Here is a 110,121-nt window from a genome sequence, read left to right as displayed (position 1 = left end):
ATGGCGTGGCCGCCGCTGTCCGCTTGCGGTGGCGCGCACTTGCCGATGATGGCGGTGCTTTACATCTCTCGACGCTGCATCGCGCGGATACTTCGATGACCGTACACAATTTCCGTGCTCTCGGAGTGGCGATCGGACGCACGCGGTCTCCGGCCTGCTCCGCGAAAATGATCGATTTTCACGAAGTATTTCTCCTTATCGGTGCGCGAATCCCAACATTGGCCTGTGTTCCTCACATTTGATGTGTCGTGACATGTCCAGGCGGACAGGGGCGGTTTCCTGCCTCGCGCCAACGTTCGCCACGACGGCGGTGATACACAACAGGACGACGCGCCATGCCTGAACGGCTGAAAAGCGAGCGAAATCAATCCTTTGTCATGACAGGCGTATGTTTTGCTTGAGGCTCGCGTCCGCAAAGGCGCGAGGTGCAGGGGAGGGTTCCCCATGTCGCGGTCGTCAACCGGTCTGTTCTGAACACGAGGAAAGCACCATGACGCAATCGAGAACGCAAGAGTTCAAGCATGCAGCAAGGCATGACGGCGCGCGCGCTACCTATCGCTCGCGGCCGCATGACATCCACAACCTCTACGTCAGCCTCAAGCAATGGCGGATATTCCACGCGGTCATCGACTGCGGCGGCTTCGCGGAAGCGGCCAAGTCGCTGCACCTGAGCCAATCCACCATCAGCTACACCGTGTCCAAACTCCAGGAACAGCTTGGCACGCCACTGCTCCGCATCGAAGGGCGCAAGGCCACCCTCACGCCGGAGGGACGCGCGCTCCTCGAACGTTCCCGCAATGTCCTGAAGGAAGCTGTCGAACTGGAAAATTTCGCCAAGAACCTCGGTCAGGGGTGGGGCGATGAAGTGCGCCTGATTGTCGACCACAACTTTCCCGTGCATCTCCTTACCCAGGCATTGAGCAAGTTCACCGAGATCGGCAAGGGCGCCGCGCATGTGCGCCTGCGCGAGGTGCCGACCCTGCAGGCGGAAGATATCGTGCGCGACCCGAATGTGGACCTCGCCATCAGCGAACGCGTTCCCCTCGGCTACCTTGGCGAGCCCCTGACAGAAGTCGAGTATGTCGCCGTTGCGCATCCCGGGCATCCGCTGATGCGGCTGGAGCGCGAGCCAAGTTCGATGGATCTCGCGCAGCACATCCAGATCGAAATGGGGCCTGGGAACGGGGGCGGCAAGCCGATGGGCGGCGGGCCGAAGCAGATACGTCGCTGGACGATGAACAGTTTCGACACGGTTGTCGCCGCCGTATGCGAAGGACTGGGCTATGCATGGCTGCCGAAGCATCGTGTGCAGAAGTGGCTGGACCAGGGGCAGCTTGCCTGTCTCCCTCTTGGAGACAAGCAAGCGTACAAATCGATGCTCTACCTGATTCACGGCCGGCCCTGGTTCACCACGCCGGCCGCAAGCCGCCTGGCCGAAGTGCTGCGCAGCTATGCAGCGAAAGAGAGTGCACGGCGGGAGGAGGCGGCGCGCGCCGGATGAGCAACGCGTGCGTGAGCAGAGGAGGGCTGCTTCTTACGCCGCATGGCGGGCCGGCTGAGTCATTTTAGACGGCCCCGGCGCGCCGAAGCGCGACGATCACTTGTGAACTTCGAGGTCCGGCTTGGTGCTGTTCATGAACGGCGCATGGGCCGGTGCCACCGTATCGGGCCTGATATTGTATTTTTCGATCAGGCGGTACAGCGTGACGCGCGATACGCCGAGCAGCGACGCGGCACGCGAAATCTGGTTGCGCGACTGCGACAGCGCGCGGCGGATCATCATCCGCTCCGCGGCGGCGCGCGCATCTTCGAGCGACATCAGTTGCGACTGGTCGTTGCTGCGATCGAGGCCGAGGTCTTCCGGCTGGATGAAGCGGCCTTCCGCCATCACCGTGGCACGTTGCACGCGGTTGACCAGCTCGCGCACGTTGCCGGGCCAGGAGTGGCTCAGCATCACATTCATCGCTGCCTTGGAGAAGCCGCGCAGGCTGCGGTTGTGCATGCTGGCGAACTGGTTGAAGTAGTGCTTGGCGATGTCTTCAATGTCCTGGCCGCGGTCGGCCAGCGGCGGCATGCCGATGTTCACCACGTTGATGCGGTAGTACAGGTCTTCGCGGAAGCGTCCCTGGCGTACCGCCTCGGCGAGGTCGATGTGGGTCGCCGCGATGACGCGCACGTCGATCTCGATCGAATCGTTCCCGCCCACGCGCTCGATGGTTTTCTCCTGCAGGAAGCGAAGCAGGTTGACCTGCATGTCGAAGGGCATGTCGCCGATCTCGTCGAGGAAGAGCGTGCCGCCCTGTGCCGCTTCGATGCGGCCGATCTTGCGCTGGCTGGCGCCGGTGAAGGCGCCCTTCTCGTAGCCAAAGAGTTCGGACTGGAACAGCTGTGGCGCGATCGCACCGCAATTGACTGCAACAAAGGGCGCATCGCGCCGTGCGGACTGGCGATGGATCGACAGCGCGGCGAGTTCCTTGCCGGTGCCCGACGGACCGGTGATGAGTACGGAGGCATCGGTACGCGCAACCCTGTGGAGCTGGCTGAACAGCTGCTGCATCTGCGGCGTCCTGCCGACCATGACGAACTCCGCGCTATCCGGTGTTGGGGCCGGGGATGCATCGCGCTTGAGGTCGCGCATGAATGCCATGCCCCATGCATGACGCAGCGTCAGGACGATGTGATCGAGGTCGGCGGGCAGGGTGATGAAGTTGAACAGGTGCTCGCCGATGAATTCGCGCATGCGCGGCATCGAGATCAGTTCCTGCGCGACGAGGCCGACCCAGGAGATGCGGTTGTTGCTGACGAAGGGCTCGCACTTGTCGATATGCGCGAGTTCCGACACCTGGGTGACGATCAGCAGGCCGACCCGGCAGCCGCTCTCGACAGCCTGGTAGGCGGATTCGAGGGTGAAGCATTCGATCAGATTGAGGCCGTGATCCCGGAGTGTTTCGGTGTAGGGGCATTGCTGCCCGTTGCGTCCGGTCAGTCGCAAGACCAGCACGGGCTGGGTCGTCGATGCAGAATTGGAGACGTTAAGCATGTCGCATTACCCTTGTTCGTGTTGTATGGACCGGGGCGCGGCGGCATGTCCTCCGCACGGCTTGGGCAAGTATTGAGATACCCTCCCTCGCACCGGAAACTGCCCCGGCGGCGGCCTTCTGGGGGGGCCGGTCAGAACGTGATCAAGGGCCGAGATTACCGTCTTTTAGTCACACGAACAATGCCATAAATGCGGGAGTTGACAATAACGGAATCGCCGTTTGTGCTCCGTCAAATCTAGGTTTCTTATCTGAAACGACGGAAAATAGGGGCTTTCCACGGCATTTTCTTCGGAAAACCGCATGGATATTGGATGTCCGGATTTGTTACGTAAAAAAATAATTTTCCGTATGGAAAATTTATGGGTGGATATTCACGGAGGTAAAAGCACACGGCAACGCCATAACTGATGGCCGGAATCGGCGTATTTTTTTTCGAACGGCGTGATGGGGTGGGCGGGCAGGAAAGGTGCTGTCGGGACGGTGATGCCGGTCAATTGCGTGAGTGCCGCTGCGAATTCTTCGATATAGATACGCCAGTTGCTCCTGCACTCGATGTCGCCCCCCAGGGCAACGATGGCGGGAAAGACAGGATGCCCGTGCCAGCGCCGGGCAAGATGCCCGATTTTCGGCCATGGATTGGGATAGAGGATGAAGTGCTTCCGCGGACGGACATCGGCGGCGAGCATCAGCCGCCAGTAGTCGACGAGATCGGCGCGCACGCAGATGAAATTTGACGGAAGCTCACCCTCCCATGCCGTGTTGCGCCCGAGCCGGTCTGCCGACTGGTCAACGCCGATGACGAAATGATCGGGGTGCAAGCGTGCCAGATGCCTGGTCGACAGACCGACGCCGCAACCGGCATCGAGGATCAGCGGCGCGCTTCCTGCCGCTCGCCATGCGGCCATGCTCGACGCGAAGGCATCCTGGTTGTACGGCATGACCGGCTTGCGGAACTTGGCCCGTGCGTGCCGTGCCACGAGTACCGGAAGATGCTCGTGGATGCCCGTCTGGGCACTCTTGACCAGGCGCGAATTCGCGTACATGTCAGCCCCACTCGGAGGATCGGTAGATGTCGCACGCGAAATCGACGAAAGCCCGCACCTTGGGCGAAAGGTGGCGGTTATGCGGGTACACCGCGTAGATATCGCGAGGAGTCAGACGGTAATCGGGCAGGACCGGGACGAGGTCGCCGCGAACGAGGTCGCCATGCACGATGAACGATGCCGACGTCACGATCCCGGTGCCTGCGAGTGCCGCCGAGCGCAGGGCAAGGCCGGTGTTGGACTGGAAGCTGCCGCTGACGGTGACGGTCGTGCGTTCGCCTTGCGGCGACGTCAGCGTCCATTCATTCGGTTTGGGAACGAGCGTGTAGATCAGGCAGTTGTGCCTGGCGAGATCTTCAGGGCATGCGGGCATGCCGCAACGCCTGAGGTAGTCCGGCGATGCCACGAGCATGGTCGCGGTTGTGGCGAGCTTGCGCGCTGCGAGGGAAGAGTCGGGCAACTCGCGCGCAAGCCGGACGGCCACGTCGAAGCCTTCTTCGATGAGGTCGACGAAACGATCGTTGCACACGAGGTCGACCTTCAGATCAGGATAGCGTGCCATGAAAGCAGGAAGCCATCGCCCCATGTCGAGCGTACCGAATGCCATCGGCGCATTGATGCGCAATGTCCCTCGCGGCACGGCATGATGGCGGCTTACCGCGAGGTCCGCATCATGCAGCTCGTCGAGGATGCGGCGTGCGCGTTCGTAGTAGGTCTGGCCTGCTTCGGTCAGGGCGAGCCGGCGCGTCGTGCGGTTGAGCAGTTGCGCGCCGAGCAGCGTCTCGAGCTGGCGGACCTGCTTCGACATGACCGTGTGCGACACATTGATTGCGGCGGCGGCCGCCGAAAAACTACCGGCCTCCACGACGCGGCAGAACGCCTTCAATGCACTGAACTGGTCCATCCGACACCTCGCTGGTTGTCCCCGGGACGCAAAGACGATGCCCTGCACGGGCGATACCCGTGTCGAGTGGATTGCGTTGGAAAGGGGGCCGACTGATATTGCCCGCCATCATGCCACAGGGCAGCATTCAGGCACAGTCGCAGCGAAGTTCCGGAAGGTCCACAGAACGCCGTGTATTCTGTGGCGGAGTTTTGTAATTAGTGCAGGGTGACCGGTTGACGCATCAGCGCGTCGTATTTGCCGAGGAAGTCATCGATTTCTTCCACTGTCGGTTCGGTTGCGATCAGGTTTTCCACCTCTTCGCGGAATGATTTGGCGAGGGTGCCGCCAATGAAGATCTCTCGCTTGCCGGATTTGTCCATGATTTCATATCCGCCAAAGCGCAAGGCCTCGCGCCCGTCATCGGCCCCGAACTCTACGACGCTGTACTGCTCGCTGTTGTAGATCAAGTTCATTTTGCGCTCCTTCTGCTACGGGATAAATTGAAGGTAACCCAGTACCTATGATGCAAAAATGGGGCCACCTTCGCCGATTTCAAGCCGTCGCAGGATTCTCGCGGGCCTGCCACGAAAAAGCTGTGTTCCTATAAGAAAGATCGGCACTACGCGTACAAATCTTTAGTCAGGGTGAGTAAATTGTCGTACGGCGGTGCGGAAAGAAATGCACGGAGTTGCTCGATATGGGCGGCTGTTGCCATTCCGATATACAGGCGCTCGGGCTTGCCGCGCAGCAGGCGGTTGAGTGTGACGCGCATGGTGAGGTTCCCGGTGCAGCAAAGGCAGCCGGGAGCGATACGCGCGATTTGGAGGTGGGGAGTGTCGCCATCCAGGCCTGAAATGGCGTCGGGAATGCCTTCAAGAATGATGGCTGCCTTGATATCAGGCGTCATTGCCGAACGGATGGCCGCCTCGCGCAATGCGGGACTGGCACCGGTCACGAGCGTTGTGGGAATCACCCTTTGCGGGACACTTTGCTTGGTTCGACACCCAACTGCTTGAGCTTGCGGTACAGGTGGGTGCGTTCGAGTCCGGTTTTCTCCGCGACACGCGTCATGCTGCCGCCTTCGCGCATCAGGTGATGCTCGAAATAGGCGCGCTCGAAGGCATCCCGTGCCTCGCGCAACGGCAGGTCGAAGGACAGGCCGAACAGATGCGAGTCGGACTGCGCGACTGCCGGTGCAGGCACGCTGGCGTTCGGGATGATTCCTGCCGGTATCGGCGCGTAGCTGCCGACGGGCGGCATGCTGCTTTCTTCCGATGGCACGGGAGCGGGGCGGGCATGGTAGACCGGCGCCGGGCGCAGCACTTCGGTCGTTCGTGTCAGTCCCTGCTGGACCGCCTTGAGCAGTTTTTGCAGCGCGATCGGTTTCTCCAGGAAATTCAGCGCGCCAATGCGTGTTGCCTCTACTGCCGTATCGATCGTCGCATGGCCGGACATCATGATCACCGGCATCGTGAGCAGGCCATCGCGCTGCCATTCCTTGAGCAGCGTCACGCCATCCGTATCCGGCATCCAGATGTCGAGGAGGACAAGATCGGGCGCACCTTGTGCGCGCGCATCGCGTGCCTGCTGCGCATTTTCTGCCATGAGGACGACGTGGCCTTCGTCGCCCAGAATTTCCGAGAGCAGTTCCCGGATACCCATTTCATCATCGACTACCAGAATGTTTGCCATATGCTTACCTTGTGTGCTTCCGCTGTCGCTGATTATTGTTGATGTGCGTCGTACAGGAGCAGGAGAGTTGTCACGATTTGTTTCAGGCCGCCGCTCGATTCTCGTCCGGCGCTAACTTTAACAGCAAAATTGCTACTTTGGCACCGCCGCCGTTCGACCTGTTCTTGATGTCGATACGACCGCCGTGTTCATCCACGATCTTTTTTACCATCGCCAGGCCGAGCCCCGTTCCGCGCGACTTGGAAGTGACGTAAGGTTCAAACGCGCGCGCAAGAATCTTCGGCGAGAAGCCCGGGCCATTGTCGGCGACAGTCAGTCGCACCGCCGTGCGATGCCCGCCGTCCGGGTCGTCGTAATGCACGGCCTCCGTGGTCACGTCGATGTGCGGCTTGACATCCGGCAATGCGCGGTCGGCTACCGCGTCCTGCGCGTTCTGCAGGAGATTATGAATCACTTGCCGCAACTGGGTCGCATCGCCCATGACCTGCGGCAGGTCCGGGCTGAGCGAGGCACGAATGATATCGCGCTCGTCGCCGCCGACATACAGATGCAGGATCTCCTCCACCAGTGCATTGAGGTCGAGCGGCGTCAGGACCGCGGGCGGCGTCTTCGCGTAATCGCGGAAGTCGTCCACCATGCGCTTCATGGCCGAGACCTGGTTCACGATGGTGGCGGTACTCTTGCTCAGCACGGCGGCGTCCTGGCCCTCCAGCTTTGCTTCGAGTTTCATCTGCAGGCGCTCGGCCGAGAGCTGGATCGGCGTCAGCGGATTCTTGATCTCGTGTGCGAGGCGGCGCGCTACTTCGCCCCAGGCGACCGAGCGCTGCGCGGAGATCACGTCGGTGATGTCATCGAACACCACGATGTAGCCCGTCCCTCCTGCCACCGGCAGGTAGGAACCCCGCGCCAGCAGGGTGATGTCGTTGTCCCCATCGGGTTCGGCGGTGCGGCGCGGGACCTCGATCTGCTTCTGCCAGTGGAGGTCGGCCGGTGCGTCGCCCGCCGATTGTGCGCGCTGCTCGGAAAATGCCTTCGTGATTGCATTGGCCATCGGCTCCAGGCCATCGATGGCGGACAAAGGCTTTCCGATATGGGCGTCGAATTCGTTCAGCAGGATGCGCTCCACCGATTCATTGCATGTCACCAGCCTGAACTGGCTGTCCAGTACCATCACGCCGGCCGACATGTTGGCCAGCACCGATTCGAGGTACGCCTTCGCATTGGACAGCGCAGCGCGGTTCCGTTCTGCCGAGGCTCGCGCTTCCGACAGTTGCCGCGTCATCGTATTGAACGATTGCGTCAGCGTTCCCAGTTCATCCGACGTCGCCACGATCGGCCGCGGCGACAGGTTGCCCTCCGCCACTGCCTTGGTGCCTTCCGCCAGGACCAGCAGCGGCTGCGCGAGGTCGCCTGCGATCAGGAAGGCCGCGGCAATCGCGCCGAAGATGGCGAGCAGCAGGGTCAGCGTCAGTGTCACAAGGTAAATCTTGCGCAGACCGGTCCGTGCAAGCGAGCGTTCCTGGTACTCGCTGTAAGCCGCGCGCAGCGCCTCCGCGTTGGCGGCGAGGTGAGCCGGGACGGGCTGCAGCAATTGCAGGAAGCGGGTCTCGCTCTGCAGCGACAGGTCGGAGTTGGACGCCGGGATTTCCACCACCACACGCAGGCGCAGGTCTGCAGCCGCATTAGACGACGCGCGCTGCTCCTGCGCAGCCGGCGCCTGGCTATCCTTTGCCGGGCTGTCGCTGAAATCGAAGCCTCCTTCGATGGCCGAAAACCCGCGCGACATGCGCGCCTGGCGCAGCATCGCCGCAGTGGGGAGGTCCGGCACCAGCGTACCGATACGGCCGCCGACAGTCGCGACAATATGACCGTTGGAAGTGACAATAGTTGCTTCCTGCGTTTGACTTTGATCACGCAGGCGGGAAAGTTGCGTGACCTGTGCCGACTCGGACATTTCCGACAGTTCGATGGCAATGCTGCGTGCCTTGGCGCTCAGGTCGGCAAGCGATGCGTCGAGCGCCGTGCGCCCGAGGGTGAGGCCGGATTCCAGCGCCGATTCCACCCGCACGTCGAACCAGGATTCGATCGAGCGCGATACGAACTGCACCGACACCATGTAAATCACCGTCCCGGGCAGGATGCCCACCACCGCGAACAGCAGCACGAGCCGCGTCATCAGCCGCGAGCCGAATTCGCGGCGTTTTCGTCCGCGGTACAGGCGCGCCAGCAACAGGCCCACCAGCGCCAGCAGGGCGACGGCGATCAGCGCATTCAGGACCAGCAGCTCGGGGTAGTGGCGGTCGAAGAAGGCGGAGTTCTCGGACGCGGAAGCGAGCAGGAACAGCAGGATGCTGACGATCGCGCCGCCGACGACCAGGAAATAACGCAGGAACCGTTGCACCTTATTCCGCCCTGAACGTGAATTGCTTCCAGTCGGAAGAGAAGCGCCAGTCCGAGCTGTTCATCGCATGGACCTGGAACGGCTTGGGAAGGCGGGCCACGTCCAGCCCCATGCGAACCGCGACGGTGTACACCTCGCCCGACTTGAGCGCGCCTTTTTCGGCAACCACCCAGCGGCTGGGCCGGCGCACCAGCGACAGCGCGTCATCGAGCGAGGTGAAGCTTTGCTGCAGCCGGCCGCTGATGGAGGCATGGTACTGGTGCGTCAGCACGTTGTAGGAGATGCGGATGGTCTGGGCGGCGGTCACGGCCTTTTCATCGAACCAGTACCAGCGCGGCCGGGTCAGCTGGACCTCGGTGGTGAAATAGAGCGGTATGCCGCGCGTGACCGCATCTTCCAGTCCGCGCGTCAGTTCGAAGGAAAAACCGAGGGCAAGCTTGTAGCCGTCGTCGGTATATTCCAGTGCCGCCTGCGTGATCTCGACGCCTTCCGCGCGGGCCGGTGCCGGCGCAAGCGCAGCCGCCAGCAGCATCGCTGCCAGCATCCAGCTCGTCAGCAGGTGAAGGACAGGACGAATCACTCGTTCGGGCGCAGGTCGGTCACGGGGATGGATCGTTGTTCAGGAAAACTCTTGCAGACCTGCCGGAGCAGCGTCCGGAGGGCGTTTCCCCCGGCTCGCCTTGCCGACGTGGATCAGATGCCCCAGCATGCAATTCGTTCTGTTCATGCGCCTGTCTCAGTGGGTAAGTCGGCGAAGATACTATCAGACCCCGCCTTTTTGGAATAGCGCATAGAACAAGCCATCGTGATCTTCTTCCCCGTCCGCCGCGGGAAGGAGCTGGCCGGGCGCGGAGAGGCGGATGGCATTGTGACGTTCGGCAAAGGCGGCGGCCTGCAGCTCGGATTCCTTCGGCCAGAGCGAGCAGGTGACCAATGCCAATTTACCATCGGGTTTGAGCATCCGCCACAGGTTGTCGAGGATTCGACTGGAAAGTGTTGCAAGCTGCGCTGCATCTTCCTTGCGGCGCAGCCAGCGGATGTCCGGATGGCGCCGCACGATGCCGGAGGCGGTACAGGGCACGTCGGCGAGAATGCGGTCGAACGGCACGCCGTCCCACCAGTCGCCGCTGCTGGCGTCGCCCGTCTTCAGGCGTGCCTCCAGTTGCAGCCGATCCAGGTTCTCGGTAATGCGGGTGAGGCGGGCCGGGTCGCTGTCGAGCGCGAGCAGGTCGATGTCCGCGCATTCCAGCATATGCCCGGTCTTCCCGCCGGGGGCGGCGCAGGCATCGAGCACGCGCATGCCGTCGCGCAGGTCGAGCAGCGGCGCCGCCAGTTGGGCAGACGCATCCTGCACCGACACCACGCCTTCGGCAAAGCCCGGGATCTGCATGACCGGAACCGGCTTTTCCAGGCGTACTGCGGAAGGTCCGATCACGCTTGCACCGATCTGTGCGTTCGCCAGCGTGCGCATGTACTCTTCGACCGACGACTTGCGCCTGTTGACGCGCAGCGTGAGCGGCGGCGTGCGGTTGCCGGCGGCGAGGATGCTTTCCCATTGCTGCGGATAGGCCGCGCGCGCCGAGTCGATCCACCACTGCGGATAATTCCAGCGGCCGGGACCGTGTTTCAGTACCTGCGGCATGAGCGCCTCGCGCTCGCGCAAGAAACGGCGCAGTACCGCGTTCACCATCCCCTTTGCATGCGCAATGCCCGCGTCCGCCGCGGCGGCGGTCACGGCCTGGTCCACGACGGTAAAGCTTTCGTATGGCGCATCCGGCGTGGCGGCGCTGTCGTCGCACAGCAGGGCCAGCGCGCAGGACAGCAGTGCGCGCAATTCAGCCGGTGAGGGAGGCTTGGATGCCAGCAGTCCGAGCAGCAGGTCAGCACGCCCGAGCTGCCGCATCGTGCGATAGGCAATGTCCTGCATCGCACCGCGTGCCTGCGGCGGCGCTGCAGTCTGCACGAATACCGCAGCGAGCGCTTGCGGCAGGGCCGTTCCCGCCTTGACCCTGGCAACGGCGTGGGCTGCGCCCAGCAGGCTGAAGGCGAGGGAATCTGTTTTCAGTTGGGTGTTCGACATCGGCATGCGCGGCGGCGCCGCGCAATCTCCCGTAATAAGATGAATCAGGTCTTGGTGAAGGCGAGCTTGGCGCCCAGCGCCACGAAGGTAGCGCCGACCACGCGCTCCAGCCACAGTTTCACGCGCGGATTGCGTCCTGCGCGCCGTGCCAGCGTTCCCGCAAGGAAGGCCGTGCCGCTGTTCCAGAACATGCTGATGACCGCGAACGCGACGCCAAGCAGCAGGAAGGCCAGCGTCTTCTGTGGTGCGTCGGTGCGCACGAACTGCGGGATGAATGCGAGGAAGAACAGGATCACCTTCGGGTTGAGCACATTGGTGACCATGGCTTGCAGGAAGATCGTCCGGTGCGGACGCACATCGCGAACCGCATCTGCAGTCGAGGGAGTGCCCGGCTTGACGAGCATCATGCGAATGCCGAGATAGATCAGGTAGGCGCCGCCGGCAAGCTTGATGAAGGTGAAGGCGGTGGCGGAAGCGGCGAGGATGGCGCTCAGTCCGATGGCGGACGCAAGTGCATGCACGCAGCATCCCGCGGAGATGCCAAGGGCCGACATCATGCCGGCGGACCGGCCCTGCGCGATACTGCGCCCCAGGATATAGGCCGTATCAGGGCCGGGCGTGGCGTTGAGCAGCAAGACTGCAACGAGAAAGAGGCCGAAATCGGAAATTCCAAGGATGTCCATACGCAGTGCGCACCGAAGATCCGGTGCGGTCAGGCAAAGACATCATTGTAGCCTCGTTGCAGATCCTATACGCCCCACATCACGTCTTTGCCGTCATTTCGGGCAGCACGCAACATTTCCAGCAGGGGGTAGGCGCGGGTTGCAAAACTGACAAATTCGACGGGTTCATGGTCATTGTCATCGCCTTCATCGCCATGATGCGCCAGCACGTCGCGTTTTACCTCCTCGGACGTCGGGTGCAAGCGGCTTTCGGCGATTTCCGCCTCCAGCTTTGCCACGGCGTTCGGCGCCTCTTCCGACGTGATGACACCGAGTTTGACGTCCTTGTTCAGCAACTCAAGAATGCGCTTGGCGTGTTCCTCATACATCATGACTTCCGCCGCTGCCTTTGATTTGAATGTAACTAGCATGGGGCCTCCGATAGCAGTCTCTACTTCTTAACATAGCATGAGTTTGGGATTTTGCTATAGGCCAAATCAGTGGACGGACGGCGCCGCACGATTGGCGACGAAGGCAGCCAGCGCCAGTGCCTGGCCGGCAATGCATATCGCCAAGGCACCGCGCATGGCGTCGGGGGCCGATGTTCCGAACGAGGAGAACATGTCGATCAGCAAACCCACGCCCCACTGCACAATGAAAGACCCGACGAAAACCATGAGGTTGAAGGCGCTGTTGGCGCGGCCTGCCAATGCAACAGGGAAAGCAAGGCTGACGCCGGTTTGCGTCAAGGTCGTTACCGTCACGCATGCTGCGAGGACAAGCCATAGGGCCCATGACGACGGTGCCGATGTGGAAAGCATAGCCAGTTGCACCACGACGGCACCGGCCAGGCCGGCTGCAATGACGCGCACCGAGGAAAAACCGCGCGAACCGCCATGCGCGACATGGCGCGGCGCCCACCACGACATGCCAAGAAAGGACAGCATCATGCACAGGTTGAAAACGAACAGGATCTGCGCCGTCTGCTGCTTGCTCATTCCCAGCACCGTCATCATCCATGGCCCCGCCCACAAGGTCTGCCATGCGGAAAGACAGCCGTGGTTGACGATGCCCAACAGTCCCATGCGGCGGAAAAAGGGATCGGCAAAGATATGACCATATCCCAGTGCGCCGGTACCCGGTGCGGCGGGTTTCGCTTGTGCCGCCGCATGCTGGCTGGCCTCGACTTTCCTCAGCAGAAAGAAGATCAGAGCCGCAATCACCAGGATCATTCCGCTCATGACCCAGAATACTCCGCGCCAACCGATGAGCGGCAGTGCCGCGCTGACCGGCACGGTCGCCGCAAGCGCGCCCGAGGTGCCGGCGACCAGCATCCAGGCAGCCAGCCGGCTTTGCTGATCCGCAGGAAACCATTGCCGGTATGCCTTGAATGGTGCCATCAGGCAGGCCGAGACGCCTACGCCGATCAGCATGCGGCCGAGCCACAGGCCGGCAAGGGATTCGCTGCTGGCGAAGATGGCCGCGCCGGCCGCGGCGAAGAGCAGCAGGGCCGATTCTGTGCGCCGGGGGCCATACTTGTCCAGCCAGATGCCGAGCGGCAGCTGCAGTGCGGCGAAACTCAGGAAATAAGCCGATGACAACAGGCCGAGGTCGGCATTCTGCAGGCCGATGTCCGCCTGGAGGTCCGGCGCGATGACGGCATTGATGGAGCGGAAGGCGTAGGACAGGAAATAGGCAGCCGCAAAACACAGGAAAATTTGCGCAGCGGCCAGTCCGCGGAGTGCCGCCATGTCAGTTGAGCTTGAAGGACGTGAGGAAGGTGTCGGCCGCCTCGCGCGGCAATGCGCTTTCCTTGCCGACCGCGATCACCTGGTAGATGCGCTTGCCGTTGGCGACGAAGCGGCCGAACAGCACGCGGGATTCCGCGCCGGCGGCCTCGATGTCGATTGTCGCCGGAACAGCGCCGGGAGCGGATACCGTTTCCTTGCGCACGCTGCCGCCGATATTGCGGACCAGCGCTGTCTTCATCGCTGTCAGCGCCCGCAGCGCCCTGGCTTCATCCGGCAATTCCGCGGTTCCGACAGCGAAGGTCACGCCATCGACATCTGCGGCCGTCATCGTCATGGATACTTCAATGCCGTCGAGGTTGACCGTGCGCGTATGCGATGCCGGTTTGGCGGGCAGCAGCACGACGAAGGTCGCCGGCGAACCGCGCACTTCGCGCCAGTCGAACTTGGGGCTGCAGGCGGCGAGCAAGGCGATACAGGCGATGCACGCCGCCTTTGCGAGGAGGGAAACAGGGGAGGTGAACATGGGCGACATGGTAGCAGTTGCACCGTATTCCGTCCCGGCATGACTGTCGTCAGTCGGCTCCCTGCGGCGTCGCTGCCGCCGTGCCAACAGCATGCGCCTTCTGGAACGTGCGCATTCCCAGCACGACGCCCACGCACAGCAGCGCGATACCGGCAAGTACCGTGGCGGTCGGCGCCGCGCCGCGCCAGATGAATGCATACAGCAGCGCCGATAAGGTTTCGAACACGATAAGCTGTCCGGCCAGCGAGGTCGGGAGTTTCTGGCTCGCCTTGTTCCACAACATGGTGCCGAGCCACGACGCGCACAACCCGAGCGTGAGCATCAGGCCGATGAATTCCATCGGGCGCGGACCGAGCGGGAAATCGTAGGCAGCGGGCTGGAGGGCGGCATAGACGCCGTAGCCGGCGAAACCGACGAGCGCCAGCGGCAGCGTCGCCAGTCCCTGCACAGTCGCCCAGGTGGACGAGGCGATGTGCGGATTCTGTTTCATGTGCCGCGCATTCATGATCGGATACCAGGTCCACGCAGCGAGGGCGCCGAGCGTAATGAAGCAACCCAGCGCATAGTCCGAGGTGGAGCGGCTGCCGTCGAGGTGCGCGAGTTCGCTCGCATTCACCAGCATCAGTCCGATGAAGATGATGATGAGCGACGGTGCAAGCCTGCCCCATGCCACCGTTTCCGACGGATGGCCGGGCGACCAGTTCGAGCAGATGGCAATCACGACCGGCAGCGTCCCGATCATCATCGTGGGCAACGGCGCGTCCGCAAGCTGGATGCCGGTGGCCAGCGCGGCGTAATAGAGGATGTTTCCGACCAGCGCAAGCTTGAGCGCCGCGATCCAGTCCGCCCTGGTGAGCGCGGCGATACGGCGGCGGTCGAAGTACGCCGGCACCAGCGCGATCAGCCCGAAGCCGATATAGCGGCCGAACGACAGCACCAGGCCGGGATAATCACCGAGCATGAGGGGCGCGACAAACACCAGTCCCCACAGGAGGCCGGCGCCGAGTGCGCAAAGTAATCCGATGAACATGATGATTCCGAAGAGTGGCTGCGGGTGCCAATGCGCACCCATGGGCACGGATTATCAGCGGCGGTTCGGTTCCGGTCTTGTACCGATTTGCTGTTGGTACTGGGCGGGCGTGACGCCGTATGCGCGCTTGAACCAGCGGTTCAGGTGGCTCTGGTCGGTCAGGCCGGCCGCCGCTGCCGCATCGGACGGCGTGGCACGTTTGGCAAGCAGCGATTTTGCACGGGCGGCCCGGCGCGCCTGCACGTATTGATGCGGCGTGACATGGAAGGCTGCGGAGAAGGTGCGGACGAAATGGAAGACGGACAGGCCGGCTTCGGCGGCCAGCATCTCGATGCCCAGGTTGTCGTCGAGATGCGCTTCGATGCAGTCCAGGACGCGTTGCATCGACGCCATCCGGCGCTTTTCGCTGGCCGAGGCCGGGCGCACCTCGCGCGCATTGCTGCCGTAGCGCGCGACGATGGCGTCGACCAGCGTCGTGAATTCCGATGCAAACGCGACATCGTTCGGCGCATTCCACATGCTGCGGAAGGTCTGCTGGAAGGCGGATGCAAGCGCAGGATCGTAGACGGTCGCATCGGGGAAGAAGGCTTCGCTGCCGGTCATCTCGCAGAGCGTTTCCGGCTCGATGTACAGCATTTGGTAGGTCCAGCCCGCGTCGACTTCGGCTTTTCCGGTGTGCAGCTCGTCGGGGTTAAGCATGACCAGCGTGCCTGCGGGAGCGACATGCTCCGAACCGAGATAGCGGAATCGTTCCGCCCCTGCCTCGATCGCGCCGAGCGAATAGCCGTCATGCACGTGCGGCGCGAAAGCATGGTGAACCAGCCGTGCCGAATAAAGCTCCACGCCCGGCAGGTGCGGGCTGGACTTGAAGGTGACGAATTCGGAAGGGTGATGGAACATGCAGGCCTCGACGCGCCGCGTGCTTTCCGGCATGCGGCTGGACTGCCATCATAAATCTTTATCGGTATTCCTGCGCAGCGTGCTCAATGTTCGCGTAATGCGCGCCGGTACTGGATTGCTTCCGCGACATGCGGCTGTGCAATCGTGGTCGCGCCGGAGAGGTCGGCAATCGTCCGCGCGACCTTGAGGACGCGATGATAGGCGCGCGCCGACCAGTTCAGTCTCGCCATCGCAGTGCGCAGCAGTTGTTCCGCCGCAGGATCCGGCTTGCAGTGCTCGTCGATTTCCGCGCCGGAAAGCGCATGGTTGGCCTTGCCTTGACGATCCAGTTGCCGGTCGAATGCGCGCTCGACGCGTTCGGCGATCGCCGCCGTGGGTTCGCCGTCCGCCTGCTTCAGCATGTCCTCGTGCGGCAGCGCACCGACCTGGATCTGCATGTCGATGCGGTCGAGGAGCGGGCCGGAAATCTTGTCCTGGTAGCGTGCCACCAGATCCGGCGTGCAGCGGCACTTGTTGGCGCTGTGGCCAAGGTAGCCGCAGGGGCACGGGTTCATCGCAGCGACCAGCTGGAAGCGTGCAGGAAAGTCTGCCTGGCGGGCTGCCCGTGAAATGGTAATGTGCCCGGATTCGAGCGGTTCGCGCAGGACTTCAAGAACCTTTCGGTCGAATTCCGGCAATTCGTCGAGGAAAAGCACCCCGCGGTGCGCCAGCGAGATCTCGCCCGGACGCGGCGGGCTGCCCCCGCCGACGAGTGCCACACCGGACGCCGTATGGTGCGGCGCGCGGTAGGGGCGCGATTTCCAGCGACTGGTCGAATAGCCGCTGGTGAGCGACTGCACGGCAGCCGACTCGAGCGCCTCCTCGTCCGTCATCGGCGGCAGGATGCCGGGGAAACGCGCCGCGAGCATCGATTTTCCCGTACCGGGCGGGCCCACCATGAGGACGCTATGGCCCCCTGTTGCCGCCACTTCGAGCGCCCGTTTCGCTTGTGCCTGGCCTTTGACATCGGAAAAATCGGGGTAGGCCGGCCGTACTGGGCTGGCTGCGGGGCGATGGCGTGAAAGCCTTGCATCTTCTGCCATTGCCGCAAAGTGGGCGCAAACCTGCAGCAAGGTGTCGGCGGGGAATATGGTGGCGTCCCGGACCAGGGCCGCTTCTTCCGCATTGGCCCGGGGCAGGATGAACGCGCGCTGCCGGCCGCTGCTGTCGGCTGCTCGGTGCATCGCATAGGTCATTGCCAGCGCGCCGCGGATCGGGCGCAATTCGCCGGAGAGCGACAGCTCGCCGGCAAACTCGTATTTATCGAGATCGTCGGCCGGCATCTGACCCGAAGCGGCAAGAATGCCCAGCGCGATGGGGAGGTCGAAACGCCCGGATTCCTTCGGCAGGTCAGCCGGGGCGAGATTGACGGTGATACGCCTTGCCGGGAATTCGAAGCAGGCATTCTGCAGCGCGGCGCGCACCCGGTCCTTGGATTCCTTTACCTCGGTTTCGGGCAGGCCGACGATGGTGAATGAGGGCAGGCCGTTCGCGAGGTGGACTTCGACCGTTACCTCCGGCGCGTGCATGCCGGCAAGGGCGCGGCTTTTCAGGACGGCCAGGCTCATCGATTACGGTTTTTTCAACTGCGTTTCCAGTGCCGCCACGCGCGCTTCCAGCGCGTCCAGCTTGGCGCGGGTCTTTGCCAGCACCTGGCTCTGGATGTCGAATTCCTCGCGGGTCACGAGATCCAGCCGGGAAAAACCTTGCGTCAGCATGGCCTTGACGTTGCGCTCGATGTCCTTCGCGGGGGAGTTCTCGATGGCCTGGTTGATCTTTGCCTGAAGGTCGTTGAAGAAGTTTGTCTTGTCCATAATCAATCCTAAGATGAAAAGACCGCACTTCGGTGGTGCGCGCAAACGTGGTGCGCATCACTGTGGTGCGAACTTTGTGGTGCATTGCCTTAAAAAGGTGTAAGCAGCGCGTGACCAATGCACGAAATTATAAAAATGATAACGCATCTGCACTGAAAAACGGTGGCATGAGTCCTGCTAAGTAGTTGGAAAAATGCAATTCGCCCATTTTTCCAACGCCATAAAAAGGGAAACGCCATGAAAAAACTCATTCTTGCCACTGCCATCGCCGCCGCCTTCACGGGCAGTCTCGCACAGGCCCAGGACAAGAAGCCGGATCATGAAGTCAGCTTCAACGCATCGGTGGTGAGCGATTACCGCTATCGCGGCATCTCCCAGACCCGCCTGAAGCCTGCCCTGCAGGGCGGCGCTGACTACGTCAATAACCCAACCGGATTCTACGCCGGTACGTGGTTGTCCACCATCAAGTGGATCAAGGATGTCCCGGGCGGCGACGCCAGCATCGAATGGGACATCTATGCCGGCAAGCGCGGTGAAGTCGTCGAAGGCGTTTCCTATGACTTGGGCGTGCTGCGTTACCAGTACCCGTCCAACAACCTGAACCCGAGCGCCAACACCACGGAAATCTACGGCCAGCTCGGCTACGGCCCGGCCTATATCAAGTATTCGCACTCGCTGACCAACCTGTTCGGCTTCGCCGACAGCAAGCGCAGCGGCTACCTCGACATCGGTGCCAACGTCGAAATCGGCGAAGGCCTGATCCTGAACCTGCACGCAGGCCACCAGAAGGTGAAGAACAATTCGCCGTTCAGCTACACCGACTGGAAGGTTGGCGTGACCAAGGACTTCGGCATCGTGACCGGTGCACTGGCACTCATCGGTACCGATACCGACAACTACGTTGGTCCGAACGGCAAGAACCTCGGCAAGAACAGCCTGGTCCTGTCGATCGCCAAGACTTTCTAAGCGAGGAAATCATGAAACTGATCACTGCGATCATCAAACCCTTCAAGCTCGATGAAGTGCGCGAGGCCCTCTCGGCGATCGGTGTCCAGGGCATTACGGTCACGGAAGTAAAGGGCTTCGGGCGCCAGAAAGGCCACACCGAGCTGTATCGCGGCGCCGAATATGTGGTCGACTTCCTGCCCAAGACCAAGATTGAAGCTGCCGTGGACGACGCCATCGTCGACCGCGCCATCGAAGCAATCGAAAGCTCTGCCCGCACCGGCAAGATCGGCGACGGCAAGATCTTCGTGTTCGACTTGCAGCAAGTCGTTCGAATCCGTACCGGCGAAACCGGTAAAGAAGCACTCTAAAGGAGGGGTGAGATGAAAAAACTGTTTGCAAGCATCCTGGCGGCAAGCTCCATGCTGATCGCCATCGGCTTTGCGCAACCGGCGCTGGCCGAGGAGGCCGCACCGGCCAAGACCGAGGCGGTTGTCGTTGCGCAGGCAGCCGCACCTGCCGCTCCCGAGGCGGCTTCCGCACCGGCTGCGCCGGCCGCCGCCGCTGCAGCACCCGCTGCCGCCGCTGCTCCGGCTGAAGCCGCTCCCGCTGCGGCACCGACGGCCAACAAGGGCGACACCGCCTGGATGATGATGGCAACCGTGCTCGTCATCCTGATGACGATCCCCGGCCTGGCACTGTTCTACGGCGGCCTGGTCCGTACCAAGAACATGCTGTCGATCCTGATGCAGGTGTTCATGATCTTCTCGCTGATCATCGTGCTCTGGTGCATCTACGGCTACTCGCTGGCATTCACTGAAGGTGGCTCGTTCATCGGCTCCTTCGATCGTCTGTTCCTGAAGGGCATCACGCCGGAATCGATGGCGGCCACTTTCAGCAAGGGCGTCGTGATCCCCGAGTTCGTGTTCGTCGCCTTCCAGGCAACCTTTGCAGCCATTACCTGCGGCCTGATCGTCGGCGCGTTCGCCGAGCGCATCAAGTTCTCCGCCGTGCTGCTGTTTGTCGTTCTGTGGTTCACCTTCTCCTACCTGCCGATCGCACACATGGTCTGGTTCTGGCCTGGTCCGGATGCCTATACCGACGCAGCCGCTGCTGAAAAGGCGACCGCTGCCGCCGGCTGGCTGTTCGCCAAGGGCGCGCTCGACTTCGCGGGCGGCACCGTGGTGCACATCAATGCCGCTATCGCAGGACTGGTGGGCGCCTATGTCATCGGCAAGCGTATCGGTTACGGTCGCGAATCCATGGCGCCGCACTCGCTGACGCTGACCATGGTGGGCGCATCGCTGCTGTGGGTGGGCTGGTTCGGTTTCAACGCCGGCTCCGCACTGGAAGCAGGCGGCACCGCTGCCCTGGCACTGATCAACACGCTGCTCGCTACCGCAGCCGCAACCCTGTCCTGGAGCTTCGGCGAATGGATGGGTAAAGGCAAGCCGTCCATGCTGGGTGCCGCTTCCGGCGCCGTTGCTGGCCTGGTCGCGATTACGCCGGCTGCCGGTTTCGTCGGCGTGATGGGCGCTCTGGTCATCGGCCTGCTGGCTGGCGTGATCTGCCTGTGGGGTGTGAACGGCCTGAAGCGCCTGCTCGGCGCGGACGATTCGCTCGACGTGTTCGGCGTGCATGGCGTCGGCGGTATCCTCGGCGCGCTGCTGACCGGCGTGTTCGCGGCTCCCTCCCTCGGCGGCACGGGCATCTACGACTACGTTGCCAACAAGGTTGCGGAAGAGTATTCGATCGCCGGCCAGGTCTGGATCCAGGCACAAGGCGTGCTGACCACCCTGATCTGGTCCGCTGTCGTGTCCTTCATTGCCTACAAGCTGGTGGACCTGATCGTTGGACTGCGTGTGCCGGAAGAAGAAGAACGCGAAGGCCTGGACATTTCCAGCCACGGCGAATCCGCATACCACTCCTGATCTCCAAGGGAACCCGTTTCCCCGCCCGCAACCGCGGGCTTCACAAAGCGCCTCGTCATGAGGCGCTTTTTTTTCGTCCTTGCCTTTAAAACCGGAAGATTGCCCAGATCTAGGTGTCCCGGGATGTTTGCCAGGTTGCCTTGTTGCCGTTTTTGAAATATTGGGTGATGGCAGGCGCATCCTCGAACAACAGTCGGCAGGCGGAACAGAGGGATTGCCGTTAGAATCAGCTTATTCAGCTTGCAAGAATGCTTATACCACTAAGGTTTTTATGGTTCCGCACCTCGTTACGGCCTTGAACGGCCCGCTTCTCGACCTGGAAAAGAAAATCCTGGCCGCGACCCCAGCGATCGAACGCTGGTTCCGCCTGGAATGGCAGGAGCACACGCCGCCCTTTTATTGCTCGGTGGACCTCCGCAATGCCGGATTCAAATTGGCGCCGGTCGACACCAACCTTTTTCCCGGCGGCTTCAACAACCTGTCGCCGGAAATGCTGCCGCTGGCCGTCCAGGCAGCGATGGCCGCGATTGAAAAATATTGTCCGGATGCCAAGAACCTGCTCCTGATCCCGGAGCGGCATACCCGCAACACCTTCTACCTGCAGAACGTCGCCCGGCTGATCCAGATCTTCCGCCAGACCGGCCTGAATGTCCGCCTGGGCTCCCTGTCGGAAGACGTCAAGGAACCGACCAACATCGAGCTGCCCGACGGCACGACGCTGACGCTGGAGCCGCTGGAGCGTTCCGCGAACGGACGCCGCCTCGGCCTGAAGAATTTCGATCCCTGCACCATCCTGCTGAACAACGACCTGTCGTCCGGCATCCCGAAGATTCTGGAAGGGCTGCACGAGCAGAACCTGCTGCCGCCGCTGCACGCGGGTTGGGCGGTGCGCCGCAAGACCAATCACTTTGCAGCCTACGACGAGGTGGTGAAGAAATTCTCCAAGCTGGTCGACGTCGACCCGTGGATGCTCAACCCGTATTTCGCCAAGTGCGGTGAGATCAACTTCCAGGAGCGCACCGGCGAAGAATGCCTGGCTTCGAACGTCGACTCGCTGCTGTCGAAGATCCGCAAGAAGTACAAGGAATACGGCATCAAGGAAAAGCCCTTTGTCATCGTCAAGGCAGACGCCGGCACCTATGGCATGGGCATCATGTCGGTCAAGGATGCGAGCGAAGTGAAGGACCTCAACCGCAAGCAGCGCAACAAGATGTCGGTGGTGAAGGAAGGCCTGGAAGTGTCCGACGTGATCATCCAGGAAGGCGTGCACACCTTCGAGCACATCAACGACGCCGTTGCCGAGCCGGTGGTGTACATGATCGACCGCTATGTCGTTGGCGGCTTCTACCGCGTGCATGCGGAACGCGGCATCGACGAGAACCTGAACTCGCCCGGCGCGCATTTCGTGCCGCTCGCCTTCGCGCAGCAGCATGCGCTGCCCGACCTGCAGGCCAAGCCCGGCACCGCGCCGCCGAACCGTTTCTACATGTACGGCGTCGTCGCGCGCATGGCTCTGCTCGCGGCATCCATCGAACTCGAGAAGACCGATCCGAATCCGGAAGTCTACTGACGGGACGCCTGCATGAAATTCGCTTTCCTTGCCGACCCGCTGGACCATTTCAAGATCTACAAGGACACGACGTACGCAATGATGGTCGAGGCTGCGCGCCGCGGCCACGAGATTTTTGCATTCCAGCAGAAGGACATGGCCTTCCAAAACGGCAAGGTGTCCGCCGACATACGACGGATCACGCTGACGGGCGACCAGGATGACTGGTACCGCGCCGAACCGCCGCTGGCGTCGACCCTGGATGCATTCGATGCCATCGTTGTGCGCAAGGACCCTCCTTTCAACATGGAGTACATCTACCTGACTTACCTGCTCGAAGTGGCGGAGAAGCAGGGCGCGCATGTCTTCAATCGGCCGGAGGCGATCCGCAGCCATAACGAAAAGCTGGCGATCGCGCAGTTCCCGCAGTTCACGGCGCCGACGCTGGTGACCAGCGACGCGGCGCGCGTCCGGGCCTTCCACCAGGAACACAAGGACATCATCCTCAAGCCGCTGGACGGCATGGGTGGGGCGGGCATCTTCCGTGTCGGGGAAGACGGCATGAATCTCGGCTCGATCATTGAAACGCTTACCGGAAACGGCGCGCACACCATCATGGTCCAGCGCTTCATCCCGGAAATCGTCCAAGGCGACAAGCGCGTGCTGCTGATCGGCGGGGCGGTAGTGCCGTTTTGCCTGGCGCGCATTCCGCAAGGCGGTGAAGTGCGCGGCAATCTCGCCGCCGGCGGTCTTGGCGTAGCGCAGCCGATATCGGCGCGCGACCGGGAAATCGGCGAAGCCCTTGCGCCAGTTCTTTTGAAGCGCGGCTTATTGCTGGTAGGATTGGACGTGATTGGCGACTGCCTGACGGAAATCAACGTCACCAGTCCCACGTGCTTTCAGGAAATCAAGCAGCAGACAGGATTCGATGTGGCAGGCATGTTCATCGACGCACTGGAGAGACAGTGCCAATAATTCGCTTCGCGCAATCGGTGCGCGGAGAATAACGACGGACAGGTCGTCGGCTCGGGGAGGGCAGGTGTTCAACCGCGCACGCGACTGTTCTTGGCCGGACAGATCATGGTAGGGATTCTTCTTCTGACGCACGCACCGCTGGGGAACGCGTTCATGGACGCCGCCACGCACGTCTTTCGCGCGCGACCGGAGCGCATGGAGGCGATCGACGTGCGCGCCGACCAGGATCCCGCCGAAGTGAACCGGATCGCGCAGGAAGCGATCAAGCGGCTCGACGATGGTTCCGGCGTGCTGGTCATCACGGACGTCATGGGAGGCACGCCGTCCAATTGCACACTCAAGCTGTGCAACCCGGGACATATCGAGGTTATCGCAGGTATCAGCCTTCCGATGCTCCTGCGGGCGCTGACCTATCGCAACGACACGATCGATGTCGTCGTGGAAATGGCCCTTGCCGGAGGGCAGAGCGGCGCGGTGCGGGTGGACAACCGCGTGCGGCTCTCTCCCAACTGAACAACAAGCACAAGAAAATGATTCAACAGGAAATCGAAATCATCAACAAGCTGGGCCTGCACGCGCGAGCCTCCGCAAAACTCACGCAACTGGCTGCCAAGTACAAGAGCGAAGTCTGGCTGACGCGCAATGCGCGCCGGGTCAATGCCAAGTCCATCATGGGTGTCATGATGCTGGCTGCCGGCAAGGGCTCGAAAGTCGTGCTGGAGACGGAAGGCGCGGACGAGAAAGAGTGTTTTGACGCGCTCTTCGAGCTGATACAGAATAAGTTCGGCGAAGGCGAGTAAGCCTTTTCGACCACCATAGGCCCGGCACACAGAATGGCTTCCTTCACGCTCCACGGGATTCCCGTCTCACGCGGTATCGCGATCGGCCGCGCGCACCTGCTCGCGCCGGCTGCGCTCGACGTCAAGCATTACCTGATCTCGCAGGAACAGGTCGAGGCGGAAGTGCTGCGCCTGCAAAAGGCGATCGCCAGCGTCCACAAGGAACTGCAGACGATCTGGAACGAGCTGCCGAAAGACGCGCCCGCCGAGCTGGGCGCGTTCATCGATGTGCATGCGCTGATCCTGTCGGACCCGATGATTGCCGAAGTGCCACTCGACATCATTCGCACGCGCTATTACAACGCGGAATGGGCGCTGGTCACGCAGATCGACGAGCTGTCCGCGCAATTCGACGAAATCGAGGATGCCTACCTGCGCGAGCGCAAGAGCGACATCCAGCAGGTCGGCGAGCGCGTACTGAAGGTGCTGACGGGAAGTGCCACCACTTTGCCGACGCATAGCGATGGCGACGAGAATGCCGGACGCATGATCGTGGTTGCCCATGACATATCGCCGGCCGACATGCTGCAGTTCAAGGATCGGGCATTCGGTGGATTCGTGACCGACCTCGGCGGTCAGAACTCGCATACCGCGATCGTTGCACGCAGCCTCGACATCCCTGCCGCTGTCGGCATGTCCAACGCCTCCGCGCTGATCGAGCAGGATGACCTGATCATCATCGACGGCGATGCGGGCGTGGTGATCGTCGAGCCGCCGCCGAACGTGCTGGAGCAGTACCGCGATCTGCAGCAGCGGCTGATGCGCGAGCGCAAGAAGCTCGGCAAGCTGAAAAAGACCCCGGCCATCACCAAGGACGGCACCGAGATCACGCTGCTTGCCAATATCGAGCTGCCGGACGACTGCCCGGGCGCGCTCGACTCCGGCGCCATGGGCGTCGGCCTGTTCCGTTCCGAATTCCTTTTCATGGGCCGCGCCGGTTTCGTCAACAAGCTGCCTTCCGAGGACGAGCAGTTCGAGTCCTACCGCCAGGCCGTCGTGGCGATGAAGGGGCGGCCGGTCACCATCCGCACGCTCGACATCGGCGCCGACAAGCCGCTCGATTCCGCCGAGCAGACCGCGCTCAACCCCGCACTCGGCCTGCGCGCGATCCGCTTTTGCCTCGCCGAGCCGCAGATGTTCCTGCAGCAGTTGCGCGCGATCCTGCGCGCGTCTGCCTACGGCCCGATCAAGCTGCTGATCCCGATGCTCGCACATGCCTTCGAGATCGACCAGAGCCTGGCGATGATCGAACAGGCCAAGGCGCAATTGCGCGAGCAGAACAAGAAATTCGACCCGCTGATCCCGGTCGGCGCGATGATCGAAATTCCCGCCGCTGCGCTCACGCTGCCGATGTTCGTCAAGCGCATGGATTTCCTGTCGGTCGGCACCAACGACCTGATCCAGTACACGCTGGCCATCGACCGCGCGGACCACGAGGTTGCGCATCTCTACAACCCGCTGCATCCGGCGGTGCTGTACCTGCTGGCAAGCACGATCTCGATCGGTGCGAAGGCGGGTGTTCCGATATCCGTCTGCGGCGAGATGGCGGGCGATACGCGCATGACGCGCCTGCTGCTCGGCATGGGACTGCGCGAATTTTCCATGCATCCGACGCAGATCCTTTCGGTGAAGCAGGAAATTCTCAACACCGACCTGCACGCCATTGCTGCGCAGACGAAGAAGATCCTGCGCACGATGGAGCCGGCGGCCATCCTCAGCGCCGTCGAGCAGCTGCGCGAGCTCTGACAGGACTGTTGCAGGCGCCAACAAAAAAGGGGACTCTCGATCGAGTCCCCTTTTTCATTGCATTGCCTGCAATCAGGATGGTGCCGCTTCCGGCATCGCTGCGGCGCGCCTTGCCTGATGGCGCTTCCACAGCAAGGGACCGATCACCAGTGCCGCAGTCAGCAGGAGGATCGACGCCGAGATCGGCTTGGTGACGAAGATCGTCATGTCGCCCTGGCTGATCGACAGCGCGCGGCGCAACTGCTGTTCCGCCACCGGTCCGAGGATCATGCCGACGATGGTCGGCGCAACCGGGATGTCGTAACGGCGCATCAGGAAGCCGATCAGGCCGATGATGTACAGCAGCAGCAGGTCGAACCACGAATTGCGCAGGCCGTAGGCGCCGAGCGTGGCGAAGATCAGGATGCCGCCGTACAGCAGCGGGCGCGGGATCGACAGCAGCTTGATCCACACGCCGACCAGCGGCAGATTCAGGATCAGCAGCAGCACATTGCCGATGTACATGGAGGCGATCAGGCCCCAGACCAGCAGCGGCTGGGTTTCGAACAGCAGCGGACCCGGTTGCAGGCCGTATTGCTGGAACGCCGCCAGCACGATTGCCGCCGTGGCCGATGTCGGCAGGCCGATCGTCAGCAGCATGGCGAGCGTGCCGGTGCTCGATGCATTGTTCGCCGCTTCCGGACCTGCCACGCCTTCGATGGCACCGTTGCCGAACTCTTCCGGATTCCTGCTGAGCTTCTTTTCGATCGAATACGACAGGAAGGTCGGGATCTCGGAACCGCCCGCCGGCATCGCGCCGATCGGGAATCCGAGGACCGTGCCGCGCAGCCACGGTTTCCAGGAACGCGCCCAGTCGGATTTCGACATCCAGATCGAACCCTTGACCTGCTCCAGCTTGTCCTCGGCCTTGTTCAGGTAAGTGGCAAGGTAAAGCGTTTCGCCGACCGCGAACAGGCCCACGGCCGCGACGACGACGTCGATGCCGTCGAGCAGCTCCGGGATACCCATGGTGAAGCGCGGCTGGCCGGTCTGGCCGTCAATGCCGATCAGGCCGATCCACAGGCCGAAGAACAGGCTCGCCAGTCCGCGTGCCATCGAAGCGCCGAGGAGGGTGGATACGGTAACGAAGGCAAGGATCATCACGGCAAAGTATTCGGCGGGGCCGAACTTGATCGCAACATCCACCACCAGCGGCGCTACGGCGGTCAGCATCACGACGGAGATGGTGCCGGCGACGAAGGAGCCGATGGCCGAGGTGGACAGTGCCGGACCGGCGCGCCCGTTCTTGGCCATCCTGTTGCCCTCGAGCGCCGTCATGATGGTGGCCGATTCGCCCGGTGTATTGAGCAGGATCGATGTGGTCGAGCCGCCATACATCGCGCCGTAATAGATGCCGGCGAACATGATCAGCGCGCCGGTCGGGTCGAAGCTGGCAGTCGCCGGCAGCAACAAGGCGACAGTCAGTGCCGGGCCGACGCCAGGCAGCACACCCACGAGCGTGCCGAGGGTGACGCCAATGAAACCCAGCATCAGATTCTGCATCGTCATCGCGACGCCGAACCCGGCAATCAATGCATTGAAGGTTTCCATGCTCACAGCCCTCCCAGCAGGCCGCTCGGCAGATTCAGTCCGAGACCGCGCGTGAAAATGAAGAAGGCGATCGTGGCGACGATCAGGCCGACAACGATATCGCGGAACAACCTGCGGCTGCCGAAGCCGCGCGCCACGAGCGTAAAGAGGAAGGTCGAGGCGAGCACGAAGCCGGCCCACGCGATGGACGCCATGTGCAGGATTACACCCGTGCTCAGGATCGCAAAGGCAACCCAGTCCGGCGCGTCATGGTTGGTTTCGTCGTCCATCGGGACATTGCGCCAGCCGCCGGAGACTGCTTGCCAGCTGAGGATGCCGCCGAGGATCATCAGGCCGGTGCCAATCAGGTAGGGGAATGCGCGCGGACCCACCTGCGAGTAGCCGCCGCCGGCCGAGATGTCCTGCGTACTGGCGACGACGAAGATGCCCAGCGTCGCCAATGCGATGGACACCATCAGCTCTCCCGGGTTGATCGGAGAACGAGTGGTCATGTTGTTCACCTAGAGTTCGAATGGTTATGTCTTTATTTTTATACCGGCACGGCGTGCAAGGCGAGCTGCCTTTGCGCCGGCCGGGGCAAGACATGGTGCGGTCCGTCCTTGCGTCCGGACGGACCGGTGCGGATGCGCCGTGGACAGGCGCTTACTTCTTGACGAGGCCGAGGCCGTTGATGATTTTCTCGGTCTGCTTCACTTCATTTTCGAGGTATTGCTGGAACGCGTCGCCCGGCAGATAGGCATCCGCCCAGCCGTTCTTGGCGAGCAGGTCCTGCCAGGACTTGCTCTTGACTGCCTTGTCGACCGTCATCATCAGCTCACGCTTCTGCGCATCATTGATGCCGGGCGCGGCAAAAATCGCACGCCAGTTGGACAATTCGACATCCACGCCTTGCTCCTTCAGCGTCGGGACATCGATACCCGGGAGGCGCTTGCCGGAAGTCACAGCCAGCGGGCGGAACTTGCCCGACTGGATCTGGCCGGCAAACTCGTTGTAGCCGGAAAGGCCGACCGTCACGTGGCCGCCGAGAATGGCGGCCTGCGCCTCGCCGCCGCCGGCGAACGGGATGTAGTTGATCTTGCTGACATCCACGCCGGTTGCCTGCGCGATCATCGCCACGATGATGTGGTCGGTGCCGCCGGCCGAGCCGCCGCCCCAGGAAACGGCGCCCGGGTTGGCCTTGAACTGGGCGATCAGGTCCTTGAGCGACTTGATCGGGGAGCTGGCCGGGACGACCAGCACGTCATATTCGCCGGTCAGCCGTGCGATCGGCGTGACTTGCGAGAGGTTGACCGGGGACTTGTTGAGCGCGATGCCGCCGACCATCACGCTGCCGCCGATCAGGACCGCTGTCGGGTCGCCCTTGGCTGAGTTGACGAACTGCGCCAGGCCGATGGTGCCGGCAGCGCCGCCCTTGTTGTCGATCTGGACCTTCTTGACGGTTTCGCTCTGCTGCATTGCCTGGGCGAGGCCGCGGCCGGTCTGGTCCCAGCCGCCGCCCGGGTTGGCCGGCACCAGCATTTTGATGCTGTCGAGGGCGAGTGCCGGTGCGCTGGCGACCAGGCCGAGCGCCGTGATCGAGCTGAGCAGCCAGCGGCTGAGGGAATTGCGTTTGCCGATAGTCATGGTAAATCTCCTTCTTCCTAGTAAGGCAACCCTGATTATTGTGTGAGCGCCAGGGTGCATGCGCTGTCCGGCGTAATGTAAAACACCTTAGCTTGCATTTAGCTTTCGATCATTGTTTTGCGGTTTGCCATGGCGTTGCTGTTTTATCATGTTTGCGCGATTGCCGCTCTAGGCAGATTAGCAGCCGGAAGAAGCTTGTAAAGCAAACAAGGATCCCAACTCAGCCGGTTTGACTGGTGGAAGCGACTTGGTTATTCTTATGCAATGCGCCGATTTGATGATCAGCTTGCGGGCGCGTAATAAATACGGCTAAAGCGTGCTTGCAAGAAAGCCCTGAAAGCCCGATAAGCTGTTCGCTGTCGGGCTTTTTTGTTTTCGGCGCAACGGATTCCACGAAAATCCGGCGCTTGTTATCTGGATCTTTATGCCATCCATCGGAATCGTTTCACCCAAATCGATGCATTTCCCGGAACCGCTGACACTGCGCAGCGGCGCCACGCTTGCCGATTACACCCTGATGTACGAAACCTACGGCACGCTCAATGCGGACCGGTCCAACGCGGTGCTGGTCTGCCACGCGCTCAACGCGTCGCATCACGTCGCCGGTATCTATGAAGGAGTGGACGGCAGCAAGAATGTCGGCTGGTGGGACAACATGGTCGGCCCCGGCAAACCGGTGGACACCGACCGCTTCTTCGTCATCGGCGTGAACAATCCCGGCTCCTGCTTCGGCTCGACCGGTCCGATGCATATCAATCCTGCTACCGGCAAACCCTACGGCGCCAGCTTTCCCGTCGTCACGGTGGAAGACTGGGTCAATGCGCAGGCGCGACTGGCCGACCGGCTGGGCATCGAGAAGTTTGCCGCCGTCATGGGCGGTTCGCTCGGCGGCATGCAGGCGCTGGCGTGGAGCATGATCTTCCCGGAGCGCCTGCGGCATGCGGTCGTGATCGCATCGACGCCCAAGCTCTCCGCGCAGAACATCGCCTTCAACGACGTCGCCCGGCAATCCATCCTGACCGATCCGGATTTCCACGGCGGCGACTATTATGCGCACGGCGTGGTGCCCAAGCGCGGCCTGCGCGTGGCGCGCATGGTCGGCCACATCACTTACCTATCGGATGACAGCATGGCCGAGAAATTCGGACGCTCGCTGCGCAACGGTGATTTCCAGTTCGGCTTTGGCATCGATTTCGAGATCGAATCCTACCTGCGCTACCAGGGCGACAAGTTTTCCGAGTACTTCGACGCCAACACCTACCTGCTGATCACCAAGGCGCTCGACTACTTCGACCCGGCGCGCGAGCACGGCGACGATCTCGCCAAGGCGCTGGCCAATACGAAGGCGCAGTACCTGCTGGTGTCCTTCACCACCGACTGGCGCTTTTCGCCCGAGCGCAGCCGCGAGATCGTGCAGGCACTGGTCAAGAACAAGCGCCGCGTCGACTACGCGGAAATCGATGCGCCGCACGGCCACGATGCATTCCTGCTCGAGGATCCCCGTTACATGAATGTAGTGAAAGCCTATTACGACCGCATCTGGCAGGACATCAACGACGGAGGGCGCGCATGAACTTCCGCGAACTCATCGCCCTGCGACCGGATCTCGCCTTTATCGCCCACTGGGTGGCGACCGAGTCACATGTGCTCGACCTCGGCTGCGGCGACGGCGTGATGCTCGAGTACCTGCAATCCGAAAAACGCTGTATCGGATACGGTGTCGAGATCGACGACAACAAGATCCCGACCTGCGTCAGCCGCGGCGTGTCCGTCATCCAGCAAGACCTGGAGGCCGGACTTGCCATGTTTACCGACAGCGCATTCGATACGGTGCTCTGCCTGTCGGCGCTGCAGATGATGAAGAACGTCGAGGGCATCCTGGCCGATATCGCACGCGTAGGCAGGGAGGCGATCGTCTCTTTCCCCAACTTTGCATACTGGCCACACCGCGTCGCGCTGCTGCGCGGACGCATGCCGGTCTCGAAGTCGCTGCCGTACGAGTGGTACGACACCCCCAACGTGCGTTGCGCCACGATCAAGGATTTCGAGGAACTCGCCAATAAAGTCGGACTCGAAGTGCTTGAATGCATTGCTTTGCATGAAGGTAAGCCTGTCTCATTCCTGCCGAACTGGCGTGGTAGCCTTGCCGTGTTCCGACTACGAAAAAAGACTACCGCATGAAGCTCCTGCCGATTGACGCCGCCCGGCGCATCGATTCTCCGCTCCTGAACAATGTGTTCCCTCCGGAGCCTGCCCGATGAGCGGGAAAGAGGAAAACAGCAAGCCAGGTGCTCGCATCCGCGATGCCTTCCTGCATCCATCGGCGTGGACCATGTTCTTCTTCGGATTCGCCTCCGGCCTGCCTTTCCTGCTCGTTGCCGGCACGCTCGCCTATTGGCTGAAGGAAAACGGCATCACGCTCAAGGACATCACCATGATCGCCAGCGCGGGCTTGGCGTATTCATTCAAGTTCCTGTGGGCGCCGTTCATCGACCGCTTGCGCTTGCCGCTCCTCGGACGGCTCGGGCAACGGCGCAGCTGGCTGCTGCTGGCGCAGGTGGTGGTCATGATCGGGCTGGGCGCGATGGCGTCGGTGACGCCGTCGCAGCTGGGGCTGTTCGTCGGCCTGACCCTCCTGGTTGCCTTTGCCGGTGCCACTCTCGACATTGCGGTGGATGCCTATCGCATCGAGATCGCCCCGGTCGAAGCGCAAGGCGCGCTGGTGGCCACTTATTCGCTCGGATATCGCATCGCCCTGATCGTCACCGGTGCGCTGGCGCTGGTGCTCGCCGATTACACCGTCTGGTCCAATGTGTACCGGGTCATGGCGCTGTGCATGCTCATACCGATCGTCGTCAACCTGATGGCGCGCGAGCCCGAAGTGTTGCGCGTCCACAGCCAAAGCTGGATGGAAGGGTTGCGCGACGGCGTGGTGGAACCGTTTGCCGACTTCTTTCGCCGTTTCGGCGGTCGCGTCGGTCTGCTGATCCTGCTCTTCATCCTGCTCTTCAAGGTCTCCGACCAGGCGCTGGTCGGCGGCATCATGGGACCCTTCTATCTCGACCAGGGATTCACCAAGACCGAGATCGCAGCCGTTTCCAAGGTCTATGGCATCTGGATCGGGATCGCAGGCGCGTTTCTTGGCGGTGTCGCCGTGGCGCGCTGGGGTGTCGAACGTGCGCTGCTGGTCGGCATCGTGCTGGGTGCGGCAAGCAATCTCCTGTACCTGGGATTGATCGGCGCCAACGGCGACGTTCGCATGCTGACCCTGGTGATTTCCGGCGAAAACCTCGCACAAGGCGTGCTTGGCACGACGGCCGTGGCCTACCTGTCCGGGCTCGTCAACCAGCGCTATACCGCGACGCAGTATGCGCTGTTCAGCTCGCTGATCACATTGCCGGGCAAGGTGCTCGGCTTCTATTCCGGTCGCATCGTCGAAGCTGTCGGTTATGGCACCTACTTCTGGATCACCACGCTGGCGATCGTCCCGGCTGTCGCCTTGTACTTCTGGCTGCATCCGCGCGTCCGGCTGGAGGGGAATGCCGAGGCAACCTGACGTTTTCCTTTGCAGAAAGGGCAAACCATGAAACGCTTGATTTCCATGCTGATGACAGTTGTCGTGCTGACGGCGGCAACTTCACCTGCTTTTGCGAAGGACGAGGTCAGCCCGGACGGCGTCAAGGTCGAAAAGATGTCGCCGCTGCGCAAGCTGGTGCCGGAAGGCGAGCTGGAAGCGGCGGCATTGCAGCAGTATGCCGGCCTCAAGCAGCAGGCCAGCCAGAAAGGCGTCCTCGTGCCCGACAGCGACCCGCAGGTGCAGCGCCTGCGGGCGATCGCAAAAAAGCTGATTCCCCACGCCGAACGCTGGAACCCCGGCGCGACCGACTGGAAATGGGAAGTCAGCCTCATCGATGTCAAGCAGATCAATGCCTTTTGCATGCCCGGCGGGAAGATCGGTTTTTTCACCGGAATCCTCGATGGACTGAAGCTCACGGATGACGAAGTGGCCATCGTCATGGGCCATGAAATCGCGCATGCGCTGCGCGAGCATGGCAGGGAAAGGCTGGCCAAGTCGAATTTGACCAATGTCGGCGCCAAGGTGCTTGGATTCGGGCTATCCGCCCTGCTGGGGATCGATCCCAATCTCACGAATACGGCCGCTGGCGTGGGCGCCAACCTGGCGATTCTGAAATTTTCGCGCAGCGATGAAACGGAAGCCGATCTCGTCGGGCTCGACATCGTGGCGCGCGCCGGTTATGACCCGCGCGCAGGTGTCGCGTTATGGCAGAAGATGGGCATGGTGAGCAAGAATGCCCCGATGGAATGGTTGTCCACGCATCCGGCTGGACAGTCCCGCATCGCCGAAATGCGGAAGCACATGTCGTCGGTCATGCCCTTGTATGCGAAGGTGAAAGGACTGCCGCAGTCGAAGCTGCCGCCCTATGCCAGCAATGTAAAGGGAATCGCGCCTATCCCTTGAGGAATGCGCTTGCGCCGTCGTACTCGATGGTCAGCGGCGCATGGTCCGAGAAGCGCTCGTCCTTGTAGACCGAGGCCGCACAGGCCTTCTCGGCGATGCCCGGTGTGGAGATGTGGTAGTCGATACGCCACCCCACGTTGTTCGCCCACGCCTGACCGCGGTTGCTCCACCACGTGTAGGCTTCTCCGGTCGTTTCCGGATGCAGTTTGCGGTACACATCGACCAGGCCGACGTCACCCAGCACTTGCGTCATCCATTCCCGTTCCTCCGGCAGGAAGCCGGAATTCTTCTGGTTGCTCTTCCAGTTCTTGAGGTCGATTTCCTTGTGCGCGATGTTCCAGTCGCCGCACAGCACGACTTCCTGGCCGCAATCGCGCAGCTTCTGCAGGTGAGGCAGGAACACATCCATGAAGCGGAATTTTGCCTGCTGGCGTTCCTCGCTCGACGAGCCTGACGGGCAGTACACCGAGATCACGGACAACTTGCCGAAGTCGCATTGCACATAGCGGCCTTCCGCGTCGAATTCGGTGCAGCCGAAGCCGACCTGGATCGCATCCGGCTCGAATTTCGAATAGATGCCGACACCCGAATAGCCTTTCTTCTCGGCGTAATGGAAATGGCCATGGTAACCGGCGGGGGCCTGGAATTCCGGCGTCATGTCGGCGGCCTGCGCCTTGAGTTCCTGCACGCAGACGAAGTGCGCGTCGTGCTTGGCCATCCAGTCGAAAAAACCCTTTTTGGAGGCGGAGCGGATGCCGTTGAGATTGGCTGAAACGATCTTGAGCATGATATCGGCGGGAAAAAACGAGCGGCTAGCATACCCGATCCGCCGGAAATTTGTGTCCGGCAAATCGGCCCTGCGGCCGGTCCGAGCCATTACAATGCGTGCTTGTCCGGCATGGTCCGGAATTGTCAATATATTCACATCGAGGTCATCTTGAGCAAGCTGAGCCAGGAATTCATCAAGTTCTCCGTCAATGCAGGCGTGCTGCGTTTCGGCGAGTTCATCACCAAGGCGGGCCGCACGTCGCCTTACTTCTTCAACGCAGGCCTGTTCAACAACGGCGCCACGCTCGGCAAGCTGGCTGACTTCTACGCGCAGGCACTGATCGATTCCGGCGTCGAATTCGACATGCTGTTCGGCCCGGCCTACAAGGGGATCACGCTCGCGGCCGCTACGTCGATCGCTCTTGCGCAGAAGGGCCGCGACGTGCCCTTCGCCTACAACCGCAAGGAAGCCAAGGACCATGGCGAAGGCGGCACCATCGTCGGCGCCAAGCTGGAGGGCAGGGTGGTCATCATCGACGACGTGATCTCGGCAGGGACGTCGGTGCGCGAGTCGGTCGAAATGATCCGTGCCGCCGGCGCGACCCCAAGCGCGGTGTTGATTGCGCTGGACCGCATGGAAAAATCGGGCACGGAGGGCGCGCTGTCCGAACACTCCGCGGTGCAGGAAGTGACCAAAGCCTACGGCATGCCAGTAGTGCCTATTGGCAACTTGTCCGATTTGTTGGAATATATCTCGAAGGCTGGCGCCAATCCCGACCTTGCCAAGTACAAGGATGCGGTGGCTGCCTACCGGAGCCGCTACGGCGTGATGTAACTCACTGACGCACCTTGGGAGGGGGCCATGAGTTCACTGAAGACTGCATTGTTCCTTTCCCTTGCGCTGCCGGTGGCCGGCGTCCAGGCACAAATCTACATGTGCAAGGATGCTTCCGGCCGCACCATCACCTCCGATCGTCCCATTCCGGAATGCGCCGACCGCGCGGTGCGCGAGCTCGACAAGAGCGGGCGCACGCGCCGCGACATCCCTGCGCCGATGACGGCGGAAGAAAAACGCCGCCTGCAGCAGGAGGAAGAAAAGCGCAAGGCGGATGAGGCTGCTGCCGACGAGCAGCGCAAAAGCGACCGTCTGCTGCGTGCTCGTTACAAGAGCGAGGCCGATATCGAGGAAGCGCGCAAGCGCGCGCTCGAGCAGGTGGATGACAGGATCAAGCGGGACAAGGCAGCGTTGGCAGCGGCGGAGAAGCAGCAGCAACAGGCCCAGGCAGAAGCCGATGCCTTGAAGAAGAAAAATGCCACGGTGCCTACCGTCCTGCAGCACCGTATCGATGACGCGGCACAGACCGTGGCGACAACCCGAAAGGCAATCCAGGGGAACGAGGCCGATGTGGCCGAGGTCAATGCAAAACATGATGCATTGGTGAGGCGGTTCCGCGAACTGAACGTCGCGGCGAAGTGAGCGCGCCGGGAAGCGCGCTCACTGTCCTGATCAGCCTGCCAGTTTCTTCTTCAGCAGTTCCGTCAATTGCGCCGGATTGGCCTTCCCCTTGGTGGCCTTCATCGCCTGGCCAATGATGGCGTTGAATGCCTTCTCCTTGCCGGAGCGGAATTCCTCGACCGACTTGGCGTTCGCCGCCAACACTTCATCGACGATCTTCTCGAGCGCCCCGCTGTCGGAAATCTGCTTCAGGCCCTTCGCTTCGATGATGTCATCGGCCAGCGTTTCTTTGTCCGACGGTGCTTCCCACATGCCGGCAAATACTTCCTTGGCGATCTTGTTCGAGATCGTGCCGTCGGCGATGCGCTGCAGCAGCACGGCGAGCTGTTCCGCCTTGACCGGCGCATCGGCGATCTCGACGCCTTCGCGGTTCAGGGTGGACGACACGTCGCCCATCAGCCAGTTCGCCGCAGGTTTGGCCTGTTCCTTGCCGGCTTTTGCCACCACGGCTTCAAAGTAGGACGCCATGGCCTTCGATTGCGTCAGCACCGACGCATCATATTCGGGCAAGCCGTAATTCTTCACGAAGCGCTCGCGCATCGCGCCGGGCAGTTCCGGCATGGACGCCTTCACGCGTTCGATCCATTCCTGCGCGATCACCAGCGGCGGCAGGTCGGGGTCGGGGAAGTAGCGATAGTCCTGCGCGTCTTCCTTGCTGCGCATGGAACGGGTTTCCTTGCGGTCCGGGTCGTACAGGCGGGTTTCCTGCACCACCTTGCCGCCGTCCTCGATCAGCTCGATCTGGCGACGCACTTCATAGTTGATGGCTTCTTCCAGGAAGCGGAACGAGTTCAGGTTCTTGATCTCGCAGCGCGTGCCGTATTCCTTTTGGCCAAGCGGACGCACGGAGACGTTGGCGTCGCAGCGGAAGGAGCCTTCCTGCATGTTGCCGTCGCAGATGCCGAGCCAGACCACGAGCGAGTGCAGGGCCTTCGCGTAGGCGACGGCTTCCCCTGCGCTGCGCATGTCCGGTTCCGTCACGATTTCCAGCAGCGGCGTGCCGGCTCGGTTGAGGTCGATGCCGCTCATGCCGTGGTAGTCCTCGTGCAGCGACTTGCCGGCGTCTTCTTCTAGGTGGGCGCGGGTCAGCTGCACGGTCCGCATCTCCGCCTTGCCGTCCTTCTCGAGCACGAAGGAAATCGTGCCGCCCTGAACCACCGGGATTTCATACTGGCTGATCTGGTAACCCTTCGGCAGGTCGGGGTAGAAGTAGTTCTTGCGGGCGAAGATCGATTGCGGCGCGACTTTCGCACCGATGGCGAGGCCGAACTGGATCGCGCGTTCGACAGCACCCTTGTTCATCACCGGCAGCACGCCGGGCAGGGCGAGGTCGACCGGGCAGGCCTGGGTGTTCGGTTCTGCGCCGAATTGTGTAGAGGCGCCGCTGAAAATTTTCGATTGGGTCGAGAGCTGTGCGTGCGTCTCAAGTCCGATGACGACTTCCCATTGCATAGTGTTTTCCTCAGAAATTATTCTTCGTAACGGCACTGTCCGGTCTTAAGGTCCACCGACAGTTCCGAAAAATTGGGGCGCGATCCGCAGAGCGCCGGGCAGCTCGGCTTCACGTTCAACGTGTCGCCTTCGCGTTCGAGCCGGATGGTGCATCGGGGCAGGCGGTCGAAATCGTAGCCGCGGCGGGTGCGCGCATCGTAGGCGTTTTTCAGCGCGATGCGCCACTGCACGACCGGCGCCGCATCGCGGACTTCGGCCAGAAGGCCGTCGCTCTCGTCGATGCTGCAGTCGAAGCCGTGCGTGCTGCGGAACAGCGACGACTCCCAGCGGAAGGCATCGATGTGACTCCCGGTTAGGCGGATCTCGCCGGTGTCCGCAAAGGTCACGCGTTCGCCGTCCACCAGGCGCGCGACGCTGCATGAGAAGCGTGTCTCGAGCTGCTGTTCGACAGCCGATGCCGTTCCTGCAATCAGCAGGAGGGCGGCCAGTGTCGCGCGGGTGGAGCGAGTCATACGCCTTCCGGTGTCCGGCTGTGCCAGTCGGTGACGCGCTGGTACTGGTGCGCCACATTGAGCAGCTTCGCTTCGTTGAAGTAGTTGCCGATGATCTGCAGGCCCACCGGGCGCTTCGCATTCTTTTCGCCTTTGCCGAATCCGCAGGGAATAGACATGCCGGGCAGGCCTGCCAGGCTGGTCGACAGCGTGAAGATGTCGGCAAGATAGTTCGCCACCGGATCGTCGGCCTTGTCGCCGATGTCCCATGCCACCGTCGGTGACACCGGGCCCATGATGACGTCGCACTGCTTGAACGCTTCCTGGAAATCCTGTGCGATCAGGCGGCGGATCTTCTGCGCCTGCAGGTAGTAGGCATCATAGTAGCCGTGCGACAGCACATAGGCGCCGACCAGGATGCGGCGCTTCACTTCCTCGCCGAAGCCTTCCGCGCGCGACTTGCGGTACATGTCGGCGAGGTCCTTGTAGTCCTGGGCGCGATGGCCGTAGCGCACGCCATCGAAGCGCGACAGGTTGGACGAGGCCTCGGCCGGGGCGATGACGTAATAGACCGGAATCGACAGCTCGGTTTTCGGCAGTGAAATGTCGACAAGGGTTGCGCCCAGCTTCTCGTATTCACGCAACGCACCGCGCACTGCCTCTTCGACATCGCTCGCCAGTCCCTTGCCGAAGTACTCGCGCGGCACGCCGATCTTCAGGCCTTGCAGGGGCTTGTCGAGGTCGCGCGCGAAATCTTCCGCGGGACGTTCGAGGCTGGTCGAGTCCTGCGGATCGAAACCGGTCATGGCATTGAGCAGCAGGGCGCAGTCTTCCGCTGTCTGCGCCATCGGGCCGCCCTGGTCCAGCGACGATGCAAAAGCGATCATGCCGAAGCGCGACACGCGGCCGTAGGTCGGCTTGATGCCGGTGACGCCGCACAAGGATGCCGGCTGGCGAATGGAACCGCCGGTGTCGGTTGCAGTCACAGCCGGGGCCAAACGCGCGGCGATGGCGGCTGCAGAGCCGCCGGAGGATCCGCCGGGAATCGCATTCTTGTCCCACGGGTTCTTGACCGGGCCGAAGAAGGAATTCTCGTTCGACGAACCCATGGCAAATTCGTCACAGTTCAATTTTCCGAGGTGAACCATGCCTGCCGCGCGGAACTGTTTCACCACGGTAGCATCGAAGGGGCTGATGTAGTTCGAGAGCATCTTCGAGCCGGCGGTGGAGCGCCAGTCGCGCGTGACGAAAATGTCCTTGTGCGCGATGGGAATGCCGGTGAGGGGCGTCGTGTCGCCTTTGGCAATGCGGGCGTCCGCCTCGGTGGCCTGGGCCAGCGTCAGGGTTTCGTCGACATGGATGAATGCGTTCAGGTCGCTCTGTTCGATGCGCGCGAGGTACAGCTTGGCCAGTTCGGTGGCGGAAACCTGTTTTGCCTGCAGCAGCGCTGAGAGCTCTTTGAGTGTCTTGGTATGCATAAGTGGTAACGGTGGCGCAATCCGGGAAAAAATGCGCTGTTCTTGTTATTCGATGACTTTCGGGACTAGGTACAGGCCGTCCTGCGTGGCCGGGGCGACCTGCTGGTAGTCCTCCCGGCGGTTCGGCTCGGTGACTTCGTCCTCGCGCAGGCGCAGGGCCACATCGTTCTGGTGGGCGGCGATCGGATGGTTGAGCGGCTCGATGCCGGCGGTGTCCACGGCGCGCATCTGCTCCACCAGGGAGAAGATGCCGTTGAGCTTGTCCAGGGTTTTGGCGGCCTGGTCTTCGTTCAGGTCGAGCTGCGCCAGTCGGGCAAGGCGTTTAACGTCGGAGAGGTCGAGTGACATGATGGAAAGGGTTGGGCGGCGCTGGGAAGGCCGCGATTTTCAAAGGGGTAAAAATGTTTTCTAATTCTGGCAAAAACTTGTCAAAACGCGCGAACTGGCACGTATCCGGCACGCATTTTTGAAGTTTCCGTCGACTAACTTCGGCTAAATTATAAGGTAGAATGGCGGGTTAATACCTCGCAGGCGATAGCAGCTTTGACACGTCGCCGGTGCCGAGGTTTTCACCACCAACGTTAAGCGCGCCACTGATGCGCATCGGGACCATACATGTTCGGATTTTTACGCAGTTACTTCTCTAACGACCTGGCAATCGACCTGGGCACGGCAAACACGCTGATCTACGTGCGCAACATGGGTATCGTGCTGGACGAACCGTCGGTGGTGGCGATTCGTCAGCAGGGCGGCCCGAACGGCAAGAAGACCATCCAGGCCGTCGGCAAGGAAGCCAAGCAGATGCTGGGCAAGGTGCCGGGCAACATCGAAGCCATCCGCCCGATGAAGGACGGCGTGATCGCCGACTTCACCGTCACCGAGCAGATGCTCAAGCAGTTCATCCGCATGGTGCACGACTCCAAGCTGTTCAAGCCGTCCCCGCGCATCATCATTTGCGTTCCCTGCGGTTCCACCCAGGTCGAGCGCCGCGCGATCCGCGAATCCGCACTCGGCGCAGGCGCGTCGCAGGTCTACCTGATCGAAGAGCCGATGGCCGCCGCAATCGGCGCCGGCCTGCCCGTGTCCGATGCAACCGGTTCGATGGTCGTCGATATCGGCGGCGGCACGACCGAAGTCGGCATCATCTCGCTGGGCGGCATGGTCTACAAGGGTTCCGTCCGTGTCGGCGGCGACAAGTTCGACGAAGCGATCGTCAACTACATCCGCCGCAACTACGGCATGCTGATCGGCGAGCAGACCGCCGAAGCGATCAAGAAGGAAATCGGTTCCGCCTTCCCGGGTTCCGAAGTCAAGGAAATGGAAGTCAAGGGCCGCAACCTGTCCGAAGGCATCCCCCGTTCGTTCACCATCTCCAGCAACGAAATCCTGGAAGCGCTGACCGACCCGCTCAACAACATCGTCTCCGCAGTGAAGAACGCGCTCGAGCAGACCCCGCCGGAACTGGGCGCAGACATCGCCGAGAAGGGCATGATGCTGACCGGCGGCGGCGCGCTGCTGCGCGACCTGGACCGCCTGCTGATGGAAGAAACCGGCCTGCCGGTGATCGTCGCCGAGGATCCGCTGACCTGCGTGGTGCGTGGCTCCGGCATGGCGCTCGAGCGCATGGACAAGCTCGGTTCCATCTTCTCCTACGAGTAATCGACACGATGTTTTGCCAGGCGCGCCTTGCCCCAAACCCGCAAGGCGCGCCGATGGACAGAAATTCCCGGTCACGTTCCGAGTCTAGACCCTGATGGATTACAGTCCACCGCCACTCTTCAAGCAAGGCGCCTCCGCGCGTGCGAAAGTGGTGTTTTTCTCCCTCATTGCCCTGATCCTGCTGGTGGCCGATTCGCGCCTGCGCTCGCTCGGCGCCATTCGCCAGGTGGTCGGCACCGCGCTCTATCCCTTGCAGGTTGTTGCCTTGCTGCCGCGCGATGCTGCCTACATGGTCGGAGACTACTTTTCGTCGCTGTCTGCGATGCAGAAGGAAAACCACAAGCTCAAGGAACAGCAGATCGCCAACGGCCATACGCTGCAGCAAGTGCAGCAGTTGTCGGCGGAAAACGTCCACCTGCGCAAGCTGCTGTCGGCCAATGAGCGGCTGGCAGTGAAATCGGTGATGACCGAGATCCTCTACGACGCTCGCGATGCGTTTACCCGCAAGATCATCGTCGACCGCGGCACCAGCCACGGTGTCGCTCCGGGGCAGCCGGTGATCGATGATGTCGGCGTCGTCGGCCAGGTCACGCGTGCTTTCCCGTTTACATCCGAGATTACCCTGCTGACGGACAAGGACCAGGCGATCCCTGTCCAGGTCGTGCGCAGCGGGCTGCGCAGCATCGCTTACGGGCAGGGACACTCCGGCTCGCTCGACCTGCGCTTCATGCCGGCCAATGCCGACATCCAGAACGGCGACATGCTCGTCACGTCCGGCATCGACGGCGTGTATCCGGCCGGCCTGTCGGTGGCCAAGGTGACGCAGGTGGACCGCAAGTCGTCCGACGCGTTTGCGCGCATCGTCTGCCAGCCGCTGGCCGGTATCGACCGCAACCGCCAGTTGCTCATCCTGCTGACCGAAATAAATTTCCCGCCGCGCCCGGAGCCGGAAGATCCGAAGAAGGAAAAGGCAGCGAAGCGTGAGGCGGCCAAGGAGGCTGCGAAAGAAGCGGCCAAGCAGTCGGCTGCGGGCACTGCACCGGCAGCGCCCGCAGCCCCTGGTGCAGCTGCGCCCGCACAGCAGGCGCCGGCGGCGGCCGTTCCCAATGCGCCGGGCACCGTGACGCCGGCCGCCGCGACAGGACCGGTCCAGGACAAGCCCGCTGCGCCTGCCGTTCCTCCGGCTGCGCCTGCCAAGCCGGCCCAGCCTGCTGTGGCGGTGCCAGCCGCAGGTGCGCAGAAACCCGTGGCCGACAAACCGGCCGCACCGCAGGCAGCCGCTCCGGCCAAGCCGCCCAAGCCCGCGACGGCAGCCCCGGCCGCGGCACCGCAGGGAGCCACGCAATGAACCGCCCGCAATACATCCTGTTACCGGCGAACCCGCTGTTCATCATTGCCAGCCTGATCGTCGCTTTCCTGCTGAACCTGCTGCCCTGGGGGCAGTGGGTGGGCATTCCGGATTTCGTCGCGCTGGTACTGGTTTTCTGGAGCATCCACCAGCCGCGCAAGGTGGGAATCGGCGTTGCCTTCTTCATGGGCCTGCTGATGGACGTGCACGATGCGACGCTGCTGGGCGAGAACGCCCTGTCGTACACGCTGCTGTCGTATTTCGCGATCATGATCCATCGCCGGGTGCTCTGGTTCAAGGTGCCGACGCAAACCCTGCACGTTCTGCCGCTGCTCTTCATGATGCAGTTTGTCCAGTTGCTGATCCGCCTGATGGTGAGCGGCGATTTCCCGGGCTGGTTCTACTTCCTGGAAAGCATCATCACCGCCGCGCTCTGGCCGGTCGTGACCTGGATACTGCTCGCGCCCCAGCGCCGCGCGGTCGACCGTGACGAGACCCGCCCGATCTGATCGCGGCATCATGGCATTCGACGACTCCCTGCATGGCAGGAATGAACACGACTTGTACCGACCTGAATCCGCATGACCGAGTTTAAGAACACTGAACAGGAACTGCATTTCTTCCGCCTCCGCCTCTCGGTGGTGGCGGTGTTCGTGTTCATCTGCTTCGGCCTGCTGTTCGCGCGCTTCGTGTGGCTGCAGGTGTTCAAGCACAACGATTACATGAGCCAGGCTGAGGACAACCGGATTTCGGTGGTCCCGGTTGTGCCCAACCGCGGCCTGATCCTGGACCGCAATGGCGTTGTCCTCGCGCGCAACTTCTCCGCCTATACGCTGGAAATCACGCCGTCCAAGATCTCGGACACCCTTGATGGCGTCATCGAAGAATTGTCGACCGTCGTCGACATCCAGCCAAAGGATCGCCGCCGCTTCCGCCGTCTGCTGGAAGAGGCCAAGAATTTCGAAAGCGTCCCGATCCGTACCCGCCTCAGCGACGAAGAGGTGGCGCGCTTTACCGCACAGCGTTACCGTTTCCCCGGCGTCGAGATCCAGGCCCGCCTGTTCCGCCAGTATCCGCTCGGCGAGACCGCATCCCATGTCGTCGGCTACATAGGCCGTATCAGCCAGAAGGACGCGAAGCGCATCGAGGAAATGGAAGATGCCGCGAACTACGCCGGCACCGATTACATCGGCAAGGAAGGCCTGGAGAAGAAGTACGAGAACATCCTCCACGGACGAACCGGCTACGAAGAGGTCGAGGTCACCGCGGGCGGCCGCGCGGTGCGTACGCTGTCGCGAACCGCAGCCACGCCTGGCCAGAACCTGGTACTGTCGATCGACATCGAGCTGCAGAAGATCATCGAGGATGCCTTCGGCGACCGCCGTGGCGCACTGGTCGCGATTGAACCTTCCACCGGCGACATCCTGGCCTACGTGTCGAAACCGACCTACGACCCCAACCTGTTTGTCGATGGTATCGACGCGCAGAGCTGGGACGAGCTGAACACCTCCATCGACCGGCCGCTGCTGAATCGTCCGCTGATCGGCACCTATCCGCCGGGCTCGACGTTCAAGCCTTACATGGCCCTCGCCGCGCTGGAGACGGGCAAGCGCACACCCAACCAGGCGATCTCCGACCCCGGATTCTACTGGTTCGGCAGCCACCGTTTCCGCGACGACAAGGTGGGCGGCCACGGCATGGTCGACATGTATAAATCCATCGTGGTGTCCTGCAATACCTATTACTACATGCTGGCAAGCGACCTCGGCATCGATACCATCCACGATTTCATGAAGCCGTTCGGCTTCGGCCAGATTACCGGCATCGACCTGGAAAACGAGCGCGCCGGGGTCCTGCCGTCGACCACCTGGAAACGCAACGCGTACAAGAAACCGGAGCACAAGAAGTGGTACGCCGGCGAGACCGTGTCGGTCGGCATCGGCCAGGGTTACAACGCTTACACACCGCTGCAGCTCGCGCATGCCATGGCGAACCTTGCCAATGACGGCATCGTAATGCGCCCGCACTTGGTGAAGACCATCGAGGATGGCGTCACCAAGGAGCAGACGCTTACCGTGCCGAAGGAAAGCTATCGCATTCCGCTCAAGCAGGAGAACCTCAACTTCGTGAAGAACGCGATGGCAGGCGTGGTGAAAGAGGGTACGTCCTCGCGCGCATTCGCCAGGGCGGAGTACGTTTCCGCCGGCAAGACCGGTACCGCGCAGGCGATCGGCCTGGGGCGCAACGAGAAATACGATGCGAAGAAGATGCCCGAGCGTCATCGCGACCATTCGCTCTACATTTCGTTTGCGCCCGTGGACAAGCCGCGCATCGCGCTGGCCGTGATCGTGGAGAACGGCGGTTTCGGTGCGGCTGCCGCAGCGCCGATCGCGCGCCTCGCGCTGGACTATTACCTGCTCGGCAAGCGGCCGGAATCGAAGGAAAAGGCGGCGCAGCCCATTGAAGTGGAGGGAGACTGATGGCGACGGTTGCATTGGGTGAAAAACGCGCGATCTGGCCCACGCTCAAACCCTACATCATGGTGTTCGACTGGCCGCTGACGATCATCGTCGGCCTGGTCTTCCTTGCCAGCACGATCACGATGGTCTCCGCCGGCATCGACTTCCCGGGCCGGCTGGAAGGACATCTGCGCAACATCCTCCTGTCGGTGCTCATCATGTGGGTCGCCGCCATCGTTTCCCCGCAAACGCTGATGCGGCTGGCCGTGCCGATCTACCTCGTCGGTGTCGCGCTGCTGGTCGGTGTCGAACTCTTCGGCATCATCAAGAAGGGCGCACAACGCTGGATCAATGTCGGTGTGGTCATCCAGCCGTCGGAAATCATGAAGATCGCCACGCCGCTGATGCTCGCATGGTGGTTCCAGAAGCGGGAGAGCGTGATCCGGATTCCAGAGTTCATCGTGGCCGCCATGCTGCTGATGGTGCCGGTTGCCCTCATCATGAAGCAGCCCGACCTCGGCACCGCGCTGCTGGTCATGGCGTCGGGTTTTTACGTGATCTTCCTCGCCGGCCTGCCATGGAAGATCATCATCGGACTGGCGCTCGCCGGGGCGGCCTTCCTGCCGATCGGCTGGTCGATGATGCACGACTACCAGCGGCAGCGCGTGATGACGCTGATCGACCCGACCTCCGATCCGCTCGGCAAGGGATTCCACATCATCCAGTCGATGATCGCCATCGGCTCGGGCGGACCGATGGGCAAGGGCTGGCTGAACGGTACACAGGGCCACCTGCAGTTCATTCCCGAGCGTACGACCGACTTCATCTTCGCGGTCTATTCGGAAGAGTTCGGGTTGATCGGCAATACGTCGCTGCTCATCCTTTACCTGATGCTGATCGGCCGCGGGCTCTTCATCGCCGCCAACGCGCCGACCCTGTTCAGCCGACTGCTCGCCGGCGCGCTGACGCTGATGTTCTTTACCTATGCGTTCGTGAACATGGGCATGGTCAGCGGCATCCTGCCGGTGGTCGGCGTGCCCCTTCCGTTCATGAGTTACGGCGGCACTGCGTTCGTAACGCTCGGCCTCGGCATCGGCATGCTGATGAGTATCCAGCGCCATCGCAAGCTGGTGCAGACCTGACGCGAAAGTGGAGCCGGGAAACTTTTCCCCGGCTCCACTGTCAATAAGGCAACAAATCTATCCTTGCGGCAAGCCTTGTGCCGGTGCAAACTGTTCACCGAGCCGCCGGACGCTTGCCCGGCCCCTGTCTCGACAAGAATCAAGAAGGACAACGAGATGTCACAGCACGTATTTCGCGGCTGCCCCCGCCTTGCCTGTCAATTGATGGCGCTCGTGCCGCTGGCCCTCGCCGGTTGCAGCAGCGTCCCGCTCGGCGAGCCGTCCACTGACCCTTCTCCCGCTCGCCCGGCTGCCCAGGCGAAGGCGCCGTCCAGCCTCCCGGCCTTGCCGCCGGCCGGTTCCGGCCGTGGCGGTTATTACCAGGATGATGGCCCCGGCGACGCACCGCCGGAAGGCCTGATGGACGTCCCGGATGCCGAACCCCGCGTCGAACCCTATGCCAACCGCGGCAACAAGCCTTACACCGTGTTCGGCAAGACCTACACGCCGACGCTGGATGAGCGGCCGTTCAAGCAGCGTGGCGTGGGAAGCTGGTACGGCAGGAAATTCCACGGACAGAAGACCTCATCGGGCGAACCTTACGACATGTACAAGATGACGGCCGCCCATCCGACCCTGCCGATTCCGTCGTATGCGCGGGTGACGAATCTGTCGAACGGCAAGCAGGTTGTCGTGCGGGTGAACGACCGCGGTCCGTTCCATTCCGGACGCATCATCGACCTGTCGTATACGGCTGCCCTCAAGCTCGGCTATCTCGGCAAGGGCAGCAGCGAACTGGAAGTCGAGCGCATCCTGCCCGAGGAAATCGCGCGCATGGGGAAGGGAGAAAAACAGGTGCGTATCGACAGTCCCGCCCCGGTACAGGAGACGGTGGCTGTCGTTGCCATGCCCGTCAACCTCGGCGGACCCGAAGCGCCGCGCATGCTGGAGCAAGCGATGGCCGCCGCGCCCGTTGTCGTTGCTTCTCCGCAGGCGGCATCTGCGCAGGGCTTCTACCTGCAACTTGGTGCCTATTCCCAGGCTGCGAATGCCGAGGCTGCACGCACCCGCCTCATGAGCGGCCAGGCACTCCCCCTGCCTCCGCTGGAAGTAGTGGAATACAACAAGTTCTTCCGCGTCTACAGCGGGCCGTTTGCCACCCGTGCGGAAGCCGATGCCGCGGCCAGGCAACTGCAGGACGGCGGCATGGCCAAGCCGATGATCGTGCAGCGTTAACGCTCGCCTTTCATCTGCAATGCGCGTTCGTACAGCGCATTCTTCTTTTTGCCGGTGATCTGTGCCGCGAGCGAAGCGGCCTGCTTCACCGGGCATTCTTCCAGCAGGATCGCCAGGATACGCTCCGCTTCGGCATCGTTCTCGTCCGATGCGGGAGGCGCACCTTCGACCAGGATGACGAACTCGCCCTTTTGCCGGTTCGCATCGGCATCCAGCCAGGCGCGGGCGTCGCCCAGGCGGCAGCGATGGATTTCTTCGAACAGCTTCGTCAGCTCTCTGGCGAACACCACCTGCCGCTCCGCTTCCAATGTGGCGCAAAGCGCATCCACCATATCGACGATGCGATGCGGCGCTTCGTAGAACACCAGCGTCGCAGCGACATTCTTCAATTCCAGCAAGGCTGCTTCGCGCTGCTTCGACTTGGCCGGAAGAAACCCGGCGAACAGGAAGCGGTCGCCCAGCAGGCCGCTCGCGGAGAGTGCGCTTACGGCTGCCGATGCGCCCGGCAGGGGCATGACCCGCAAGCCGGCCGAACGGACCGCGTCCACGATGCGCGCGCCCGGATCGGACACCGCGGGCGTGCCGGCGTCGGAGACCAGAGCGATGCGCTGCCCCGACTGCAGGCGCGCGATCAGCTTGTCCGCCGCTTCACGCTCGTTGTGTTCATGCGCGGCAAGCAATTCCTTGTGCAACCCGTAACGATGCAGGAGCTGGGCGGTATTCCGTGTATCCTCGCAGGCCACCGCATCGACCATTGCGAGCGCGTTGACCGCACGCAATGTGATATCCCCCGCGTTTCCGATGGGGGTGGCCACCACATATAATGTGGACGGCGGATAAACCTGATGCGCCACGTCCTGCATGATGAGATCGAGGGACGGGGCGCTGGACGTTGAGTGTGGCATGAGGAGATGTGATGTCGGGCCAATGGGCAAAACTGATGGTACTGGGCGTGGTGCTGAGCGGATTGTGCCTGCCTGCGCGGGCAAACACAACCGGCGCCGACAGCGGCGTCGTCACGTCGCCGGTGGACCTGTCGACAACCGAAAAGACGGTGAGCATCGCCTTGCTGCTGCCCCTGCGCTCGGAAATCCTGCGCGTGCCGTCCGAGGTCTTGCGTGCCGGCTTCCAGGCCGCGTATGAGCGCGAGCGCGGCGGCATTACCATCAACATCGTCGAGACCGGCGATTCCGCGCAGGACATCGTCTCCGGTTACAAGGCCGCCAGCGCGCTGAACGACGTTGTCGTGGGGCCGCTGTCGCGTACCGGTGTCACTGCGGTTGTCCAGAGCGACGCAGTGGTCAAGCCGACCATTGCATTGACCCCGCCGGACCCGGCGGAGAACGGCGAGATCAAGTTGCCGCAACAGATGCTGGTCATCGGCCTGTCCATCGAGGAAGAGGCGCGGCAGGTCGCCGAGTGGGCGCTGCATGACATGAAAAAGGGCAAGGCACTGGTGCTGTACACGCAGGCCGCCTGGCAGCGCCGGGCAGCGAAGGCCTTCGAGACGCACTGGCAGCAACGCGGGCGCGAAGTGGAAGCGATCGAAGTCCCGGCCAACGACGGCTTCCTCAACGGGCGGAATCTCCTGCAGTTGAAGAAACAGGTGGAAACCGACAAGCCGGCAATGTTCTTCCTCGCGCTGGATGCCCGTCAGGCGCGGCAGTTCCGCGCCGTCATGGGCAAGGACATCGCCCTGTACGGCACCTCGCAGCTCAACCCGACCGCCCTCACGGATCGCGCGGCCGTCGAACGGATTGCCGAGATGGACGGCACGCGTCTGCTCGACATTCCCTGGCAACTGCAGCCCGACCATCCGGCTGTCATGACCTATCCGCGCCTGGTCGTGGAAGCCGATCAGAAACGCAATGCCGATCATGAACGCCTGTATGCGCTGGGTATCGATGCCTATCGCATCGCACGCGAGATCGCCGAGCGCCAAACCAGTTTCGAGATCGATGGCGTGACCGGCAAGCTCAAGGTGCGCATCGACCGGGGACAGGCGCGTTTCGAACGCGTGACCCAGCAAGCCGTCTACCGCGAGGGCAGCGTCGTCGGTGTAGGCGAAGCGCGCTGATGGGCGTGTTCGATGCCATTGCCGGCAGGCGCACGGCCAAACAGCTGGAAGGCGATGCCGGCGAGGAACAGGCGCTGCGCTTTCTCCAGGAACACGGCCTGAAACTGGTCGAACGCAATTTCCGCTGCAAGGGCGGCGAGATCGATCTCGTCATGCAGGACGGGCGCGGCCTGGTGTTCGTCGAAGTCCGCAAACGCGCGGGCAACGGGTACGGTGGCGCGGCTGCCAGCGTCACCGCGCGCAAGCAGGCCCGGCTGGTGATCGCCGCCCAGACCTTCCTGCAACGCTACAAGATGCCACCGCCGTGCCGTTTCGATGTCATAGCCATCGACGGCGCCGCCATGGAATGGCTGAAAAACGCCATCGAAACCTGATGGCTTTCAAGCAATATTTCCTTACGGCTTTTTATTTCCCCACGGCGTGCCTGTGGCGCGCCTGCACTATAATCCCCACACTATGACAAACCATCGCATCCAGGCGCACTTCCAGGAAAGTGCCGAACTGAAAATCAAGTCCGCCGCGCTGCTTGCCGATCCGATTGCACAGGCCGTGGAACTTATGTTTACCGCTTTGTCTAATGGCAACAAGATCCTTGCCTGCGGGAATGGCGGATCGGCTGCCGACTGCCAGCACTTCGCGGCGGAACTGGTCGGGCGTTTCGAACGCGAACGCCTGCCGCTTCCGGCGCTGGCGCTGACGACCGACACCTCGATCCTCACTGCGGTCGGCAACGACTACAGCTTCCAGGAAGTGTTCTCGAAGCAGGTGCAGGCATTCGGGCAGGCAGGCGACATCCTGCTGGCGCTGTCGACATCGGGCAACTCGTCCAATGTCCTGGCGGCAGTGGATGCCGCGCTCGAACGCGACATGCGCATCGTCGCATTGACCGGCAAGGGCGGCGGTGCGATCGGCAAGCGGCTGACCGATGCCGATGTGCACATTTGCGTTCCGCACGACCGCACCGCAAGGATCCAGGAAGTGCATTTGTTGACCATACATTGTTTGTGCGACGGCATCGACGTCGCGTTATTTGGGGAGGAAGCTGAATGAAACCATGGACGCGCTTGAAACGTCCTCTGATGGTTGCGGTCCTGTGCGGCACCGCAATCACGTCGCTGCAGGGCTGCGTCGAGATGGCGGTCGGTTCCGCCGTCGTCGGCACGCTGGCTGCAACCGATCGCCGTACCTTCGGTGCGCAGACCGAAGACAAGGCCATCCTGTTCAAGGGCGAAACACGCGTGCCGAACGTTGTCGGCAATGCAGGGCATGTGAACGTCACCAGCTTCAACCGCAAGGTGCTGCTTACCGGCGAAGTGCGCGACGAGGCGATGAAGGCCGCGGTCGAACGTGAAGTGGCCAACATCGAAGGCGTGCAATCCATCGTCAACGACCTCGAAATCGCACCGGTCTCCAGCTTCGGTGCGCGTTCCAACGACTCGCTGATCACCGGCAAAGTGAAGGCAGCGTTCGTCGACGCCAAGGACCTGTATGCGAACTCGATCAAGGTCGTCACCGAGCGCGGCACGGTCTACCTGATGGGGCGCATGACGCAACGCGAAGGCCAGCTCGCGGCCGACGTGGCGCGCGGCGTCAACGGCGTGAAGAAGGTCGTCAAGGTCTTCGAATACATTTCCGAGGAAGACCTGCGCCAGATGACGCGCACGTCGGACGACCCGAACAAAAAGTGATTTCCGGGTAATGCCGGATGCTATAGTAGGCCGCAAATCGATTTGTATTTGCGGCCTTTTTTCTTTTCAGGGGGAAGCATGACCGGGTTGATCGTCTTGATTGCCGTTGTCCTCGTGGTCCTGTTCTGGGGCGTGGGTGCGTACAACAGGCTGGTCAGCCTGCAGAACCAGGTCAAGAACGCGTTCTCGCAGATCGATGTGCAGTTGAAGCGCCGCTACGACCTGATCCCGAACCTCGTGGAAACGGCCAAGGGCTACATGAAGCACGAGCGCGAAACACTGGAAGCCGTGATCGCCGCGCGCAACCAGGCCGTCAACGCCAATGCAAAGGCCGCCGCCGATCCCTCCGATACCGGCGCCATGCGCCAGATGGCTTCAGCCGAAGGCATGCTGTCGGCGACGCTCGGCAAGATGTTCGCACTGTCCGAATCCTATCCCGAGCTCAAGGCCAACGAAAACATGATGCAGCTCACCGAAGAGCTGACCAGCACCGAAAACCGCATCGCTTTCGCGCGGCAGGCCTACAACGACGGCGTCATGCAGTACAACACCTCGCGCGAGCAATTCCCCGGCTCCATCATCGCGGGCATGTTCGCGTTCAAGGAGGCGGAGATGTTGCAGTCGACGGAGTCGCCGGAAGAGCGCAAGCCGGTAAAGGTGACGTTCTGATCCGATGCGCGAGCGCATCCGTTCTCATCCTCCCCTTCAAGGGGAGGACCGAGGTGGGGATGGGTTTCGGTTGCGCTCCATGAAAGGACTTCACATCGTTGCCCAACAGGCGCCGGCGCCATGAATTTCTTCCAGCACCAGGAACACGCGCGCCGCCAGTCGCGCACGCTGGTCATCCTTTTCGCGCTGGCCGTGATCGCGATCGTCATTGCGGTAAACCTGGCCACCGCGCTCGTGTGGAGCTGGACGACCACCGGCTATGTCCTTGGCATGCAAGACTATCCGCGCGGCTTCTTCGCCACCAACACAGCAATCACACTGGCGTTGATCGCGAGTGGCACGCTGATCGAGATGTTCAACCTGCGCGACGGCGGCGACGCGGTCGCAAGGATGGCGGGAGGGCGGCCCGTCCTGCCATCGACGACGGACCGGCAGGAGCGCCGCCTGCTCAACGTGGTCGAGGAAATGGCCATTGCCTCCGGCATCGCCTGTCCCCGCGTCTACCTGCTCGACAAGGAGACGTCGATCAACGCCTTCGCCGCCGGATACAACCCGGATGAAGCCGTCGTCGCGGTAACGCAGGGCACCCTCGCACACCTCAGCCGCGACGAGCTGCAAGGCGTGATCGCGCACGAGTTCAGTCATATCCTCAACGGCGACATGCGCCTGAACATCCGGCTGATCGGCTTGCTGTTCGGCATCCAGATGATCGCGGGCTTCGGTCAACACCTGATCGACTTCGGTTCGCATTCCTGGAGCGCGCGCGACCGCAGCGAGAAGGGGCCCTCCCTGCGGCTGGCTCTGTTCCTGACGGGGCTGGCCCTGCTGGTCATCGGCTATATCGGCGTCTTCTTCGGTCGCCTGATCAAGGCGGCCGTGTCGCGGCAACGCGAATTCCTCGCCGATGCGAGCGCGGTGCAGTTCACGCGCAACGCCGACGGCATCGGCGGGGCATTGCGCAAGATCGGCGGCCTGGACAGGACAACCGGCCTTGGCACGCGCATCGAACATCCGAATGCCGAGCAGTTGTCGCATCTCTTTCTTGGCGCGCCCAGGTCGAGCCTCGTCGCCGGATTGCTCGCCACGCATCCGTCCATCGAGGAGCGGCTGTTGCGCATTTACGGCAGGCCGGTCGAACCGCTGGATGCGGCGCCGGAGCAGGATGCGTATGCAGAAGCATCTCCTGCATTGCCGGACATTCCCTACGTCGCTGCGGGTTTTGCGCCGGAGCCCGGCCACTGGGCCATGAAGGCGGATGAGTGTGCGTACCACGCATTGCCTCCAGACATCGACCATGCATTGCGCGATCCACAGGGAGCCGTTGCACTCGTCCATGCGCTTCTCGTGGATGCCGCGCAGGAACGGGACGGGCAGCGCGCACTGCTGGAACGTGCGGGAATCCCGGATGCGGAATTCGTGCTGTTCCTTTCCGCTGCAGCGGGGAAGTTGCCGAAAAGCGCGCGCCTGCCCTTGCTCGATCTCGCGATGCCGATGCTGAAACAATTGGGGCAGCAGGAGCGCGATGCCTTGCTGCAATCGACGGACAGGCTGATCGCGGCCGACAGCAAGCTGACGCTGGCCGAATTCGTGCTGCAGACGGTGCTGGCCCGTCGCCTCGGCGCGCATGCAGGGAGGGCGATCCCGGTGCGTTACGCTGGCTTGGCGGCACTGAGGGAGGAGTGCCTCCTCCTGTTGTCCCTCGTCGCCCATGTCGCAGCCGCTTTTTCCAGTGCGGACGCGCAAGCATTGTTCGCGCGGGGAGCGGCCATGGCAGGCTTGCCGCCGGGTAATCCGACCCCTGTCTCGGAAATCAATTACGATGGCGTACGCGCCGCGTTGAACAAGGCCCATCAGATAGCGCCGCTGACCAAGCCTGTCCTGGTAAAGGCATTGCTCGGCGCGACGGGCGACAGGCGGCCCATGCCTGCGGAAACGGCCGACCTGATGCGCGCCATCTGCGCGGCGCTGGAAGTGCCCGCGCCCGCAGCAGTGGCCGCCACGTATACCGACTTTCACTGGAACGATCCGTCCGAACAACTCTATGCGTAGAACCATCCTCAAATTTCTTGCCGCAATGATGCTTGCCGGCCCCGTCATGGCGGCCGATCCGGTCAAGGTCGTTTATCACATGACCGAAGGGCTCGACCAGGCGTCGCGCGCGATGGGCAATATTCGCAACCATCTGCGCGCGGACCCCGACACGAAGATCGTCGTTGTTGCCAACGGCGACGGCATCAAGTTCCTGCTTGCCGGAGCGCGGGAACGCAACGGCAAGCCATTCGATACCGCCGTCACCGCGCTGGTGTCGCAAGGTGTTGAATTCCGTCTGTGCAGCAATACGCTGACGGCGCACGACGTGCCTGTGTCGTTGGTGTTACCCGAAGTGAAGCTCGTGCAATCCGGTGTTGCCGAAGTTGCACGCCTGCAAGCTCGCGAAGGCTTCGCTTACCTGCGGCCCTGACCTGCGCCGCATATAATGGCGGGAGAAACAGGCACCGCACGTAATCAGCAACCATGCAACCCGACATCCTCTCCTCCTCCGGAAAACGCACCCTGCTCAAGGCGCTTGCCGCGCTCGCAGTCGCCGCCGCCGGCACGTTCGGTTACGTCACGCTGTCGGCCACGAAGCCGGCGCCGGACGTGACATTTGCCAGCATCACGGGCGAACAGGTGAGCCTGCAGAGCCTGCGCGGCAAGGTGGTCATGGTCAACTTCTGGGCCACCAGTTGCACGACCTGCATCAAGGAAATGCCGGCCATGGTGCAGACCTACAACAAGTACAAGGACAAGGGACTGGACTTCGTTGCCGTCGCGATGAGCTACGACCCGCCGAACTATGTGCTCAATTATGCGCAGACGCGCAACCTGCCCTTCAAGGTCGTGCTCGACGTGCAGGGCGAGGTCGCGAAATCCTTCGACGACGTGAAGCTCACGCCGACCACGTATGTGATCGACAAGGAAGGAAAGATCATCAAACGCTATGTCGGCGAACCCGACTTTGCCGCCCTGCATCAGCTGCTTGAGAAGGCGCTGTCTGCCTGATATTGACCGGGGAAATGAAAAAGCGCCAGTGAGGCGCTTTTTTTCGTTCAGTATGCTTCCGGCGGCCGGCGCTTCTCAGCTCTCCAGTCCGCCCTCGGATACGGATGGTCATGGCCGGAGAAATACAGGGTCAGTTCGGTCAGCCATTGCTGCGTCGGCGCCGGATGCACGTAGGGGGCGGGAAGAAGGGCCAGCAGGCTCAGCGCGATGCGCAGCGGCTTGAATACATGCTTGCTGAGCGAGGTGTGCGCGATGTGAATGAAGGGCAGGCTGATGGCCGCGCCGAGCAGGAGGCCAGCCACGACTTCCGATACCGAATGCGTATGCAGCACGACGCGCGACACACCGATCATTGCGGCGCACGCAAAGCCGAGTACGACACCTCCCGCACGCACGATGAAGCGCGTGCGCTGCAGTATCAGGTAGAGCAGTACAGGCAGTACGGCTGCGGCGCGCATGGCATGGCCGCTGAAACCCGCGAAATCGATTGCGCGGATGCCGATGCCCCAGCCGATGAATGCCATCTTGGTCGCAATGACAATACCCATGCCGGCGGCAAACAGGATGCTCCACCAGAAGGCAAGGCGCTTTTCATCTTCAATGAAAAGCCATGCCGCAATCGCGGCTGCGGCAAGCGACGTGATGGTGACGTCGCCGTAAGTCGTGATATCCGTCCAGTCGATCATAGCTGTTGATATGGCACGATGCCCCGGAATAAGTTCATGCGGATTTGTAACCGGGATTGTCGACCGGCTGCGGCAGTCGCTCCTTTACTTTTCTCAAGGCGGCGGAGCGACTGTGGCGGGGATGGGACGGGGAGGGGAGAAGTCCTGTGCCGGATCAAGCGACGCCGGCACCGTGCGCCTGCTGGTCGGCATGGTAGGAGCTGCGCACCATCGCGCCGACGGCGGCATGGGCGAAGCCCATCTTGTACGCTTCATCCTCGAACATCTTGAAGGTGTCCGGATGTACATACCTGCGCACCGGCAGGTGATCGCCGGATGGCATCAGGTACTGGCCGATGGTCAGCATCGTCACGCCGTGCTCGCGCAGGTCGCGCATCACTTGCAGGATCTCTTCATCGGTCTCGCCCAGTCCGACCATCAGGCCGGACTTCGTCGGCACCTCGGGATGCAGTTCCTTGAAGCGTTTGAGCAGGCTCAAGGAGTACGCATAGTCGGAACCGGGGCGCGCTTCCTTGTACAGGCGCGGCACGGTTTCGAGGTTGTGGTTCATCACGTCGGGAGGCGCCGCCTTCAGGATTTCCAGCGCGCGATCCATGCGGCCGCGGAAGTCGGGAGTCAGGATTTCAATGCGCGTATTCGGCGACTGTTCGCGTACCTTGCGGATGCATTCGGCAAAGTGGCCGGCGCCGCCGTCGCGCAGGTCGTCGCGGTCGACCGAAGTGATCACGACGTAGGAGAGGCGCATCGCGCCGATCGTTCGTGCCAGGTTTTCCGGTTCGTTCACGTCCAGCGGGTCCGGGCGGCCGTGGCCGACGTCGCAGAACGGGCAGCGGCGGGTGCACTTGTCGCCCATGATCATGAAGGTCGCCGTGCCTTTGCCGAAGCATTCGCCGATGTTCGGGCAGCTTGCTTCCTCGCATACCGTGACCAGTTTGTTGGAGCGCAGGATGTCCTTGATCTCGTAGAAGCGCGTCGTCGGCGAGCCTGCCTTCACGCGGATCCAGTCCGGCTTGGCCAGTTTTTCCGCCGGCACGATCTTGATCGGGATGCGGGCCGTCTTGCCGGCGCCTTTCTGCTTGTCGCTGGGATTGTAGGCGGGAGTGGCGGCAGGGTCTTTTTCAGTGGTCATGGTGGTCGTTTCCGCGCCGGCAGCTTCTGCCGGCGAAAGGCGCAATCACGCCGTTAGTAATTCGGTCAGGTTGTTGGCCAGGGCCAGTTGCACGTCGCGCAGTGGCGCTTCCACGCCGACGGTTTTCATGTCCACCGTCGCCATGCCTGCATAGCCGCAGGGATTGATCCGGGAGAACGGGGCGAGGTCCATCGCGACATTCAGCGATACGCCGTGGTAGGTGCAGCCGCTGCCGCGGATCTTGAGGCCGAGGGCGGCGATCTTCGCGCCTTTCCAGGCGCCGCCGCTCATGTAGATCCCCGGCGCGCCGGGTTTGCGCTCGCCTTCGAGATTATAAGCCTGCAAGGTGTTTATGACCGACTGTTCGATTTTATTCACGAATTCGCGGGCATACAGGCGCGCGCCGGGCTTGCGGCGCAGGTCCATGAGCAAATAGATAACGACCTGGCCGGGGCCGTGGTAGGTCACTTCACCCCCGCGGTCGGTCTGGACGACGGGGGTGCCGTGGGCGTCCAGTACGTGCGACGGGTCGGCGCCCAGTCCGAGGGTGAACACCGGCGGATGTTCGACGATCCAGAGCTGGTCTTCAGACTCGACGGTGCGCGCGTCGGTATAGGCGCGCATCGCGGCGAAGCTGGCGTCGTACGGCTCGAAGCCGCGGTCGATGATGGCAATTGGATGCATTTACAGGGGAATCGTATAGAAGTGGTTCTGGTCCTTGTGCGGCGAGTTGTCGATGACCTTGAGGATGGTCGGGTCGATTTCGCCGTCCTTCGGGTCGAACAGGCCGCACAGGCGCATTGCCCGGCGCACGTCGATGTCCTTGCCGAGGAATTCAAACACCACGCGCGCGCAGGCAATGGAACGCTGGTTGCTCGACGAAACGCCGAGCATCAGCCCAGACAGGCGCGCCACCTTGTTCTTGTAGGTGGGGAAGAGCACCGTCTGCGCGATTTCATTGCCGGTGAGCGATTCGTAGTCCACCAGGAAGATGCGGTCGTTCAGGTAGAAGGTGCCGCCCACGTACTTGCACTTGTAGGTCTCGTCGAGGTTGGCATGCTGCGGGAATCGCTCCAGCCGCTCATGGTACACCGCGCTCTCGTGCTGGAAGATGTGGACGAGTCCGCGCAGCACTTTTCCCGGCGCGCTCATCGAGTGGTAGTACTCGTAGTAGTAGCCGAGGTACTTGTCGAACTTGCCGGTGGTCTGGTGCTGCAGGCGGGCGATGTGGTCGGTGAAGACCGCGCGTTCGACGCGCTGTTTCGGCCGCACCTGCACGATCTGGTGGAAGTGTTCGCGCGGCAGGTAGATTTCCGACGGCTCCACGCCGAAGAAGTCGCAGATGCGCTCCAGCGTGTGACTGGATGGCTTGCTGGTGCCGTTCAGGTAGCGGTTGAACTGGGCGCGGTTCAGGTTGAGCTTGCGGCAGACATCCGCTACCGAGCGGTAATAGCTGCACAGCATGCGCAGGTTGGCGGAGAACTCCCGTTGTGCGGGATGGATCTTGCCCGTGTCGATCGATAACGACATGGCTATCCTTTTCCTTTTGTTAATGGATTGATGCTGGTTGACGCTATTTTAGCATCAACCAGCATCAAGTCGCGTCACTTAGCGAAATGGTATTCGTCGGGGAATGTCCCTAAAGTTGCGTTCCAAGTTGGTGCCGCTTTTTCAATTACAAAATCAACAGGCGGCGCGGCTTGCAGGGACAAGACAATAACAATAAACAGACACCCTACCCGGCAATGACTGCATGAGATGCATCGGCCAAAAACTGACAGCATCAGAAGGCAGCGTGACCTCACAAAGGAGACATTGATGGTTACCGTTGAAGATTGCATCCTCGGCAATAGCGCGTTGCATGACCGCTTTTTCGCCACCACCGAAATCCTCGCACGACTCGTATCCAGCGCCCCGCGCGCCGTCAGCATGGCGCAGCTCGAAGACGCCACCGGCCGCCCCGAAAAGGAGCTGGCGAAGCTGTGCGCCGCACTGTCCCGCGACGGCCTCTTGCGGCAGGAGGCGCAGGCGCAGGACAAATGGGTGCTGACCTGCGACCCCTCGCTCGTCACGCTGGAAGACGTGTTCCGCTGCGTCATGTCCGAGCAGCAAACGCGTTCCCGGAAAGCTGCCGCTGACCGCGCTCCCAACGATGTCGACCTGCTCGTCATGCAGGCCATGATTGCGATTAATCAAAGCGTGTTCAAACAGCTGCGCCAGTTCTCCCTCGACAGGTTGAAGATAAGCGCAGCCGGCATGTTCCCGTCCCCGCGCAGGGCGCTGCGCGACCCCGGCCTGGAAGACGATGTCGACTTTGTGATTTCCGGCCGCGAGGCCAGCTTTTCGCCTGTGCAGGTTCCTGCCTAGGCGCGTTCTGAAGTACCTTCCTCTCGTTAATCCTTAGGAGACAACACATGCAGTTCAAGACAAAAATGATTCCGTTGGCTGGCGCGATTGCATTTGCCTTTGCAGGTGCGGCATCGGCACAGGAACAGGTCGTCAAGATCGGCCACGTCGGCCCGATCTCCGGCGCCATTGCACACCTGGGCAAGGACAATGAAAACGGCGCCCGCATGGCGATCGACGAACTGAACGCCAAGGGCGTGACCATCGGCGGCAAGAAGGTCAAGTTCGAACTGCTGGCCGAAGACGACGGCGCCGATCCGAAGCAAGGAACTGCAGCTGCACAGAAGCTGGTCGACGCCAAGGTCAACGGCGTGATCGGTCACCTGAACTCGGGCACCACCATCCCGGCCTCCAAGATCTACCACGACGCCGGCATCCCGCAGATCTCCCCGTCCGCGACCAACCCGAAGTACACGCAGCAAGGCTTCAAGACGGCCTTCCGCGTGGTGGCCAACGACGGCCAGCTGGGCGGCACGCTGGGCCGTTACGCCGTGCAGATCAACAAGGCCAAGCGCATCGCCGTCATCGACGACCGCACCGCTTACGGCCAGGGCGTGGCTGAAGAATTCATCAAGGGCGTCAAGTCCAAGGGCGGCGGCGCCGAGATCGTGGCGCAGCAGTACACCAACGACAAGGCAACCGACTTCAACGCGATTCTGACCGCCATCAAGGCCAAGAATCCGGACACCGTGTTCTTCGGCGGCATGGACGCTGTGGCCGGCCCGATGCTGCGCCAGATGAAGGCACTGGGCATCAACGCCAAGTTCATGGGCGGCGACGGCATCTGCTCCGAAGGCCTGGCCAACCTGGCAGGCGACGCCATGGGCGACGGCCAGGTGGTATGCGCCGAAGCCGGCGGCGTGGAAGAAGCACAGAAGAAGGGCATGGAAGATTTCCGCGCCGCGTTCAAGAAGAAGTTCAACGCCGATGTGCAGATCTACGCACCGTACGTCTATGACGCCGTGATGGTGATGGTCGAAGCCATGAAGAAGGCCAACTCCGCCGAACCGGCGAAGTACCTGCCGGAACTGGCCAAGATCAGCTACAAGGGCGTGACCGGCAACGTCGCTTTCGATGCCAAGGGCGACATCAAGGACGGCACGCTGACCCTGTACACCTACAAGGGCGGCAAGCGTCAGCAACTGGCTGTGACGAAGTAATCCTCGCTTCGTTTCCGGCGGCGGCATGTGCCGCCGCCGGTTTGCATTCGCGGTGACGGGCGGGCAATCCGCTGGCACAATCCTTTGATCCGCCTTTCACGAATCATTCCATGCAAGCGAATCCAGCCTCACGCAAGAAGATCGGTATCATCACCGGATCGGGGCCGGAAGCGGGCATCGACTTGTGGAGCAAGCTGCTCGCGGCCAACCGGAAGATCCATGGCAACCGCTTTCGCGGCGACCTGGATGCGCCCGACGTCACCGTCCTGTCCGAGTCCACCCTCGGCCTGTCGATGGAACTGGCGGAAAACGACCGCGTGGTCTGGCAATGTCTCCGCCATGCTGCCGAGGCGATAGCACAGCGTGTCGACTACTACGCCATCGCCTGCAATACGCTGAACTACTACCAGCCGCAGCTCGAAGCGTTACAGCTGCCGGCAAAATTCGTCTCGTTTGCGGATGCCGTCACCGGCTTCGTGAAGGACAACCGGATCGAGCGCGTGGCGCTGCTCGGTGCGCGTCCTGTCACCGACCTTGGCCCGTGGTCGCACTACCGCGCGCTTGCGGAACATGTCGCGATCGAATTGCCGAAGCCCGCGCTTGCGGAGCAACTGCACGGGTTGATCTACGACGTGAAAACCTATGGCGGCAATGCCGAGGATATCCGCCATCGGTTCCGCGAGATCCTCAATGGCCTGGAATCGCATACCGTCCTGCTGGCCTGCACCGAGTTGCCGCTGATTCCCCTCGACGCGGGGCACAAGCACGTGGTCGACGTGACGGGACTGGTTGCCCAAAGGCTGGCACGGCTGGCAAACGGCATGCAACAGTAACGAACAACACTTCCTGATCGATGAACAACAAACACATCGGACTGATTTACGCCGGCGGCACGGTCGGCATGACGATGACGGCGCAGGGCTATGCGCCGATGCCGGACTTCGGGGCCGCGCTTGCGCGCTTGTTCGCGGCGGCGGGGGACTCGATGCCGCGCTATACGCTGCACGAATATGCCGTTCCCATCGACAGCACCAATGCGACCCCGCAGGACTGGCAGAGCATCGGCCGCGATATCGCGGCGCGTTACAACGACTACGACGGCTTCGTCGTTTTGCATGGCACCGACACGATGGTGTACACCGCGGCGGCTCTTTCTTTCATGCTGCAGGGGCTGCGCAAACCCGTCATCGTGACCGGTTCGCAGATTCCCCTCGGTGTGGCGCGCTCCGATGCGGCGCAAAACCTTGTAACCGCCATGCAACTGGCCGTGTCGGACGCTATCAATGAAGTGGCAATCTACTTCAACCAGCGTCTCCTGCGCGGCAACCGTGCGACGAAGGTGAGCACCGAGCGGATGGATGCCTTCGACAGTCCGAACTATCCGTGGCTGGCTGACGTGGGGATCAAGGTGCGGCTCAACCAGGCAGCCTTGTTGCCGCGCGCGGACCGGGAACGCTTCGAGCTTCCCGACTATGGGCGGGAAACCGTATTGCCGGTGCGCTTCGTCCCCGGCATGCCGACGGCGGTCGTGCAGGCGATGATCGACCTGAAGCCGCAGGCGCTGATCCTGCAGTGCTACGGCGCGGGCAATGCGCCGGACCGCGACCCGGCGCTGATGGACATGCTCGCGCGTGCGAGCGCGCAAGGCATGGTGATTGCCGCCTGCAGCCAGTCGCCGCACGGACGTGTCGCCATCGGCACGTATGCGGCGGGCGCCGGCATGACGGCTGCAGGTGTCATCGGTTCCGGCGATATGACCTTCGAGGCGCTCTTCGCCAAGCTCCATCACCTGCTTGCGCGTGGCCTGCCGCCCGAATCGGTGCGCAAGGAACTGCTGCGCGACCTCGCCGGTGAACTGAGCGCGTGATCGTGTTACGCTAGGGCGCCTGTCAAACATGCCGCCCCGCGCGGCACGCGCCAACGCCACATGTCACTCATCAAGGATCTCTCCCTGCCCGCCGTCATCGCGGGCTTCGTTACCGTACTTGTCGGATTTACCAGTTCCGCGGTCATTGTGTTCCAGGCGGCGAACGCTGTCGGCGCCACGCCCGGACAGGTTGCGTCATGGATGTGGGCACTCGGCCTCGGCATGGGTGCTACCTGCATCCTGCTTTCGTTGCGCTATCGCGTCCCTGTCGTCACCGCCTGGTCGACGCCGGGCGCGGCCATGCTGATTACGGGCGCTGCCGGTGTGTCGATCGGCGAAGCGACCGGTGCCTTCCTGCTGTCCGCCGCGCTGATTGCGGTGTGCGGGTTTTCGGGATGGTTCGAACGCATGATCAACCGCATCCCGGTTTCGATCGCCTCCGGCATGCTGGCGGGCGTGCTGCTGCGTTTCGGCATGGATGTGTTCGTCGCGATGAAGACCCAGTTCGTCCTCGCGCTGGCGATGTTCCTCGTCTACCTCGTGGGCCGGCGCATGTTCCCGCGCTATGCGGTGATCGCGACCTTGTCCGCCGGGCTGGGCATTGCTGCTGCGAAGGGCTTGCTGCACATGGAGGGCGTGCGTCTCGAACTGGCACGTCCCGAGTTCATCATGCCGGCGTTTTCCGTGCCGTCCCTGATCGGCGTTGCCTTGCCGCTGTTCGTCGTTACCATGGCGTCGCAGAACGTTCCCGGCGTCGCCGTGATCCGGGCGTCGGGGTACTCGGTGCCGATATCGCCGGTGATCGGCTGGACCGGGGTGGCGAATCTTGTCCTTGCGCCATTCGGCGCGTTCGCCCTCAACCTGGCGGCAATTACCGCCGCCATCTGCATGGGACGGGAAGCGCATTCGGATGCGCGGCGCCGTTATGTGGCGGCAGTCGCTGCAGGATTCTTCTACCTGCTGATCGGCCTGTTCGGCGCGACGGTCGGCGCCGTGTTCGCCGCCTTTCCCAAGGAACTTGTCCTCGTGATCGCCGGCCTTGCGCTGTTCGGGACAATCGGCAATGGACTTGCCGCCGCCCTGGCCAATGAGCGGGAGCGCGAGCCGGCGCTGGTTACCTTCCTTGTCACGGCCTCCGGCATCACGCTGTTCGGCATCGGCGCCGCATTCTGGGGGCTGGTCGCAGGCGTCATCGCGATGCTGGCCCTGCATGGCGGACGCCAGGCGGCGGGCGCCGCGCAGCAGGGCAAGTGACGCCGGTCAGGTGTTTCCTGTCTTGCGGCCGAAGGGGCGCAGCTCGGCGAGGAGCAGCGCACCGATGACGATGGCGCCACCTGCGACGCCGCGCCAGCCGAGCAGTTCTCCCAGCCACATCCAGCCGAACAGGGCGGCAAACACCGGTTCCAGTGCATAGATCAATGCCGCTTTCTCCGCGGCGACGCGGCGCTGTCCCACCGCCTGCAGGAACAGCATGCCGGCGGTGGCGACCGCGCCGAGGTAGAGCAATGTGGTGACATGCGGCATGGCACGTGCGTGCAGCGTGGCGAGCGTTTCGGACGGCTGCAGCAGCATCCACGCCGTAGCCAGTACGGCCATCACGGCGATCTGTGTCGCGGCAAGATGCTTCGCCTCATGGCGCGCGGCGCGCTGGGACAGCACGATCACGTACAGCGCATAGGCGAGCGCGCACACGATCGTCGCCGCATCGCCCGCCAGGTTTCCTCCGCCTTCCCACGACATCAAGCCGATGCCGGCGCAGGCCATTGCCGCGGCCGCCAGCGCGGTCCAGGTGAGCCGTCCGCCAAAGGCCAGGCCGAGCAAGGGCACCATCAGGACATTCAGGCTCGTCAGGAACGCGCTGCGGTTGGATGAGATGAATTGCAGGCCATACGCCTGCGCGACATACGAGGCAAGGGCGAGCACGCCGAGCAATGCGCCGTCGATCCACGCCCGGCGCGGCGCGCGCAGCAGGAAGGGCGACATGCACACGGCGGCCACGATGAAGCGGAATGCGGAAATCTCTACGCCGCCGAGATCGGCGGCGGTCGACTTCAGCAGCGGGAATGTGGTGCCCCAGACGAGGGTTACCAGCAGGAGGATCAGGATACCGGGATTCATTCAGCGCACCGATTCCGCGTTGAGGACTTCCTTGGCATAACTTGCGCGGTCGATGTCCAGCATCTCGACGCACAACTGTACCGGATGGCCGGCAAGGTCCTTGCACGATTCGGACAGTACGCGCAGCAGTGCATTGGAAAGCGCGCTCTTGACCTCGGGCGGGCGGCCGCTGAGGATGGCAAGCTTGACGTGGACGAAGGCGTGCGGGGCAGTCGTGACGCCGACATGCCAGGTGTCGAGCGCAATCGCGCGGCTCTTGATATCCATCTCCTTGAAATGGCCGGAGGCGACCAGCGCATGGTTGAGTGCGAGCAGGATACGGCCGGCGTTGATTATCGCGAGGTTGTTCGTGTATTCGAGTGTCAGGTGGGGCATCTTGCTTTTGGGTTCATCAATCCGGGCCGGACAGGATATCACCGGCGGCAAAAATTTTTGTTTGCAGTCGATTTCTCTACACGCTGCCTTCTTTTTCGATCACGAGGATGCGCGCCGCGCCGCGGGGATGGGCAACATGTTCGCAGCCGATGCCGGCAAAGAAGACATCACCGGTGTTCAGGACCGCAACCTGTTCGGCGCCGTTTTCCCGGTAGCGCATCTCGACCACGCCGTCGAGCACCGCGAACACTTCCTCGCCGTCGTTGACATGCCATTTGTAGGGCGCATCGGTCCAGTGCAGGCGGGTGGTGACGCCATTCATGCTGGCGATGTCGAGCGCGCCCCAGGCACGCTCGGCGGTGAATTCGCGGCTGCGAATGACGTTCATGCCTGCTCCTCGATGGAAACCGGCGCGCAGGAGACGATTGTTCCGGGCGCGGGGAAAAGTCTGGCAAAGGTAAAGGCGAAATCGCTCTCACCGTGAAGTTGCAGGTATTGCAGGCGTTCCTTTGCTTCGGTGATCGTGGGAATGTGTCCCGGCGCGATCCACCAAAGGGCGATGTAGGTCTCCTTGAAGCGCTCGAACCATTCCTTCCGCTGGCGCATGACCTGCGCATGGGCGCTGCGGTACACGAACTGCTTCAGGTGTTCCGGCGACTCCCATACCGACATGTTGATCAGGATGCGTTCGTCGTCGTACGGCTGGAGCGACGTGGCGTTGCCTTCGTCGGTCTTCAGGCGCCAGATGAAACCGGGGCTGGACTCCGCGAGCGCGTTGATCTCGTCGAGGCGCGCGACGAAGCCGGACATGACCGGATCGTCGATGGCGCCGAGCGCACGGCCGATGTTGACCTGTGCGAGCTGGCATGGATGTTTCATGTTTCTCCTAGTCGACAGAAAGGACGACATTGCCGACCACCTTGCCGCTTTCGACAAGTTCGTGTGCTTCGGCGATGCGTTCCAGGGGCAGGCGGGCGGCGATGTTGTGCTTGAGGACGCCGTCTTTCAGCAGCGCGGCAAGCCCGCCGAGGGCGGCGGCGCGGTCGGCGGGAGACAGGTTGTAGACAATGAAAAAGCGCAGTCGGATGTTCTTGACGATGGAAGGGAAGAAAGGCAGCGCGATCTCCGGCACTCCGCTACCGTAGGCAACGATGTCACCTTCCGCCTTGAGCATGGCGATGTCCTTGGCGGCATTGGCGCCAAAGTCCACTTCGATGATCCGGTCCGCACCGGCGCCATCGGTCAGGCCGAGGACAGCAGGAGCCAGGTCTTGCGTCTTGTAGTTGATGACGGCGTCCGCGCCGGCTTCCTTCGCCAGCGCCGCTTTTTCATCGCTGCTGACGGTGGCGATGACCTGTGCTGCTCCGGCGAGCTTCGCCATCTGTACCGCATAGTTGCCGACCGCGCCCGCGCCGCCGGCCACCAGGACGCGCTTGTTCGCGACGCCTCCGTCGACATGTACCGCATGCCATGCCGTCAGGGCCGGGATGCCGAGGCATGCGCCGACGTCGTCCGGGACGTTGTCCGGCAGCGGGACGGCCTGGCGAGCGGGAAGAGTGACGAACTGCGCCGCCGTACCCTCGGCGCGGCCCCAGGCGGCATTCCAGGTCCAGACGCGCTGGCCGATGCGGTCGGGGTCGATGCCTTCGCCCACCTGGTCGATCACACCTGCTCCGTCGCTGTGCGGGACGATGCGCGGAAAGGGCAGGGTGGTGCTGCGTACTCCGCCCCTGGTCTTGACGTCGGATGGGTTGACGCCCGACCAGGAGAGCTTGACGCGGACCTCGCCCGGCCCGGGGGCCGGTGTTTCGATCTCTTCGAGTGCAAGGACTTCCCTGGCGGGGCCGGTGCAGGTGTACGTGGCAGCGCGCATGTGATCTCCTGGTGAGCGACGCGCCGGGTCAGCACGCATCGCAGGTGCGATGGCGTTTCAACGAGGTCTGTACGACCGCATGCTGCGACATGCCGCGGAGGAAGGCGGCGACCCGTTGACCGATGCTTTTCAGGATACGGCCGGTTTGCGGGCGGCGCAATTCCACGCTGGCGTCCTGGTCGGCTTCCAGCACGGTCAAGCGTCCGGGGACGGCGGTGAACGTGTCGCCTGCGTGCAGGAAATAATCGTGCTTGATGCCTTCGACGGTAATCCAGACACGCCCGCGCTGGATGCGCAGCGTTTCGGCGCGGTCTGCGGTGCCGGAAACAGCCTGTCCGGAAAGAATGGTCAATGTGCCGTTTGTGAATAGCCCTCTCATGATGTCGCTCCTGGATTGCCGGGGCGGATGCCGCTGCACGCTTGCAGAATGGCTTTTTTCCTGTCCCGTGAAAGCATCATAGTCCTTGTCATGCGCTTGTCTAAACGATATATTTTTGATTCTCTTGATAGTTTTTCTCACATATGGCCGACTTCAGAAAACTTCCCAACCTGGCGGCGCTGCGCGCATTCGAGGCGGCGGCGCGGCATGGCAATTTTTCCCGCGCGGCGGAGGAAATCCATGTGACGCACGGCGCGATCAGCCATCAGGTCAGGGCGCTGGAAGAGGAGTTGGGCGTGCCCTTGTTTGCGCGTCACGGCAAGCGCATTTCCATCACGCCCGAGGGCGAGCGATTTGCGACAACCTTGCGCAAGGCGCTGACCGACATCGCGGCGGCCGCCGCGGCGCTGCAGGCCGACGGCAAGCAGAAGCGCCTGACGGTGACGGCATTGCCGTCGTTCGCGGCACGCTGGCTGTCGCCGCGCCTCGGGGAGTTCATCGAGCAGCATCCGGACATGGAAGTGATGCTGCAGTCGAGCAGCCAGCTCACCGACTTCGTGCGCGAGTCGGTGGACATCGGCGTGCGGTTCGGCAGGGGCAATTACCCGGGGCTGGTCGTGGAAAAAATCATGGACGATTACTACTACCCGGTCGCCAGTCCGCGCTTCAACAAGGGCAAGCTGCCGCGCACACCGGAGAAGCTGGCGCAGCATCCGCTGCTGCGTTGCGAGATGGAGCCGTGGACGCCGTGGTTTCGCGCGGCGGGGCTGGATTTCCTCGAGCCGACCGGCGGCCTCGTGTTCCAGGATTCATCGATGCTGGTGCGCGCGGCGGTGGAGGGGCACGGCATCGCGCTGGCGCGCCATGCGATCGCCGTGTCGGATATCGAATCGGGGGAACTGGTGCGACTGTTCGATATCGCGATCAGCACGCCGCAGTCCTACTACCTTGTCTGCCCGCCCGAGTCCCTGCGCAAGCCGCAGGTGCAGGCGTTCAGGACCTGGCTGCTGGGAGAGGTTGCGACGCTGCCGCAACCCAAGGTCTGATTACAGGACGACCTTGACCATCGGATGCGAGGACAGCGCGCGGTAGAGATTGTCGAGCTGCTCGCGGCTGGTGGCGCGCACCGTGACCGTGAGCGCGAGATAGGTGCCCTTGGACGAAGGACGCATTTCCATCTTGCCTGCATGGAAGGTCGGGTCGTGCAGGGTCACGACTTCCACCATGGTCTGGGCGAAGTTTTCCTGCATGACGCCCATGATCTTGATCGGGAAGTCGCTGGGGTATTCGATGAGGCTGTCGGTCGGCTGGGTCATGGCATTGCTCGCTGTTTCGTTCCATATGGCGACGGAACGACAGATTTTCAATGGCGGTATTTTACGCCCTCTTGGCGTCCTGGTAGGCCGCGTACAGCTTGCGGAACAGCGGGCCGGTGGCTCCGTCGCCCACGGGTTTGCCGTCAATGGACGTGACGGCAAGCACTTCGCGGCCGGCGGATGTCATCAGGACTTCATCCGCGGCGAAAACTTCGTCGCGCGTAATCTGTCTCGATGCGAAAGGAATGCCGCAGGCAGCGCAGAGTTCTTCAAGCAGGCCGTAGCGGATGCCCTCGAGGATGCGCGTATCCTTCGGCGGGCCGACCACGGTACCCTTGCTGACAATCCAGATGTTCGACGATGCGCCTTCCGTCAATAATCCGTCGCGGAACTGGATGGCTTCCAGCGCGCCGTGCTCTGCCGCATGCTGTGCGGCGAGCACATTCCCCAGCAGCGAGATCGACTTGATGTTGCAGCGCATCCAGCGCAAGTCCTCGGTCGTCACGCAGCGCGCGCCATTGTTGACGGTGTCCGCATCCGGCGGAGTGAACGCATTGGTCATGATGAAGACCGTCGGTGTTGCATCGGCGGGAAAGGCGTGCGCGCGCTTGGCCACGCCGCGCGTGACCTGCATGTAGATCAGTTGCGTGTCGGCGGGATGCGCTGCCGTCACCTTGCCGATCAGCGCCATCCATTCCTCCTCCGTGTGGGGATTCGGGATGCGGATTGCGTTCAGGCTGCGGAACAGGCGCGCCATGTGCTGCTTCGCGCGGAACATCTTCCGGTTGTAGACCGGGATCACCTCGTACACGCCGTCGCCGAAGATGAAGCCGCGGTCGAGCACCGGAATCTTCGCTTCGGACAGGGGCGTGAGTTCGCCGTTCAGGTAGACGAGCGGGTCTTGCATGGGGAATCCTTCAAGCTTCGTAGCTGACGAGGGTGACATCGGCGCCGGCATCCCGGATCGGGATCAGGGCCTGGTATTCGGGCGAGTCGTGCCAGCCAAGCAGTGCATCCTTGTCGGGGAAGCAGGCAACGACGGTATCGGTGTGTGCGTGGGCGCCGTTGAGGACCTTGAGCATCTTGCCGCGAAAGACCAGCTCGCCGCCCCAGGCGGTGATGGTGGCGCCCACCTTGTCGCGGTACTCTGCCCATCTGGCGGCGTCCTTGATGGTGATGTGACCGATGATGTATGCAGGCATGGCGGTTCTCCGGTAAGGGGAGAAGGCTGATGCAGCACCTTCGCCGTTTACTCCCCTCTCCCGCAGGCGGGAGAGGGGTGGGGGTGAGGGGGATGGTCAAGACCTCAGGCGGTAACGCGACCACCCTCATCCCCAACCCTTCTCCCGCCTGCGGGAGAAGGGAGTTGCATTACTTCATCCAGAGCCGCATGGAATCCCACGCACGGCCGATGATGCTGGCCTGGTTCACTTGTTCAAGCGCAACGACCGGCAGTTCGGTCAGCGCCTTGCCGTCGACCATCATCTTCAGCGTACCGACCTTGCTGTTCTGCGCGACCGGCGCGACCAGCGGGTCATTGCGCTCCAGCACAGGCTTCATCTTGTCGGCCACGCCCTTCGGCACGGTCACATAGACGTCATGCGTGAAGCCGATCTTCACCTGGCCCTGCGAGCCTTTCCAGACTTCCGGCGTCGCCACGGGCTGGCCCTTGGCGTACAGCTTGACCGTGTCGAAATTCTGGAAGCCCCAGTTCAGCAGCTTCTGGCTTTCGGAGGCGCGCACCTGGTCGGATACCGTGCCCAGCACAACCGAGATCAGGCGACGGTCGCTGCCGCCGTTCGGGCGCTTGGCGGTGGAGATCAGACAGTAGCCGGCAGCGGCGGTGTGGCCGGTCTTCATGCCGTCGACGGTCGGATCCAGCCACAGCAGGCGGTTGCGGTTCGGCTGCGTGATCTTGTTGTAGGTGAATTCCTTGGTCGAATAGATCTTGTACAGTTCCGGATGGTCCAGGATCATGCGCGTGGCCAGGATCGACAGGTCTTGCGCCGTGGTGTAGTTGTCCGGATGCGGCAGGCCGTGCGGGTTGGCATAGCGGGTGTTCTTCAGCCCCATGCGCTCGGCTTCGCGGTTCATCAGCGTCACGAAGGCCTCTTCCGTGCCGGCAACTGCTTCGGCTAGCGTGACGGCGGCATCGTTGCCGGATTGCACGATCAGGCCGTACAGCAGATCGTTCACCTTCACCGGCGTGGCCGGGTCGATAAACATCTTCGAGCTGCTCGCGTCCACTTTCCATGCGCGGACGGAGACGTTGACCATCTGGTTCAGGTCGAGACGCTTTTCCTTGACGGCGGAAAACGCCAGGTAGGCGGTCATGATCTTGACCAGCGATGCCGGCTCGACACGCGCGGTGGCTTCTTGCGAGGCAAGGACCTGGCCGCTGGTGGCGTCAAGCAGGAGCCAGGATTTGGCGGCAATGGTGGGCGGAGGCAACGCCTGTGCGAAGGCAATCGAGAAAGTAAACAGGGTGGCGGCAAGGGCCGCAATGAGCTTTTTCATGGGTTGTGCAGATTGAAACCCCGCGCGGTAACCGGGCGGATGCAAGAGTAAACAAGGTCCGAATTATAGCCCCGCAGAAAAGCTGGCGTCCGGAAAGAACGCCGGTTTTCAACGATGCCACATTTCGACCACGAAACTCTTTATATGTTGCAACTTGCGGTGAAAAAAGTGATCGGCGCCGGGAATCACGATGACCGGCAGGTCTTGCGGTCGTGCCCAATCGAACACATCCGAGAGGGGGATCGTCTCGTCGTGTTCGCCGTGGATGAGGATGGTGTTGTCCGGAACGGCAGGCATTGCCCATTTGCCCGCAGCAGTGCCGACCAGCACGAGGCGTTCTGCCGGCGTGCCGGCTGCGACAAGGCGCTGTTGCAGCTGCGACTGCACGAAGGTGCCGAAGGAGAAGCCGCCGAGCGCGACAGGCAGGCCGGGATACTGTTGTTGCATGTGCTGCAGCAGTACCGCCATGTCGTCGGTTTCACCGCGTCCTGCGTCGTGTTCGCCTTCCGACTTGCCGACACCACGGAAATTCATGCGCGCGGTAGCATAGCCAAGCGCGACAAAGGCGCGTGCCACAGTCTGCGCAACCTTGTTGTCCATCGTGCCGCCGTACAGCGGATGCGGGTGCGCGACAAGTGCGACGCCGCGCGGCACGTCGTTCGGCAGGTCCAGCGCGCATTCGATGTTGCCGGCGGCGCCGCGAAGGGAGAAACGTTGGGTCTGGGAATTCATTGTTCTTGTTGCTTAAATCTTCAGTCGCTCGACGACTTTGCCGTTGACGAGATGCTCATCGATGATTTCATCGATGTCCTGCTGGTCGACATAGGTATACCAGGTGCCCTCCGGATAGACGACCAGCACCGGGCCTTCCTCGCAACGGTCCAGGCAGCCCGCCTTGTTGATCCGTACTTTTCCCTGGCCGCTCAGGCCGAGTTTCTTGATGCGCGCCTTTGCGTGTTCCTGTGCCGCCTGCGCTCCCTTGTCATGACAGCAAGGACGGCCTTCCTCGCGCTGGTTCAGGCAGAAAAAGACGTGGTGTTGATAATAAGGCTTGTCGGACATGTCAATCTCTGGGGTAAAGCCGCCATGATACACCCCGGCTACTGGCGCTTCATGCGGTGGGCGGGGTGCAGCAGGAACCACAGGGCAAAAAACGTCCAGAAGATCGACAGGAAATGCGCAGCGCCGTTGAAATTCAGGAACTTTCCCTGCGTCCACGCCTGCAAAGTGGCGACGAAGTACGGGTTGGCCGGCACCAGATTGATGGCAATGAAACCCAGCAGCAGGCACAGCGCGGCGAGCCGGCGCTGCACAACCGGCGGCGCATAGGACAGCCCGCCGACCATCATGATGCCGATCAGCAAACCGCCTTTCGCGCCCGGGGTCAGCCACGCCAATGCATTGGCGGGTGAAAACAGCAATGCGTTTGCCATCACTTTCACGCCGATGGCGATTGCAATGAACAGGATCAGCAGCACGGGTTTGGGCGCCTGTTTGCGGAGCAGGATGGACCACGTCAGCATGGCCCCGATCAACCCGAATGCGGTGATCAGTGTTTCGGCCAGCCAGTACTCCTGTACCGACAGGTGGATGTCGCTTGTGAGGATGGCAACGAGGTCGACCGGAGTTTCCAGCCAGTCCGAGATCCAGTTGGAGAGAATCGGCATCAGCTGGCCGTGCCCGAACAGGTAGCCTTGCGGGTAGATCTGCGCGAGCGGCCACAGGCCGGCGACAATCAGTCCGCGACCCGCATCCGGCACGAACCAGTCGCGCCGCAACTGCAGGAGCCGGCTTTGTTCAAGGAAGGTATGGGTCAGCAGTGCGCCAAGGAAAGCGCCGATGCAGGTGCCTGCAAGATTGGTCAGGAAATCGAGGTTGGATGAAACGCGATTCGGAAGCAGCGTCTGCACCGCTTCGAGCCCGCCCGACAGCAGCATGCCGGCGAAGATGGCCGTGATCGTTGCCGACAGGCCGCGCAGCGTCGGATAGAGCGCAAACACCACCAGCATGCCGAAGGGCAGATAGCCGACGATATTCGCCGCGACGTCGAAGCCGGTCCAGTAATGCGGCATCGGCATGACCAGGAACGCCCACATCGGCAGGCCGATGTCGCTCCAGTTGGAGAACGGATACAGGCTGGCGTAGATGATCAGGAAGGTATACATCAGCAGGCCGACCCGGGCGAATGTGGACACACTCGCAGCCTGGACAGGTTCGCTGGTGGCTGTCTGCGGATTTTCCTCGGTGAGCAAGCTTCGCCTTCGTGATTGCGGTTAAAACGTATTTTCGGCAGATGCCCGAATTGCGGCAAGCGAAATTATTTCAACGGCAGGCCGTGCAGCCAGAGGATGATGTCGGCGATCGCCGCATCGCTTGCCGATGCGAGGGCTGCTGCGCCGCCGGCGGCATCTGCGCTGCCGGACGGCGACTGGCGGACAAAGCTGCGTTGCGCCAGCAGCGTGCGTCCGCGGTAAAGCGAGGCGCGCAACGCGACCTGGCCTGTACTTTCCGAGGGCGAGGCGAAATGCTGCGAGAAATCATCCGCTTCGATGCGCAGGACGGGGACATCCACCGCGCCGTCGGAAGCGGCCAGTGCAACGCCTCCCGCCTGGGCGATGCGCGCCTTCAGGTATTGCGTGAGCAATTGCGCCGGCGTCATCGTCCAGCGCGCCTGGGCGTAGGGACGCGGCTGCTGCGCGTTGGCGTAATTGAGCCGGTAGAACATCATGCTGCTGTCCAGCCAGACCGGCACCTGTACGGCTGCGATGCTGACCGGCGGCAATGCGGGGAGGGCGGTTTTGTCCTGCTGCGTTTTCAGGGGGCCGAGATCGTACAGCGTCGCCGAATCGGTATTGCCGCGCACAGCGCAACCGGGCAGCGCAAGCGCGCACGCAGTCATGAGGGCGATGGCGGGGATGAATTTTTGCATTGTTGTCCTCCCTTATTTCGACGGCACGGCAAATCCCGGTTCGCCGGGGCCCGGTGCGATATCCGGCGAGCCGAACAGGACGCTTTGCGGCCGTTCGCTGAAATTGTCGAGCGCGCGGTTGAGCGCGCGGATCGACGAACGGGCATCGCCGGCCAGCGGCAAGGTGTCGTGCTCGATCCTTTCGGCAACCGAGCCGAGACGTGCCGCGGTGTCGGTCACGGTGGCAAGGGTGCCGCCCGGTGCGTTCATCGTCTCGGCAATGCGGTTCAGGCTGCTCGCAAGCGCACTCGCGTCCCTCGAAAGTGCATCGAGCGAAGCGAGCGACTTTTGCGCTTGCGCCGTCACGCCGGGAAGCCGCGCCAGGGTCGGTTCCAGCTGGCGCGGAATCGATTCGATTTCCGTGGCCGCCTTGCTCACGTTGTCGAAGGCATCGAGGATGGCCTTCTGGTTGGCCGGTTCCAGCATGTTGTTGATCCGCTTTGCGACTTCTTCCGTCTGCTGCAGGATCGCAAGGCCGCGCGTCTGCAACTGGTCGAACAGGCTGGGACGCATCTCGATGCGCGCGACTTGCTGCGGCGTGCTGTGCAGCTTGACCGGCTTGCTGCCGTCGTCGTCGAGCTGCACATAGGCGATGCCGGTCACGCCCTGGTAGCCGAGTGTGGCGAAGGTGGATTGCGTGATCGGCGTATCGGGCTTGACGCTGATGTGCACGAGGATCTGCCCGACCGCTTGCGGATCGAAGGAAATGTCGTCCACCTTGCCCACGTCGAGGCCGCGATAACGCACCGCTGCCTGTGGATTGAGGCCGGGGACTGACAGCTTGGTGGCGATCTGGTACGGCACGTATTCCACGCGGTCGCGATTGAGCCAGATGCCGATGAACACGGCGGCGGTCAACAGCATGATGGTGAACAGCCCGGCGATCAGGGCATGCGCCTTATTTTCCATGGTTGGTTTCCATTTCCTTCTCGCGCAGCACCTCCAGCGCGCGCTGCCCGCGCTCGCCGAGGAAGAAACGCTGGATGAACGAATGCGGCAGCCCAATCACTTCCTTTGGCGAGCCGAGCGCGATCACGCGCTTTTCGGCCAGCACTGCGATCTTGGTCGACAGCGCAAAGAGCGTGTCGAGATCGTGGGTGACCATCACCACCGTCAGCCGCATCTGCTGGTGCAGGCTGCTGATCAGGGAGACGAAGCTTTCCGACAGGTCCGGGTCGAGGCCGGCGGTCGGCTCGTCGAGGAACAGCAGTTCCGGTTCGAGCGCCAGTGCGCGTGCCAGCGCCACCCGCTTCACCATGCCGCCCGACAAGTCGGCGGGCATCTTGATGGCATCCTTGGGCGTGATGCCGACCATGTCCAGTTTCAGCAGCGCCGCATCGCGGATCAGGTCGTCGGGCAGGGCGCGCAGTTCGCGCATCGGCTGGGCGACATTTTCCAGGGCATTCAGCGCGGAAAACAGTGCGCCATGCTGGAACAGCATGCCCCAGCGGTTGCGCAACTGTCGCAAGCGCGCGCCGCCGACGCGATGAATATCTTCGCCGAACACTTCCACATGTCCGCGCGTGGGTCGCTCCAGTCCAAGCATCTGCCGCAGGAGCGTGGTCTTGCCCGAACCCGAGCCGCCGACGAGGGACAGGATCTCGCCTTGGTTGACGTCCAGGTTCAGGTCCTGGTGGATGACGAACTGGTCGAACTGCGTCCACAGGTCGCGGATGCGGATGATCGGCGCGGCCATCAGAAACCGACTCCCTTGAACACGATTGCGAACACGGCGTCGGCCAGGATCACGACGGTGATCGCGGTGACGACCGACAGCGTGGTGCCCTGGCCGAGGCTTTCGGTGTTGGGCTTGATGCGCAGGCCGAAATGGCAGGCGACCAGGGCAATCAGGCAACCGAACACGACACCCTTTCCAAGGCCGATCCAATAGTTGGGCAAGGGGACGGCGCCGGGCAGTTCCTGGAGGAAGTAGGTGGCCGACAAGCCCAATTCGACCTTCGCCGCCGCCATGCCGCCCATCAGGGCAATGGCATCGGTCCACACCACGAGCAGCGGCATGGAAATCCCCAGCGCAATCACGCGCGGCATGATCAGGCGAAAGCCGTGCGGCATGCCCATCACCAGCATCGCATCCAGTTCCTCCGTCACGCGCATGACGCCGAGCTGGGCGGTGATCGCCGAACCGGACCGGCCGGCAACGAGGATCGCGGCAAGCAGCGGCCCGAGTTCGCGCACGATGCTCATGCCGAGGATGTTGACCAGGTAGATGTCGCCGCCGAAGGTATGCAGCTGCTGCGCCGACAGGTAGGACAGGACCACGCCGATCAGGAATCCCACCAGGGCGGTGATGCCCAGCGCCTGGTAGCCGATATGGAAAACGTTGGCCGAAATCTCTTTCCATGGCCCGCGCAGGGGGCGCATGATGAAGGTGCCGAGGTCCAGCGTCAGTTGTCCGATCAGGCCGACGAAGCTGAGCAGGTGGCCGGAAAAATTGTGCAGCGGCAGTGCAATGCCCTGTAGCGAGTACCAGGGGCGCTTCGACGCTTCGGGCAGCGCGAGCGCGCCTGCCTGTTCGATGCGGTTGAACACTTCCTCGTGGCCTGGCGCCAGCGTCAGCTGCTGCGGACGCGATTTTCCCCATGCATTCCAGAACAGTTGGGCGCCGATATGATCCAGGCCGGAGATGTGCGACAAATCCCACGCCGCCGAATCGGCCGGGACGGATCGCAGGCCGCTGGTGATCTCCTTGATCACGGCGGGATCGGCCAGTGCGTGAACCTGCCATCGGCCGGCGGCGGCGATGGCGGGATGCGGTCCCTTGCTGATCGTCAGTGTTGGGGATTGTCCATTTGGCATCTGGATAGTGTAAGGGAGATTGCCGCAAGGGTCATCCCGGCGGGCATGACCGGCGTCAACGGCATTAACCTTGTGCAAGCATGCCGCTACAATGTGCGCATGACACTTACTTCCGAACGCATCGCCTCCTTGCTCCGTCCCGCCGCCCAGCAGATCGATGTGCGGGTCGTCGACGAGACCGGATCCACGAATGCCGACCTGCTTGCCGCACTGCCATCGCTCGCCGCGCCCAGCCTCCTCATTGCGAAGTCGCAGACGGCCGGGCGAGGCCGCGCCGGACGCGAATGGCTGTCCGCACCGGGCAAGTCGCTGACCTTTTCCCTCGCCTGGAAATTCAGCCTGCCGGTCCATGCGCTTGTCGGCCTGCCGCTGGCCGTGGGCGTGTCGATTGCCGAATCGCTGGCCATGTTCAACGTGCAGGTCAGGCTGAAGTGGCCGAACGACGTGCTGCACGAGGGCAGGAAGCTGGCGGGCATCCTGATCGAATCCGCAACGGCCGCCCATGTCCCGCACGACGCGAGCTGGGCGGTGATCGGCATCGGCATCAACATCGCGCTCAGCGACAGCATGTCGGCGGAGATTGGCCGGCCGGTGGCGAACATTCCCTGGCTGGCGGAACTCGACCAGGACATGCTGATGGCGACGCTGGCCAGCGGGCTGGCGGAGGCGATGGTGCAGTTCGAGCATGAAGGCCTCGCCGCATTTACCCCGCGCTGGAACACCCTGCATGCCTATGCCGGACAGTCCGTGATGATCCTCGACAACGGTAAATTGCAGCATGAAGGACTGGCGGTCGGCGTCGACGAGATCGGACGGTTCGTGCTTGATACGCCGGCCGGGCGCAAGACGATCATGGCGGGCGACGTGTCGCTGCGCCCGAAGGGATAAGGCATGCTGCTCCTGATCGATGCAGGCAATACGCGGGTGAAATGGGCCGTTGTGCCGAGCAGTCAACGCGATCCGGCTACCCTTGGCCAATGGATGGAATCCGGCATGGTGGAGCATGCGCAGCTGCGCAGCCTCGGCGATGCGTGGCGCAGGCATCGCGTCGTGCGCGTCCTCGCTTCGAACGTCGCCGGCCAGGCGATGCGAGAAGGGCTTGAGCAGGTTCTGCTTGGCGCCTTCGGCATGCAGCCGGTTCCGCTGGAGTGGTTTACCTCGGCGCCTGCACTGGCGGGTATTCGCAACAATTACCGCAACCCTGCACAGCTCGGTTGCGACCGCTTCGCGTCGTCGATAGGCGCGCATGCCTTGTTCCCGTCGCAACCGCTCATCGTCGCGACCTGCGGCACGGCGACCACCGTGGACGCCGTCACGCCGGACGGCGTCTTCCTGGGTGGTATGATCCTGCCCGGGCTCGGCCTGATGGCGAGTTCGCTGGCGAAGAACACGGCGCAGCTGCCGCAGGTGGCGGAGCATCTCGACATCGCGGAACCGTTCGCGGACCACACGGATGCGGCCATCGTCAGCGGTTGCCTCTCCGCCCAGGCCGGGGCGATCGAGCGGGCTGTCGCGGCGCATGCGCGGCATGGCGGCTCGGTCCGGTGCGTGCTCTCCGGCGGTGCGGCCGCGCTGATTTCGCCGCACCTCTCCGTCCCGCACGAGCGCGTCGACAACCTGGTGCTGATCGGCCTGCACAAGGCCGCAATGAATACATGATGCTGAAATTCTTCTTCTGGATACTGTTGCTCGGCAATGCCGGCCTGATTGCCTACCAGCAGGGTTATTTCGATGCCTTCCTGTCCAGCGGGCGCGAACCCGCGCGCATGAAGGACCAGCTCAATGCCGACAAGGTCAAGCTGATTCCGCCGCCCGTGGCTGCCCCTGCGCCGACGCCTGCTCCCGCCCCCGAACCGGCGCCCGAGCCTGCCCCGCAACCCGCAGCGGAAGTGAAAAAGGTCGTGCTGGCCTGTACCGAAATCGGCAATTTCGGCCCCGAAGACGCCAAGCGATTCAGCGCCGAACTCGCCTCCCTGTCCCTGGGCGACCGCGTCAAGCAGCGCGCGCTGCAGGAGGTTGCGAACCACATGGTCTACATCCCGCCGCAGGCCGACAAGGAAGGCGCGGAGAAGAAGGCGGGCGAATTGCGCAAGCTGGGTGTCGAGGACTTCTTCATCATCCAGGACAACTCGCCGATGCGCTGGGGCATTTCGCTCGGCGTGTTCAAGCATGAGGATGCGGCGCGGACCCACCTTGCGTCGCTCAACCAGAAAGGCGTGCGCAGCGCGCGCATTGGCCAGCGCACGGTGACCTCCAGCCAGGTCGCGTTCCAGGTCCGCGAGCTCGACGAGGAAGGGAAGGCGGCGCTCGACAAGGTCAAGGCGGGATTCCCGAAGCAGGAAATGCGCAAGTGCCAGTGAACATGACCGGCGCCGCCGGGCTTTTTTTCGGCTTCAGAGCAGGTTCCGCTGCTCCAGGAGCTGTCCGCCGATGGACTGGTAAATTACCACGGTGCCATCCTTGATATCCCCCTTGGCATCGAATTCGATCGCGCCCTGGATCTTGCCCGAGAACGAGCCTTTAGCCAGCACCGGCAGGAAGGTTTCCGGCAATACCGACCCTGCTTCCTGCATCGCCTGCGCGAGGATGTGGATGCCGTCGTACGACAGCGTCGAATAGGCGCCCGGCGTGCCGAACTTCGCCTTGTACATGTCCATGAAACCGATGCCCGAAGACAGCCAGGACGGTGGCACGCCGGCAATCGTGCAGTAATAATTGCTGTTGGCGCTGCCTTCCGCGCCCTTGAGCGTGGAGGCGTCGCACATGGCGTCGGCGACGACGAACTTCGCGGTGGAACCCGCCTTGCGCAGCGCCTTCAGCAGCGGCAGGCCGACCGCTTCATCGCCGCCGAAAAACACGGCGTCCACGTTGGCGTCGAGGATCTTCGCGGCGACCGCCGTGACATCGTCGGTCTTGCCGTCCACGCTGATGCGCACCGGAGCCTGCTTCAGCCTGACGCCGCGTTCGACCTCGTCCGCGATGCCGACGCCGAAAGTGGTGCGGTCGTCCACGACGTAGAGGGATTTCGCCCGCAGCTTTTCACGGATCAGCCGCGCCAGCGTCGCGCCCTGCTGGATGTCGTCGGCGGTGATGCGAAAGGCGGTCTTGTGTCCCATGCGGGTGTACTGGGGATTGGTCGACACCGACAGCTGCGGAATGCCGGCCTGTGCGTAAAGGGGCGCCGCGGCAATCGATACCCCCGAATTGAAGTGGCCGAATACCGCCGACACGCCGGCATCGATCAGGCGTTTGGCCGCGGCCTTGCCTTCCTCCGGCGATGCCTTGTCGTCTTCGACAACCAGCTCGAAGCGCGCCCGCTTGCGGTTGATGGAAAAGTGGTCGCTGTTGAGTTCATCGATGGCAACCTGCGCGCCATTGGCGATGTCCTTGCCGTACTGGGCGAGCGGGCCGGTCATCGGCGCTACCACGCCGATCCTGACCGTCACCTGCCGACTGCAGGCGCCCAGCAACAGCAGCGCAACAAGCGCAGTCCCGATTCGCAGCAAATGCTTCATGTCCCCTCCTTGTTGTTGGAATAGTGCAGGGGAATGTTAGGGTGAGGTGTTTGTTATTAAATTCTGTATTTCTTTGCTGAAGCGGATTTTCGTTTGGCGGATTTTTTGGTTTGGCGGCGGTATGCGGGGAGATGGCGAGGAATTGTGCGCGAATATTTGTTGCGGCCGCACAATCGGTCGCGTCAGAGGGAATCGTCGCCCTTTTCCTTGTCCGGCACCATGCGCCGCATCGCTTTCCGGATCAGGTCCATCTGTCCGGTAAAGTTGCGGCAGGCATTGCAGACCAGCAGGTGCAGGCGCACCCGGGTACGCTCGACCAGGGTCAGCTCACGGTCCATGCTTTCGGACGTGAGCTGGTGGACTTCCTTGCAAGTGGGCTTGAGGGACATCAGCGGTTTCCAAACCAGTTCAGGTCGAGGCATTCGCGCAGCTGTACGCGGGCACGATAGAGCATGACCCAGGCATTAGACGTGGTGATGCCCATTTCCTTACAGATTTCCTCGGTGTCGAATTCCAGCCATTCCCGCATCATGAAAATGCGGGCGGTCCTGGCCGGCAGCTTGTCGAGACAGACTTCCAGCACGCGGAAGAAATCCTTCTGTTCCAGCGTGGCGTCCGGGTCGCCCCAGCGGCGTGGCATGTCCACGGTATGGCCGTCCGGCTTGAACAGGGCGTCGATCACGTCGGCGTCGCTCTGGTCCTCGCCGACGTCGATCAGGAACTCGCGCTTCGATGCGCGCATCGCATCGATGATCTTGTGCTTGAGGATGCCGGTGACATAGGTCCGCAGTGACGACTTGCCAGCGAAACTGCCGGGTTTCTCCAGCACCGCGATCAGCGCATCTTGCACTACGTCTTCCGCCAACGTCTCGTTGCGAAGCTGCAAAACCGCAAAGCGCACCAGGATGGGGCGCAGGGCTTCGAGTTCGCGGTGAAGTGTGGCCGTCATGTCACGGTTTTCTGGCGTGGATTGTCATTTGGGCAAAGCGTAGCGGACCGATCCGGCAATTACAAGAAATCCGCCGGGAAATCACCGCGCTTTCCCTGTAAAATCGCGAAAATCGTTTTTCAGGACCCGCCATGACCGACCTCGCAGACCCTAACACCGACCTGTCCGGCGTTGCGCCGCAGATCAAGGCCGAAATCCTTGCACAGGCTCTCCCGTACATCCGCAAATTCCACGGCAAGACCATCGTCGTGAAATACGGCGGCAATGCCATGACCGAAGAGCGCCTGAAGCACGGCTTTGCGCGCGACGTCATCCTGCTGAAACTGGTGGGCATGAACCCGGTCGTGGTCCACGGCGGCGGCCCGCAGATCGACAGCGCGCTGAAGAAGATCGGCAAGCAGGGCACCTTCGTGCAGGGTATGCGCATCACCGACGAAGAGACCATGGAAGTGGTCGAGTGGGTGCTGGGCGGCGAAGTGCAGCAGGACATCGTCATGCTGATCAACCATTACGGCGGCCAGGCAGTCGGCCTGACCGGCAAGGACGGCGGCCTGATCCGCGCGCGCAAGATGCAGATGCCGGATAAAGAGAATCCGGGCCAGTTCCTCGACATCGGCTTCGTCGGCGAGATCGATGCGATCAACCCGGCCGTCGTGAAGGCGCTGCAGGACGACGCCTTCATCCCGATCATTTCCCCGATCGGTTTCGGCGAGGATGGCCAGGCCTACAACATCAACGCCGACCTCGTGGCCGGCAAGATCGCGGAAATCCTGAAGGCGGAAAAGCTGATCATGATGACCAACATCCCGGGCGTGATGGACAAGAAGGGCAACCTGCTGACCGACCTGTCGGCACGCCAGATCGACGAGATGTTCGCCGACGGCACGATTTCCGGCGGCATGCTGCCGAAGATCTCCTCGGCGCTGGATGCCGCCAAGTCGGGCGTCAACACCGTGCACATCATCGACGGCCGCATCGAGCATTCGCTGCTGCTGGAAGTGCTGACGGAACAGGCGTTCGGCACGATGATCCGCTCGCATTGATGTTCGGGCAGGGTGCGCGCGCCGCACCCTGCCTTAGTAAAGCTTTTCCACCTCATACCCCCGCTGCCGCAGCAGCGTCGGCACCCCGGTCTCCCCGACCATGTGCAGCAGTCCGACTCCCACGAAGGCCGTTTCATCCTCGCGCAGCAGTTCCTCGATCTTGCTGGCCAGTTCCGGGTTGCGCTTGTCCAGCAGCACGCGCTGCAGGAAATCGCCCGAGATCGTCTTCTCAAGCAGTGACGCCCGCATGAAGGCCTCGACGGCGTCGCCGTTCGCTTCCGCCCAGGCATCGATCAAGGCCTGCGCCTTCTTCAGCGCATTGCCGTCGCCCAGTTCGGCCAGGTTCTCGCGCAGGTATTGCTCCTGTGCTGCGTCCGGCATGCTGTCGAACAGCGACATCTGGTACTCCGCCGACTCCAGTTCGTACACGTCCTTGGCCTGCTGGTCCGCGAGCGAAAGCAGGAATGTTTCGATGCCGTGGCTGCGCCGGTAGCCGTTGCGTTCGAGACCGAGGCCGACCAGCATGTTGGCCAGCAGCCAGGGTTTCAGGTGCCTGACGTCATCGAATGGAATGCCGGCGTCGTCCAGCGCATGTCGCAGCAGTCCCAAGGTGTCCGATGAGAGATGCCTGTCGACCGCGTCCCCGACGGGATAGATGCCGTGCTTGTTCAGCGCGAGCTGGAACGGTTCGGGTTTGCGGATGTCGATTTCCAGCACCAGCTTGCGTGCGCCGGACAGCGCGCGGGTGACTTCGTCTTCCAGCGGGAAGAATGCCGGCTTGCCGACGTGGATGGTGCCGAACAGGTAAGCGGTATTGCCGAGGTGGCGGACGCGGTACAGGGTGCCGCGCTTGACGGCGGCGGCTTGTGCCGCCGCTGCCGGTGCTGCATTATTGTCCGCATGCGCGAGGCCGAACCAAGCAGCCAAGCAAACGCTTAGCAAAACAATAACGCCGGACTTCATTGTTTCTCCCTGACCGCCGCTTTGATAGCGGCTCATTTCACTGTATCAGATGCCTTCACCGATTTGGTTGTTCGACCTCGACAACACGCTGCACAACGCGTCGCACGCGATTTTCCCGGCGATTAACGCCAACATGAATGCATTTATGGCAAAGGTGCTGGGCGACGGCGACAATCCCGCCGACCCGGAAACCGTCAATGCCGCGCGCCTCGCCTACTGGAAGCGTTACGGTGCGACGCTGCTCGGCATGGTCAAGCACCACAATGTCCGGATGGAGGATTTCCTGCGCGAGGCGCACAATTTCGACGACCTCTCCGCCATGATCCGCGCCGAACGCGGCCTCGGCCGGCTGCTGCGCCGCCTCCCGGGGCGCAAGATCCTGCTGACCAATGCGCCGCGCCGCTATTCGCACGACGTGATGCGCCACCTCGGTTTGCATCTCCACTTCGCGAAGCACATCCCGATCGAATCCATGCGCGTCCACGGCCAGTTGCGGCCGAAGCCGTCCAAGCACCTGTTGCGCAAACTGCTGGCGCGCGAGGGTGTTTCTGCCCGTCGCTGCATCCTCGTCGAGGACACGGCGGACAACCTGAAAGCCGCCAAGGCGCTGGGCATGCGCACCGCCTGGGTGACCCAATACCTGGCGTCCAGCCCCAACCTGAAGCAGCTCGCGAAAGGCCGGCCGATACCAAGATTCACAAAGCGCCCCATTTTTGTCGATGTCAAAGTACAATCCGTAAGGCAACTTCCGGCGATGCTGCACAGGCTGAGGTAAAACCTTCTCCACAAAAACGATCATGGCAACCACAAAACCGGGCGAACGCAAGCTTCAAATCCTGCAGACTCTGGCCACCATGCTGGAGCATCCCAAGGGGGAAAAGATCACCACCGCGGCCCTGGCGGCCAAGCTGGATGTATCGGAGGCCGCGTTGTACCGGCACTTCGCCAGCAAGGCGCAGATGTTCGAGGGGCTGATCGAATTCATCGAAACCAGCGTCTTCGGCCTGATCAACCAGATCAGCGAGCAGCAGGAAAACGGGCTGTCGCAGGTCCAGGCCATCGCCGCCATGCTGCTCAGCTTCGCCGAACGCAATCCCGGCATGACGCGGGTGCTGATCGGCGATGCGCTGGTCAACGAGGACGAGCGGCTGCAGTCGCGAATGAACCAGTTCATCGAACGCGTTGAACTGGCGATCAAGCAGGCGCTGCGGGTCGCGGTGACGCAGGGCGAGGCGCGCGAGAATGAAGTGGCGGTGCGCGCCTGCATGATCACCAGCCTGATCGTCGGCAAATGGCATCGCTATGCCAAGACCGGCTTCAAGCACACTCCCTCCGAGAATGCCCAGGCGCAGATCGCGATGCTGCTGGCCTGATTGCAGAAAGTTCAAGGTTTTTTGCCGGGCAAGTCCGAATTTGATTCGCTTGCGGCCGCCGACAACATCGCTTCATTAATTCGCTCGCGCCGATTTTTCCCGATTGTTCGGCGCAGGGCCTTGTTCCACGCTCCGGCACGCCTGCACTCCGCGGACCCTCCTGCGGCAGCTTGCAAAGATCAGTACACTCTCTGTCTTTGCCATTCCACCGAGCGGATGCATGGACACGACACTCGAAAAAAACTTCCCCGTACTCGCGTTTGCGTCGCTGCTGATCGGCGGCATGGCCATCGGTTTCGCCGGCATCTTCATGCGGCTGTCGGACGTCAATCCGCTGGCCTCGGCGTTCTGGCGCATGGCATTGGCCGCACCGTTCCTGTGGGCGTGGGCGTTCGCCGTCCGCCGCCAGGATGAAGCGGCGGGCAAGCGCACCGGCTTCGCGAAGGCGCTCGTCCTTGCCGGCATCTACTTCGCCGCCGACATGGCGCTCTGGCACCTGTCGCTGCACTACACCACCGTGGCCAACGCCACCCTGCTGTCGAACTTCGCGCCGATCTTCATCGCGCTGTGGATGTGGATTGCCTACCGCGTACGCTTTGCCCGTATTTTCATCATCGGCATGCTGATTGCACTGGTCGGCGCGGTCATGCTCGTCGGGCCGAACGCCGGCGGCGAAAGCAACGGCGACAGCAAGCTCATGGGCGACTTCCTCGGCCTGAGCAGCGCCATTTTCTATGCCGCCTACCAGCTGGTGGTCAAGGATGCGCGCAACCAGTATTCCACCGCCCGCCTGATGGCATGGAGCACGACCGTCACCGGGCTCGCCTTGCTGCCGTTCGCGCTCACCGCGCCGGGCGCATTCTGGCCGGCGGAAGCGGCAGGCTGGCTGCCGCTGCTGGCGCTGGCGCTGATCGCGCAGATCGGCGGGCAAACCGTCATCGCCTATGCCGCGGCGCATCTGCCGGCCAATCTCACGTCCGTCAGCCTGCTGATCCAGCCGCTGACGGCGGCGGTCGCCGCATGGATCATTTTCCAGGAAGCCATCGGACCGGTGCAGATGGCCGGCGGCGCGCTGCTGCTGTGGGGGATCTATCTGTCCAAGCGCGGAAGCTGAGGGGCAGGGATACAATAGCGGTTTAAGCGGCGGCGCTGCCTGCCGCTCCCATCGCGTGACACTGCCTTGACTGCTTCATCCATCCCCGCCGACTCCTGTTTCGCGCTTCTCGACGACGTTGATGCGAGCGAGAGCGACCCGCGCTCGCGCCTGCTGACCGGTCTTGCCGGTGTGCTGTCCTGCGACAGCGCGGAGTCGCTCGCCGGCATGCTGGCGCAGATGGAGGATGCGCTGCGACAAGGCAGGCATGCCGTCGGCGTGTTCAGCTACGAACTCGGCGCCTGCATGCATGGCATAACGCCGCACGAAGGCACGGAAACCCTGGCGCAAGTCCTGCTGTTCGACCGCTGCGAGCACCTTTCATCATCGCAGGTCGCACAATGGCTCGCCGCTCGCGCGCAAACCGCAGCTGCGGGCATCGCGGGCGTGCATTCTAACGTCAGCGACGCGCAATTCGAGCAAGCCATCTCCCGCATCCACGCCTACATCGAAGCCGGCGACACCTACCAGATCAACTACACCTATCGGCTGCGATTCGATGCATTCGGCTCGCCGGTCGACCTGTACCGCCGCCTGCGCGAACGCCAGCCGGTCCCCTACGGTGCGCTGCTCATGCTTCCGGACGGGTGCACGGTGCTGTCCCTGTCGCCGGAGCTGTTCGTGCGGCATGCAGGCGGTATGGTCACGACAAGGCCGATGAAAGGGACGGCTGCCGCAAGCGGGGATGCATCCGTCGACGCAGAACGTGCAGCCGCGCTCGCCGCGGATGAGAAGAATCGCGCAGAGAACCTGATGATTGTCGACCTGCTGCGCAATGACCTTGGCCGCGTCGCGAAATTCGGCACGGTGAAGGTGCCGAAGCTGTTCAGCGTGGACCGCTACAGCAGCGTGCTGCAGATGACCTCGACGGTGGAAGCGGAGCTGCGTGAGGACGCCGGACTCGCCGATATCCTTGCGGCACTGTATCCCTGCGGCTCGATCACGGGGGCGCCCAAGCGAAGGACGATGCAGATCATCCGCGAACTGGAGCCGGCCCCGCGCGGCATCTACACCGGCGCGATCGGCTGGTTCGATGTCCCGGCGGCAGGCCGCAAGGTGGGCGACTTCTGCCTGTCGGTGCCGATCCGCACGCTGGTATTGCAGCCGCCTGGTGACGACGGTATCCGCAAGGGAGAGATGGGCGTCGGCGCGGGCATCGTGCATGACAGCGTCGCAGCGGAAGAAGCCGCGGAATGCCGGCTGAAGGCGCGCTTCCTGACTGGCCTGCGGAACGACTTCGAACTGTTCGAAACCATGCAGGCAACGCGCGAGGAGGGGTGCCGCAACCAGGACCGGCATCTGCGCCGCCTTTGCGCCTCCGCCGGCTATTTCGGCTTCGTGTGCGACGAAGGCCTGATTGCGGACAAGCTGGCGCAAGGGTGTGCGTCACTCGCACCGCAGACACCGTACCGCATGCGCCTGTCACTGCGCCATAACGGCACCGTGTCACTGCAGTCCGCACCGCTTGTGCCGCTGGCCTTGCCGGTGAAGGTATTCCTTGCCCCGGCGCCGACGCAGTCCGCCGACATCTTCCTACGCCACAAGACGAGCGTAAGGGCCCAGTACGACGCCGCATGGCGCGGGGCGGAAGCGAAAGGCGGGTTCGACATGCTGTTCTTCAACGAACGCGACGAACTCACCGAAGGCGGGCGCAGCAACGTCTTCGTCAAGCTGGGCGGCCAGTGGTTCACACCACCGCTGGACGCCGGTGTGCTGCCCGGCGTGATGCGCGGCGTGCTGCTGGACGACCCGACATGGGCGACGCGCGAAAGGCGGTTGACGCGCGACGACTTGCGCGCCGCGGAAGCGGTGATCGTGTGCAATGCCTTGCGCGGTGTGTTGCCGGCGTCCATCGACTGGCAGGACGCCTAAGTACTTATTTGTGCGCTTTCCGGAATATCCGATTCTCCAGACCTTCCTCCGCCTGCCTGGGGCAGGAATGCGGGGCCGAATGCCAGGGCGCGACCGGATCGCCGCCCTTGCGGGTGTAAGCGATGGCCTCGCCGAGCAGCTTCTTGTCCGAACTTCGGTATACCTGGTAGAGGTCCTGAATAACGACCAGGGTAGTGCCGTCGACCGCATCAGATTCGCCGCGCACGGTTCTTGTTTTCCTGACGCGGTAGTACTTGTCTGCAACCTGGGTGGCACCCTCGGCAGAAGCTTCGGATTGCATCACCTTGTCGGGCTCACCTTCCGACAGCAGGACCGGTTCATAGACATTGAAGCCGCCGTTCCCCGCGCACAGCTCATCCACCAGCCTGTCCGCCTTCCATATCCGCAGGGCAGGCACACCCCACCACAGGGCGATCAGGACCAGTGCCGTCGCTTCCATCCATCGATTTCGGGACAGTTTCATGCGTTCACCTCGGCGCACGATAGGACGGCTTGCGCTTCCGTTGCCGGTGCAAGCGTGTGCGCAGGTCATGCACGTCGCGGATGTAGGAACGCACCACCTGAAAGTGGAGTGCGCGATAGCAGCGCCGGCGGTTCAGGTATTCGATCAGGAGCGGCGGGACGGTAAACAGAATGAAGACGGCGTACTCGCGGCTTCCGCCCAGCAACGCGTTGACGGCGGTGAACGCCGTGATGAACAAGGTCGCATACTGGATCCAGCCCGAAACCAAACGCCCATGGACAGAATCCCGCGCCTCCCTGATCTGCAGCCGGGCCACGCAAATGACGACGCAGACATACGCCAGGAAGATGAAGGGCCGCTCCAGGAGAAAGGCCCCGAACATGCCCGCGAAAATGGGGGCATAGAGCGCGCCCGAGACGAAGTCATTGTATTGGTTCGCGGCCAGCTGCCTTGCCGTCGCGCGGTGGATATCGTGGTGTGTCAGTCGCATTGATAGCTCGTCTCTGCCTGTCGGAACATGGCGCGTGGATGCGCTGGAGACAGATAGGCAAACTGACAAGGTTTTTCAATGGGTGGCTGCGATTAATTGTTCGGAGGGCTTTTTGAAATTGCCAGACGCGTGCGTTTGGCGCGCTGTCCGGCAATGCATCAGGAGCGCGACGCGCCCTCCTTGTCCCGGGTCAGGCGACCGGGTTGCTTGGCGCCCGCCGCCACGTTGCGCTGAAATACAACCAGCCATGTCGCCAGCACCACCAGCGCACAGCCGACCAGCGTATTGAAGTTGATTTCTTCCTGCAGAAACACAGCACCCCACACCATGGCAAACAGGGGAATCAGGAAGGTCACCGTCAATGCCTTGGTCGGTCCCAAATCCGCGATCAGTCGGAAATAGATGAAGTACGCCACCGCGCTGCAGAGCAAGGCCAGCAGCAGTGTAAGCACCATGACGAGCGACGTGACTTCACCGCGTACCGGCGAGAAGGACACGAGGGGCAGCAGTACTAGCGCCGCGCCGAGTTGGGAGCCGGTCGCCATCATCGGCGGCGCGATGCCGGACGATTTTTTCTTCGAGTACGCGCCGGCGATGCCGTAACAGAGCGCGGCAGTTACGCAAGCGAGCGCGGCGATCAGGACCTGCGGTGAGAATTCCGCAGGCCCGAGGCGGACCAGGAAGGCGACACCCGCCACGCCGGTCACGAGGCCGGCAATCTTGCGCGCCGTGAGTGTTTCCCCCAGCACGGCGGCGCCGATCAGCGCGCCCCACAAGGGACTCGTTGCATTGAGGATGGCGGAGTATCCGGCCGGCAGCGTGAGCGCGGCATACGCGAACAGCGCGAAGGGCAGGGCGGAGTTCAGCGTGCCCAGCACGAGGTATTGTTTCCAGTTGGCGCGGAACTGCATGTTCCGCCCGGTTGCCAGCATGAAAGCGAGCATCGCGACGCCTGCAATCGCCACGCGCAGTTCGGCCGTCCATAGCGCGCCGAGCACCGGTGCGATGATGCGCATGAAGAGGAAGGAGGCGCCCCAGATGGCGGCAAGGATGAGGAGGCGGACGAGGTCGGCGCTACGCATGGTCGATCCTGAAGTAAGCGAAACAAGAGAATAGCGCGGCCGCATGAAGCACGCTCGCCGGATTCGGACAGGCGATCATGCGTGGTGCTGCAAGGGGCGTTGCCGCGAGGCGAGCACAGCGCCCGCAAGGAGGGCGATCGCAGAGAACACCAGCCCGCGCTGCAATCCGCCGGCGCCGTCGGAAATCCAGCCGACGATCGTCGGTCCGACGATCTGGCCGAATGCGAAGACGGTGGTGAAGCCGCTGATGCCGGACGACCATGCCTCCGAAGGCAGGTTGTGCCGGACCAGCGCGGTGGTGGAGGCGACCACGGAAAGGAACACCGCCCCGAACAGGATGCCCGACGCGAATACGGCTACGGGCGCGGAGGTCAGCACCGGCAACAGCGTGGCGATCGCCAGCAAGCCGTTCAGGATCGCGAGCGACTGGCCGCCCTTGAAACGGTCAAGCATGCGCGCCCAGATGCGCGATGATGCGACGACGGCCAGGCCGAGCAGGGCATAGAACAGCGTGATCGTCGATGCCTGCATGCCTTGTTCTTTCAGCAGCGCGATGATGAAGGTCATGTAGCCGATATAGCCGACGCCGAACATCAGATAACCGGCCAGCCCGAAGCCAAAGGCGCGCACGCGGAAGTGCCCCGGACCGCCGGCCGCGCCGGCCGCGCCATCGATCTGCCGCGCCGGCAAGGCCATGAGCAGCGTCATGACGAGGCACAGGCCGCCCAGCACCAGCCACGCCCATTGCCACGGATGGGCGACGTCGCGAGCAGCCTCCAGCGTCGCAGGCACCAGCAGGGCGGACAAGGTAATCCCGAAGCCCGTGCCGCCGTAATACAGGCCGATGAGGAAGCCGGCGCGTTTCACGTGTAGCGCGCCGAGACGGGCGGCAAGCAGGCCGCCGGAAATGAAGATGAAGGCGCTCGCAATGCCCGCCAGCACGCGTTGCAGCAACAGCATCGCTGCATCGGTGACAAAGCCCGAGAGCAGCATGAACAGGCCGGTCAGCAGCGCGCCGCCGATCAGCGCCGCTTGCGCGTTGAGGCGGCGCATCAATGCCGGCGTCATCAACGCGCCCACGAAGTAGCCGAAGGCATTCGCCGTGTTCATCGCCCCGGCCAGCAGGTAGGACCAGTCGAGGTCGGTGCGCATCGGCGGCAGCAGCAGCGCGTAGGAAAAGCGGGAAATGCCGAGCGAGATGGCCGCGCCGAACGACAGCGCCAGCGCGGTCAGCAGCGGATGACGGAGGGCGAAGTTCCCTGCCTGCGCGCCGCTCATGCCTTCGGCGCCGTCAGCACCAGTCCCATCGCCACCAGCACTACGGCGCCACCTGCCACGGTCGAAATGCCGATCGACTCGTTCAGGAAGAGGAAAGCCCACAACATGCTGAACAGGGGAATCAGGAAGGAGACGCTCATCGCGCGCGTCGGCCCGATCTTGACGATGAGGGGAATGAACAGTGCCTGCGCGAGCCCTGACGAGAGAAGCGCCATCGCCAGGATGCAGGCAAGTGCCGTGAAGGACGGCATGGCTGGCGGCAGGGAAAACGGCACGGTCGGCAGCATGACGATGCTTCCGAGGGCCATCGAGCCTGCGGCCATCGCAATCGGATGAATGCCGTCCGGATGCCCGGTCTTCTTGACGATGATGCTGGACAGCGCATAGCCGGCCGCCGCGAGCAGGCAGGCGGCGACGGCGGCGATCGTCACGGGATTCATCGACACCGTGCCTGCACCGACCAGGACGGCGACACCGGCGATGCCCAGCAGCAGACCGGCCAGTTTTTGCATGGTCAGGCGTTCAGCCAGCCAGATCATCGAGAAGACAGCGCCGAACAGCGGCGCGGTTGAATTCAGCACAGCGGAGTGCGATGCAGGCAGATGCAGCGCTGCGAACGAGAAGCATGAAAACGGGATCACTACCGCAAACAGGCCGACCACCGCGAACGGTTTCAGATTCGCGCGCCAGTCCATCCTGACCTGTGTTGCCATCGCAAACGCCACCAGCGCGGCGCCGGCCAGTGTCGTGCGAAGCGTCGCCGTAAGCAGCGGCCCTGCTTCAGGCGCTGCCACGCGAAGGAAGATGAACGAGCCGCCCCAGATCGCGGACAGGAATACCAGCTTGGCAAGGTCGGCTGCGGACATCGGGAGAGTGTTGCGTTGGGGAAAAAGAGCGGTCGTTCGATTGTAGCACCGCCCCTCTGGACACGCTTGGCGGGAGGATGTTGCGCCGTTGCCGATCGCTGTCCGGAAACGGGTCGGACCATGTAATGCAATTGATGCAAGCCAAAGGCAGGATTGTTGAAAGATTAATAATCATGTCAGGGGAGATCGACATGAAAATGCTCGCGCATAACAACAAGATGAGGACTGCAATGCTGGTTGCGGTCGCCTTTGGGCTTGCTGCCTGCGGGAGAATCGAAACGCCGGCCGCTGCGGCCGAAACACAGGTTATCCAGGTAGCGTTCATGGACGAGGGGGGCGACACGGGCCTCCCGGTCGTAGTCGAGCGCCGTCACTTCGCGATTTATAACACCTACCGCGAGTTGTTCGACGACTCCGCGAACGTGTTCAAGTCGCGCGAATACACACAGGGGGAAGGCCTGCTGCATGCCGTGGATTCGGACCTTGCCACCTGCTCCATCCACGCCAGCCTGCTGGACGATTAATGTCCGCAGACGGTGCAGGCCGCGTTGCGTGCTACACGGATGCTCGTCCATTCCATGTTGCGCGCATCGAGCAGCAACAGCCTGCCGGCAAGCGACTCGCCGATGCCGGCCACAAGCTTCAGTGCCTCTGCTGCCTGCATGGTGCCGATGATGCCGACCAGCGGCGCGAACACGCCCATTGTCGAACACAGCACTTCCTCGAACTGCTGCTCGGGCGGGAAAAGGCAGGCGTAGCACGGTGATGCATCCTGCCGCGTATCGAACACGGAGATCTGGCCGTCCATGCGGATCGCCGCGCCCGACACCAGCGGTATCTTGTGCTGCACGCATGCGCGGTTGACGGCGTGGCGCGTCGCAAAGTTGTCGCTGCAGTCGAGTACCACGGTCGCCTGCCGCACCAGTTCTGAAAGGCGTTCGCCTTCCAGGCGCTCCTTCAGGGCAACCACCTCCACTTCCGGATTGATGCGCGCCAGCGTCTCCCTGCCGGATTCCGCTTTCGGCCGGCCGACCCGTTCCGTCGTGTGCAGGATCTGGCGCTGCAGGTTGGTCAAGTCCACCGTGTCGTTGTCGACCAGCGTGATCTTGCCCATGCCGGCGGAGGCCAGGTAGAACGCAACGGGTGAACCCAGCCCGCCCGCGCCGATCACCAATGCATGGCCGGTGAGGATTTTCTCCTGGCCTTCGATGCCGATTTCATCGAGAAGAATATGGCGGGAATAACGGAGCAGCTGGTTATCGTTCATGGCACGTGGTTACGTGGTGCGAGGGATGGCAATACGGGGATTGTACCCGCGCGCAGGACGGCGGAAATGAAAAAGGCCGCATCGCTGCGGCCTTTTGAGTTCGCGAAGAATTATTTCTTCTCGCCGTTTCCGTTCTTGTCACCATTCTTCTTCTCGTTGATGGTGTTTTCCTTCTTGCTCTCGATCTTCGCGGACTTGGAGAGCTGAACCGGCAGACCCTTCAGGTGGTTCAGCGCCTGGGCCAGCTGGAAGTCTTCCTTGCTGCCGAACTCGAGCGGCTTGCGCTTCTTTTCGAGGGCGGCGATGCGCTGTTCTTCTTCCAGTTCGTCGAGCTTGCGTGCGGCCTCGTCCTTGTCCTTGTCGTTGGACAGGTGCTTCTGCAGGTCGGCTTCGCGCAGGCGCAGGCCGTTCAGGCCGTCGCCGTCCGCGGTTTCATCCACCAGCAGGTCGGGCACGATGCCCTTGGCCTGGATCGAGCGGCCGTTCGGCGTGTAGTAGCGGGCGGTGGTCAGCTTGACGGCCGTATCTGCGGAGAGCTGGCGGATGGTCTGCACCGAGCCCTTGCCGAAGGTCTGCGTGCCCATGATGGTGGCGCGCTTGTAATCCTGCAGCGCGCCGGCCACGATTTCCGATGCGGAAGCGGAACCGGTATTGACCAGCACCACGATCGGCACGTTCTTCACGGCTTCCGGCAGCTTCACCAGCGGGTCGCTGGTCGCGACGCGCGACGAGGTGTAGAACTCGCGGCGTGCATAGAAAGTCTGCTTGGAATCCGGCAGCTGGCCATTGGTCGACACGATCGGCACGTCCTTCGGCAGGAAGGCCGCGGAGACGCCGATGGCGCCCGGCAGCACGCCGCCCGGGTCATTGCGCAGGTCAAGCACGAGGCCCTTCAGGTTGGGTTCCTGCTGGTAGATCGCGGTCAGCTTCTTGGCCATGTCCTCGACCGTCGGCTCCTGGAACTGCGACACGCGCAGCCATGCATAGCCGGGTTCGATGACCTTCGACTTCACGCTCTGCACGCGGATTTCCTGGCGCACGATGGTGACGATGATCGGGCGGTCTTCATCCTTGCGGGCGATGGTGAGGGTGATCTTGGTGTTGGGCTCGCCGCGCATGCGCTTGACCGCCTCATCCAGCGTCAGGCCCTTGACCGGGGTGTTGTCGAGACGGGTGATCAGGTCGCCGGCTTTCAGGCCGGCCTTGAATGCGGGCGAGTCTTCGATCGGGGAGATGACTTTCACATAGCCGTCTTCCATGCCGACCTCGATACCCAGGCCGACGAACTTGCCTTGGGTGCCTTCGCGCAGTTCCTTGAATGCCTTCTTGTCAAGGTAGGCGGAGTGGGGATCGAGCGAGGCCACCATGCCCGAGATCGCCTCGGTCAGCAGCTTCTTGTCTTCGACCGCCTCGACGTAATCCGACTTGATCAGGCCGAACACATCCGCCAGCTGGCGCAATTCTTCCAGTGGCAGCGGCGCCGTGTGCTTCTGGGCGCTTGCCTCGAACTGCATCGAGCCAGCGATGCCTGCAATAACGCCTAGACCGATAAGGCCGAAGTTCTTCAGTTTGCTGCTCATGTGTCACCTGATAGTTACCCACCCGAGTGGGTCGATTGCGCGGCCCTGATGCCGCATTTCAAAGTATAAACCCGAATTTTCGTTGCCGCCGCTGTTGCCGGCATTGGCAATGACGTCGCCGGTCCTGACCACATCGCCTACGCGTTTCAGGACCGCCTGATTATTGCCGTAGATGGTCATGTACTGGCTTCCGTGGTCAATAATGATCAGGTTGCCGAATCCGCGCAACCATTCCGCGAAAATAACCTGGCCGGCGGCGACCGCCTTGACGTCCGCGCCTTCGGCGGTCCGGATGAACAGACCTTTCCAGGCAGGGCCGTCGCCGCGCTTGCTGCCGAACCGGGCGACCAGGTCACCCTTGACCGGCAGCCTGAGCTGACCCTTCAACGAAGCAAAAGCATGATCGACGCCCCGGTCTTGGACGTTGCCGTCGGGCGTGAGTTCATTTCGGGCCGTCAATTTCTGTGGCGGCTCGTCATCATCGATTGCATCAGGATTGTGCGCCGGCGTCTTGACGGAACTCACTTTTTTGTCAGGAGATGCCTCCGATTTGTCTTTGGAGCGCGCGAGTTGTTCCTGGCGGCGCTTCTCGCGGGCCGCAGCTTCGGCTTTTCGTTGTTCTTCGATTAACTTTGCGAGCCGGTCGACCAGCCCGGCGAGACGCTGCTCGTCTCGTTCGATGTTGCCGGCTTCCTTGCGCTGGGCGGAAAGCTTGCTCGACAGCTGCGCCAAGAGGGTGGCCCTGCGCGCTTTTTCCTTCTCGAGCTGCGCCTTCTGCTCGCGCTGTTCCTGCGCGATTTCCTCGAGTTCATCGCGGGCTTCCTGGGCGGCGGCCTTGTTGTCCTCGACCGCCTTCATGTTGGCCCGCAGCGCGTCGATCAGTTTTGCCTGGGCTTGCGAGACGTAGCCCATGTACTGCAGCTCGCGGTTGATGCGGTTCGGATTATCGCCGGAGAGCAAGAGCTTGATCCGGTCTTCGTTGCCGGCGACATACTGGTCGCGCAGGAGGCGGGACAGGCGCTTTTGCTGGGTGGCGATGGTCCTGGCCAGCTGGTCCTGCTGCTGGGACAGCCGGGCCAGTTTCGCTTCGGCGTCCTTCTGTTCGCGGTCCAGTTCGTGCAGCGCGCGGTTGGCTTCGGAGATGGCCGCCTCGGAGTTGGCCAGCGCATCGGCGGCGTGGCTCTTGGCGGTTTCCGTCTTGCTGATGTCTCGCTTCAAGGCTTCCAGCTTCTGCTGGAGTTCGGCGCGTTCCGCCTCGGCGGCGCGCTTCTGGCGGGTGCGTTCGGTGACTTTGTTCGCGTGGGCAGGCGCGCTGCCCAGCACGAGCGCCACCCCGAGAACCGCGAGGGCTACCCAGCCGGCATGACGAAGATGCCGGGTGATCGAGGGGGATTCCTGTCGGTTTCCGGGACGGCTGAGGAACTGCATGGAAAAAGCGTTACTTCGCCTTTCCCTGGCTGGCGACCGCCTTCATGGCGGCCTCGATGGCTTCCTGGTCGCCCAGGTAATAGCTCTTGATCGGCTTCAGGTTGGCGTCCAGCTCATACACCAGAGGCTGGCCGTTGGGGATGTTCAGGCCGACGATGTCCTTGTCGCTGATGCCGTCCAGGGACTTGATCAGCGCGCGCAGGCTGTTGCCGTGGGCCGAGATCAGGATCTTGCGGCCGGCCTTGATGGCGGGGGCAATTTCCTCGTCCCATGCGGGCATGACGCGGGCGACCGTGTCCTTCAGGCACTCGGTCAGGGGGATCTGTTCCTTCTTCAGGCCGGCGTAGCGCGGGTCGTTGTACGAGGTGCGCGGATCGTTGGCGTCGAGCGGATTGGGCGGCACGTCGTAGCTGCGGCGCCAGACCAGGACCTGCTCGTCGCCGTACTGGGCGGCGGTTTCCGCCTTGTTCAGGCCTTGCAGCGCGCCGTAATGACGCTCGTTCAGGCGCCAGTCGTGCTTGACGGGCAGCCACATCAGGTCCATCTCGTCGAGCGTCAGCCACAGGGTGCGGATGGCGCGCTTGAGGACGGAGGTATAGCAGAGGTCGAACTCGAAACCGGCTTCCTTCAGGATCTTGCCGGCCTGGCGGGCCTCATTGACGCCTTTTTCGGTCAGGTCGACGTCGGTCCAGCCGGTGAAACGATTTTCCAGATTCCACGTCGATTCGCCGTGGCGCATGAATACGATCTTGTACATGTCGGGAGATGATGAAAAATAAGGGGATTGGGGACTTTGAAATACGGCTTCCGCATCTATTTTATAATGGCGGGATTGCTTAAAACCATTGGAGTACCGTGAAATTCTTTCTTGATAACATCTGGCTGATCGGCATCGCAATCCTTTCCGGCGGCGCTCTCATCTGGCCGAACCTGCAGCGTCGGGGCGCAAAGGTTTCTACTTTGCAAGCGACCCAGCTCATCAACCAGGGCAAAGCTGTTGTAGTGGACGTGCGCGACCCGGCGGAGTTCTCGGCGGGACATCTGCGTGACGCCAAGAACATCCCGCTGGCCGAGTTGTCGAACCGTACCGGCGAACTGGACAAGTTCAAGTCGAAGGCAGTCATCGCCGTCTGCCAGACCGGCGCGCGCTCGGCCAAGGCAGCCGCGCAGCTGAAGAAGGCAGGCTTCAACGAGGCGTTCAGCCTCGACGGCGGCGTTGCTGCATGGCAGGCACAAGGCCTGCCGCTGGCGAAGTAACGGAGTCTCGATCATGACCGCACGCGTTTTAATGTACAGCACCGGCGTCTGCCCCTATTGCGTCATGGCGGAACGGCTGCTGAACGCGAAGGGTGTCCGGGACATCGAAAAAATCCGCGTCGACCTGCAGCCGGAACAGCGCGTCGAGATGATGCAAAAGACCGGCCGGCGCACCGTGCCGCAGATCTATATCGGCGAGACCCACGTCGGCGGATTCGACGACCTCAGCAAGCTCGAACACGAGGGCAAGCTGGACGCGCTGCTTCAAGGCGCTTAAACTTGGCAATCTTCTACCGGAAGGACGGCGATCAGCCGTCCTTTTTCCTTCCTACCTACAACGAAAGACTCCCATGGCCGAGCAAAACAACCAACCCGTGTTCCAGATCCAGCGCGTCTACCTGAAGGACCTCTCCCTCGAGCAGCCGAACTCGCCGGCGATCTTCCTCGAGCAGGAAGGCCCGAACATCGAGGTGGCCGTGGACGTCGGTGCGGAAGCGCTGGCAGAGACGATTTTCGAATCGACCGTCACCATCACCGTGACCGCCAAGGTCAAGGACAAGGTTGCGTTCCTGGTGGAAGGCAAGCAGGCAGGCATTTTCGAAGTCGCCAACATTCCGCCGGAACAGCTCGACCCGCTGCTCGGCATCGGCTGCCCGAACATCATCTACCCCTACCTTCGCGCCAATATCGCCGACGCAATCACCCGCGCAGGCTTCCCGCCGGTACACCTGGCCGAGATCAACTTCGAGGCGTTCTACCAGCAGCGCCTGCAGCAGCTGCAGGAACAACAGCAGCAACAGGCGCAAGGCGGCACCGGCCTCGTGATGCCCGACGGTTCGCCGGCAAAGCATTAAGAATCGGCTGAACCTGCAGGGGAGGATGGATGAAATCCACGCGTCTGGTCGTTTTGTCGGCAGCGTTGTTTGCAGTGACGGGCGCAGCGCATGCGCTCGAGTTCAAGTCGGTCGGCCCTGCGCCGGCCGTGCTCTATGACGCACCGTCGCCCAAGGGGCGCAAGGTCTTCGTCGCGCCGCGCGGCATGCCGGTCGAAGTCGTGCTGACCTATGGCGAATGGGCCAAGGTGCGCGACATGTCGGGCGATCTCGCCTGGATCCAGTCGCGTTCGCTCGTCCCGCGCCGCAGTGTGGTGGTCAATGCCGCCAGCGCGCGCGTGCGCGCATCGGCGGAGGATGCCGCACCCGTGACCTTCACGGCCGAGAAGGGCGTGCTGCTGGAACTTGTCGATCCTCCGGCAGGCGGATGGGCCAAGGTGCGCCACCGCGACGGGCAGTCCGGTTTCGTGCGTGTCACGGAAGTCTGGGGCGAGTGATGCCGTCGGCTTCCAACTGCAGGACGATGCATGTCTCCATCCTGGGCGCCGGCGCCTGGGGAACGGCGCTGGCGATCCTGCTCGCGGACCGGCACAAGGTCGTGCTGTGGGGGCGCGAAGAAGCGGCGATGCGCGATGCCGCGGCAAAGCGCGAGAACACGGCCTACCTGCCCGGATTCGCACTGCCGCAAGGCGTGCAGGTCACGTCCGATTTCCAGGCGGCCGTCGGCCATGTCGGCCAGGGCGAAAGCCTGCTGGTCATCGCCTCCTCCGTTGCCGGCCTGCGCCCGCTGGCGCAACGCCTGCAGGGACAATCCATTCCCAACCTTGTCTGGCTGTGCAAGGGCTTTGAAGAAAAGAGCCGGCTCCTTCCGCACCAGGTAGTGCGCGAAGTGCTCGGCGCCGAACTCCCGTACGCAGCCTTGTCCGGGCCGTCGTTTGCGCAGGAAGTGGCTGCCGGCATGCCCTGTGCGCTGACCGTCGCGTCGGCGTCCGCCGCACTGCGCGAATGCGTGGTCGCCGCGGTGCATGGGCGCTCGATGCGCGTCTACTCGACGGACGATCTCGTCGGCGTCGAAGTGGGCGGCGCGGTAAAGAACATTCTCGCGATTGCCACCGGCGTCATCGATGGACTCGGGCTGGGGCTGAATGCGCGTGCTGCGCTGATCACGCGCGGCCTTGCGGAGATTACCCGCCTGGGCGTCGCGCTCGGCGGCCGCACCGAAACCTTCATGGGACTCGCCGGCGTGGGCGATCTCATCCTCACCTGTACCGGCGACCTGTCGCGCAACCGCCAGGTCGGACTGGGACTGGCGCAAGGCAAGAAGCTCGACACCATCGTGGCCGAACTCGGCCATGTCGCCGAAGGCGTGCGCTGCGCGCAAGCGGTGCGGGCGCTCGCGCAGGACGTCGGCGTCGACATGCCGATCACCAATGCCGTGGCGGCAGTCCTCTTCGATGGCGATTCGCCGCGTGCCATGGTCGAACGCCTGCTGTCCCGCGATCCGCGCGACGAGGCGACCTGATCACCGCCGGGAGATTTCCCGGCGTTTTTCATCCTTTCATGTGTTCCTTGCGCAGTACCGTCATCAGCACCGAGGAATCCTCGCGTGCGAACAGCGCATAGGGCGTGTTCTCGTGCAGGTAGAGCATCTGCCCGGCCTGCAGCGTCTGCGTCCGGTCCAGTGCCTGCACATCGACGGTGCCTTCGAGGCAGTGCAGCGTCAGTTCCGCGGGAACGCTGTGTTCCGGAATGGATTTACCCTTCGGCATCATCAGGCGCATGACTTCGAAGTCATCCGTCCTCGCCAGTGCGATGGACGCTGCCTCGACCAGCTTTTCGCCTAACGGGCGGACATCGATCACTTCTCCGGGCGCGGGATGATGCTGTGGCATGGTGTTCTCCTTTGTTGTCTTGGAGACTGTGCCAGAAGCAGGTTTGTTCCTTGTTTGCGCCGGATCAACAGGCGCGCGGCCCGCCGCTTCTGATGCGGCGCAGCACGGTACCGTAGAAATACGAGGTCGGTTGAACTCCTCGATTTTGAAACTAACATGGTTTTTCCTGCGGACAGTGCATCCCCCACCTGACGGGGCACGTCCCGGGACGCCCGGCAGCGGCCGAAGCGCGATAACGAAAACTACATTGAGGAGACACATCCATGACCGGTTCCACCCCGCGTGGCCGCCGCATCGGCGCACGCATTCCCGCGATTCTTGCAGCAGGACTTTCCAGCATCAGCCTCAACGCCGCCGCAGCAGTGGCATTGCCGGCCTACAATGCAGATCCCGCACAGACATCGGTTTCCGGCCTCTCGTCAGGCGGATTCATGGCGGTGCAATTGCATGTCGCGTATTCATCCGTCTTCAAGGCCGGGGCAGGTATTGCTGCGGCCGGGCCGTTTTACTGCGCGCAAGGCAGTCTTGCCACCGCCACCGGCCCCTGCATGGCGGCGACCAGCACGAGCAAGCCGGCGACATCGACGCTCATCTCAACCACCAACAGCTGGGCCAGCCAGGGCTTGATCGACCCCACCAGCAATCTCGCCAATTCGAAGGTCTACATTTATTCGGGCACGATCGACAGCACGGTGAAGCAGTTGGCGGTGAACGAGACGAACACCTACTACAAGAACTACGTCAACAGCGCCAATGTCTTCTACAAGAACAACATCGCGTCCGAACACGCAATGGTGACGGATTACTTCGGCAGCAGCTGCAGCTTCAAGGGCAGTCCTTACATCAACAACTGCAACTTCGACCTTGCCGGCGAGATGCTGAAGTGGATCTATGGATCGCTGAACGCAAAGAACAGCGGCACGCTCGGCGGCACTTTTGTCGAATTCAACCAGACCGATTACATCGCCAATCCGCCCTCGCACGGCATGGCCAACACCGGCTGGCTCTATGTGCCGGCGAACTGCGACAGCGGGCAGGCGTGCAAGCTGCACGTGGCGCTGCACGGCTGCCAGCAGGATCCGACCAAGATCCAGGACAAGTACTATCGCAACACCGGCTACAACAAGTGGGCCGATACCAACAACATCATCGTGCTGTATCCGCAAACCGCTCCCAGCAGCACCGGAAATCCGAACGGGTGCTGGGACTGGTGGGGTTATGACGACCCGAATTATGCAAAGAAGAGCGGCCGGCAGATGGTGGCGATCAAGGGCATGGTCGACAAGATCACGAGCGGCTTCCAGGCGCTTCCCGCACCGGGCGGTCTGCAGGTGACCGGCGCGACCGACGCCAGCATTTCGCTCGCATGGAACGCCGTTTCCGGCGCCGCCGGCTATAACGTGTACCGCATGGGAACCAAGGTCAACAGCAGCCCGCTGACTTCCACCACGTATACCGACGGCGGCCTGCTATCCGGCACCAGCTACACCTATACGGTGCGCGCGGTCACCGCGAGCGGTGCGACGAGCCAGGATTCCGCAAGCGTGACGGCGAGCACGACCGGCAACCCGCCGCCCCTTGCGACGCCGGCCAACCTCGCGGTGAGCGGCAGGACATCGACGTCGGTTTCGCTGACATGGAGCGCGGCAAGCGGCGCAGCAGGCTATAACGTGTACCGCAACGGAACCAAGGTGACGGCAACGCCGGTTTCCGCCACCAGCTTCACCGACAGCGGCCTCACGCCCAACACGACCTATTCCTACGCCGTTTCCTCGTTCAGTTCGGGCCGCGAAAGCGCGCTGTCCGCGAGCGTGAGCGCGACTACGCTGTCGTCCTGCACGCAGACGACATCGAGCAACTATGCGCATGTCACTGCCGGCAGGGCGTACGCCAGCGGCGGCTATGCGTACGCAAAGGGATCGAACCAGAACATGGGCCTGAACAACACCTTCTATACCACCACGCTGGCCCAGACGAGCCCGGGCTATTACGTCATCGGCAACTGCCCCTGACTGAGCGTCGCCGTGGCGCAAAATTCACGCGCCACGGCCAAGGGATACCTTGCGGCAGGGAACCGTGCTCTTGCAGCGCGGTCAGTAACAGGGCGGCGATTACACATCACGATATGGTGCCGTACGGCACTTCCCGCCTGCTGTCGTTTCCCACGGTTTAATTGCCCATGATCAAACCGCCTCTTGCTTACCCGGTAAGGGGCGCCCATGTTGGCCTTATACTAGTGGTTTGTTTGTCATCCTTTGAAAATCTTCTCGATGCTAACCAAAGTCTCTTCCCTTCGCCGCTCGCTCGGCCGTACCGTCCAGCGCGGCTTTACCCTGATCGAAATCATGGTGGTGGTCGTCATCATGGGTATTCTGGCCGCATTGGTGGTGCCCAAGCTGATGGGCCGCGCGGACGACGCGCGCATTACCGCCGCCAGGCAGGACATCTCGACCCTGATGCAGGCGCTCAAGCTGTACAAGCTGGACAACCAGCGTTATCCATCAACCGAACAGGGCCTGCAGGCGCTGATCTCGAAGCCGACCAGCGGCCCGGCGGCCAACGGCTGGAAGAACGGCGGCTACGTCGAGAAACTGCCGAAGGATCCGTGGGGCGGCCAGTACCAATACCTGTCGCCGGGCGTCAAGGGCGAGGTGGACATCTTCTCCTATGGCGCCGACGGCCAGCCGGGCGGCTCCGGCAATGATGCAGACATCGGTTCGTGGGATCTCTAATCCAGACCTTCGTTTCTTCCAGGCGCGCAACGTACAGCACGGCTGCGCGCGGATTCACTTTGCTTGAACTGCTGGTGGTCCTGGTGATCGCCGGCATCCTGCTCGGCATGGTCGGTCTCAGCGCCGTGCAGGGCGAGCGCCAGGTGCTGCAGGGCGAGGCGCAACGTGTCGCGCTTCTCCTGCAACTGGCCCGCGACGAAGCCATTGTGCGCAACCGGCCCATCGCCTTCGAGGCCGAACCTGAGCGCTATCGCTTCCTGATCCGGGACGGCAACAAGTGGCAGGCGCTCACGCAGGACGACTTGCTGCGGGAACGCGAATTCCGCAGGTCGCCGATTGCACTCACCATCACTCCGCCCACTGCGGCGGAATCGGACCACATGCGCATCGTGTTCGGGCGCGAGCCGGTCGATAAACCCTTCGTCCTTACCTTTACCCTCGGCGATGCCAGCGTGGCGATCCGCGCCGACGGTGTCGGGCACTTCGTGGTGGAGTGATATGCGGCGAAGCGACAAACATACGCATGCCGGCTTCACCTTGCTTGAAGTGCTGGTTGCACTGGTCATCGTCGGCACGGCACTCGGGGCCAGCCTGCGTGCGGTGGGAAGCTTGACGCAGAACAGCAGCGGATTGCGCGCGTCCATGATGGCGACGTGGTCCGCGGAAAACCGCCTGACCGCGATCCGCTTGCAGCGCGAGTATCCCGCCATCGGCAGGCGCAGCTTCGCCTGTCCGCAGGGCGAATTGCGCTTGACATGCGACGAGGAAGTGTTCGCCACGCCAAATCCCTTCTTCCGGCGCGTCGAAGTCAGCGTGACCAACGAGGACGACCCCGGCCGGCAAATCATCAAGCTGGCCCAGATCGTGTCGAACCGATGAAAAACCGGCGCCACGGATTCACGCTGATCGAATTGCTCGTGGCCATCACGATCATGGCGATCGTCGCCGTGCTCGGCTGGCGCGGGCTGGATACCATCATCCGTTCACGCGTCGCGCTCAACAACGAGCTCGAGCAGACGCGCGGCCTGCAGCTCGCTTTCGCGCAAATGCAGAGCGACACCGGCCACATCGCCAAGATGGAAGACCTCGGCAAGCGTCCGGTGCTCTCCGTGCAGGCGGGGCGGCTGACAATGGTGCGCATGGTGTTCGCCGAAAACCAGCCGTCGCGCGCGCAAGTCATTGCCTATCGCATCGATGGCGGCGTCCTGACACGGCGCGAGTCGATCGCCACCCGCGACCTGCGGGAGCTGGATACGGCATGGATTGCCGCGCTGGGCGATACGGCGGACGTGCCGGCAGTCGCGTTGCATTCCGAAGTGGAGTCCATGGTCATCCGAAGCTGGGTCGACGGTCAATGGCGCCCGGCTGGAACCGAAGGCGGAACCGGGCCGGGAGGCCAGACTATTCCGCCAACAGGCCTCGAAGTCTCGCTCCGCCTGCGCGACCGGCCCGAGAACCTGATCAAGATTTTCCTGCTGGGGGCGGCATGATGACGCGCATGCACCAGCGCCAGCAGGGCGTCGCCGTCATCACCGCCTTGCTGCTGACCACGCTGGCGATCACTATCGTCGCCAGCCTGTTCTGGCAGCAGCAGGTGCAGGTGCGTTCCATCGAAAACCAGCGGCTGCAGTTGCAAAAGCAATGGGTCCTGCGCGGCGCGCTCGACTGGGCACGGCTGATCCTCGGCGAGGACAAGCGCATCGACATGCGCTACAACAGGAACGTCGACCACCTCGGCGAGCCATGGGCGGTTCCGCTGGCGGAAACACGCCTGGATCAGTACGTCGAGAAGGAAAGGGCGGGTGACGTCCCCGATGCCGCGCTGTCCGGGGGCATCACGGATGCGCAGGCGCGCTTCAACCTGAAAGGCCTATCCCAGAACGGGACGATCAACGAAAAGGAAGTGAAGAGCTTCGGCACGCTGCTGACCCTGCTGCAGATCAATCCTGCACTTGCACGACAGACGGCGGTCCTCATGCAGTCGGCGCAGAAGCAGGCCACGGCGGGCAGCGGGACTGCAGGCGCGACAAACGCGTCGTCTCCGCTGCCGATGGACATCCAGCACGTGGACGACCTGCTTGCCGTACAAGGCTTCACCGGGGAAATGCTCGAAAAACTCAAAGATTTCGTGATCGTGCTGCCTGTAGTGACAAAGATCAACGTCAACACTGCCCCCGCCGAAGTCATTGCTGCCAAAGTTGATACACTGTCGCTTGCAGAGGCGATGACCTTGGTTGCTGCACGACAAAGCAGGCCGTTCCAGAACCTGGAAGGACTGCCCATACCGGCCAGCATCCAGAATCCGGGCGACGTCCTGGACGTCAAGACCGAGTACTTCCTGATCAACGGTAACGTCCGCCTGAACCGTGCCGGCATGGAGATGCAGGCCCTGATCAGGCGCGAGTCGCCGACAAAACAAACCGTCCTCTGGATACGCGAATATTAAGAACAAGAAAGTGAGACCTTGAGCAACCTCTACATTCGCCTGCCATCGCACGTCGCCGCGGAAGGGCTCCAGCCCGGCATGCCGCTGTACTGCCACTTCGCGATCGCCTCCAACGCAGGTGCCATTGAGCGAGAAGGTGTCGCTGCTCTATCCGAACTGGCCGAGCCGGTGAAGCGGGCGCAGCGTGTGGTGCTGCTGCTCGCCGCCAGCGACGTCACCCTCCTGCGCGTGAAAATGCCGCCCCTGTCCGGCGCCAGGCTGCGCGCCGCGCTCCCCAACCTGGTCGAAGACAAGCTGATGAGCGACCCGGAGGAATGCGTGGTCGTCGCCGGGGAGATGCATGCGGGCATGCGCACGGTAGCCGTCGTCGGCAGGAACTGGCTTGAACTTCTCGTGCGGACCCTGCAGGCGCTTGGTGCGCGCAGCATCACCGCGGTCCCGTCGCAATTGTGCCTGCCGCATCAGGGAGATGCAGCCACAGCCGCCGTTTCCGAGCACGGCGCGGAAGCCGATATCGCTATTCGCCTGGCCGAGCAGGACGGCATCGGATTGTCGATCGCTGCCGACCAGCCGGAATCCCTTGCCTTCGAAGCGATGCAATCCCTTGCCGCCGTCGTGCCGTCCGCTCCTGTCGTGCTGTACGTGCCGCAATCGCGCGTGCGCGACTACCAGGAATCGATGCACATCGCGCCGGCCCTGGAGCAGCGCATCACGCTGCACACCGACACCTGGCAACGCTGGGTGGCGGGCGCCGGCAAGACCGGCATCGACCTCATGAGCGGCCTCGGAGCGGGAGGCGGCCCGAAGGTCAACTGGAAGCCTTGGCGCTGGCCGCTGATCATCGGTACGGCGGTGCTGCTCGTCAATGTCATCGGCCTCAATATCGATTGGCTCCGGCTCAAGCGAGAGGCAACGGCATTGAGCAATGGCATGATCCAGACCTATCGTTCCGCTTTTCCCAAGGATCCCGTCGTCGTCGATCCCCTGGCGCAATTGCGGCAGAAGATGGCCGGCGCGCAACGCGACTCCGGGCAATTGGCGCCCGACGATTTCGTCGCCCTGGCGGCGGCCTTCAGCGAGGCATGGGGCACGACCGGGCAGGGCGCCGCGCCCGTCGCCGGACTTGAATACCGGGACCGCAGCCTGACGGTGAAACTCAAGCCGGGGAGCTCGGTATCGATGGAACAGTTGAGCAGCGCGCTTGCCTCGCGCAACCTGTCGATCACCCAGCCCAGTGCGGGCGTCTGGCAGATCAGGAGCGGCAAATGAAGGCACGCACGGGCGGAATGAAACAGTCGTTGTCGACGTTCTGGAGCGAACGCAACAAGCGCGAGCAGAACATGCTGGCCGTCGCGGCCGTGGTCGTGGTGTTCGGGCTGCTGTATGCGCTGTTTATCGACCCGGCCCTGAGCGGTCGCACCGATCTCGAAAAGAAGCTGCCCCAATTGCGGCAGCAGGCGGCGGAAGTCCAGGCGCTGTCCAGGGAAGCGTCGGCACTGGGCGGCAAGACGTCCTCCGCGCCGCCGCCGGCAATGACGCGCGAGAGCATTGAAACCTCGCTGTCGCGGAAGGGTTTGAAGGCGCAGGGCGTCACGGTGAGCGGCGAGCTGGCGAAGCTGCAACTGAACGGCGTGCCGTTTTCCGCGACGACGGAGTGGCTGGCCGAGATGCAGAAAACCGCGCGCATGTCGGTGCTGGAAGCGGTGATCGAGGCGCAGCAGCAGCCCGACATGGTGAATGCGAACCTCACGCTGCGCCAGCAGCGCGGCGAAAACCAGTGAGGGACAGCCAGTGCGCCGTCTCGTGATATGGTTGCTGGCAGGCATCCTGGCTGTTGTGCTGACCCTGCTGGCGTTCTGCCCCGCCGCATGGATGGCTGCGGTGGTTGAATCGCAATCCGGCGGCCGCCTGACGCTCGGCGATGCGCAGGGCACGCTGTGGCGCGGTTCCGCTTTCATCGGCGGCGCGCCGAGCGGCAGCGATCCGGTGACGCCGTTGCTGCCCGGGCGATTTGCCTGGCGCCTTTCGCCGATGGTGCTGCTGGGACAGGTCGATGTCGACCTGGAAAATGCGGATGCCTTGTCGCAACCGGTGAAGATTACCGGGGACTGGTACCAGTGGCAGGTCAGTCCGGCGTCGGTATCCTTGCCTGCGGAACGGCTGGCCGGATTGGGGGCGCCGCTGAACACCATCCAGCCGTCCGGACAGATGCTTCTGTCCTGGACGCCGCTGCAAGTTGCGCGGCAAGGCAATGCGGTGGAGGTGGCGGGGTCGACAACTTTACGCATGGACGACATTGCGTCGCGTCTGTCACCCGTCAAACCGTTGGGCGCTTACCAACTGATAATGGACTGGCGCGGCCGGCAGGCGCAACTGGCATTGACGACGATCAAAGGGCCGATGCTGTTGAGTGGCAATGGCACGCTGACAAACGGAAGATTGCAGTTTTCAGGAAAGGCACAAGCGGAAGAAGGGCAGGAAGAAAGGCTGGCAAATCTCTTGAATTTGCTGGGACAACGCCGACGAGAAGGCGACAAGGATGTTATCGCGCTAGAGTTCAAATGAAAAAAAATCGATCAGCAGAAACATTGCAGGGCCCGGCAAGACTGCGCCGGGTGGGAGCGGCGACAGTGCTGCTGTGCGCAATCGCAGGCACGCCGACCGCGTACACCCAGGATCCGGCCTCCAACCAGGCCACGCTCAATTTCGTCGGCGCCGACATCGAATCGGTCGTGAAGGCCGTCGGCCATTACACGCGCAACACCTTCATCATCGACCCGCGTGTCAAGGGCACGATCAACCTCGTATCCGAAAAGCCGGTGACCAAGGCACAGGCAATGCAGATGCTCACTTCCGCATTGCGCCTGCAAGGCTTCGCGGTCGTGCGGGCGGACGGCTTCCTCAAGGTGGTGCCGGAAGCGGACGCAAAACTGCAGGCCGGGCCAACCCAGGCAGGCGACGTGCGCGGCGACCAGATCGCGACGCAGATCTTCCGCCTTAACTACGAGTCGGCGAACAACCTCGTGCAGGTGCTGCGTCCGCTGATCTCGCCGAACAACACGATCAACGTCAATCCGGGCAACAACAGCATCGTCATCACCGACTATGCGGACAACCTCAAGCGCCTCGGACGCATCATCGCCGCGCTGGATTCGCCCGCGGTCGGCGACCTCGATATCGTCCCGGTGCGCCATGCCGCCGCGACCGACCTCGCACAGATCGTCAACCGCCTGATGGACCAGGGCGGCGCACCGGTCGCCGGCGGCGCCGATGCAGGCCGCGTCTCAGTGCTGGCCGATTCGCGCAGCAATTCCCTGATCATCCGTGCGCCCTCCGTCGCGCGCGCCAACCTGGCCAAGTCGCTGATTGCCAAGCTGGACCAGCCGACCGCGCAGCCGGGCAACGTTCACGTCGTCTACCTGAAGAATGCCGACGCGGTCCGCCTTGCACAGACCCTGCGCGCCGTCGTGGCATCGGATACCAGCACGCCGCAGGGCTCCACTCAGCCCCAGGCGCAGCCGCAGCAGGCGCAGGCAACGGCCGCCGGCCAGCAGTCGCAACTGGGCCAGGGCGCGCTCCAGCAGCCGGCAACACAGACCCCTACCGCACTGCCTGCCGGCGGGCCGGCCGGTTTCATCCAGGCCGATCCGGCGACCAATGCGCTGATCATCACCGCCAGCGAAGCCGTCTATCGCAACCTGCGTTCCGTCATCGACCAGCTCGATGCGCGCCGCGCGCAGGTGTATGTCGAATCCCTGATCGTCGAAGTCTCTGCCGAGAAGGCCGCCGAACTCGGCGTTCAGTGGGCCGGCCTGTCGGGCGACGAGGCCAGCCGCTATCGCCTCGGCGTGGCGAGCGGCTTCGGCCAGGGCGGCAACAACCTGATCAACCAGGCGGTCAACAACGCTTCCACCGGCAATCCGCTGCCGCCCGGCAATGGCCTCAACATCGGCATCTTCCGCCAGGTCAATGGCTCGCTCACCTTGGGCGCGATTGCGCGCGCCCTCGAAACGGAAGGGAACGCCAACATCCTGTCGATGCCTAACCTCATCACGCTCGACAACGAGGAAGCGCGCATCATCGTCGGCCAGAACGTGCCGTTCGTGACGGGCCAGTTCACCACCCAGGCATCGGGCGGTGCGGCCGGCGTCAATCCGTTCCAGACGATTGAGCGCCGCGACGTCGGCCTCGCATTGCGTGTGCGTCCGCAAGTGTCGGAAGGCGGTACGGTCAAGATGGCGATTTACCAGGAAATTTCGGCGGTCCTGCCGCGCTCCGCAGGCACGTCGGATATCACGACCACCAAGCGGTCGATCGAAACCAACGTGCTGGTCGACGACGGCCAGATCCTGGTGCTCGGTGGCCTGATCGAGGACCGCGTGGAAGATGGCGTGGAGAAAGTCCCGGCGCTGGGCGATATCCCCGTCGTCGGCAACCTGTTCAAGTACCAGACCCGCAAGGGAACCAAGACCAGCCTGATGGTGTTCCTGCGCCCGACCGTCGTCCGCACCAACTTCCAGAGCAACAATGTTGCCGGCGACCGCTACGAATTCATCCGCAACGTGCAGACCGATTCGCGCGGCAGCAGCGTGATCCTGCCGGAAGTGCAGACGCCGATCCTGCCGCCGCTGCAGGATGGACGTCCGGTGGGCGGCTCCATGCTCAACCTGCCGCCGGCGGGAAGGCCGGAAGCGATGGGCGTGCCGCCGAGCAGCCCGCCGCCCGCGCAGACGCCGCCGGCCAACCAGAACCAGAGTAGATAGCAATGAGTACCGTATTGAGTGACGCACGTCTGTTGCCTTACGCCTTCGCCCGCGACCATGCCTTGCTCGCGCGGCGCAGCGAGACGGCCAATCATGCCGTCGAGGTGTGGGTATCCGAAGCCACCGCGCCTTCCGCGATCGCGGAAGTCAGCCGCCGTTTCGGGCGCGTCAAGCTCAAGTCGATTCCGCGCGAAGAGCTGGAAGCCGCCATCGCGCGCAGCTACGCCAATTCCGGCGACGATGCCGCTCAGGTAGTGGACGAAGTCGAATCCGACCTCGACCTCACCAAGCTGATGCTGGACATGCCGGCGATCGAGGACCTGCTGGAATCCGCCGACGATGCGCCGGTCATCCGCATGATCAACGCGTTGCTGACGCAGGCATTGCGCGAAGAAGCATCGGATATCCACATCGAGCCTTTCGAGCAGGTGTCCGTCGTGCGCTTCCGCGTCGACGGCGCGCTGCGCGACGTGGTGCGTCCGAAGAAGGCGATCCATGCCTCGCTGATCTCGCGCATCAAGATCATGGCGCAGCTCGATATCGCCGAAAAACGCCTGCCGCAGGATGGCCGCATCACCTTGCGCGTTGGCGGCAAGCCGGTCGACGTGCGCGTCTCCACGCTGCCGACAGGCCACGGCGAACGTGCCGTGCTCCGTCTGCTCGACAAGGAGGGCGGCCGCATGGACCTGAGTCACCTCGG

At 62.7% G+C, this 110,121-nt stretch carries 122 protein-coding genes (1 of these 122 only partly in view); 60 read left to right on the top strand and 62 right to left on the bottom strand.

Annotation, left to right across the window (positions count from 1 at the left end; all coding sequences use genetic code 11):
* Window positions 1-490: 490 nt before the first annotated feature.
* The gene (locus AC3WOY_RS10530) at window positions 491-1,501 is read left to right on the top strand and encodes a LysR family transcriptional regulator (protein WP_492423456.1); all 1,011 of its coding nucleotides are present in this window, start codon (window positions 491-493) and stop codon (window positions 1,499-1,501) included.
* A 96-nt stretch (window positions 1,502-1,597) separates the two neighbouring features.
* Here AC3WOY_RS10530 and AC3WOY_RS10525 read toward each other — a convergent pair whose 3' ends face one another.
* From AC3WOY_RS10525 to AC3WOY_RS10445, 17 genes are all read right to left on the bottom strand, one after another.
* Window positions 1,598-3,040, bottom strand: a complete 1,443-nt coding sequence (locus tag AC3WOY_RS10525; protein ID WP_492423454.1) for a sigma-54 interaction domain-containing protein — start codon at window positions 3,038-3,040, stop codon at window positions 1,598-1,600.
* Window positions 3,041-3,412: 372 nt separating this feature from the next.
* Entirely contained in the window at window positions 3,413-4,084 is a 672-nt protein-coding gene (gene trmB, locus AC3WOY_RS10520; protein ID WP_492423452.1) for a tRNA (guanine(46)-N(7))-methyltransferase TrmB, read from the bottom strand.
* A gap of 1 nt (window position 4,085) precedes the next feature.
* Window positions 4,086-4,988: a LysR family transcriptional regulator gene (locus AC3WOY_RS10515; RefSeq protein WP_492423450.1), complete on the bottom strand. Its 903-nt coding sequence runs from the start codon at window positions 4,986-4,988 to the stop codon at window positions 4,086-4,088.
* A 197-nt stretch (window positions 4,989-5,185) separates the two neighbouring features.
* Window positions 5,186-5,443, bottom strand: a complete 258-nt coding sequence (locus AC3WOY_RS10510) for a BTH_I0359 family protein (RefSeq protein WP_088708802.1) — start codon at window positions 5,441-5,443, stop codon at window positions 5,186-5,188.
* Window positions 5,444-5,589: 146 nt separating this feature from the next.
* Complete coding sequence (locus AC3WOY_RS10505) at window positions 5,590-5,877, bottom strand: GTPase (protein ID WP_492423448.1); 288 nt, start codon at window positions 5,875-5,877, stop codon at window positions 5,590-5,592.
* Between the two features lie 62 nt (window positions 5,878-5,939).
* Complete coding sequence (locus AC3WOY_RS10500) at window positions 5,940-6,662, bottom strand: response regulator (RefSeq protein ID WP_492423446.1); 723 nt, start codon at window positions 6,660-6,662, stop codon at window positions 5,940-5,942.
* 82 nt (window positions 6,663-6,744) lie between these two features.
* Window positions 6,745-9,063, bottom strand: coding sequence for a sensor histidine kinase (locus AC3WOY_RS10495; protein ID WP_492423444.1), 2,319 nt, complete (start codon window positions 9,061-9,063; stop codon window positions 6,745-6,747).
* A gap of 1 nt (window position 9,064) precedes the next feature.
* Window positions 9,065-9,643, bottom strand: coding sequence for a DUF4390 domain-containing protein (locus AC3WOY_RS10490; RefSeq protein WP_492423442.1), 579 nt, complete (start codon window positions 9,641-9,643; stop codon window positions 9,065-9,067).
* A 183-nt stretch (window positions 9,644-9,826) separates the two neighbouring features.
* On the bottom strand, window positions 9,827-11,143 hold the full coding sequence (gene rsmB / locus AC3WOY_RS10485) for a 16S rRNA (cytosine(967)-C(5))-methyltransferase RsmB (protein ID WP_492423440.1): 1,317 nt from the start codon (window positions 11,141-11,143) through the stop codon (window positions 9,827-9,829).
* A 44-nt stretch (window positions 11,144-11,187) separates the two neighbouring features.
* Window positions 11,188-11,820, bottom strand: a complete 633-nt coding sequence (locus tag AC3WOY_RS10480; protein WP_492429255.1) for a LysE family translocator — start codon at window positions 11,818-11,820, stop codon at window positions 11,188-11,190.
* A gap of 71 nt (window positions 11,821-11,891) precedes the next feature.
* Complete coding sequence (locus AC3WOY_RS10475; RefSeq protein ID WP_492423438.1) at window positions 11,892-12,236, bottom strand: DUF1840 domain-containing protein; 345 nt, start codon at window positions 12,234-12,236, stop codon at window positions 11,892-11,894.
* Between the two features lie 66 nt (window positions 12,237-12,302).
* A complete protein-coding gene (locus AC3WOY_RS10470; RefSeq protein ID WP_492423436.1) occupies window positions 12,303-13,556 on the bottom strand; it encodes an MFS transporter in 1,254 nt (417 codons plus the stop codon).
* Between the two features lies 1 nt (window position 13,557).
* Window positions 13,558-14,088 (bottom strand): hypothetical protein, encoded by a 531-nt coding sequence (locus AC3WOY_RS10465; protein ID WP_492423434.1) that lies wholly within the window; start codon window positions 14,086-14,088, stop codon window positions 13,558-13,560.
* Between the two features lie 40 nt (window positions 14,089-14,128).
* Window positions 14,129-15,109: a DMT family transporter gene (locus AC3WOY_RS10460; RefSeq protein ID WP_492423432.1), complete on the bottom strand. Its 981-nt coding sequence runs from the start codon at window positions 15,107-15,109 to the stop codon at window positions 14,129-14,131.
* A 54-nt stretch (window positions 15,110-15,163) separates the two neighbouring features.
* Window positions 15,164-16,042: an AraC family transcriptional regulator gene (locus AC3WOY_RS10455; protein WP_492423430.1), complete on the bottom strand. Its 879-nt coding sequence runs from the start codon at window positions 16,040-16,042 to the stop codon at window positions 15,164-15,166.
* Between the two features lie 50 nt (window positions 16,043-16,092).
* The gene (locus AC3WOY_RS10450) at window positions 16,093-17,616 is read right to left on the bottom strand and encodes a YifB family Mg chelatase-like AAA ATPase (protein WP_492423428.1); all 1,524 of its coding nucleotides are present in this window, start codon (window positions 17,614-17,616) and stop codon (window positions 16,093-16,095) included.
* Window positions 17,617-17,619: 3 nt separating this feature from the next.
* Window positions 17,620-17,862: an accessory factor UbiK family protein gene (locus AC3WOY_RS10445; protein WP_492423426.1), complete on the bottom strand. Its 243-nt coding sequence runs from the start codon at window positions 17,860-17,862 to the stop codon at window positions 17,620-17,622.
* A gap of 237 nt (window positions 17,863-18,099) precedes the next feature.
* Here AC3WOY_RS10445 and AC3WOY_RS10440 point away from each other — a divergent pair, with 237 nt between their 5' ends.
* The 8 genes from AC3WOY_RS10440 to ptsP all read left to right on the top strand — a co-directional run bounded on the left by AC3WOY_RS10440 (window position 18,100) and on the right by ptsP (window position 25,847).
* A complete protein-coding gene (locus tag AC3WOY_RS10440) occupies window positions 18,100-18,828 on the top strand; it encodes a TorF family putative porin (RefSeq protein ID WP_492423424.1) in 729 nt (242 codons plus the stop codon).
* An 11-nt stretch (window positions 18,829-18,839) separates the two neighbouring features.
* Window positions 18,840-19,178 carry a P-II family nitrogen regulator gene (locus tag AC3WOY_RS10435; RefSeq protein ID WP_170942283.1) on the top strand — a complete coding sequence of 113 codons (339 nt, stop codon included), beginning with the start codon at window positions 18,840-18,842 and terminating at the stop codon, window positions 19,176-19,178.
* 12 nt (window positions 19,179-19,190) lie between these two features.
* Window positions 19,191-20,738 carry an ammonium transporter gene (locus AC3WOY_RS10430; protein WP_492423421.1) on the top strand — a complete coding sequence of 516 codons (1,548 nt, stop codon included), beginning with the start codon at window positions 19,191-19,193 and terminating at the stop codon, window positions 20,736-20,738.
* 271 nt (window positions 20,739-21,009) lie between these two features.
* The gene (gene gshA / locus AC3WOY_RS10425; protein WP_492423419.1) at window positions 21,010-22,308 is read left to right on the top strand and encodes a glutamate--cysteine ligase; all 1,299 of its coding nucleotides are present in this window, start codon (window positions 21,010-21,012) and stop codon (window positions 22,306-22,308) included.
* 12 nt (window positions 22,309-22,320) lie between these two features.
* Window positions 22,321-23,262 carry a glutathione synthase gene (gene gshB / locus AC3WOY_RS10420; protein ID WP_492423417.1) on the top strand — a complete coding sequence of 314 codons (942 nt, stop codon included), beginning with the start codon at window positions 22,321-22,323 and terminating at the stop codon, window positions 23,260-23,262.
* A gap of 105 nt (window positions 23,263-23,367) precedes the next feature.
* Window positions 23,368-23,775, top strand: coding sequence for a PTS sugar transporter subunit IIA (locus AC3WOY_RS10415; RefSeq protein ID WP_492423415.1), 408 nt, complete (start codon window positions 23,368-23,370; stop codon window positions 23,773-23,775).
* A 17-nt stretch (window positions 23,776-23,792) separates the two neighbouring features.
* Window positions 23,793-24,062, top strand: a complete 270-nt coding sequence (locus AC3WOY_RS10410) for an HPr family phosphocarrier protein (protein WP_325013843.1) — start codon at window positions 23,793-23,795, stop codon at window positions 24,060-24,062.
* 33 nt (window positions 24,063-24,095) lie between these two features.
* Complete coding sequence (gene ptsP / locus AC3WOY_RS10405; RefSeq protein ID WP_492423412.1) at window positions 24,096-25,847, top strand: phosphoenolpyruvate--protein phosphotransferase; 1,752 nt, start codon at window positions 24,096-24,098, stop codon at window positions 25,845-25,847.
* Window positions 25,848-25,919: 72 nt separating this feature from the next.
* Here ptsP and AC3WOY_RS10400 read toward each other — a convergent pair whose 3' ends face one another.
* The 4 genes from AC3WOY_RS10400 to AC3WOY_RS10385 all read right to left on the bottom strand — a co-directional run bounded on the left by AC3WOY_RS10400 (window position 25,920) and on the right by AC3WOY_RS10385 (window position 29,454).
* The gene (locus AC3WOY_RS10400) at window positions 25,920-27,437 is read right to left on the bottom strand and encodes a tripartite tricarboxylate transporter permease (protein ID WP_492423410.1); all 1,518 of its coding nucleotides are present in this window, start codon (window positions 27,435-27,437) and stop codon (window positions 25,920-25,922) included.
* 2 nt (window positions 27,438-27,439) lie between these two features.
* Window positions 27,440-27,928 carry a tripartite tricarboxylate transporter TctB family protein gene (locus AC3WOY_RS10395; protein WP_492423408.1) on the bottom strand — a complete coding sequence of 163 codons (489 nt, stop codon included), beginning with the start codon at window positions 27,926-27,928 and terminating at the stop codon, window positions 27,440-27,442.
* A gap of 151 nt (window positions 27,929-28,079) precedes the next feature.
* On the bottom strand, window positions 28,080-29,060 hold the full coding sequence (locus AC3WOY_RS10390) for a Bug family tripartite tricarboxylate transporter substrate binding protein (RefSeq protein WP_492423406.1): 981 nt from the start codon (window positions 29,058-29,060) through the stop codon (window positions 28,080-28,082).
* Between the two features lie 220 nt (window positions 29,061-29,280).
* Entirely contained in the window at window positions 29,281-29,454 is a 174-nt protein-coding gene (locus tag AC3WOY_RS10385) for a hypothetical protein (RefSeq protein WP_492423404.1), read from the bottom strand.
* Window positions 29,455-29,484: 30 nt separating this feature from the next.
* Here AC3WOY_RS10385 and metX point away from each other — a divergent pair, with 30 nt between their 5' ends.
* The 4 genes from metX (at window position 29,485) to AC3WOY_RS10365 (ending at window position 33,540) form a co-directional block, all read left to right on the top strand.
* Window positions 29,485-30,633 (top strand): homoserine O-succinyltransferase MetX, encoded by a 1,149-nt coding sequence (gene metX, locus AC3WOY_RS10380; RefSeq protein WP_492423402.1) that lies wholly within the window; start codon window positions 29,485-29,487, stop codon window positions 30,631-30,633.
* On the top strand, window positions 30,630-31,241 hold the full coding sequence (gene metW / locus AC3WOY_RS10375) for a methionine biosynthesis protein MetW (RefSeq protein ID WP_492423400.1): 612 nt from the start codon (window positions 30,630-30,632) through the stop codon (window positions 31,239-31,241). The genes metX and metW overlap by 4 nt, the downstream gene beginning before the upstream one ends.
* Window positions 31,242-31,317: 76 nt before the next feature.
* Window positions 31,318-32,616 carry an AmpG family muropeptide MFS transporter gene (locus AC3WOY_RS10370; RefSeq protein WP_492423398.1) on the top strand — a complete coding sequence of 433 codons (1,299 nt, stop codon included), beginning with the start codon at window positions 31,318-31,320 and terminating at the stop codon, window positions 32,614-32,616.
* 27 nt (window positions 32,617-32,643) lie between these two features.
* Entirely contained in the window at window positions 32,644-33,540 is an 897-nt protein-coding gene (locus AC3WOY_RS10365) for a M48 family metallopeptidase (RefSeq protein WP_492423396.1), read from the top strand.
* On the opposite strand, the gene AC3WOY_RS10360 is transcribed toward AC3WOY_RS10365, so the two are convergent.
* A complete protein-coding gene (locus tag AC3WOY_RS10360) occupies window positions 33,530-34,327 on the bottom strand; it encodes an exodeoxyribonuclease III (RefSeq protein WP_492423394.1) in 798 nt (265 codons plus the stop codon). The two genes, AC3WOY_RS10365 and AC3WOY_RS10360, sit on opposite strands and share 11 nt — an antisense overlap.
* 150 nt (window positions 34,328-34,477) lie before the next feature.
* On the opposite strand from AC3WOY_RS10360, the gene pyrE reads away from it, so the two are divergent.
* Window positions 34,478-35,143: an orotate phosphoribosyltransferase gene (gene pyrE / locus AC3WOY_RS10355; RefSeq protein WP_492423392.1), complete on the top strand. Its 666-nt coding sequence runs from the start codon at window positions 34,478-34,480 to the stop codon at window positions 35,141-35,143.
* A gap of 27 nt (window positions 35,144-35,170) precedes the next feature.
* Entirely contained in the window at window positions 35,171-35,785 is a 615-nt protein-coding gene (locus AC3WOY_RS10350) for a DUF4124 domain-containing protein (RefSeq protein ID WP_492423390.1), read from the top strand.
* A gap of 30 nt (window positions 35,786-35,815) precedes the next feature.
* Here the strand turns inward: AC3WOY_RS10350 and gatB are convergent, their stop codons facing one another.
* Genes gatB through gatC form a run of 4 tightly spaced genes read right to left on the bottom strand, consistent with a single transcriptional unit; the run spans window position 35,816 to window position 39,593 of the window.
* The gene (gene gatB / locus AC3WOY_RS10345; protein WP_492423388.1) at window positions 35,816-37,276 is read right to left on the bottom strand and encodes an Asp-tRNA(Asn)/Glu-tRNA(Gln) amidotransferase subunit GatB; all 1,461 of its coding nucleotides are present in this window, start codon (window positions 37,274-37,276) and stop codon (window positions 35,816-35,818) included.
* Window positions 37,277-37,293: 17 nt separating this feature from the next.
* Entirely contained in the window at window positions 37,294-37,788 is a 495-nt protein-coding gene (locus tag AC3WOY_RS10340; protein WP_492423386.1) for a hypothetical protein, read from the bottom strand.
* Window positions 37,785-39,245: an Asp-tRNA(Asn)/Glu-tRNA(Gln) amidotransferase subunit GatA gene (gatA, locus tag AC3WOY_RS10335; protein ID WP_492423384.1), complete on the bottom strand. Its 1,461-nt coding sequence runs from the start codon at window positions 39,243-39,245 to the stop codon at window positions 37,785-37,787. Before gatA ends, AC3WOY_RS10340 begins: the two co-directional genes overlap by 4 nt.
* Window positions 39,246-39,290: 45 nt before the next feature.
* On the bottom strand, window positions 39,291-39,593 hold the full coding sequence (gatC, locus tag AC3WOY_RS10330) for an Asp-tRNA(Asn)/Glu-tRNA(Gln) amidotransferase subunit GatC (protein WP_492423382.1): 303 nt from the start codon (window positions 39,591-39,593) through the stop codon (window positions 39,291-39,293).
* Window positions 39,594-39,860: 267 nt separating this feature from the next.
* On the opposite strand from gatC, the gene AC3WOY_RS10325 reads away from it, so the two are divergent.
* From AC3WOY_RS10325 to AC3WOY_RS10300, 6 genes are all read left to right on the top strand, one after another.
* A complete protein-coding gene (locus AC3WOY_RS10325; RefSeq protein ID WP_057290805.1) occupies window positions 39,861-40,904 on the top strand; it encodes a rod shape-determining protein in 1,044 nt (347 codons plus the stop codon).
* 94 nt (window positions 40,905-40,998) lie between these two features.
* Entirely contained in the window at window positions 40,999-42,252 is a 1,254-nt protein-coding gene (gene mreC / locus AC3WOY_RS10320) for a rod shape-determining protein MreC (RefSeq protein ID WP_492423379.1), read from the top strand.
* Entirely contained in the window at window positions 42,249-42,761 is a 513-nt protein-coding gene (gene mreD / locus AC3WOY_RS10315) for a rod shape-determining protein MreD (protein WP_492423377.1), read from the top strand. The genes mreC and mreD overlap by 4 nt, the downstream gene beginning before the upstream one ends.
* A 72-nt stretch (window positions 42,762-42,833) precedes the next feature.
* A complete protein-coding gene (mrdA, locus tag AC3WOY_RS10310) occupies window positions 42,834-44,732 on the top strand; it encodes a penicillin-binding protein 2 (RefSeq protein ID WP_492423375.1) in 1,899 nt (632 codons plus the stop codon).
* The gene (gene rodA, locus AC3WOY_RS10305; RefSeq protein ID WP_492423373.1) at window positions 44,732-45,853 is read left to right on the top strand and encodes a rod shape-determining protein RodA; all 1,122 of its coding nucleotides are present in this window, start codon (window positions 44,732-44,734) and stop codon (window positions 45,851-45,853) included. The genes mrdA and rodA overlap by 1 nt, the downstream gene beginning before the upstream one ends.
* Before the next feature lie 156 nt (window positions 45,854-46,009).
* Window positions 46,010-47,068 (top strand): septal ring lytic transglycosylase RlpA family protein, encoded by a 1,059-nt coding sequence (locus tag AC3WOY_RS10300; protein WP_492423371.1) that lies wholly within the window; start codon window positions 46,010-46,012, stop codon window positions 47,066-47,068.
* Here the strand turns inward: AC3WOY_RS10300 and rsmI are convergent.
* Entirely contained in the window at window positions 47,065-47,973 is a 909-nt protein-coding gene (gene rsmI, locus AC3WOY_RS10295) for a 16S rRNA (cytidine(1402)-2'-O)-methyltransferase (RefSeq protein WP_492423369.1), read from the bottom strand. The two genes, AC3WOY_RS10300 and rsmI, sit on opposite strands and share 4 nt — an antisense overlap.
* Before the next feature lie 11 nt (window positions 47,974-47,984).
* Between rsmI and AC3WOY_RS10290 the strand changes: the two genes are divergently transcribed.
* The 8 genes from AC3WOY_RS10290 (at window position 47,985) to AC3WOY_RS10255 (ending at window position 54,544) form a co-directional block, all read left to right on the top strand.
* Window positions 47,985-49,145 carry a penicillin-binding protein activator gene (locus tag AC3WOY_RS10290; protein ID WP_492423367.1) on the top strand — a complete coding sequence of 387 codons (1,161 nt, stop codon included), beginning with the start codon at window positions 47,985-47,987 and terminating at the stop codon, window positions 49,143-49,145.
* A complete protein-coding gene (locus AC3WOY_RS10285; RefSeq protein ID WP_492423365.1) occupies window positions 49,145-49,519 on the top strand; it encodes a YraN family protein in 375 nt (124 codons plus the stop codon). The genes AC3WOY_RS10290 and AC3WOY_RS10285 overlap by 1 nt, the downstream gene beginning before the upstream one ends.
* A gap of 82 nt (window positions 49,520-49,601) precedes the next feature.
* Window positions 49,602-50,195: a phosphoheptose isomerase gene (locus AC3WOY_RS10280; RefSeq protein ID WP_492423363.1), complete on the top strand. Its 594-nt coding sequence runs from the start codon at window positions 49,602-49,604 to the stop codon at window positions 50,193-50,195.
* Complete coding sequence (locus AC3WOY_RS10275; RefSeq protein ID WP_492423361.1) at window positions 50,192-50,833, top strand: BON domain-containing protein; 642 nt, start codon at window positions 50,192-50,194, stop codon at window positions 50,831-50,833. The genes AC3WOY_RS10280 and AC3WOY_RS10275 overlap by 4 nt, the downstream gene beginning before the upstream one ends.
* A 78-nt stretch (window positions 50,834-50,911) precedes the next feature.
* The gene (locus tag AC3WOY_RS10270; RefSeq protein ID WP_492423359.1) at window positions 50,912-51,502 is read left to right on the top strand and encodes a LemA family protein; all 591 of its coding nucleotides are present in this window, start codon (window positions 50,912-50,914) and stop codon (window positions 51,500-51,502) included.
* A 120-nt stretch (window positions 51,503-51,622) separates the two neighbouring features.
* Entirely contained in the window at window positions 51,623-53,551 is a 1,929-nt protein-coding gene (locus tag AC3WOY_RS10265; RefSeq protein ID WP_492423357.1) for a M48 family metallopeptidase, read from the top strand.
* Window positions 53,544-53,963 (top strand): DsrE family protein, encoded by a 420-nt coding sequence (locus AC3WOY_RS10260; protein ID WP_492423355.1) that lies wholly within the window; start codon window positions 53,544-53,546, stop codon window positions 53,961-53,963. The genes AC3WOY_RS10265 and AC3WOY_RS10260 overlap by 8 nt, the downstream gene beginning before the upstream one ends.
* 53 nt (window positions 53,964-54,016) lie before the next feature.
* Window positions 54,017-54,544 carry a peroxiredoxin family protein gene (locus AC3WOY_RS10255; protein ID WP_492423353.1) on the top strand — a complete coding sequence of 176 codons (528 nt, stop codon included), beginning with the start codon at window positions 54,017-54,019 and terminating at the stop codon, window positions 54,542-54,544.
* Between the two features lie 47 nt (window positions 54,545-54,591).
* On the opposite strand, the gene AC3WOY_RS10250 is transcribed toward AC3WOY_RS10255, so the two are convergent.
* From AC3WOY_RS10250 to AC3WOY_RS10235, 4 genes are all read right to left on the bottom strand, one after another.
* On the bottom strand, window positions 54,592-55,230 hold the full coding sequence (locus AC3WOY_RS10250; protein ID WP_492423351.1) for a phosphatase PAP2 family protein: 639 nt from the start codon (window positions 55,228-55,230) through the stop codon (window positions 54,592-54,594).
* A 154-nt stretch (window positions 55,231-55,384) separates the two neighbouring features.
* Entirely contained in the window at window positions 55,385-56,359 is a 975-nt protein-coding gene (lipA, locus tag AC3WOY_RS10245) for a lipoyl synthase (protein WP_492423349.1), read from the bottom strand.
* 45 nt (window positions 56,360-56,404) lie between these two features.
* Window positions 56,405-57,043, bottom strand: a complete 639-nt coding sequence (gene lipB, locus AC3WOY_RS10240) for a lipoyl(octanoyl) transferase LipB (RefSeq protein WP_492423347.1) — start codon at window positions 57,041-57,043, stop codon at window positions 56,405-56,407.
* Window positions 57,044-57,889 carry a helix-turn-helix domain-containing protein gene (locus AC3WOY_RS10235; protein WP_492423345.1) on the bottom strand — a complete coding sequence of 282 codons (846 nt, stop codon included), beginning with the start codon at window positions 57,887-57,889 and terminating at the stop codon, window positions 57,044-57,046. It lies immediately after the preceding gene.
* Between the two features lie 288 nt (window positions 57,890-58,177).
* Here AC3WOY_RS10235 and AC3WOY_RS10230 point away from each other — a divergent pair, with 288 nt between their 5' ends.
* From AC3WOY_RS10230 to AC3WOY_RS10210, 5 genes are all read left to right on the top strand, one after another.
* Complete coding sequence (locus tag AC3WOY_RS10230) at window positions 58,178-58,726, top strand: Rrf2 family transcriptional regulator (RefSeq protein WP_492423343.1); 549 nt, start codon at window positions 58,178-58,180, stop codon at window positions 58,724-58,726.
* Window positions 58,727-58,773: 47 nt separating this feature from the next.
* Window positions 58,774-59,925: a branched-chain amino acid ABC transporter substrate-binding protein gene (locus AC3WOY_RS10225; RefSeq protein WP_492423341.1), complete on the top strand. Its 1,152-nt coding sequence runs from the start codon at window positions 58,774-58,776 to the stop codon at window positions 59,923-59,925.
* A gap of 110 nt (window positions 59,926-60,035) precedes the next feature.
* A complete protein-coding gene (locus tag AC3WOY_RS10220) occupies window positions 60,036-60,758 on the top strand; it encodes an aspartate/glutamate racemase family protein (protein ID WP_492423339.1) in 723 nt (240 codons plus the stop codon).
* Window positions 60,759-60,778: 20 nt separating this feature from the next.
* Window positions 60,779-61,792: a type I asparaginase gene (locus tag AC3WOY_RS10215; RefSeq protein ID WP_492423337.1), complete on the top strand. Its 1,014-nt coding sequence runs from the start codon at window positions 60,779-60,781 to the stop codon at window positions 61,790-61,792.
* Between the two features lie 60 nt (window positions 61,793-61,852).
* Window positions 61,853-63,046, top strand: a complete 1,194-nt coding sequence (locus AC3WOY_RS10210) for a benzoate/H(+) symporter BenE family transporter (protein ID WP_492423335.1) — start codon at window positions 61,853-61,855, stop codon at window positions 63,044-63,046.
* Between the two features lie 6 nt (window positions 63,047-63,052).
* Here AC3WOY_RS10210 and AC3WOY_RS10205 read toward each other — a convergent pair whose 3' ends face one another.
* From AC3WOY_RS10205 to AC3WOY_RS10180, 6 genes are all read right to left on the bottom strand, one after another.
* Window positions 63,053-63,910, bottom strand: a complete 858-nt coding sequence (locus tag AC3WOY_RS10205) for a DMT family transporter (RefSeq protein ID WP_492423333.1) — start codon at window positions 63,908-63,910, stop codon at window positions 63,053-63,055.
* The gene (locus AC3WOY_RS10200) at window positions 63,911-64,285 is read right to left on the bottom strand and encodes a 5-carboxymethyl-2-hydroxymuconate Delta-isomerase (protein WP_492423331.1); all 375 of its coding nucleotides are present in this window, start codon (window positions 64,283-64,285) and stop codon (window positions 63,911-63,913) included.
* A 76-nt stretch (window positions 64,286-64,361) separates the two neighbouring features.
* Complete coding sequence (locus AC3WOY_RS10195; RefSeq protein ID WP_492423329.1) at window positions 64,362-64,673, bottom strand: cupin domain-containing protein; 312 nt, start codon at window positions 64,671-64,673, stop codon at window positions 64,362-64,364.
* On the bottom strand, window positions 64,670-65,164 hold the full coding sequence (locus AC3WOY_RS10190) for a DUF3291 domain-containing protein (protein WP_492423327.1): 495 nt from the start codon (window positions 65,162-65,164) through the stop codon (window positions 64,670-64,672). The genes AC3WOY_RS10195 and AC3WOY_RS10190 overlap by 4 nt, the downstream gene beginning before the upstream one ends.
* Before the next feature lie 7 nt (window positions 65,165-65,171).
* Window positions 65,172-66,158, bottom strand: a complete 987-nt coding sequence (locus tag AC3WOY_RS10185) for an NADPH:quinone reductase (RefSeq protein ID WP_492423325.1) — start codon at window positions 66,156-66,158, stop codon at window positions 65,172-65,174.
* Between the two features lie 28 nt (window positions 66,159-66,186).
* The gene (locus AC3WOY_RS10180; protein WP_492423323.1) at window positions 66,187-66,537 is read right to left on the bottom strand and encodes a DUF2917 domain-containing protein; all 351 of its coding nucleotides are present in this window, start codon (window positions 66,535-66,537) and stop codon (window positions 66,187-66,189) included.
* 143 nt (window positions 66,538-66,680) lie between these two features.
* On the opposite strand from AC3WOY_RS10180, the gene gcvA reads away from it, so the two are divergent.
* The gene (gene gcvA / locus AC3WOY_RS10175) at window positions 66,681-67,583 is read left to right on the top strand and encodes a transcriptional regulator GcvA (protein ID WP_492423321.1); all 903 of its coding nucleotides are present in this window, start codon (window positions 66,681-66,683) and stop codon (window positions 67,581-67,583) included.
* On the opposite strand, the gene AC3WOY_RS10170 is transcribed toward gcvA, so the two are convergent.
* From AC3WOY_RS10170 to AC3WOY_RS10120, 11 genes are all read right to left on the bottom strand, one after another.
* Window positions 67,584-67,853: a DUF493 family protein gene (locus AC3WOY_RS10170; RefSeq protein ID WP_492423319.1), complete on the bottom strand. Its 270-nt coding sequence runs from the start codon at window positions 67,851-67,853 to the stop codon at window positions 67,584-67,586.
* Between the two features lie 61 nt (window positions 67,854-67,914).
* Window positions 67,915-68,760 (bottom strand): D-amino acid aminotransferase, encoded by an 846-nt coding sequence (locus AC3WOY_RS10165; protein WP_492423317.1) that lies wholly within the window; start codon window positions 68,758-68,760, stop codon window positions 67,915-67,917.
* Window positions 68,761-68,770: 10 nt separating this feature from the next.
* Window positions 68,771-69,055, bottom strand: coding sequence for a DUF1330 domain-containing protein (locus tag AC3WOY_RS10160; RefSeq protein ID WP_492423315.1), 285 nt, complete (start codon window positions 69,053-69,055; stop codon window positions 68,771-68,773).
* A gap of 169 nt (window positions 69,056-69,224) precedes the next feature.
* Entirely contained in the window at window positions 69,225-70,370 is a 1,146-nt protein-coding gene (locus tag AC3WOY_RS10155; protein WP_492423313.1) for a D-alanyl-D-alanine carboxypeptidase family protein, read from the bottom strand.
* A gap of 108 nt (window positions 70,371-70,478) precedes the next feature.
* Window positions 70,479-71,102, bottom strand: coding sequence for an alpha/beta hydrolase (locus AC3WOY_RS10150; protein WP_492423311.1), 624 nt, complete (start codon window positions 71,100-71,102; stop codon window positions 70,479-70,481).
* 12 nt (window positions 71,103-71,114) lie between these two features.
* Window positions 71,115-71,432, bottom strand: coding sequence for a (2Fe-2S) ferredoxin domain-containing protein (locus tag AC3WOY_RS10145; RefSeq protein WP_492423309.1), 318 nt, complete (start codon window positions 71,430-71,432; stop codon window positions 71,115-71,117).
* A gap of 38 nt (window positions 71,433-71,470) precedes the next feature.
* Window positions 71,471-72,622: a VanZ family protein gene (locus tag AC3WOY_RS10140; protein ID WP_492423307.1), complete on the bottom strand. Its 1,152-nt coding sequence runs from the start codon at window positions 72,620-72,622 to the stop codon at window positions 71,471-71,473.
* Window positions 72,623-72,687: 65 nt separating this feature from the next.
* On the bottom strand, window positions 72,688-73,299 hold the full coding sequence (locus AC3WOY_RS10135; RefSeq protein ID WP_492423305.1) for an ABC-type transport auxiliary lipoprotein family protein: 612 nt from the start codon (window positions 73,297-73,299) through the stop codon (window positions 72,688-72,690).
* A gap of 12 nt (window positions 73,300-73,311) precedes the next feature.
* Window positions 73,312-74,247 carry an MlaD family protein gene (locus AC3WOY_RS10130; protein ID WP_492423303.1) on the bottom strand — a complete coding sequence of 312 codons (936 nt, stop codon included), beginning with the start codon at window positions 74,245-74,247 and terminating at the stop codon, window positions 73,312-73,314.
* Complete coding sequence (locus AC3WOY_RS10125; protein ID WP_492423301.1) at window positions 74,237-75,034, bottom strand: ABC transporter ATP-binding protein; 798 nt, start codon at window positions 75,032-75,034, stop codon at window positions 74,237-74,239. The genes AC3WOY_RS10130 and AC3WOY_RS10125 overlap by 11 nt, the downstream gene beginning before the upstream one ends.
* Complete coding sequence (locus AC3WOY_RS10120; RefSeq protein WP_492423299.1) at window positions 75,034-76,155, bottom strand: MlaE family ABC transporter permease; 1,122 nt, start codon at window positions 76,153-76,155, stop codon at window positions 75,034-75,036. The genes AC3WOY_RS10125 and AC3WOY_RS10120 overlap by 1 nt, the downstream gene beginning before the upstream one ends.
* 99 nt (window positions 76,156-76,254) lie before the next feature.
* On the opposite strand from AC3WOY_RS10120, the gene AC3WOY_RS10115 reads away from it, so the two are divergent.
* The 3 genes from AC3WOY_RS10115 to AC3WOY_RS10105 are packed head-to-tail and all read left to right on the top strand — an operon-like array spanning window position 76,255 to window position 78,515.
* Complete coding sequence (locus AC3WOY_RS10115; protein WP_492423297.1) at window positions 76,255-77,043, top strand: biotin--[acetyl-CoA-carboxylase] ligase; 789 nt, start codon at window positions 76,255-76,257, stop codon at window positions 77,041-77,043.
* Between the two features lie 3 nt (window positions 77,044-77,046).
* Complete coding sequence (locus AC3WOY_RS10110) at window positions 77,047-77,814, top strand: type III pantothenate kinase (RefSeq protein ID WP_492423295.1); 768 nt, start codon at window positions 77,047-77,049, stop codon at window positions 77,812-77,814.
* Entirely contained in the window at window positions 77,811-78,515 is a 705-nt protein-coding gene (locus AC3WOY_RS10105) for an SPOR domain-containing protein (protein WP_492423293.1), read from the top strand. Before AC3WOY_RS10110 ends, AC3WOY_RS10105 begins: the two co-directional genes overlap by 4 nt.
* Window positions 78,516-78,548: 33 nt before the next feature.
* Here AC3WOY_RS10105 and AC3WOY_RS10100 read toward each other — a convergent pair whose 3' ends face one another.
* From AC3WOY_RS10100 to AC3WOY_RS10090, 3 genes are all read right to left on the bottom strand, one after another.
* Window positions 78,549-79,670 (bottom strand): branched-chain amino acid ABC transporter substrate-binding protein, encoded by a 1,122-nt coding sequence (locus AC3WOY_RS10100; protein WP_492423291.1) that lies wholly within the window; start codon window positions 79,668-79,670, stop codon window positions 78,549-78,551.
* A 182-nt stretch (window positions 79,671-79,852) separates the two neighbouring features.
* Window positions 79,853-80,059 carry a zf-HC2 domain-containing protein gene (locus AC3WOY_RS10095; protein ID WP_492423289.1) on the bottom strand — a complete coding sequence of 69 codons (207 nt, stop codon included), beginning with the start codon at window positions 80,057-80,059 and terminating at the stop codon, window positions 79,853-79,855.
* Window positions 80,059-80,619, bottom strand: a complete 561-nt coding sequence (locus tag AC3WOY_RS10090; RefSeq protein ID WP_492423287.1) for a sigma-70 family RNA polymerase sigma factor — start codon at window positions 80,617-80,619, stop codon at window positions 80,059-80,061. The genes AC3WOY_RS10095 and AC3WOY_RS10090 overlap by 1 nt, the downstream gene beginning before the upstream one ends.
* 131 nt (window positions 80,620-80,750) lie before the next feature.
* Between AC3WOY_RS10090 and argB the strand changes: the two genes are divergently transcribed.
* A complete protein-coding gene (gene argB, locus AC3WOY_RS10085; protein WP_420472868.1) occupies window positions 80,751-81,662 on the top strand; it encodes an acetylglutamate kinase in 912 nt (303 codons plus the stop codon).
* A gap of 33 nt (window positions 81,663-81,695) precedes the next feature.
* On the opposite strand, the gene AC3WOY_RS10080 is transcribed toward argB, so the two are convergent.
* The gene (locus AC3WOY_RS10080; protein ID WP_492423284.1) at window positions 81,696-82,589 is read right to left on the bottom strand and encodes a TraB/GumN family protein; all 894 of its coding nucleotides are present in this window, start codon (window positions 82,587-82,589) and stop codon (window positions 81,696-81,698) included.
* Window positions 82,590-82,674: 85 nt separating this feature from the next.
* Between AC3WOY_RS10080 and AC3WOY_RS10075 the strand changes: the two genes are divergently transcribed.
* From AC3WOY_RS10075 to pabB, 4 genes are all read left to right on the top strand, one after another.
* On the top strand, window positions 82,675-83,400 hold the full coding sequence (locus tag AC3WOY_RS10075) for a pyrimidine 5'-nucleotidase (RefSeq protein WP_492423282.1): 726 nt from the start codon (window positions 82,675-82,677) through the stop codon (window positions 83,398-83,400).
* Between the two features lie 22 nt (window positions 83,401-83,422).
* Complete coding sequence (slmA, locus tag AC3WOY_RS10070) at window positions 83,423-83,998, top strand: nucleoid occlusion factor SlmA (RefSeq protein WP_492423280.1); 576 nt, start codon at window positions 83,423-83,425, stop codon at window positions 83,996-83,998.
* A gap of 220 nt (window positions 83,999-84,218) precedes the next feature.
* The gene (locus AC3WOY_RS10065; RefSeq protein WP_492423278.1) at window positions 84,219-85,112 is read left to right on the top strand and encodes a DMT family transporter; all 894 of its coding nucleotides are present in this window, start codon (window positions 84,219-84,221) and stop codon (window positions 85,110-85,112) included.
* 66 nt (window positions 85,113-85,178) lie between these two features.
* Window positions 85,179-87,023 carry an aminodeoxychorismate synthase component I gene (gene pabB, locus AC3WOY_RS10060; protein ID WP_492423276.1) on the top strand — a complete coding sequence of 615 codons (1,845 nt, stop codon included), beginning with the start codon at window positions 85,179-85,181 and terminating at the stop codon, window positions 87,021-87,023.
* Window positions 87,024-87,027: 4 nt separating this feature from the next.
* Here pabB and AC3WOY_RS10055 read toward each other — a convergent pair whose 3' ends face one another.
* The 5 genes from AC3WOY_RS10055 to AC3WOY_RS10035 form a co-directional block, all read right to left on the bottom strand.
* Window positions 87,028-87,507: a hypothetical protein gene (locus AC3WOY_RS10055; protein WP_492423274.1), complete on the bottom strand. Its 480-nt coding sequence runs from the start codon at window positions 87,505-87,507 to the stop codon at window positions 87,028-87,030.
* A gap of 4 nt (window positions 87,508-87,511) precedes the next feature.
* Window positions 87,512-87,997 (bottom strand): hypothetical protein, encoded by a 486-nt coding sequence (locus tag AC3WOY_RS10050; protein ID WP_492423272.1) that lies wholly within the window; start codon window positions 87,995-87,997, stop codon window positions 87,512-87,514.
* A 158-nt stretch (window positions 87,998-88,155) separates the two neighbouring features.
* On the bottom strand, window positions 88,156-89,079 hold the full coding sequence (locus AC3WOY_RS10045) for a DMT family transporter (RefSeq protein WP_492423270.1): 924 nt from the start codon (window positions 89,077-89,079) through the stop codon (window positions 88,156-88,158).
* A 75-nt stretch (window positions 89,080-89,154) separates the two neighbouring features.
* Window positions 89,155-90,357 carry a YbfB/YjiJ family MFS transporter gene (locus tag AC3WOY_RS10040; protein ID WP_492423268.1) on the bottom strand — a complete coding sequence of 401 codons (1,203 nt, stop codon included), beginning with the start codon at window positions 90,355-90,357 and terminating at the stop codon, window positions 89,155-89,157.
* On the bottom strand, window positions 90,354-91,223 hold the full coding sequence (locus AC3WOY_RS10035; protein ID WP_492423266.1) for a DMT family transporter: 870 nt from the start codon (window positions 91,221-91,223) through the stop codon (window positions 90,354-90,356). Before AC3WOY_RS10035 ends, AC3WOY_RS10040 begins: the two co-directional genes overlap by 4 nt.
* A gap of 191 nt (window positions 91,224-91,414) precedes the next feature.
* Here AC3WOY_RS10035 and AC3WOY_RS10030 point away from each other — a divergent pair, with 191 nt between their 5' ends.
* The gene (locus tag AC3WOY_RS10030) at window positions 91,415-91,747 is read left to right on the top strand and encodes a hypothetical protein (RefSeq protein WP_492423264.1); all 333 of its coding nucleotides are present in this window, start codon (window positions 91,415-91,417) and stop codon (window positions 91,745-91,747) included.
* On the opposite strand, the gene AC3WOY_RS10025 is transcribed toward AC3WOY_RS10030, so the two are convergent.
* The 4 genes from AC3WOY_RS10025 to gpmA form a co-directional block, all read right to left on the bottom strand.
* Window positions 91,744-92,490 (bottom strand): HesA/MoeB/ThiF family protein, encoded by a 747-nt coding sequence (locus AC3WOY_RS10025; RefSeq protein WP_492423262.1) that lies wholly within the window; start codon window positions 92,488-92,490, stop codon window positions 91,744-91,746. The two genes, AC3WOY_RS10030 and AC3WOY_RS10025, sit on opposite strands and share 4 nt — an antisense overlap.
* A gap of 110 nt (window positions 92,491-92,600) precedes the next feature.
* Window positions 92,601-94,070 (bottom strand): S41 family peptidase, encoded by a 1,470-nt coding sequence (locus AC3WOY_RS10020; protein WP_492423260.1) that lies wholly within the window; start codon window positions 94,068-94,070, stop codon window positions 92,601-92,603.
* A 3-nt stretch (window positions 94,071-94,073) separates the two neighbouring features.
* Window positions 94,074-95,498 (bottom strand): murein hydrolase activator EnvC family protein, encoded by a 1,425-nt coding sequence (locus AC3WOY_RS10015; protein ID WP_492423258.1) that lies wholly within the window; start codon window positions 95,496-95,498, stop codon window positions 94,074-94,076.
* Between the two features lie 10 nt (window positions 95,499-95,508).
* Entirely contained in the window at window positions 95,509-96,255 is a 747-nt protein-coding gene (gene gpmA / locus AC3WOY_RS10010) for a 2,3-diphosphoglycerate-dependent phosphoglycerate mutase (protein WP_492423256.1), read from the bottom strand.
* Window positions 96,256-96,353: 98 nt separating this feature from the next.
* Between gpmA and AC3WOY_RS10005 the strand changes: the two genes are divergently transcribed.
* The 5 genes from AC3WOY_RS10005 to AC3WOY_RS09985 all read left to right on the top strand — a co-directional run bounded on the left by AC3WOY_RS10005 (window position 96,354) and on the right by AC3WOY_RS09985 (window position 99,110).
* Window positions 96,354-96,755 carry a rhodanese-like domain-containing protein gene (locus AC3WOY_RS10005; protein WP_492423254.1) on the top strand — a complete coding sequence of 134 codons (402 nt, stop codon included), beginning with the start codon at window positions 96,354-96,356 and terminating at the stop codon, window positions 96,753-96,755.
* A gap of 13 nt (window positions 96,756-96,768) precedes the next feature.
* Window positions 96,769-97,032: a glutaredoxin 3 gene (gene grxC / locus AC3WOY_RS10000; RefSeq protein WP_492423252.1), complete on the top strand. Its 264-nt coding sequence runs from the start codon at window positions 96,769-96,771 to the stop codon at window positions 97,030-97,032.
* Window positions 97,033-97,105: 73 nt separating this feature from the next.
* A complete protein-coding gene (secB, locus tag AC3WOY_RS09995) occupies window positions 97,106-97,609 on the top strand; it encodes a protein-export chaperone SecB (RefSeq protein WP_492423250.1) in 504 nt (167 codons plus the stop codon).
* 29 nt (window positions 97,610-97,638) lie between these two features.
* Window positions 97,639-98,085 carry an SH3 domain-containing protein gene (locus AC3WOY_RS09990; protein WP_492423248.1) on the top strand — a complete coding sequence of 149 codons (447 nt, stop codon included), beginning with the start codon at window positions 97,639-97,641 and terminating at the stop codon, window positions 98,083-98,085.
* Between the two features lie 26 nt (window positions 98,086-98,111).
* Window positions 98,112-99,110 (top strand): NAD(P)H-dependent glycerol-3-phosphate dehydrogenase, encoded by a 999-nt coding sequence (locus tag AC3WOY_RS09985; RefSeq protein WP_492423246.1) that lies wholly within the window; start codon window positions 98,112-98,114, stop codon window positions 99,108-99,110.
* 28 nt (window positions 99,111-99,138) lie between these two features.
* On the opposite strand, the gene AC3WOY_RS09980 is transcribed toward AC3WOY_RS09985, so the two are convergent.
* Window positions 99,139-99,480, bottom strand: a complete 342-nt coding sequence (locus AC3WOY_RS09980) for a cupin domain-containing protein (RefSeq protein WP_492423244.1) — start codon at window positions 99,478-99,480, stop codon at window positions 99,139-99,141.
* Window positions 99,481-99,743: 263 nt separating this feature from the next.
* Between AC3WOY_RS09980 and AC3WOY_RS09975 the strand changes: the two genes are divergently transcribed.
* The 11 genes from AC3WOY_RS09975 to gspE form a co-directional block, all read left to right on the top strand.
* On the top strand, window positions 99,744-101,492 hold the full coding sequence (locus tag AC3WOY_RS09975; protein WP_492423242.1) for an extracellular catalytic domain type 2 short-chain-length polyhydroxyalkanoate depolymerase: 1,749 nt from the start codon (window positions 99,744-99,746) through the stop codon (window positions 101,490-101,492).
* 258 nt (window positions 101,493-101,750) lie between these two features.
* Window positions 101,751-102,212, top strand: coding sequence for a type II secretion system major pseudopilin GspG (gspG, locus tag AC3WOY_RS09970; RefSeq protein ID WP_492423240.1), 462 nt, complete (start codon window positions 101,751-101,753; stop codon window positions 102,210-102,212).
* Entirely contained in the window at window positions 102,200-102,709 is a 510-nt protein-coding gene (locus AC3WOY_RS09965) for a GspH/FimT family pseudopilin (RefSeq protein ID WP_492423238.1), read from the top strand. Before gspG ends, AC3WOY_RS09965 begins: the two co-directional genes overlap by 13 nt.
* 1 nt (window position 102,710) lies before the next feature.
* Window positions 102,711-103,091 carry a type II secretion system minor pseudopilin GspI gene (gene gspI / locus AC3WOY_RS09960; RefSeq protein ID WP_492423236.1) on the top strand — a complete coding sequence of 127 codons (381 nt, stop codon included), beginning with the start codon at window positions 102,711-102,713 and terminating at the stop codon, window positions 103,089-103,091.
* Entirely contained in the window at window positions 103,088-103,702 is a 615-nt protein-coding gene (locus tag AC3WOY_RS09955) for a PulJ/GspJ family protein (protein ID WP_492423234.1), read from the top strand. The genes gspI and AC3WOY_RS09955 overlap by 4 nt, the downstream gene beginning before the upstream one ends.
* On the top strand, window positions 103,699-104,658 hold the full coding sequence (gene gspK, locus AC3WOY_RS09950; RefSeq protein WP_492423232.1) for a type II secretion system minor pseudopilin GspK: 960 nt from the start codon (window positions 103,699-103,701) through the stop codon (window positions 104,656-104,658). The genes AC3WOY_RS09955 and gspK overlap by 4 nt, the downstream gene beginning before the upstream one ends.
* Window positions 104,659-104,676: 18 nt before the next feature.
* Window positions 104,677-105,927 carry a type II secretion system protein GspL gene (gene gspL, locus AC3WOY_RS09945; RefSeq protein WP_492423230.1) on the top strand — a complete coding sequence of 417 codons (1,251 nt, stop codon included), beginning with the start codon at window positions 104,677-104,679 and terminating at the stop codon, window positions 105,925-105,927.
* Window positions 105,924-106,439 carry a type II secretion system protein M gene (locus AC3WOY_RS09940; protein WP_492423228.1) on the top strand — a complete coding sequence of 172 codons (516 nt, stop codon included), beginning with the start codon at window positions 105,924-105,926 and terminating at the stop codon, window positions 106,437-106,439. Before gspL ends, AC3WOY_RS09940 begins: the two co-directional genes overlap by 4 nt.
* Window positions 106,440-106,449: 10 nt before the next feature.
* On the top strand, window positions 106,450-107,223 hold the full coding sequence (locus AC3WOY_RS09935) for a type II secretion system protein N (protein ID WP_492429253.1): 774 nt from the start codon (window positions 106,450-106,452) through the stop codon (window positions 107,221-107,223).
* The gene (gene gspD, locus AC3WOY_RS09930) at window positions 107,220-109,421 is read left to right on the top strand and encodes a type II secretion system secretin GspD (protein WP_492423226.1); all 2,202 of its coding nucleotides are present in this window, start codon (window positions 107,220-107,222) and stop codon (window positions 109,419-109,421) included. Before AC3WOY_RS09935 ends, gspD begins: the two co-directional genes overlap by 4 nt.
* 2 nt (window positions 109,422-109,423) lie before the next feature.
* Window positions 109,424-110,121: the start of a type II secretion system ATPase GspE gene (gene gspE, locus AC3WOY_RS09925; RefSeq protein ID WP_492423224.1), read on the top strand. The gene runs 742 nt beyond the window's last position; the window shows 698 of its 1,440 coding nt (coding positions 1-698); the start codon lies at window positions 109,424-109,426; the stop codon falls past the right edge of the window.

It is taken from the genome of Noviherbaspirillum sp. FW303-A3 (assembly GCF_058788695.1).
The sequence above is the reverse complement of the archived record's forward strand: the minus strand, read 5'-3'. Positions and strand labels throughout refer to the sequence as shown.

Coding starts and splice junctions, on each gene's coding strand:
- AC3WOY_RS10530 (WP_492423456.1), top strand. CDS start 491: ATGACGCAATCGAGAACGCAAGAGTTCAAGCATGCAGCAAGGCATGAC.
- AC3WOY_RS10525 (WP_492423454.1), bottom strand. CDS start 3,040: ATGCTTAACGTCTCCAATTCTGCATCGACGACCCAGCCCGTGCTGGTC.
- trmB (WP_492423452.1), bottom strand. CDS start 4,084: ATGTACGCGAATTCGCGCCTGGTCAAGAGTGCCCAGACGGGCATCCAC.
- AC3WOY_RS10515 (WP_492423450.1), bottom strand. CDS start 4,988: ATGGACCAGTTCAGTGCATTGAAGGCGTTCTGCCGCGTCGTGGAGGCC.
- AC3WOY_RS10510 (WP_088708802.1), bottom strand. CDS start 5,443: ATGAACTTGATCTACAACAGCGAGCAGTACAGCGTCGTAGAGTTCGGG.
- AC3WOY_RS10505 (WP_492423448.1), bottom strand. CDS start 5,877: ATGACGCCTGATATCAAGGCAGCCATCATTCTTGAAGGCATTCCCGAC.
- AC3WOY_RS10500 (WP_492423446.1), bottom strand. CDS start 6,662: ATGGCAAACATTCTGGTAGTCGATGATGAAATGGGTATCCGGGAACTG.
- rsmB (WP_492423440.1), bottom strand. CDS start 11,143: ATGTCGAACACCCAACTGAAAACAGATTCCCTCGCCTTCAGCCTGCTG.
- AC3WOY_RS10475 (WP_492423438.1), bottom strand. CDS start 12,236: ATGCTAGTTACATTCAAATCAAAGGCAGCGGCGGAAGTCATGATGTAT.
- AC3WOY_RS10470 (WP_492423436.1), bottom strand. CDS start 13,556: ATGGCGGCACTCCGCGGACTGGCCGCTGCGCAAATTTTCCTGTGTTTT.
- AC3WOY_RS10465 (WP_492423434.1), bottom strand. CDS start 14,088: ATGTCGCCCATGTTCACCTCCCCTGTTTCCCTCCTCGCAAAGGCGGCG.
- AC3WOY_RS10460 (WP_492423432.1), bottom strand. CDS start 15,109: ATGTTCATCGGATTACTTTGCGCACTCGGCGCCGGCCTCCTGTGGGGA.
- AC3WOY_RS10455 (WP_492423430.1), bottom strand. CDS start 16,042: ATGCCGGAAAGCACGCGGCGCGTCGAGGCCTGCATGTTCCATCACCCT.
- AC3WOY_RS10450 (WP_492423428.1), bottom strand. CDS start 17,616: ATGAGCCTGGCCGTCCTGAAAAGCCGCGCCCTTGCCGGCATGCACGCG.
- AC3WOY_RS10445 (WP_492423426.1), bottom strand. CDS start 17,862: ATGGACAAGACAAACTTCTTCAACGACCTTCAGGCAAAGATCAACCAG.
- AC3WOY_RS10440 (WP_492423424.1), top strand. CDS start 18,100: ATGAAAAAACTCATTCTTGCCACTGCCATCGCCGCCGCCTTCACGGGC.
- AC3WOY_RS10435 (WP_170942283.1), top strand. CDS start 18,840: ATGAAACTGATCACTGCGATCATCAAACCCTTCAAGCTCGATGAAGTG.
- AC3WOY_RS10430 (WP_492423421.1), top strand. CDS start 19,191: ATGAAAAAACTGTTTGCAAGCATCCTGGCGGCAAGCTCCATGCTGATC.
- gshA (WP_492423419.1), top strand. CDS start 21,010: ATGGTTCCGCACCTCGTTACGGCCTTGAACGGCCCGCTTCTCGACCTG.
- gshB (WP_492423417.1), top strand. CDS start 22,321: ATGAAATTCGCTTTCCTTGCCGACCCGCTGGACCATTTCAAGATCTAC.
- AC3WOY_RS10415 (WP_492423415.1), top strand. CDS start 23,368: ATGGTAGGGATTCTTCTTCTGACGCACGCACCGCTGGGGAACGCGTTC.
- AC3WOY_RS10410 (WP_325013843.1), top strand. CDS start 23,793: ATGATTCAACAGGAAATCGAAATCATCAACAAGCTGGGCCTGCACGCG.
- ptsP (WP_492423412.1), top strand. CDS start 24,096: ATGGCTTCCTTCACGCTCCACGGGATTCCCGTCTCACGCGGTATCGCG.
- AC3WOY_RS10400 (WP_492423410.1), bottom strand. CDS start 27,437: ATGGAAACCTTCAATGCATTGATTGCCGGGTTCGGCGTCGCGATGACG.
- AC3WOY_RS10395 (WP_492423408.1), bottom strand. CDS start 27,928: ATGACCACTCGTTCTCCGATCAACCCGGGAGAGCTGATGGTGTCCATC.
- AC3WOY_RS10390 (WP_492423406.1), bottom strand. CDS start 29,060: ATGACTATCGGCAAACGCAATTCCCTCAGCCGCTGGCTGCTCAGCTCG.
- metX (WP_492423402.1), top strand. CDS start 29,485: ATGCCATCCATCGGAATCGTTTCACCCAAATCGATGCATTTCCCGGAA.
- metW (WP_492423400.1), top strand. CDS start 30,630: ATGAACTTCCGCGAACTCATCGCCCTGCGACCGGATCTCGCCTTTATC.
- AC3WOY_RS10370 (WP_492423398.1), top strand. CDS start 31,318: ATGAGCGGGAAAGAGGAAAACAGCAAGCCAGGTGCTCGCATCCGCGAT.
- AC3WOY_RS10365 (WP_492423396.1), top strand. CDS start 32,644: ATGAAACGCTTGATTTCCATGCTGATGACAGTTGTCGTGCTGACGGCG.
- AC3WOY_RS10360 (WP_492423394.1), bottom strand. CDS start 34,327: ATGCTCAAGATCGTTTCAGCCAATCTCAACGGCATCCGCTCCGCCTCC.
- AC3WOY_RS10350 (WP_492423390.1), top strand. CDS start 35,171: ATGAGTTCACTGAAGACTGCATTGTTCCTTTCCCTTGCGCTGCCGGTG.
- gatB (WP_492423388.1), bottom strand. CDS start 37,276: ATGCAATGGGAAGTCGTCATCGGACTTGAGACGCACGCACAGCTCTCG.
- AC3WOY_RS10340 (WP_492423386.1), bottom strand. CDS start 37,788: ATGACTCGCTCCACCCGCGCGACACTGGCCGCCCTCCTGCTGATTGCA.
- gatA (WP_492423384.1), bottom strand. CDS start 39,245: ATGCATACCAAGACACTCAAAGAGCTCTCAGCGCTGCTGCAGGCAAAA.
- gatC (WP_492423382.1), bottom strand. CDS start 39,593: ATGTCACTCGACCTCTCCGACGTTAAACGCCTTGCCCGACTGGCGCAG.
- AC3WOY_RS10325 (WP_057290805.1), top strand. CDS start 39,861: ATGTTCGGATTTTTACGCAGTTACTTCTCTAACGACCTGGCAATCGAC.
- mreC (WP_492423379.1), top strand. CDS start 40,999: ATGGATTACAGTCCACCGCCACTCTTCAAGCAAGGCGCCTCCGCGCGT.
- mreD (WP_492423377.1), top strand. CDS start 42,249: ATGAACCGCCCGCAATACATCCTGTTACCGGCGAACCCGCTGTTCATC.
- mrdA (WP_492423375.1), top strand. CDS start 42,834: ATGACCGAGTTTAAGAACACTGAACAGGAACTGCATTTCTTCCGCCTC.
- rodA (WP_492423373.1), top strand. CDS start 44,732: ATGGCGACGGTTGCATTGGGTGAAAAACGCGCGATCTGGCCCACGCTC.
- AC3WOY_RS10300 (WP_492423371.1), top strand. CDS start 46,010: ATGTCACAGCACGTATTTCGCGGCTGCCCCCGCCTTGCCTGTCAATTG.
- rsmI (WP_492423369.1), bottom strand. CDS start 47,973: ATGCCACACTCAACGTCCAGCGCCCCGTCCCTCGATCTCATCATGCAG.
- AC3WOY_RS10290 (WP_492423367.1), top strand. CDS start 47,985: ATGTCGGGCCAATGGGCAAAACTGATGGTACTGGGCGTGGTGCTGAGC.
- AC3WOY_RS10285 (WP_492423365.1), top strand. CDS start 49,145: ATGGGCGTGTTCGATGCCATTGCCGGCAGGCGCACGGCCAAACAGCTG.
- AC3WOY_RS10280 (WP_492423363.1), top strand. CDS start 49,602: ATGACAAACCATCGCATCCAGGCGCACTTCCAGGAAAGTGCCGAACTG.
- AC3WOY_RS10275 (WP_492423361.1), top strand. CDS start 50,192: ATGAAACCATGGACGCGCTTGAAACGTCCTCTGATGGTTGCGGTCCTG.
- AC3WOY_RS10270 (WP_492423359.1), top strand. CDS start 50,912: ATGACCGGGTTGATCGTCTTGATTGCCGTTGTCCTCGTGGTCCTGTTC.
- AC3WOY_RS10265 (WP_492423357.1), top strand. CDS start 51,623: ATGAATTTCTTCCAGCACCAGGAACACGCGCGCCGCCAGTCGCGCACG.
- AC3WOY_RS10260 (WP_492423355.1), top strand. CDS start 53,544: ATGCGTAGAACCATCCTCAAATTTCTTGCCGCAATGATGCTTGCCGGC.
- AC3WOY_RS10255 (WP_492423353.1), top strand. CDS start 54,017: ATGCAACCCGACATCCTCTCCTCCTCCGGAAAACGCACCCTGCTCAAG.
- AC3WOY_RS10250 (WP_492423351.1), bottom strand. CDS start 55,230: ATGATCGACTGGACGGATATCACGACTTACGGCGACGTCACCATCACG.
- lipA (WP_492423349.1), bottom strand. CDS start 56,359: ATGACCACTGAAAAAGACCCTGCCGCCACTCCCGCCTACAATCCCAGC.
- lipB (WP_492423347.1), bottom strand. CDS start 57,043: ATGCATCCAATTGCCATCATCGACCGCGGCTTCGAGCCGTACGACGCC.
- AC3WOY_RS10235 (WP_492423345.1), bottom strand. CDS start 57,889: ATGTCGTTATCGATCGACACGGGCAAGATCCATCCCGCACAACGGGAG.
- AC3WOY_RS10230 (WP_492423343.1), top strand. CDS start 58,178: ATGGTTACCGTTGAAGATTGCATCCTCGGCAATAGCGCGTTGCATGAC.
- AC3WOY_RS10225 (WP_492423341.1), top strand. CDS start 58,774: ATGCAGTTCAAGACAAAAATGATTCCGTTGGCTGGCGCGATTGCATTT.
- AC3WOY_RS10220 (WP_492423339.1), top strand. CDS start 60,036: ATGCAAGCGAATCCAGCCTCACGCAAGAAGATCGGTATCATCACCGGA.
- AC3WOY_RS10215 (WP_492423337.1), top strand. CDS start 60,779: ATGAACAACAAACACATCGGACTGATTTACGCCGGCGGCACGGTCGGC.
- AC3WOY_RS10210 (WP_492423335.1), top strand. CDS start 61,853: ATGTCACTCATCAAGGATCTCTCCCTGCCCGCCGTCATCGCGGGCTTC.
- AC3WOY_RS10205 (WP_492423333.1), bottom strand. CDS start 63,910: ATGAATCCCGGTATCCTGATCCTCCTGCTGGTAACCCTCGTCTGGGGC.
- AC3WOY_RS10200 (WP_492423331.1), bottom strand. CDS start 64,285: ATGCCCCACCTGACACTCGAATACACGAACAACCTCGCGATAATCAAC.
- AC3WOY_RS10195 (WP_492423329.1), bottom strand. CDS start 64,673: ATGAACGTCATTCGCAGCCGCGAATTCACCGCCGAGCGTGCCTGGGGC.
- AC3WOY_RS10190 (WP_492423327.1), bottom strand. CDS start 65,164: ATGAAACATCCATGCCAGCTCGCACAGGTCAACATCGGCCGTGCGCTC.
- AC3WOY_RS10185 (WP_492423325.1), bottom strand. CDS start 66,158: ATGCGCGCTGCCACGTACACCTGCACCGGCCCCGCCAGGGAAGTCCTT.
- AC3WOY_RS10180 (WP_492423323.1), bottom strand. CDS start 66,537: ATGAGAGGGCTATTCACAAACGGCACATTGACCATTCTTTCCGGACAG.
- gcvA (WP_492423321.1), top strand. CDS start 66,681: ATGGCCGACTTCAGAAAACTTCCCAACCTGGCGGCGCTGCGCGCATTC.
- AC3WOY_RS10170 (WP_492423319.1), bottom strand. CDS start 67,853: ATGACCCAGCCGACCGACAGCCTCATCGAATACCCCAGCGACTTCCCG.
- AC3WOY_RS10165 (WP_492423317.1), bottom strand. CDS start 68,760: ATGCAAGACCCGCTCGTCTACCTGAACGGCGAACTCACGCCCCTGTCC.
- AC3WOY_RS10160 (WP_492423315.1), bottom strand. CDS start 69,055: ATGCCTGCATACATCATCGGTCACATCACCATCAAGGACGCCGCCAGA.
- AC3WOY_RS10155 (WP_492423313.1), bottom strand. CDS start 70,370: ATGAAAAAGCTCATTGCGGCCCTTGCCGCCACCCTGTTTACTTTCTCG.
- AC3WOY_RS10150 (WP_492423311.1), bottom strand. CDS start 71,102: ATGAATTCCCAGACCCAACGTTTCTCCCTTCGCGGCGCCGCCGGCAAC.
- AC3WOY_RS10145 (WP_492423309.1), bottom strand. CDS start 71,432: ATGTCCGACAAGCCTTATTATCAACACCACGTCTTTTTCTGCCTGAAC.
- AC3WOY_RS10135 (WP_492423305.1), bottom strand. CDS start 73,299: ATGCAAAAATTCATCCCCGCCATCGCCCTCATGACTGCGTGCGCGCTT.
- AC3WOY_RS10130 (WP_492423303.1), bottom strand. CDS start 74,247: ATGGAAAATAAGGCGCATGCCCTGATCGCCGGGCTGTTCACCATCATG.
- AC3WOY_RS10125 (WP_492423301.1), bottom strand. CDS start 75,034: ATGGCCGCGCCGATCATCCGCATCCGCGACCTGTGGACGCAGTTCGAC.
- AC3WOY_RS10120 (WP_492423299.1), bottom strand. CDS start 76,155: ATGCCAAATGGACAATCCCCAACACTGACGATCAGCAAGGGACCGCAT.
- AC3WOY_RS10115 (WP_492423297.1), top strand. CDS start 76,255: ATGACACTTACTTCCGAACGCATCGCCTCCTTGCTCCGTCCCGCCGCC.
- AC3WOY_RS10110 (WP_492423295.1), top strand. CDS start 77,047: ATGCTGCTCCTGATCGATGCAGGCAATACGCGGGTGAAATGGGCCGTT.
- AC3WOY_RS10105 (WP_492423293.1), top strand. CDS start 77,811: ATGATGCTGAAATTCTTCTTCTGGATACTGTTGCTCGGCAATGCCGGC.
- AC3WOY_RS10100 (WP_492423291.1), bottom strand. CDS start 79,670: ATGAAGCATTTGCTGCGAATCGGGACTGCGCTTGTTGCGCTGCTGTTG.
- AC3WOY_RS10095 (WP_492423289.1), bottom strand. CDS start 80,059: ATGTCCCTCAAGCCCACTTGCAAGGAAGTCCACCAGCTCACGTCCGAA.
- AC3WOY_RS10090 (WP_492423287.1), bottom strand. CDS start 80,619: ATGACGGCCACACTTCACCGCGAACTCGAAGCCCTGCGCCCCATCCTG.
- argB (WP_420472868.1), top strand. CDS start 80,751: ATGACCGACCTCGCAGACCCTAACACCGACCTGTCCGGCGTTGCGCCG.
- AC3WOY_RS10075 (WP_492423282.1), top strand. CDS start 82,675: ATGCCTTCACCGATTTGGTTGTTCGACCTCGACAACACGCTGCACAAC.
- slmA (WP_492423280.1), top strand. CDS start 83,423: ATGGCAACCACAAAACCGGGCGAACGCAAGCTTCAAATCCTGCAGACT.
- AC3WOY_RS10065 (WP_492423278.1), top strand. CDS start 84,219: ATGGACACGACACTCGAAAAAAACTTCCCCGTACTCGCGTTTGCGTCG.
- AC3WOY_RS10055 (WP_492423274.1), bottom strand. CDS start 87,507: ATGAAACTGTCCCGAAATCGATGGATGGAAGCGACGGCACTGGTCCTG.
- AC3WOY_RS10050 (WP_492423272.1), bottom strand. CDS start 87,997: ATGCGACTGACACACCACGATATCCACCGCGCGACGGCAAGGCAGCTG.
- AC3WOY_RS10045 (WP_492423270.1), bottom strand. CDS start 89,079: ATGCGTAGCGCCGACCTCGTCCGCCTCCTCATCCTTGCCGCCATCTGG.
- AC3WOY_RS10040 (WP_492423268.1), bottom strand. CDS start 90,357: ATGAGCGGCGCGCAGGCAGGGAACTTCGCCCTCCGTCATCCGCTGCTG.
- AC3WOY_RS10035 (WP_492423266.1), bottom strand. CDS start 91,223: ATGTCCGCAGCCGACCTTGCCAAGCTGGTATTCCTGTCCGCGATCTGG.
- AC3WOY_RS10030 (WP_492423264.1), top strand. CDS start 91,415: ATGAAAATGCTCGCGCATAACAACAAGATGAGGACTGCAATGCTGGTT.
- AC3WOY_RS10025 (WP_492423262.1), bottom strand. CDS start 92,490: ATGAACGATAACCAGCTGCTCCGTTATTCCCGCCATATTCTTCTCGAT.
- AC3WOY_RS10020 (WP_492423260.1), bottom strand. CDS start 94,070: ATGAGCAGCAAACTGAAGAACTTCGGCCTTATCGGTCTAGGCGTTATT.
- AC3WOY_RS10015 (WP_492423258.1), bottom strand. CDS start 95,498: ATGCAGTTCCTCAGCCGTCCCGGAAACCGACAGGAATCCCCCTCGATC.
- gpmA (WP_492423256.1), bottom strand. CDS start 96,255: ATGTACAAGATCGTATTCATGCGCCACGGCGAATCGACGTGGAATCTG.
- grxC (WP_492423252.1), top strand. CDS start 96,769: ATGACCGCACGCGTTTTAATGTACAGCACCGGCGTCTGCCCCTATTGC.
- secB (WP_492423250.1), top strand. CDS start 97,106: ATGGCCGAGCAAAACAACCAACCCGTGTTCCAGATCCAGCGCGTCTAC.
- AC3WOY_RS09990 (WP_492423248.1), top strand. CDS start 97,639: ATGAAATCCACGCGTCTGGTCGTTTTGTCGGCAGCGTTGTTTGCAGTG.
- AC3WOY_RS09985 (WP_492423246.1), top strand. CDS start 98,112: ATGCATGTCTCCATCCTGGGCGCCGGCGCCTGGGGAACGGCGCTGGCG.
- AC3WOY_RS09980 (WP_492423244.1), bottom strand. CDS start 99,480: ATGCCACAGCATCATCCCGCGCCCGGAGAAGTGATCGATGTCCGCCCG.
- AC3WOY_RS09975 (WP_492423242.1), top strand. CDS start 99,744: ATGACCGGTTCCACCCCGCGTGGCCGCCGCATCGGCGCACGCATTCCC.
- gspG (WP_492423240.1), top strand. CDS start 101,751: ATGCTAACCAAAGTCTCTTCCCTTCGCCGCTCGCTCGGCCGTACCGTC.
- gspI (WP_492423236.1), top strand. CDS start 102,711: ATGCGGCGAAGCGACAAACATACGCATGCCGGCTTCACCTTGCTTGAA.
- AC3WOY_RS09955 (WP_492423234.1), top strand. CDS start 103,088: ATGAAAAACCGGCGCCACGGATTCACGCTGATCGAATTGCTCGTGGCC.
- gspK (WP_492423232.1), top strand. CDS start 103,699: ATGATGACGCGCATGCACCAGCGCCAGCAGGGCGTCGCCGTCATCACC.
- AC3WOY_RS09940 (WP_492423228.1), top strand. CDS start 105,924: ATGAAGGCACGCACGGGCGGAATGAAACAGTCGTTGTCGACGTTCTGG.
- gspD (WP_492423226.1), top strand. CDS start 107,220: ATGAAAAAAAATCGATCAGCAGAAACATTGCAGGGCCCGGCAAGACTG.